At 46.6% G+C, this 115343-nt stretch carries 103 protein-coding genes, 3 pseudogenes and 2 riboswitches (2 of these 108 running past the window's edge); of the genes and pseudogenes, 22 read left to right on the top strand and 84 right to left on the bottom strand.

Features of this window, described 5'->3' with window-relative positions:
* Window positions 1–345: the beginning of an asparagine synthase-related protein gene (locus tag MKX46_RS21805; RefSeq protein WP_029516227.1), read on the bottom strand. Its footprint begins 1581 nt before the window's first position; 345 of the gene's 1926 nt are visible here — the first part of the coding sequence; its start codon is at window positions 343–345; its stop codon lies off the left edge, out of view.
* On the bottom strand, window positions 342–1610 hold the full coding sequence (locus MKX46_RS21800) for a sulfotransferase family protein (RefSeq protein ID WP_029516226.1): 1269 nt from the start codon (window positions 1608–1610) through the stop codon (window positions 342–344). The genes MKX46_RS21805 and MKX46_RS21800 overlap by 4 nt, the downstream gene beginning before the upstream one ends.
* A gap of 213 nt (window positions 1611–1823) precedes the next feature.
* On the opposite strand from MKX46_RS21800, the gene ligD reads away from it, so the two are divergent.
* The gene (gene ligD / locus MKX46_RS21795; RefSeq protein WP_029516225.1) at window positions 1824–2726 is read left to right on the top strand and encodes a non-homologous end-joining DNA ligase; all 903 of its coding nucleotides are present in this window, start codon (window positions 1824–1826) and stop codon (window positions 2724–2726) included.
* Between the two features lie 69 nt (window positions 2727–2795).
* Here the strand turns inward: ligD and MKX46_RS21790 are convergent, their stop codons facing one another.
* Window positions 2796–3740 (bottom strand): YitT family protein, encoded by a 945-nt coding sequence (locus MKX46_RS21790; protein WP_029516224.1) that lies wholly within the window; start codon window positions 3738–3740, stop codon window positions 2796–2798.
* Window positions 3741–3932: 192 nt separating this feature from the next.
* Window positions 3933–5363 carry a cardiolipin synthase gene (gene cls, locus MKX46_RS21785; RefSeq protein WP_069011100.1) on the bottom strand — a complete coding sequence of 477 codons (1431 nt, stop codon included), beginning with the start codon at window positions 5361–5363 and terminating at the stop codon, window positions 3933–3935.
* A 146-nt stretch (window positions 5364–5509) separates the two neighbouring features.
* Between cls and MKX46_RS21780 the strand changes: the two genes are divergently transcribed.
* Window positions 5510–6541 (top strand): M23 family metallopeptidase, encoded by a 1032-nt coding sequence (locus MKX46_RS21780; RefSeq protein WP_209949654.1) that lies wholly within the window; start codon window positions 5510–5512, stop codon window positions 6539–6541.
* Between the two features lie 45 nt (window positions 6542–6586).
* Entirely contained in the window at window positions 6587–7048 is a 462-nt protein-coding gene (locus MKX46_RS21775; RefSeq protein WP_029516221.1) for a bactofilin family protein, read from the top strand.
* Between the two features lie 39 nt (window positions 7049–7087).
* Here MKX46_RS21775 and MKX46_RS21770 read toward each other — a convergent pair whose 3' ends face one another.
* The 16 genes and pseudogenes from MKX46_RS21770 to MKX46_RS21695 all read right to left on the bottom strand — a co-directional run bounded on the left by MKX46_RS21770 (window position 7088) and on the right by MKX46_RS21695 (window position 24091).
* A complete protein-coding gene (locus MKX46_RS21770) occupies window positions 7088–8173 on the bottom strand; it encodes an AI-2E family transporter (RefSeq protein ID WP_029516220.1) in 1086 nt (361 codons plus the stop codon).
* Window positions 8174–8412: 239 nt separating this feature from the next.
* Window positions 8413–9195, bottom strand: a complete 783-nt coding sequence (locus MKX46_RS21765; RefSeq protein WP_029516219.1) for an ABC transporter permease — start codon at window positions 9193–9195, stop codon at window positions 8413–8415.
* Window positions 9188–10108 (bottom strand): annotated as a pseudogene (locus MKX46_RS21760) (ABC transporter ATP-binding protein). Before MKX46_RS21760 ends, MKX46_RS21765 begins: the two are co-directional and overlap by 8 nt.
* A gap of 108 nt (window positions 10109–10216) precedes the next feature.
* On the bottom strand, window positions 10217–10708 hold the full coding sequence (locus tag MKX46_RS21755; protein ID WP_029516217.1) for a hypothetical protein: 492 nt from the start codon (window positions 10706–10708) through the stop codon (window positions 10217–10219).
* A gap of 131 nt (window positions 10709–10839) precedes the next feature.
* Window positions 10840–11817 (bottom strand): LCP family glycopolymer transferase, encoded by a 978-nt coding sequence (locus MKX46_RS21750; RefSeq protein ID WP_029516216.1) that lies wholly within the window; start codon window positions 11815–11817, stop codon window positions 10840–10842.
* A 14-nt stretch (window positions 11818–11831) separates the two neighbouring features.
* Window positions 11832–13172, bottom strand: a complete 1341-nt coding sequence (locus MKX46_RS21745; RefSeq protein WP_029516215.1) for a UDP-glucose dehydrogenase family protein — start codon at window positions 13170–13172, stop codon at window positions 11832–11834.
* 51 nt (window positions 13173–13223) lie between these two features.
* Window positions 13224–14033, bottom strand: coding sequence for a WecB/TagA/CpsF family glycosyltransferase (locus MKX46_RS21740; protein ID WP_069011098.1), 810 nt, complete (start codon window positions 14031–14033; stop codon window positions 13224–13226).
* Window positions 14011–15252 carry a glycosyltransferase family 4 protein gene (locus MKX46_RS21735; protein ID WP_069011097.1) on the bottom strand — a complete coding sequence of 414 codons (1242 nt, stop codon included), beginning with the start codon at window positions 15250–15252 and terminating at the stop codon, window positions 14011–14013. The genes MKX46_RS21740 and MKX46_RS21735 overlap by 23 nt, the downstream gene beginning before the upstream one ends.
* The gene (locus MKX46_RS21730) at window positions 15249–16481 is read right to left on the bottom strand and encodes a glycosyltransferase family 4 protein (RefSeq protein WP_029516212.1); all 1233 of its coding nucleotides are present in this window, start codon (window positions 16479–16481) and stop codon (window positions 15249–15251) included. The genes MKX46_RS21735 and MKX46_RS21730 overlap by 4 nt, the downstream gene beginning before the upstream one ends.
* A gap of 752 nt (window positions 16482–17233) precedes the next feature.
* Complete coding sequence (locus MKX46_RS21725; RefSeq protein WP_029516211.1) at window positions 17234–18496, bottom strand: hypothetical protein; 1263 nt, start codon at window positions 18494–18496, stop codon at window positions 17234–17236.
* Window positions 18483–19826 (bottom strand): flippase, encoded by a 1344-nt coding sequence (locus MKX46_RS21720; RefSeq protein ID WP_341071774.1) that lies wholly within the window; start codon window positions 19824–19826, stop codon window positions 18483–18485. The genes MKX46_RS21725 and MKX46_RS21720 overlap by 14 nt, the downstream gene beginning before the upstream one ends.
* Before the next feature lie 78 nt (window positions 19827–19904).
* Window positions 19905–20894: a GDP-mannose 4,6-dehydratase gene (gmd, locus tag MKX46_RS21715; RefSeq protein WP_029516209.1), complete on the bottom strand. Its 990-nt coding sequence runs from the start codon at window positions 20892–20894 to the stop codon at window positions 19905–19907.
* Between the two features lie 21 nt (window positions 20895–20915).
* Window positions 20916–21854: a GDP-L-fucose synthase gene (gene fcl, locus MKX46_RS21710; protein WP_029516208.1), complete on the bottom strand. Its 939-nt coding sequence runs from the start codon at window positions 21852–21854 to the stop codon at window positions 20916–20918.
* 36 nt (window positions 21855–21890) lie between these two features.
* Window positions 21891–22589, bottom strand: a complete 699-nt coding sequence (locus tag MKX46_RS21705) for a sugar transferase (protein WP_029516207.1) — start codon at window positions 22587–22589, stop codon at window positions 21891–21893.
* Window positions 22590–22674: 85 nt separating this feature from the next.
* Window positions 22675–23361 (bottom strand): CpsD/CapB family tyrosine-protein kinase, encoded by a 687-nt coding sequence (locus MKX46_RS21700; RefSeq protein WP_029516206.1) that lies wholly within the window; start codon window positions 23359–23361, stop codon window positions 22675–22677.
* Window positions 23342–24091, bottom strand: coding sequence for a YveK family protein (locus MKX46_RS21695; protein WP_029516205.1), 750 nt, complete (start codon window positions 24089–24091; stop codon window positions 23342–23344). Before MKX46_RS21695 ends, MKX46_RS21700 begins: the two co-directional genes overlap by 20 nt.
* 326 nt (window positions 24092–24417) lie before the next feature.
* On the opposite strand from MKX46_RS21695, the gene MKX46_RS21690 reads away from it, so the two are divergent.
* Complete coding sequence (locus tag MKX46_RS21690) at window positions 24418–24786, top strand: helix-turn-helix domain-containing protein (protein ID WP_025720479.1); 369 nt, start codon at window positions 24418–24420, stop codon at window positions 24784–24786.
* 53 nt (window positions 24787–24839) lie between these two features.
* Here the strand turns inward: MKX46_RS21690 and MKX46_RS21685 are convergent, their stop codons facing one another.
* The 24 genes from MKX46_RS21685 to thpR form a co-directional block, all read right to left on the bottom strand.
* Window positions 24840–25022, bottom strand: a complete 183-nt coding sequence (locus MKX46_RS21685) for a hypothetical protein (protein WP_029516204.1) — start codon at window positions 25020–25022, stop codon at window positions 24840–24842.
* Window positions 25023–25331: 309 nt separating this feature from the next.
* The gene (locus MKX46_RS21680) at window positions 25332–27629 is read right to left on the bottom strand and encodes a hypothetical protein (RefSeq protein WP_341071773.1); all 2298 of its coding nucleotides are present in this window, start codon (window positions 27627–27629) and stop codon (window positions 25332–25334) included.
* Between the two features lie 48 nt (window positions 27630–27677).
* Entirely contained in the window at window positions 27678–29279 is a 1602-nt protein-coding gene (locus MKX46_RS21675) for a glycosyl hydrolase (RefSeq protein WP_029516202.1), read from the bottom strand.
* 13 nt (window positions 29280–29292) lie between these two features.
* Window positions 29293–29373: riboswitch (cyclic di-GMP riboswitch) on the bottom strand.
* 155 nt (window positions 29374–29528) lie between these two features.
* Complete coding sequence (locus tag MKX46_RS21670; RefSeq protein WP_029516201.1) at window positions 29529–30905, bottom strand: sugar phosphate nucleotidyltransferase; 1377 nt, start codon at window positions 30903–30905, stop codon at window positions 29529–29531.
* A 573-nt stretch (window positions 30906–31478) separates the two neighbouring features.
* Window positions 31479–32807, bottom strand: coding sequence for a UDP-glucose dehydrogenase family protein (locus MKX46_RS21665; RefSeq protein ID WP_029516200.1), 1329 nt, complete (start codon window positions 32805–32807; stop codon window positions 31479–31481).
* Between the two features lie 5 nt (window positions 32808–32812).
* The gene (locus tag MKX46_RS21660; RefSeq protein ID WP_029516199.1) at window positions 32813–33913 is read right to left on the bottom strand and encodes a glycosyltransferase; all 1101 of its coding nucleotides are present in this window, start codon (window positions 33911–33913) and stop codon (window positions 32813–32815) included.
* Window positions 33914–33941: 28 nt separating this feature from the next.
* Window positions 33942–35090 (bottom strand): glycosyltransferase family 4 protein, encoded by a 1149-nt coding sequence (locus MKX46_RS21655; RefSeq protein ID WP_029516198.1) that lies wholly within the window; start codon window positions 35088–35090, stop codon window positions 33942–33944.
* Window positions 35087–36274, bottom strand: a complete 1188-nt coding sequence (locus tag MKX46_RS21650) for a glycosyltransferase family 4 protein (RefSeq protein WP_029516197.1) — start codon at window positions 36272–36274, stop codon at window positions 35087–35089. The genes MKX46_RS21655 and MKX46_RS21650 overlap by 4 nt, the downstream gene beginning before the upstream one ends.
* Entirely contained in the window at window positions 36261–37100 is an 840-nt protein-coding gene (locus tag MKX46_RS21645) for a glycosyltransferase family 2 protein (RefSeq protein ID WP_039269533.1), read from the bottom strand. Before MKX46_RS21645 ends, MKX46_RS21650 begins: the two co-directional genes overlap by 14 nt.
* Before the next feature lie 22 nt (window positions 37101–37122).
* Entirely contained in the window at window positions 37123–38502 is a 1380-nt protein-coding gene (locus tag MKX46_RS21640; protein ID WP_029516196.1) for a lipopolysaccharide biosynthesis protein, read from the bottom strand.
* Between the two features lie 5 nt (window positions 38503–38507).
* Window positions 38508–39950, bottom strand: coding sequence for an O-antigen ligase family protein (locus MKX46_RS21635; protein ID WP_029516195.1), 1443 nt, complete (start codon window positions 39948–39950; stop codon window positions 38508–38510).
* 5 nt (window positions 39951–39955) lie between these two features.
* Window positions 39956–40726 (bottom strand): WecB/TagA/CpsF family glycosyltransferase, encoded by a 771-nt coding sequence (locus MKX46_RS21630; RefSeq protein WP_013309155.1) that lies wholly within the window; start codon window positions 40724–40726, stop codon window positions 39956–39958.
* Between the two features lie 4 nt (window positions 40727–40730).
* Window positions 40731–42068 (bottom strand): O-antigen ligase family protein, encoded by a 1338-nt coding sequence (locus MKX46_RS21625; protein ID WP_039269528.1) that lies wholly within the window; start codon window positions 42066–42068, stop codon window positions 40731–40733.
* 10 nt (window positions 42069–42078) lie between these two features.
* The gene (locus MKX46_RS21620; RefSeq protein ID WP_029516193.1) at window positions 42079–43014 is read right to left on the bottom strand and encodes a glycosyltransferase; all 936 of its coding nucleotides are present in this window, start codon (window positions 43012–43014) and stop codon (window positions 42079–42081) included.
* Window positions 43014–43712 carry a sugar transferase gene (locus tag MKX46_RS21615; RefSeq protein ID WP_013309152.1) on the bottom strand — a complete coding sequence of 233 codons (699 nt, stop codon included), beginning with the start codon at window positions 43710–43712 and terminating at the stop codon, window positions 43014–43016. Before MKX46_RS21615 ends, MKX46_RS21620 begins: the two co-directional genes overlap by 1 nt.
* Before the next feature lie 16 nt (window positions 43713–43728).
* Window positions 43729–44622, bottom strand: coding sequence for a UTP--glucose-1-phosphate uridylyltransferase GalU (gene galU, locus MKX46_RS21610; protein WP_013309151.1), 894 nt, complete (start codon window positions 44620–44622; stop codon window positions 43729–43731).
* Between the two features lie 39 nt (window positions 44623–44661).
* On the bottom strand, window positions 44662–45300 hold the full coding sequence (locus MKX46_RS21605; protein WP_029516191.1) for a CpsD/CapB family tyrosine-protein kinase: 639 nt from the start codon (window positions 45298–45300) through the stop codon (window positions 44662–44664).
* Window positions 45284–46027: a YveK family protein gene (locus tag MKX46_RS21600; protein ID WP_029516190.1), complete on the bottom strand. Its 744-nt coding sequence runs from the start codon at window positions 46025–46027 to the stop codon at window positions 45284–45286. The genes MKX46_RS21605 and MKX46_RS21600 overlap by 17 nt, the downstream gene beginning before the upstream one ends.
* 281 nt (window positions 46028–46308) lie before the next feature.
* Window positions 46309–46947 carry a response regulator gene (locus tag MKX46_RS21595; protein ID WP_165144639.1) on the bottom strand — a complete coding sequence of 213 codons (639 nt, stop codon included), beginning with the start codon at window positions 46945–46947 and terminating at the stop codon, window positions 46309–46311.
* A gap of 116 nt (window positions 46948–47063) precedes the next feature.
* Window positions 47064–48701, bottom strand: coding sequence for a sensor histidine kinase (locus MKX46_RS21590; protein WP_029516188.1), 1638 nt, complete (start codon window positions 48699–48701; stop codon window positions 47064–47066).
* A 319-nt stretch (window positions 48702–49020) separates the two neighbouring features.
* On the bottom strand, window positions 49021–53619 hold the full coding sequence (gene gltB, locus MKX46_RS21585) for a glutamate synthase large subunit (protein WP_341071772.1): 4599 nt from the start codon (window positions 53617–53619) through the stop codon (window positions 49021–49023).
* Window positions 53620–54082: 463 nt separating this feature from the next.
* Window positions 54083–54766 (bottom strand): metal-dependent hydrolase, encoded by a 684-nt coding sequence (locus MKX46_RS21580; RefSeq protein WP_029516186.1) that lies wholly within the window; start codon window positions 54764–54766, stop codon window positions 54083–54085.
* 155 nt (window positions 54767–54921) lie between these two features.
* Complete coding sequence (locus tag MKX46_RS21575) at window positions 54922–55734, bottom strand: cell wall hydrolase (RefSeq protein ID WP_029516185.1); 813 nt, start codon at window positions 55732–55734, stop codon at window positions 54922–54924.
* Between the two features lie 101 nt (window positions 55735–55835).
* On the bottom strand, window positions 55836–56411 hold the full coding sequence (gene thpR / locus MKX46_RS21570) for an RNA 2',3'-cyclic phosphodiesterase (protein ID WP_341071770.1): 576 nt from the start codon (window positions 56409–56411) through the stop codon (window positions 55836–55838).
* Window positions 56412–56636: 225 nt separating this feature from the next.
* Between thpR and MKX46_RS21565 the strand changes: the two genes are divergently transcribed.
* Window positions 56637–57593 (top strand): D-2-hydroxyacid dehydrogenase, encoded by a 957-nt coding sequence (locus MKX46_RS21565; protein WP_039269519.1) that lies wholly within the window; start codon window positions 56637–56639, stop codon window positions 57591–57593.
* 4 nt (window positions 57594–57597) lie between these two features.
* Here MKX46_RS21565 and MKX46_RS21560 read toward each other — a convergent pair whose 3' ends face one another.
* The 4 genes from MKX46_RS21560 to MKX46_RS21545 all read right to left on the bottom strand — a co-directional run bounded on the left by MKX46_RS21560 (window position 57598) and on the right by MKX46_RS21545 (window position 62311).
* A complete protein-coding gene (locus MKX46_RS21560) occupies window positions 57598–58584 on the bottom strand; it encodes a methyltransferase domain-containing protein (RefSeq protein ID WP_341038987.1) in 987 nt (328 codons plus the stop codon).
* Between the two features lie 24 nt (window positions 58585–58608).
* Window positions 58609–59550, bottom strand: coding sequence for an MsnO8 family LLM class oxidoreductase (locus tag MKX46_RS21555; protein WP_341071922.1), 942 nt, complete (start codon window positions 59548–59550; stop codon window positions 58609–58611).
* 69 nt (window positions 59551–59619) lie between these two features.
* Window positions 59620–61035, bottom strand: coding sequence for a deoxyguanosinetriphosphate triphosphohydrolase family protein (locus MKX46_RS21550; RefSeq protein ID WP_341071769.1), 1416 nt, complete (start codon window positions 61033–61035; stop codon window positions 59620–59622).
* Window positions 61036–61468: 433 nt separating this feature from the next.
* Window positions 61469–62311 (bottom strand): MerR family transcriptional regulator, encoded by an 843-nt coding sequence (locus MKX46_RS21545; protein WP_029516179.1) that lies wholly within the window; start codon window positions 62309–62311, stop codon window positions 61469–61471.
* A gap of 303 nt (window positions 62312–62614) precedes the next feature.
* Here MKX46_RS21545 and MKX46_RS21540 point away from each other — a divergent pair.
* From MKX46_RS21540 to MKX46_RS21530, 3 genes and pseudogenes are all read left to right on the top strand, one after another.
* A pseudogene (locus tag MKX46_RS21540) lies at window positions 62615–62932 on the top strand (DedA family protein); the annotation flags it as partial.
* 18 nt (window positions 62933–62950) lie between these two features.
* Entirely contained in the window at window positions 62951–63514 is a 564-nt protein-coding gene (locus MKX46_RS21535) for a GNAT family N-acetyltransferase (RefSeq protein WP_029516178.1), read from the top strand.
* Entirely contained in the window at window positions 63514–65232 is a 1719-nt protein-coding gene (locus tag MKX46_RS21530) for an ABC transporter ATP-binding protein (protein ID WP_340931581.1), read from the top strand. Before MKX46_RS21535 ends, MKX46_RS21530 begins: the two co-directional genes overlap by 1 nt.
* Before the next feature lie 157 nt (window positions 65233–65389).
* On the opposite strand, the pseudogene MKX46_RS21525 reads toward MKX46_RS21530, so the two are convergent.
* From MKX46_RS21525 to MKX46_RS21415, 23 genes and pseudogenes are all read right to left on the bottom strand, one after another.
* Window positions 65390–65766 (bottom strand): annotated as a pseudogene (locus MKX46_RS21525) (transposase); the annotation flags it as partial.
* 152 nt (window positions 65767–65918) lie between these two features.
* Window positions 65919–66830 (bottom strand): nickel transporter permease, encoded by a 912-nt coding sequence (gene nikC / locus MKX46_RS21520; RefSeq protein WP_103048940.1) that lies wholly within the window; start codon window positions 66828–66830, stop codon window positions 65919–65921.
* Window positions 66831–66865: 35 nt separating this feature from the next.
* The gene (locus MKX46_RS21515) at window positions 66866–67870 is read right to left on the bottom strand and encodes an ABC transporter permease (RefSeq protein WP_318626986.1); all 1005 of its coding nucleotides are present in this window, start codon (window positions 67868–67870) and stop codon (window positions 66866–66868) included.
* 29 nt (window positions 67871–67899) lie between these two features.
* Complete coding sequence (locus MKX46_RS21510; RefSeq protein WP_341071768.1) at window positions 67900–69555, bottom strand: ABC transporter substrate-binding protein; 1656 nt, start codon at window positions 69553–69555, stop codon at window positions 67900–67902.
* Window positions 69556–70309: 754 nt separating this feature from the next.
* The gene (locus MKX46_RS21505) at window positions 70310–71275 is read right to left on the bottom strand and encodes a glycoside hydrolase family 25 protein (RefSeq protein WP_341071767.1); all 966 of its coding nucleotides are present in this window, start codon (window positions 71273–71275) and stop codon (window positions 70310–70312) included.
* Between the two features lie 153 nt (window positions 71276–71428).
* On the bottom strand, window positions 71429–71875 hold the full coding sequence (locus tag MKX46_RS21500; RefSeq protein WP_039269501.1) for a phage holin family protein: 447 nt from the start codon (window positions 71873–71875) through the stop codon (window positions 71429–71431).
* A gap of 86 nt (window positions 71876–71961) precedes the next feature.
* On the bottom strand, window positions 71962–72228 hold the full coding sequence (locus MKX46_RS21495; protein ID WP_340931572.1) for a hypothetical protein: 267 nt from the start codon (window positions 72226–72228) through the stop codon (window positions 71962–71964).
* 48 nt (window positions 72229–72276) lie between these two features.
* Window positions 72277–72897 (bottom strand): hypothetical protein, encoded by a 621-nt coding sequence (locus MKX46_RS21490; protein ID WP_340931570.1) that lies wholly within the window; start codon window positions 72895–72897, stop codon window positions 72277–72279.
* 12 nt (window positions 72898–72909) lie between these two features.
* Window positions 72910–75480, bottom strand: coding sequence for a hypothetical protein (locus tag MKX46_RS21485; protein ID WP_341071766.1), 2571 nt, complete (start codon window positions 75478–75480; stop codon window positions 72910–72912).
* Window position 75481: 1 nt separating this feature from the next.
* The gene (locus MKX46_RS21480; RefSeq protein ID WP_029516167.1) at window positions 75482–76156 is read right to left on the bottom strand and encodes a YmfQ family protein; all 675 of its coding nucleotides are present in this window, start codon (window positions 76154–76156) and stop codon (window positions 75482–75484) included.
* On the bottom strand, window positions 76149–77300 hold the full coding sequence (locus tag MKX46_RS21475; protein ID WP_029516166.1) for a baseplate J/gp47 family protein: 1152 nt from the start codon (window positions 77298–77300) through the stop codon (window positions 76149–76151). The genes MKX46_RS21480 and MKX46_RS21475 overlap by 8 nt, the downstream gene beginning before the upstream one ends.
* A complete protein-coding gene (locus MKX46_RS21470) occupies window positions 77300–77764 on the bottom strand; it encodes a DUF2634 domain-containing protein (protein ID WP_340931565.1) in 465 nt (154 codons plus the stop codon). The genes MKX46_RS21475 and MKX46_RS21470 overlap by 1 nt, the downstream gene beginning before the upstream one ends.
* Entirely contained in the window at window positions 77757–78164 is a 408-nt protein-coding gene (locus tag MKX46_RS21465) for a hypothetical protein (protein ID WP_165176500.1), read from the bottom strand. Before MKX46_RS21465 ends, MKX46_RS21470 begins: the two co-directional genes overlap by 8 nt.
* Window positions 78157–79137, bottom strand: coding sequence for an XkdQ/YqbQ family protein (locus tag MKX46_RS21460; protein WP_340931561.1), 981 nt, complete (start codon window positions 79135–79137; stop codon window positions 78157–78159). Before MKX46_RS21460 ends, MKX46_RS21465 begins: the two co-directional genes overlap by 8 nt.
* The gene (locus tag MKX46_RS21455) at window positions 79134–79772 is read right to left on the bottom strand and encodes a LysM peptidoglycan-binding domain-containing protein (RefSeq protein ID WP_254329439.1); all 639 of its coding nucleotides are present in this window, start codon (window positions 79770–79772) and stop codon (window positions 79134–79136) included. The genes MKX46_RS21460 and MKX46_RS21455 overlap by 4 nt, the downstream gene beginning before the upstream one ends.
* A 39-nt stretch (window positions 79773–79811) precedes the next feature.
* Window positions 79812–81716: a hypothetical protein gene (locus MKX46_RS21450; protein ID WP_340931560.1), complete on the bottom strand. Its 1905-nt coding sequence runs from the start codon at window positions 81714–81716 to the stop codon at window positions 79812–79814.
* A 181-nt stretch (window positions 81717–81897) separates the two neighbouring features.
* The gene (locus tag MKX46_RS21445) at window positions 81898–82332 is read right to left on the bottom strand and encodes a phage tail assembly chaperone (protein WP_090736430.1); all 435 of its coding nucleotides are present in this window, start codon (window positions 82330–82332) and stop codon (window positions 81898–81900) included.
* A gap of 68 nt (window positions 82333–82400) precedes the next feature.
* Complete coding sequence (locus MKX46_RS21440; protein ID WP_025678602.1) at window positions 82401–82808, bottom strand: phage tail tube protein; 408 nt, start codon at window positions 82806–82808, stop codon at window positions 82401–82403.
* Window positions 82809–82930: 122 nt separating this feature from the next.
* Entirely contained in the window at window positions 82931–84397 is a 1467-nt protein-coding gene (locus MKX46_RS21435; RefSeq protein ID WP_029516160.1) for a phage tail sheath family protein, read from the bottom strand.
* A 2-nt stretch (window positions 84398–84399) separates the two neighbouring features.
* A complete protein-coding gene (locus tag MKX46_RS21430; RefSeq protein WP_029516159.1) occupies window positions 84400–84618 on the bottom strand; it encodes a hypothetical protein in 219 nt (72 codons plus the stop codon).
* Between the two features lie 10 nt (window positions 84619–84628).
* A complete protein-coding gene (locus MKX46_RS21425) occupies window positions 84629–85489 on the bottom strand; it encodes a hypothetical protein (RefSeq protein WP_029516158.1) in 861 nt (286 codons plus the stop codon).
* Window positions 85486–85620: a hypothetical protein gene (locus MKX46_RS21420; protein ID WP_256026078.1), complete on the bottom strand. Its 135-nt coding sequence runs from the start codon at window positions 85618–85620 to the stop codon at window positions 85486–85488. The genes MKX46_RS21425 and MKX46_RS21420 overlap by 4 nt, the downstream gene beginning before the upstream one ends.
* Before the next feature lie 339 nt (window positions 85621–85959).
* On the bottom strand, window positions 85960–86436 hold the full coding sequence (locus tag MKX46_RS21415; protein WP_029516157.1) for an ArpU family phage packaging/lysis transcriptional regulator: 477 nt from the start codon (window positions 86434–86436) through the stop codon (window positions 85960–85962).
* A 332-nt stretch (window positions 86437–86768) separates the two neighbouring features.
* On the opposite strand from MKX46_RS21415, the gene MKX46_RS21410 reads away from it, so the two are divergent.
* The 4 genes from MKX46_RS21410 to MKX46_RS21395 all read left to right on the top strand — a co-directional run bounded on the left by MKX46_RS21410 (window position 86769) and on the right by MKX46_RS21395 (window position 90682).
* Window positions 86769–87242, top strand: a complete 474-nt coding sequence (locus MKX46_RS21410; RefSeq protein WP_341038970.1) for a helix-turn-helix domain-containing protein — start codon at window positions 86769–86771, stop codon at window positions 87240–87242.
* An 11-nt stretch (window positions 87243–87253) separates the two neighbouring features.
* Window positions 87254–87679, top strand: coding sequence for an ImmA/IrrE family metallo-endopeptidase (locus MKX46_RS21405; protein WP_250259133.1), 426 nt, complete (start codon window positions 87254–87256; stop codon window positions 87677–87679).
* Window positions 87680–87873: 194 nt separating this feature from the next.
* Window positions 87874–89775 carry a 5'-nucleotidase C-terminal domain-containing protein gene (locus tag MKX46_RS21400; RefSeq protein ID WP_341071765.1) on the top strand — a complete coding sequence of 634 codons (1902 nt, stop codon included), beginning with the start codon at window positions 87874–87876 and terminating at the stop codon, window positions 89773–89775.
* A gap of 235 nt (window positions 89776–90010) precedes the next feature.
* A complete protein-coding gene (locus MKX46_RS21395) occupies window positions 90011–90682 on the top strand; it encodes a 3'-5' exonuclease (RefSeq protein WP_322251264.1) in 672 nt (223 codons plus the stop codon).
* Window positions 90683–90728: 46 nt separating this feature from the next.
* Here MKX46_RS21395 and MKX46_RS21390 read toward each other — a convergent pair whose 3' ends face one another.
* The 3 genes from MKX46_RS21390 to MKX46_RS21380 all read right to left on the bottom strand — a co-directional run bounded on the left by MKX46_RS21390 (window position 90729) and on the right by MKX46_RS21380 (window position 92924).
* A complete protein-coding gene (locus MKX46_RS21390; protein ID WP_029516152.1) occupies window positions 90729–91706 on the bottom strand; it encodes a helix-turn-helix transcriptional regulator in 978 nt (325 codons plus the stop codon).
* A 71-nt stretch (window positions 91707–91777) separates the two neighbouring features.
* Window positions 91778–92545 (bottom strand): hypothetical protein, encoded by a 768-nt coding sequence (locus tag MKX46_RS21385; protein ID WP_029516151.1) that lies wholly within the window; start codon window positions 92543–92545, stop codon window positions 91778–91780.
* A gap of 223 nt (window positions 92546–92768) precedes the next feature.
* Window positions 92769–92924: a hypothetical protein gene (locus MKX46_RS21380; RefSeq protein ID WP_165144572.1), complete on the bottom strand. Its 156-nt coding sequence runs from the start codon at window positions 92922–92924 to the stop codon at window positions 92769–92771.
* A 314-nt stretch (window positions 92925–93238) separates the two neighbouring features.
* Between MKX46_RS21380 and MKX46_RS21375 the strand changes: the two genes are divergently transcribed.
* From MKX46_RS21375 to queF, 6 genes are all read left to right on the top strand, one after another.
* Window positions 93239–93679 (top strand): hypothetical protein, encoded by a 441-nt coding sequence (locus tag MKX46_RS21375; RefSeq protein WP_341071764.1) that lies wholly within the window; start codon window positions 93239–93241, stop codon window positions 93677–93679.
* Window positions 93680–93704: 25 nt separating this feature from the next.
* Window positions 93705–94409, top strand: coding sequence for an AIM24 family protein (locus tag MKX46_RS21370; RefSeq protein WP_069011542.1), 705 nt, complete (start codon window positions 93705–93707; stop codon window positions 94407–94409).
* 79 nt (window positions 94410–94488) lie between these two features.
* A riboswitch (PreQ1 riboswitch) is annotated at window positions 94489–94532 on the top strand.
* A gap of 133 nt (window positions 94533–94665) precedes the next feature.
* Window positions 94666–95349: a 7-cyano-7-deazaguanine synthase QueC gene (gene queC / locus MKX46_RS21365; RefSeq protein WP_025720578.1), complete on the top strand. Its 684-nt coding sequence runs from the start codon at window positions 94666–94668 to the stop codon at window positions 95347–95349.
* Window positions 95342–95833, top strand: coding sequence for a 6-carboxytetrahydropterin synthase QueD (gene queD, locus MKX46_RS21360; RefSeq protein ID WP_318627003.1), 492 nt, complete (start codon window positions 95342–95344; stop codon window positions 95831–95833). Before queC ends, queD begins: the two co-directional genes overlap by 8 nt.
* A complete protein-coding gene (gene queE, locus MKX46_RS21355) occupies window positions 95826–96689 on the top strand; it encodes a 7-carboxy-7-deazaguanine synthase QueE (RefSeq protein WP_340931547.1) in 864 nt (287 codons plus the stop codon). The genes queD and queE overlap by 8 nt, the downstream gene beginning before the upstream one ends.
* Window positions 96690–96907: 218 nt before the next feature.
* The gene (queF, locus tag MKX46_RS21350) at window positions 96908–97405 is read left to right on the top strand and encodes a preQ(1) synthase (protein WP_029516147.1); all 498 of its coding nucleotides are present in this window, start codon (window positions 96908–96910) and stop codon (window positions 97403–97405) included.
* A gap of 113 nt (window positions 97406–97518) precedes the next feature.
* Here queF and MKX46_RS21345 read toward each other — a convergent pair whose 3' ends face one another.
* From MKX46_RS21345 to MKX46_RS21320, 6 genes are all read right to left on the bottom strand, one after another.
* Window positions 97519–98352: an AraC family transcriptional regulator gene (locus tag MKX46_RS21345; protein WP_029516146.1), complete on the bottom strand. Its 834-nt coding sequence runs from the start codon at window positions 98350–98352 to the stop codon at window positions 97519–97521.
* A gap of 216 nt (window positions 98353–98568) precedes the next feature.
* Window positions 98569–99948, bottom strand: coding sequence for a glycoside hydrolase family 32 protein (locus MKX46_RS21340; RefSeq protein ID WP_340931546.1), 1380 nt, complete (start codon window positions 99946–99948; stop codon window positions 98569–98571).
* Entirely contained in the window at window positions 99941–102196 is a 2256-nt protein-coding gene (bglX, locus tag MKX46_RS21335; protein WP_340931545.1) for a beta-glucosidase BglX, read from the bottom strand. The genes MKX46_RS21340 and bglX overlap by 8 nt, the downstream gene beginning before the upstream one ends.
* A gap of 18 nt (window positions 102197–102214) precedes the next feature.
* Window positions 102215–103621 carry a sucrose-specific PTS transporter subunit IIBC gene (locus MKX46_RS21330; protein ID WP_322251256.1) on the bottom strand — a complete coding sequence of 469 codons (1407 nt, stop codon included), beginning with the start codon at window positions 103619–103621 and terminating at the stop codon, window positions 102215–102217.
* A 291-nt stretch (window positions 103622–103912) separates the two neighbouring features.
* Window positions 103913–105682 carry an acid phosphatase gene (locus tag MKX46_RS21325; protein ID WP_341071920.1) on the bottom strand — a complete coding sequence of 590 codons (1770 nt, stop codon included), beginning with the start codon at window positions 105680–105682 and terminating at the stop codon, window positions 103913–103915.
* 209 nt (window positions 105683–105891) lie between these two features.
* Window positions 105892–107883 (bottom strand): copper amine oxidase N-terminal domain-containing protein, encoded by a 1992-nt coding sequence (locus MKX46_RS21320; protein WP_341038948.1) that lies wholly within the window; start codon window positions 107881–107883, stop codon window positions 105892–105894.
* Window positions 107884–108239: 356 nt separating this feature from the next.
* Here MKX46_RS21320 and MKX46_RS21315 point away from each other — a divergent pair, with 356 nt between their 5' ends.
* Window positions 108240–109508, top strand: coding sequence for an MFS transporter (locus MKX46_RS21315; protein WP_029516140.1), 1269 nt, complete (start codon window positions 108240–108242; stop codon window positions 109506–109508).
* A gap of 50 nt (window positions 109509–109558) precedes the next feature.
* On the opposite strand, the gene MKX46_RS21310 is transcribed toward MKX46_RS21315, so the two are convergent.
* Window positions 109559–110485, bottom strand: coding sequence for an EcsC family protein (locus tag MKX46_RS21310; protein ID WP_029516139.1), 927 nt, complete (start codon window positions 110483–110485; stop codon window positions 109559–109561).
* A gap of 133 nt (window positions 110486–110618) precedes the next feature.
* Between MKX46_RS21310 and MKX46_RS21305 the strand changes: the two genes are divergently transcribed.
* Complete coding sequence (locus MKX46_RS21305; RefSeq protein WP_029516138.1) at window positions 110619–111095, top strand: GNAT family N-acetyltransferase; 477 nt, start codon at window positions 110619–110621, stop codon at window positions 111093–111095.
* Between the two features lie 248 nt (window positions 111096–111343).
* On the opposite strand, the gene MKX46_RS21300 is transcribed toward MKX46_RS21305, so the two are convergent.
* Window positions 111344–111769 carry an Lrp/AsnC family transcriptional regulator gene (locus MKX46_RS21300; protein WP_039269466.1) on the bottom strand — a complete coding sequence of 142 codons (426 nt, stop codon included), beginning with the start codon at window positions 111767–111769 and terminating at the stop codon, window positions 111344–111346.
* 162 nt (window positions 111770–111931) lie between these two features.
* Here MKX46_RS21300 and MKX46_RS21295 point away from each other — a divergent pair, with 162 nt between their 5' ends.
* Together MKX46_RS21295 and MKX46_RS21290 are read left to right on the top strand one after the other, a co-directional pair.
* A complete protein-coding gene (locus tag MKX46_RS21295) occupies window positions 111932–112684 on the top strand; it encodes an MBL fold metallo-hydrolase (RefSeq protein ID WP_029516136.1) in 753 nt (250 codons plus the stop codon).
* A 76-nt stretch (window positions 112685–112760) separates the two neighbouring features.
* Complete coding sequence (locus tag MKX46_RS21290; protein ID WP_029516135.1) at window positions 112761–113660, top strand: SDR family oxidoreductase; 900 nt, start codon at window positions 112761–112763, stop codon at window positions 113658–113660.
* A 105-nt stretch (window positions 113661–113765) separates the two neighbouring features.
* Here MKX46_RS21290 and mmsB read toward each other — a convergent pair whose 3' ends face one another.
* Entirely contained in the window at window positions 113766–114929 is a 1164-nt protein-coding gene (gene mmsB, locus MKX46_RS21285) for a multiple monosaccharide ABC transporter permease (protein ID WP_341071763.1), read from the bottom strand.
* A protein-coding gene (gene mmsA, locus MKX46_RS21280; RefSeq protein WP_029516133.1) for a multiple monosaccharide ABC transporter ATP-binding protein crosses the window boundary here: on the bottom strand, window positions 114913–115343 show its final stretch. It continues 1120 nt past the right edge of the window; only the last 431 of its 1551 coding nucleotides appear in the window; the start codon falls outside the window, past its right edge; the stop codon is at window positions 114913–114915. Before mmsA ends, mmsB begins: the two co-directional genes overlap by 17 nt.

The raw sequence follows: 115343 nt of genomic DNA, 5'->3' as shown, positions 1-115343 counted from the left end.
TGCCTCCACTCCCCATTTGTCATATGCCAGCAAAATCAGCTCGCTGTCCGTGATATCTTGCCGCCGTTCCTGCTCAACTCCCAGCCGTTCAAACAGCTCGGAACGATTGTCAATAATCGCATCCGCCGTGATTGCCAAATCTCTTAGCTCATCATAAAAGGGAAGACGCTCATGAACAGATTCCGGGGTCACATACTGGGCATGACAACCCAAAAAAATAGAGCCTTCACACCAAGCGCATACGCGGTCAGCGGGATATTTCCGCAGGGCCTGCATCATTTTCCCGCCTTCTTCGGTGCATACAGACTCATGCCCAAAGCTATAGATTCCGGCAATCGCACTCACGTTCTTCCCCCTTTTTCTTTTCCTATACTTGATAATGCTACAGACGCCAAGTACCTGAGTTTACGGGCCAAGAGGCTGCGAGATCGGAGACCTTGATGTGGGCGTTGATAGCTTTGAAGCTGAGCGATAAGACGGTTCCGCTCCTCATAGCTATGTGCCAACCTGTTTTCCAGTGATTGGATCCGTCGATCGTTCACGCTCTGGTCCACATGCATCCATGTCGGATCTTGGGGTGGAGTATGATGGATTGCATTTGTCATGAGTTCTCTGTTATCTGTATCCTGTTCTTCCAGCATCCGATAAGCTGCCTTCCATTCAAAGCCGCTTTGCTGGAGGAATTGTTGTGTACGTCGACTCAGCAGCTCCATATCTGGCTCATCTTCAAAGCGAACTCCAGTCATCTGTTCAGCCTGCTCCAGCGCTTCCGCGTAACCAAGTTGCTTAAACATGCGGGACCCAATGCTTCTGCAATACAGCTCAATTTCCCTTTTACTCAACACATGTTGCCAGCTATGTACCGAATCCTGATGCGCCTGTTCATGCTCTCCTACGAATGGATCGCCCGCTCCCATACTATAAAAAAGACTGGATTTGGGCGTATCCGCGAAATCTCCGTACTTTTCCATCCCCGCTTCATAATGGATTCCCAAAAAACTGCACAGTTTCTCGATCTCCATCGTTGGATTGGATACGAGCTGTTCATATCTAAGCGGGTATGCAAGTGGATGAGGTGTAGCAAAATAATGAGTATAACGGAACAAACCAACCGTAATATCCGTCATTTTCATATTAAAATGCGGACTCCCCAGTTCCTCCAGTAGTTGAAAACGTCCGTTCCGTAGCTGATTGACCTTTTTGAATGAGGCCACAATGGCCAAAGGGTTTCGGATAAGCCACAACCTGCGGGCAGCAGGGAATAAACGGTCTATAAATTCCAGCACCGTATAGTAACGCGGGGATTTGTCGATAAGCATATCTGCTGTTGTACCTTGAAGCAAACCATTATATATTTCAAGTGCATACGAACGGGAGGCCTGCTCCAATACGTCGGAGGGGACCATACCTTTAAAAAATTGCCGGAGTATCCCTGTTCCTCCATATGGGCGTGTATGTGACTGCGGAAGATCATATAAACTGAGCAGAAACCACATTTCCTGCGTGGCAAACAGGCGGGAATGGTTTTGCAAAATGGCGGTAAGCAACGAGCTTCCACTCCGAGGGACACTTAACAGGAATACCAGCCCTCCGCCTTGCTTTTCAATCAAGCAAACTCCTCCTCTACCTCTGCTCAAGACACTTTAATAGATACATATCGTATTTTTATTATAAATTTATGATACATAATGTATCTTGTCAATCCTTTTGATGGATAAATTCAGCACTTCACGTTCATGTTAAACCCTATGTAGATCTAAAAGCTTAACAATCAGCCTGTAAATAAAGATTTTGCTGCATATTAGCCAAAGGAGGATAGCACAATGGGACAAGCTGTTAAAGGTACTATTACCATTGAAGGTCAGGAAATTCCTATCACCAACCCGGATAAACCGCTGTGGCCTGAAGCAGGCGTGACTAAGGCGCTGTATCTTCGCAAGCTCGCGGTACTGGCTCCCTTCCTGCTCAAATATTGTCATCATCGTCTGCTGACCGTCATCCGCTGGCCACATGGGATTCACGGTGATTTTTTTTATCAGAAAAATGCCCCACGTCCTCGGCCGGACTATATTGAAACCGCCCTGCATGATGGCATTGAATATATCGTGCTCGGCAAATTGCCACAACTCCTCTGGCTTGGTAATCAAGCTGCGTTGGAATTCCACCCCTCTCTGCACGAAGCGGGAAACAAGCTGCCCTGTGAATGGATGATTGACCTTGATCCATCCAGAGAGGTGGAGCCACGTATTATGGAGGCAGCCTCTATTGTCGGTGAAGTACTGGCTTCGCTTGGTTTGGACTCCGTCCCCAAAACATCCGGGGCCACAGGTGTACAAATTATCGTTCCGATCCGTACAGGCATAACCTTCGACGAACTTCGCAGCATCGGGCTATTAGTCGGACAGTTTGTGACAGAAAAGCACCCGCATCTGTTCACACTCGAAAGGTTAAAGAAGGATCGTGGAACAGCCATCTATTTTGATTATTTGCAGCATTATCAGGGGAAAACTCTGGCCGCTCCTTATACCCCGCGGGCACGCCCCGGCGCTACGGTCTCCACCCCGCTAACATGGGAAGAGGTACGGCAAGATGTATCACCACTTGACTACCATTTGCTGAATATTGAGGAACGACTAAATCAGGTAGGCGACTTGATCGACAAGGTTCCTCCCCAACCTGTAGAAGATGTCCTCAAGCATATGCGCACCAAGGCACACCGAACCTGATCCATGCTTGGAAGAACAAAAAAGGGGACGAACCCCGCAGCCATTAGGCTGAGGAATTGTCCCCTTGCGCTAGTGTATTCCTTTTTTCTTAAAGCGTCCGCCCTTCACATCGTGAATGTTACCGATCGCAACGAAAGCGTGCGGGTCCCAATCTTCAACGATGCTCTTCAGCTTCGCTTCCTCCAGTCGGGTGATGACGACGAAAATCACTTTCTTGCTTTCGCCTGTAAAGCCACCTTCACCTTCCAGATAAGTTACGCCCCGTCCAAGACGATCCGTCAGGGCATCCCCGATATCACGGTATTTGTCACTAATAATCCAGACCGATTTGGACTGATCCAGACCTTCAATCGTAATATCAATCATTTTCATGGCGATATAATAAGCAATCATGGAATACAGGGCATTTGGCCAACCGAACACAAAACCTGCACTTCCCAGAATGAATATGTTAACGAACAGTACGATCTCACCGACCGAAAAAGGAGTCTTTTCACTGACGAGAATAGCTACGATCTCTGTTCCATCCAGCGAACCGCCGGACCGAATCACAAGACCCACCCCAACACCGAGAATGACGCCCCCAAAAATAGCGCCGAGCAGCGGTTCACCAGGAGTCAACGCACTTACATTGTGAAGTAACGCGGTTCCAATGGACATAACGACGATACCGAATAATGTGGATAAAGCGAAGGTTTTACCAATTTGTTTGTAGCCGATAAGTAAAAATGGAAGGTTCAACAGGGTCAGGAAAATACCGAGCGGATAGCCAGTAATCTTGGAGGCCATAATGGAAATACCTGTAACGCCTCCGTCAATAACGCCGTTAGGAACCAGAAATATTTCCAATCCCACTGCCATCAGAGCTGCACCAACTACAATCATGGCTGCACGCTGAAACAGGCGTTTTACTTTGTTCTTCGGATTAGCTGGAATTTTGCTGATCTTGGTCAACTCTCCGGTCACATCTGTAATCTCAGATAAACTTTGGACTTCCTTGCTCACTACACTCATATATAAATCCCCCCGTTACAGTATGATATATTGGACAAAAAAGGGGCTGCTATCCGCAGTCCCCTATTCTTTACCGCGCTATTTATATAAATAGTATATCACAAAACTGTGATTTCGCGCAAAAAAGTTAGCAAAGAGCACATAAATCACAATAAAGCGGGATTATAGCGATAAAAACGGCGAAAATCGCCTTTATAGGAGTGGAGAGAGCATGCGAGTTAGAATTTCAGCTGTTTTCTGAGATCTAGGCCGTCTGCGGAACACGTTTAAATCTATGCGTGAGGAGTTGGAAATGTCCTCTACAAAATCTGCCGAAAGCCGTTCCAGCGCTGAATTAGCAAAAACGACAGCGGTCAACTCAAAATTATAGAAAAAGCTGCGCATGTCCATATTGGCAGTCCCGACCGAGCCGAGTAAATCATCGACAATCACCACTTTGGCATGAATAAATCCTTTTCGATATTGGTAGAACTCCACCCCTGCCTCCAGCAGTTCCTGTACATAGGACAGAGACGCCAAATGAACTAACTTCGAATCGGACTGATAGGGAATAATAATTTTCACATCTACGCCACTGACTGCCGCCAGCTTGAGCGCCTCATAAATGCCCGGATCGGGAATAAAATACGGCGTCGTAATCCAAATCCGCTTTTTGGCAACTGTGAGCGCCCCAAAGCACATTTCCTGAATCGTATCCCATACCTGATCGGGACCGCTGCTCAAAATCTGTACTTCCTCATCCCCGGTACAGGTATGTGGAGGAAATAAATTCACATCCATCAGTCTCTCCCCTGAGGCCAGCTTCCAGTCACTAAGAAACGCATTTTGTAGAAAATAGACGCTATCTCCTTCAATCTGCAAATGCGTATCCCTCCAAAATCCTACTTTGGGGTATTTTCCGAGATAATCGTCGCCTACATTAATCCCTCCTACAAATCCAACCATGCCATCTACCACCACGATTTTCCTGTGATTGCGATAGTTAATCCGGCGGTCCAGTGTGGCGAAAAACGGAGGTAGAAAATAATGAAATTCCACTCCCGCCTCACTACAGGTGCGAATAAAGGAATAGGGTAAATTGTAGCTCCCCACACCGTCTACAACGAATCGTACTTTTACTCCCTCACGTGCCTTGCGGATCATGACCTCTTGAAACTTTCTTCCGATTTCGTCGGCCCGAAATATGTAAAACTCCACATGGATATGATGTTGCGCATGTTCCATCGCTGCCAGCATGGCCTCGAAGGCTTCTTCACCGTTCGTCAGCACACGTGTGCGGTTACATCCAGTCAACGGGTTTTCCGACATACGAATTAACTGGTTAAACAGGCGCTCCTGATGTTTGAAATGAGGATTATGCATTTGCTCCACATGTTCAATGACCTTGGATTGCGCCCATAGACGCTCGCGGAATTCACGAAACAGCTGCGATCCCCCTTTTCGAACCACTTTACGCTTCTGATAATCCTGTGCAACAAAGTAGTACACGACAAAGCCAATGAGCGGGAAGCAAAACAAAATAAAAAGCCAGGCTACCGCTTTGGACGGCTTGCGAAATTCAAAGAGCAGGATCGTCCCGGTCTGAAAAATAAAAACAATTAAAACCAACAGCAACCACAGCATGTCTAAGCCTCCTTATATATCTCAGGATTTTGCAAAATCCTCATCTACGTTTTATACTAAGCTCCAATTTTTTTGACATGTTTGCCTCTTAAGCTGAATAGATAGTAACCAAGCACTATAGGAGCGATGTCCGGAAAGGAGCGATTATGAAAAAAGGAAGCCTAAATCGCCGGATGACCCTGCTTGTTATTCGGGATGCACAGCAACCGCCCAAGCAGCTACAATGCTCTACAGCCGCTGTCATTCTCGTCCCGACTCTTGTGATCGCGTCTATCTCTACGCTCGTGATCGGGCTGCAAATCCGTTCTTCCCATATTATTTCCCAAATGGAAACGAATCTTGCTGTCCAGAGTTTGCAGATGGAGGTCACGGTAGCGGACAAGGACGCAGCCATTGGGCGACTACGGCAGGAAGTCATGGAGCTGACAAATCAAGCCACCCATATTCGTGAACGCCTTCAGCGCGTAACGGAGCTGGAACAACAAATGCAGCAATTCATTCGTAAACACGGAAACTCATCTGCCACAAGTAACCATAAAAAGACCATGACTCCGCTCTCCTGGGATGCTTCCGACCATATTGGGGGTGAGCTGATCGCAGTACATGAAAATACTGCCTTCCTAACTCGCCAGGCAATGGATGATTTTCAGGAGATCGAATCTCTGTTGGACACGGTGGAGCGTACGGTTCCCCGCTCTATTCAGCAAGCAAATGCCGTCCAGCAAAATCTGGAGCGCAAACAAGCCGCACAGTTACTCCAGACTCGTAGGCTGGCTCTTGCCGAGCAAGGGAAGCCCTCCGTTTGGCCTGTAGGTTCACGGCGAATGACCTCCAGCTTTGGCTATCGCAGCGACCCTTTTACCGGCAGATCTGCCTTTCATTCAGGCGTGGACATTGCCGGACAAACCGGTGATCCTGTCTATGCAGCAGGAGCAGGCACCGTCTTGGAAGCTGCTTCTAGCGGCGCCCGCGGCAAGTGCATCATCATCCAGCATTCTGACGGACTCCAGAGCTGGTATATGCACCTGAGCGGCATGCAGGTGACCCCGGGGGATCGTGTCCACAAAGGACAGACCATCGGTCTGCTGGGGAGTACTGGGAGAAGCACAGGACCTCATCTTCATTTTCAGATCGTCAAGCATAACCAACCTGTCGATCCATTACTGTATGTACAATGAGGATTTTTCAAAATATTTACAATAAAGGATTGGGGGAAAACCATCATGTTCAAGGAATCCAAAAAAAAGCTCTCCACCCCAGCTATGGATACACTGCTCGCTAATGGCACCAGCTTTGAAGGTACAGTTGAGGCAGAGGCCAATATTCGGATTGACGGTCATTTTCAGGGCGATATCCGCAGCACTCGTACTGTCGTCATTGGAGAATCTGCTGTTGTACGTTCGGACATCTTCGCACAAGACGTCATCCTTGCCGGTAAGGTGTTCGGCAGCATTACTACAGAAGGACGACTAACCATTACGCCGACAGGTGAGCTGTACGGAAATACCGCGACCGCTGCATTGGTCATCTCTGAAGGCGGTGTACTGGACGGCACAAGTCAAATGAACCGAACAAAGGATGTAGAGTTGTCAGCTTCTACGGATGAGCCAAACGACGAAACCCAATCTAGTTTCAGCAAAGACAGGGAGGACAGCCAAGCCACTCTGCAATCCGAAGCAGGGTAAAATCAGGATATACTCCTTTAAATCCAGTGCATTCTCCATTCATTCCATAATATCCTCCACTCTGCGTTCCAAAAATAATTGGTATACCTTGCGTATGACGATTTTTCCGCACATATACAATGGAATCACCAAAATGATGCCCAGAATCCCGAGCAGGTCACCACCAACTAACAGTAAAATAACGACAGTCAACGGATGAATATCCAGTTGCTTGCCAAAAACTATAGGTGACAGCCAATTATCCTGAATTTGCTGTGCAGCAATCACCACGACCAGCGACCAGAGCGCCATCGAAGGTGATTCGAGAAATCCAATAATAACCACGGGTATAGAAGCAGCCACTGCCCCCACATAGGGAATAAAATTAAGAAAAATCGAAATAACGGCGAGCAGCAAGGCATAAGGCAAACCAATAATTAAAAATCCAAGGAACATCATCACACCCAACGCGACATTGATCAGCACCCGACTTACGATAAAGCTGCTGAGTGCACTATCGATATCTTCCATAACCTCCAATGCGTCCTTGTGATATTTTTTAGGAAAGAAGTTTAGCATTTTAGGGCCAAACTTGCTCCCTTCCTTCAGCATGTAATAGAGCAATATGGGAAAGGTAGCCAATACGATAAAAAAGTAGGACACGAACGATACCAGCTTTACCGAATAATCAGATAGCGTCGAAAAAGCTTCGTTCAACGTATCTGACAGTTGTGACAGCGGGTCTTCACCCGGAGGCAGCACTTGTCTCAAGGATTGATTATGCCGCCATTGGCTCAATTGATCAACCAGACTTTTAATGAGCTTCGGCGCATTTTCAAATAAATTGGTTACTTGATCACGCAGTGTAGGCCACACACCCCATGAGAAAACAAACAATAACACTCCAATGACCAAATAAATCAGCAAGATGGAGATCGATCGTTTGATTTTTCTCCGTTCCATTACATCTACAATCGGCCTCAATAAATAATAGAGGAAAAAAGATAGCATTAACGGTACCACCAGCAAGCTGACCAAAGATACGAGAGGACTAAATATAAAGCTTACTTTGGTGCCCAAGTAAATGATGAGTAATAGCATGACGATACCTGTAGTTACACGAAAAAAACGATTATTTTGCAGCATACCATGCGGCCCCCTCTGTTCTGTTTCTCTCTACCTCTTTAAACGCAAAATGGCCCTATTGATTGATTCTTGCTGAAAATAGATTACAATATACCTCTGCACGCAGAATATGTAACAAAAATGACATAGATACTGGATAAACAGTGTTAAAGAGGATTTTGAAAAATCCTGAAATAACAAAAGGACGTCCAAATGCTGAGCATTTGAACGTCCTTTGTGTAACTCTAAGACACTGCGATTTAGGTTGAAACATCCCGTTTTACGAAAACCACCCAGGCAATGGCGATAAAAATTACATAATAAGCGGCCAGCACGGTGAGCGAAAAGGTTAGACTGGAACTTACCGTACCCGGCGGCATATCTAGATATTTTTTCAGATCCATATGCGTAAATAGTACATATTTGGTCCATTCAAAACGATCTGTGCTGAACAAGCCAATAGAGTTATAGATTGTTTTGGTGAACATCATGAACAGCGACAGCCCAATCGCCAAGGCACTGGAACGGAAAACAGCGGACAGCATAAAAGCAAAGGCCATCGTCACGAACAAGGCAATATAGCTATACAAGAAGTTCAACGTTACGTAAGATATCGGATCACTGAACAGCGGAACAGAACCCGCTGGTGCATCCTTGGATAACATCAGCCATGAGGACAGCGTAACCATCAAGATCAAAATGATCGTTCCGAGCAAACTGAACAAAATCACGGATATATACTTGGACAACAATATTTTGCTGCGAGTCCAAGGTCGGATGAGCAGCAGCTTAATCGTTCCCCAAGTAAATTCACCAGCCACCGAATCAGCAGCTACAATGACCGTAAACGTCGTATTGAGGAAAAACGTAAACAACGTCGTCAACGCAATCCCATCCCACACACTGACCTGATCGGAAACCAGGGAGATCAGCATCGGAATCGCAGCAGTGATGACCGCCAGCAATCCCAGCATAATCCATGTGCGCACACGCAGGTAAATTTTCAGATTTTCGTTATGTACCAGTTTGAAGAAATCACCCAATAAACCCGCCTCCCGTCACTTCCAAAAATTGATCTTCCAGCGTACGGGCAACCGGGCGAATCGCATATACTTTAATTCCGTTTGCAGCCAGCAGGCTGTTCATCTCTGCAATCTGTTCCCGCTCCAGGTGAAGCAGCAGTTGATTACCTTCAACGCGTCCTGCTCCAGCAAGCGCATAGGCTTGTTCGGCATCATTTACCTCAAAAGCAATTTCCGCCGTCTGCACTTCCTCCCCTGTGTTCTTCAGTTGCTTGATATCAACCAGCCGTCCGCTCTGAATAATGGCTACACGGTCGCACATCAGCTCCATCTCGGACAACAAATGACTTGATACGAATACGGTAATTCCCTCCGTACGGGTCAATTGACGCAAATAATCCCGCAGTTCACGAATACCCTGCGGGTCCAAACCATTGGTCGGCTCGTCCAGCACAAGCAGCTTCGGTCGATGCAAAATCGCCTGAGCTACTCCAAGTCGCTGTCGCATCCCGAGCGAATAGGTTTTTACTTTATCGTGAATCCGGTTTCCGAGTCCCACCAAACGAATCGCTTCATCCACGCGTTCTTAGGTCACCCCAGGAGACATTCGCGCAAAATGCTGCAAATTTTGATAGCCTGTCAAAAACTTGTACATCTCCGGGTTCTCAACAATCGCTCCGACATGGGAAACGGCCTTTTCAAAATCAGTATTAATGCTGTCTCCACAAATATGAATATCGCCCTTGCTGATCGAAATCAGGCCAACCATCATACGGATGGTTGTCGTTTTTCCCGCACCATTGGGTCCAAGGAAACCAAATACCTGCCCCGCCGGAACCTCCAGCGTCAGATCATCCACGATCGCTTTGGAGGAAATGATTTTACTCACACCCTCCATACGTATGACGGGAACCTGTCCTGTCGCTTGCTGCATGCTATGAAACTCCTTCCATCCGGAGTGAAGCTGTTATCCATTTACTGTACATTTCCGGTTTTGGAAGTATTGTACCATATTTAACCTTTTAGAAACACCTCGCAACCTCTATTCCTTGTCCTTGTATATCCAAAGCACCCGCCATTTCTCATCTTCCTGCGTCACATAACAAGGCTGTACGATATCAAAATTACCGAATCGGGTCTTGTAATGCTGAGTGACCGTAATACGGTAAACTTTCCCTAACTCTTCTCCATTCTGATCCGTACGAATGTCATATTCAGTCTGCGGCTCCCCCAGTTCAAACGTGAACGTATCCGTCCCCATATCCTGCATAAAAACGTGCGCACGCTGCTGTACATACGTAGATTTCTCGAATTTCTTTTTTATTTGCGAATGAAAAAGCTCCCATGAACCTCCGAAATTTCCCGATTGCTCCATCGTGTAGAACTCGTTCAGTGCTTCTACCGCTTGATCGCCCTCGCCTGTAGACATCACCCCACGCAGACCCAGCCACAGCAGCCATAACAATCCACCTATGATGGCAAAATATAATAGCTTACGAACGAACGCCGAAGCCGCTCTTCTTCTAAACAGCACACACTGCCCCTCCCTCTGTTGGACTATACCGAATTCTCTACAGATGTATGTGGGACAAGCCTTTTTTAGAAGACTTTAGAAGAAAATAACGGGTGACCTCCCAACAGGGCACCCGCCTACATAAGGCTTACCTAAGGCGATATGGTAGTGGTAAGCATATGCTTCTCCAGCACTCCATGGATACGCTGGCGTTCCTGTTCATCCACCATGTAATAATACACCCCGTTGATTTTACGCCCATGTCCCTTCAGTTCAACGGTATCCGTCTGCTTGAGGGACGGACCGATCCGGGTCAGGAAGGTGGTCATATCGTCAAAGGTAATGTCTGTGCGAATCTGCTCCCCCGCTGCCTCCAGTATCGGTTTTACCCTCAACAGCCCTTCCTTGCTGATGGACTGGGCAAGAATTTGCTTGAGTAGCTCCCGCTGGCGAGCATTTCTTCCGAGATCCCCACGTGGATCATCGAAACGCATACGGGCGTAGGCCAACGCCTCAGCCCCGCTCAAGTTCAAATTACCCTGTGCAAAATGATGACCCTCATATTGAAAATCAAGTGGATTATGAACCTCGACTCCCCCCACAAGGTCCACCATTTTCGCAAACCCTTCCATGTTCATCTGTACATAGTAATCTATCGGATAGTTCAAAAAATGTTCTACCGTACGGATCGACATATCCACGCCCCCAAAAGCAAAAGCGTGATTGATTTTGTCCTCACGCCCCCTACCGATCAACTCTGTTCGCGTATCGCGCGGAATGTTGAACATCAACATAGAGCCTTCGGCAGGGTTAACAGACAAGACGATCATCGTATCCGATCGTCCTGGATCGTGAGACCGCCGATCTACGCCCAGCACCAGCACGGTGAACGGCTTGAACTGGGAGATGGCTGCCGGATTGGGTGTAATTGATCCAGAGTCTGTATCTACGGATCGCCCTGCTCCGCCCGTTGCAAGGGTAGAAACCGCCCCAGGCTGCACGATGCTGCGCGGATGATACATCGCATTCGCCGCTGTTTTAAAAGAATGATACACATAAGCGGTGTAGGCAGTAGCCCCTATGACCAATAACGCCGCAGCCCCCAATGTTATCTTCAGCCACCGTTTCATATGCAGCCTCCCCTTTACGGATTTACTACAGACTGATGACGATCTACATCCAGATTGTTCATCTGTGGCCTACCGACAGAATAGTATGCAAAGACGGATTGTCTGATTTGCTCCTCGCTATACACATTGCGTCCATCGATCATAATAGGATACTTCATAAGCTCATTCAGCTCACCCAGCCCGATTTCACCAAACTCCTCCCATTCCGTCAATAGACACAGTGCGTCGCATCCCTCTGCTGCTTCCCGTGCGCTATCTGCCCACGTTACTTCCGAGCTGTCCAGCAGTCTGCGGAAGTTAGCGGTAGCGATCGGGTCATATGCACGGATTTGCGCCCCTGCCTCCAGCAGCGACTGCATAATATCCAGCGCCGGGGCATCTCTTACGTCATCTGTATTCGGTTTAAAGGCCAGTCCCCATATACCAATCGTTGCTCCTTCCAGATCACCCAGCGCCTCTTTCAGCTTACGAATCACGTTAAAGCGTTGACCCTGATTCACTTCCACCACAGATTTCAGCAGCTTGAATTCATAGTCCACGTTGCCTGCAATTTGGATTAGAGCTTGTGTATCCTTTGGGAAACAGGAACCCCCATAGCCGATACCTGCTGACAAAAAGGAGGAGCCGATCCGCTGATCCAGCCCCATACCGTGTGCCACACGTGTAACGTCTGCGCCCACCTTTTCGCAAATATTTGCAATCTCATTAATAAACGAAATTTTGGTCGCCAAAAAAGCATTCGACGCATACTTGATCATCTCCGCCGAACGGATATCTGTGGTTACGATATTTGTCGTCAACGGCTCGTGCAGTGTAGTGAGCACTGCGGACACATGCGGATCGGAAGCCCCGATGATGATTCGATCTGGCTGTAAGGTGTCTAGGACTGCTGAACCTTCGCGCAAAAATTCAGGAACCGAAGCCACACCAAAAGAATAGTTTGTGCGGCTCGCAATCCAATTTTGAATGCGTTCGTTCGTTCCGACAGGCACCGTGCTTTTGGTGACAATGACTTTGTAGCCATTCATGGCGTCTGCCACCTCGCAGGCTGCTTCTTCAATATAGGACAGGTTCGCTTCCCCGCCCGGCAGTGAAGGCGTGCCGACCGCCAAAATAACAATTTCAGCCGCCTCTACCGAAGCTGCCGTATCTGTTGTAAAGCTTAGTCGGCCTTGTTCTACATTATCTTTAATTAGAGCCTTTAATCCCGGTTCATAAATCGGCACCCCACCTGCACGCAGCTGAAGAATTTTGTCCTCATTCTGATCTACACAGACGACGGTATTCCCGAGTGCGGCAAAACAGACCCCCGACACCAGCCCCACATACCCCGCACCTATTACACATAGCTTCAAAGCAACTCCCCCTTTTACATGCTGTCTCATTGCATCCTGCTATTACCGACTTCACTTCTCTATATCTCTTCCTGCAAGCCGATTTTGATAAAGCGTAAGCCGTTTGTTTTGCCGATAAGATTTTAGAAAACGGTATACATATATCGGATTGTTGTAGGCATACCTCTTCCATAATCGCTTCGGTTCGCAGATCAGACGATACAGCCACTCCAGCCCCAGCTTTTGTACCGCTAGCGGCGGTCTGCGAACCTTTCCAGTGATATAGTCAAAGGCCGCCCCTACTCCAATCATCACGCCACGGATGCGGTCTTTGTTTCGATGCATCCATATTTCCTGCTTCGGGCAGCCTAAGCTGACGAATATGATATGCGCGCCGGACGCATTGATTTCATCAATGATCCGCTCCTCCTCATCTGGGTGAAGCTCACGAAATGGCGGTGAAAAGCTGCCCGCGATGCAGATTCCAGGGTAATCTTGTTCTACTCTCTCTTTTAAGCTATCCAGCGTATCCGGCGTACTGCCGTAAAAATATATACTCACCTTCGTCTGTGGCGCACGTTCGCACAACTTGAGCATCAGGCTGGGACCATCTACCCGATCCTGACGCTCAAATCCGTATAGCTTAAGCGCCCATACCAACGGCATACCATCCGGAGTACACAAATCGGCTTGAGTGAGCGCTTTGTGGAACTCAGCATGATTCCCGGCTGTGACAATGGAATGCGTGTTGCAAATACATACATAGCCGTCCTTTCGTTCGGCTGCCCATTGTTCCAGCGTGTGTACCGTCTCCTGAAACGTAAGTGCTGCAATATCTGCATCCGCAATCCTTCCAACTCTATATTGGGGCAGCTGCTTCATAATCACGCTCCTCCATCGCCTCGCTATATATCGCCATCAGCTGCTTCACATTCACTTCTTCCGTATAGCGTGCAGCGTAGTTTTCCGACACCTTCTGTCTCATAGCTGCATAGTTTTCATAGGCTACTGCGCGGTGAATCACGGTCTTTATATTTTCCAAATCATCATGTTGAAAATGGAAACCCGTCACCCCGTCCTCCACGACTTCCTCCAGTGCGCCGAGCCGGCTGCATAATACCGGAGTTCCAACAGAAAAAGACTCTACAATGGTCATGGGAAATCCTTCATACCAAATGGAAGGCACCATGACATACATGGCCCGGCTCATGCAATCCAGTACCGTGTCTCCATCCTGCTTACCGAGAAACCGAACATCTTCCTGTGGATAAGCAGCGGTCAATTCAGCCTTTTCCGGACCATCTCCAATGATGACCAGTCTCAATCCCCCCCGATCTTCCAACTGTGACCAAGCTTGCAGCAGATTGCGAACCCCTTTTTCAGCTGAAATCCGTCCCACGAACAATAAATAACGATCATTCGGGTCATATTGGGTTTTCACTGTTTTATGATGGACAAAATTTGGCTTTACCGCGATACGATCCAGTGGAATACCGCTTTCGGCAAATTTGTCCCGTGCAAACTCTGTCAGCGCGATATAGCGACTTACCTTGTGCTGCCATGTGCCGATCAGATCGTTGAACTTAATCATCGCCGCTACCGGAATCGTCTGAAGCTGTGAACCTCGATAGCATCCATGACGGATGGAATGCAGCAGCGTGCCGTGCAGACATTTTTCACAAACCTTATTCCCTCGCATAAAGGTTGCCGCCGGACAAATCAGCCTGTAATTATGCAGTGTCTGGACAACCGGAATCCCCAGCCGTTCACAAGCATGATAGACCGAAGGGGATATAACCGGAAAAAAATTATGCACATGTACCACATCTGGCTTCACCTGTAAAAGCAGCTTCTTGATTCTTTTGAATTCCGGCAGAGACCATGCCGCCTCTACCGCCAGCTTTGCCATGTTCGCTAGCCCTCTGCTTTGAATGCTGTCGTTGTGCACATAGTAATGCTCTGTCTCTATTCCTCTGGAACGCAGCATAGCTGATTCTTGCTCGACAACCTTGTCTTCTCCCCCGCTTTGCTGATAAAAGTTATGGATGATCAGCACCTTGCTCACAGGAGGGCTCATCTGTCTGCTGACCTGTTGGCTCACGTGGTTGCCCCTCTTTCCTGCGTTGATTGCATAGCGTGGTTCGAACTTCTGGGCTTGATCCCTTGATGGCTTACGATTTCATCCGCAATGCGATCCCACGACATACGCTCGACCGTAAGGAAGGCCTTCTCCGCCATACTTCGTCTCAGCTCAGCATTATCCAGCAAATCGTCTATTCGACCAGACCATTCCTCTTCTGAAAAGCTTCTCAGCATCACTCCGCTCACTCCGTCCTCAATCAAGGTAACCGAGCCCCCGTTTACCGAAGAGATAATCGGAACGCGAAACAGCATGCTTTCCAGCAGCACCATACCAAAAATATCGTATTGGGTCGGAAACAGCATCACATCCGCCGCTCCGTAAACTTGCCACAGATGACGTTGCTCCACTCTTGAAAAATGTATAATACTGTCCGTTATTCCCAGTTCATGAGCATATGTCCAATAGCGGTCTGTGTCCGTCTTCCGTCCATCCCCGACCATTAACAAAAGACAGCTAGGATGCTTTTGGAGTACCCTTTTGAACGTACTCAGCATAAAACGTATATTTCTCCGTTCCTCCAGTACACCAACATACAAAAGCACCGGACGATCTCCGATTCGACGTAGCTCATTCGCGACCTCACGGTTTTCCTCACGCTCTCCGCTTATGTTGTCACTTTTATTACTGGTGTCACTGTCGGATGCTCTCTCTACTTTACTGCGATCCAATCCGACTCCAATCGTAACCACGTTGTCAAAACCTTTATTCTCCAAATAGCGCTTGGCAAGATCGGATTTGACATAGGTACGGCGTAGAGATTTTGCTACCTTCGGCAGCAGCATAATATCGTACAGTTTGCGGATCAGCGCGTGCGTGTTATCTCGGTATGGGCCGTGATACAACGCCAGCTTATCAGGACATTTGCGGGAAAGCAGATAGGTCATGATCTGGTTGTATTCTGTAGTAATGACCAGACTATAAGCATCCAGAAAAGAATCTTTGAGAACATCTCTGTAGATGCTGTTGCTTAGGAACTTAAACCCGTGGAGCCAGATAATACGCAAGGTGCATCCTTCGTGACGGTAGACCTGTTCCAGATGGGTTTCCTTACGATCGTTGTAGTAAACAATGTCGCAATCATAGCCTTTTCGAACGAGTGCTTTGCCCAAACCGACTTCCTGTAAATTGTATGAGTCCCCGTTCACCTTGCTGGCAAAATTGCGGAGATACAATATTTTTCGAATCATCATCAGGGCTCCTGCCATTTCATATTGAGTGAGTTATGGAGCACGGAGGGTTCAGAGAACGCTGCGCGTTCCATTTGATCTTCCGATCGCTGTTGCAGTGGGATTCCTGGATATATAAAACATTCCGAGGTAGGAATCCCACTGCAAAGGCGAACGCTAGCGCTTCTTCAGATTCAAATGGACCGCTCCGCTGCTGACCACCGTGTCCATAAAGTCACCCCATTTAAAAAAAGGGAATGCTGGGTATGAAGTGCCCTCGCTGCGTGGATACGCGAGCAAATGCATGCAGGGCGCTGACCTCGTCGAACAGCTTGTGAGCTTGGTACGGTTATGGCAAGCTCACAAAACAACATGGAACTACTACCGCTAGCTGACCAAGATGCCTTAACTATGGCTAGACTGTCGCCTGTCCAGATTGTTATCCACCGGACCCTGTCACCCTGACAGAGAACTGTACAGAGCATTAATTACGCCGGGATGCATGCCCGGCATAGAAGTTCTAGGCGATAGGGCGAAGCTATCACCAGGCGGCTTTTACCTTCCCCACCCAATAGGCTGGGGGAAATTCTTTTTGGCGGCGGTGGGTAGCGGAGGGTAAGGATTTGAATCTGGAGAAGCGGCAGCGTTCGCCTTTGACGAGGGATTCCGCCCTTTTACAGGGCCTATTCAATCTAGGGAATCCCTCGTCAACAGCGATCGGAAGATCAAATCCGTCCCGCAGCGGACTTCCATCCACAAAAGTCGCTCCAGGATCAAATCCGTCCCGAAGCGGCCTCCCCCCTCCAACTTGAATGTTCCCGTTGCCTCTCCTCCGTCATCTGCATATTAAAATGATCTGCCCCTTTGAGCTGGGCAGCTGCCATATCTGCCACTAGAGTTACACTCGATTCCATCGGCACAAAGCGGTATTTGTAGGCTGTAAGCCGATGGTCGGTTTCGTGAAATAAAATATCCTGAGCGTAATTCCCCCATCGGTCCTTGGGCATCAAATCAATGGTCATACCGGCATGCGCAGAGGGCAGCAGCATATTAGAGCCGTGGATGCCGATCACTAATCGGCTGGCTGCATATACCTTGCAGACCCGCAGCTCACTTTCCCGGTCGAAGCGTGTGACACGCTCATCAGAAATCCATGCCGGGAAGCTCCCGGTACGCCCAAGTCCAGCGACTGTAAAGCGATGATCCGGGAAGCTTTCTCTCAGCCTGCGGAACAGCCGTATGATTTTACTGCGCTGATGATAAATTAGCGGTTTTAGCCCACGTTTGAGCTGCGGAAATTTCTGTACCGCTCTTGCGATATGATGGCTGCCGCTCCACAAGCGGTCTTCCCTCCATACGAAGGTAATGCGCGGCTCCGGTTCACGATCCTCGTTATAACGGGAGACACCTGTAAACTGCTCAATATCAAACTGATTGGGATGTGAATACGCCGGGCTGACATACACCTCATCAAAACGCATCAGTTCCTCAATCATCCGATGATGTAGTACAGGATAAAAGTTTCGTGCCCTGCTGAACGGCACATCAACCGTCCAAATTTCAGACACATATGCTGGCACCATCCACTCCAGCGACTTTTGCACAATGACGATGATGCCCAGGTCCGGCGATTGCTCGTATTCGCGTTGCACATTGAGCAGCTTGAGCAAAGCATGACCATACAAATAATCCATTGTGTTGACGATGATTACACGTGTAGAAGCTTTCATTTTATGCACGGTCATGCCGACTGCTAAGTCATAGGAAGGATTCATCAACGATTGTCGCAAAGGTTCTCCGAGCCATTTTCTCGACTTCGCATCACCGGTCAGAATATAGTCAGGCATTTCTACACGATAAGGTGAATACGTGGCATGACCGACCCTCATGTCCTCAAGATACTCGCGTCCGCACCCCTCACACACAGTGCTGACACATACATGGATTCCCTGCCACAGCACCTCTCCACCACGTACCTTACCTCCACAATGCGGGCACTGTTCCTCATGCCGAACAAACGGTTTAATGGGTATCATGATTGTTCTCTCCAACTTTCGGTACTGTAATATGAACACGCCAGAAGGTCAGGATGGACTTCATCATCCAACCCAAATTAGATTTAACTTCCTTAAACAACAAATCTAATAGAAATACAGATATCGTAAAGGACAAAATCGTCGCCACTAACGACCCTCGGACACCAAGCAACGGGATTAGCGCGTAATTGAAAGCGATATTCGTGACCGCCCCCACCACCGAGGTCAGCAGCGTGTATCTGAACAAATTTTCATTGGTAATAAACAAGCTTTTAGAAACACTGAAGTTGGTGAAAAACAGACGAATCGCGAATAGAGACAACAGCGAACCTGCTTCGGTAAATTCTCTCCCATACAGCACAACCACTACCCATTGGGATAGAAAAAATAAAGGTATCGAGGTCACAAGAAAGCATATAAACATCAGCCGATACACCTTGGACAATGTCTGTCTGTACTCGTCGCTTCCTTTCTGCTTGGAACGCGTCACCACCGGAGCATAAGCCGTTGTCAGAACGACCGGAATGAAGCCCAACACTTCGATGAGTCGGAGTGCAACGGAGTATTGCCCAACCGCAGCGTTTCCCAGCAGTTCACCGATAATGACTTGGTCGATCCGTGCCTGTACATATACAGCGGAGGATGACAGTATAAGCGGCCAGCTGTGATTCATGATTCGCCGAGCTGTGGCTAAACGGAACGTCCATTGGTTCACGCGTCGTCCTTCCTTACGGAAGAAATACAGCAGCAGTAGGCTTCCCAACAGAAACTCTCCATGAGCACACAACGCCACCATCCATATCGGAACACCCGATAACAACAGAATGATTTTGACAGTGGAGCCGAGAACAAAAGCGGTATTCTTGGCAACAACCGTGTATTTGGACAGCATCTGCGCACGAAACCAGTAGTCGATGATATCAAACAATTGAAATACCGAGGCCGTAGCCAAGATCAGATTGATCAACCGCACCGAACTGTCTTCCGGTCTGAGTAGTGAAATGAAGGAATAGGACAGTACAATGGCTATCAGAGTACCTAACAATTTCAACAGAACCGCCGTACCCAATAGCTCATGCTCATCCTTGGGGTCTTTGACAAGATCGCGTACTAATATAGAATCAAAGCCAAGGGTCGTAAAAATCAGAAACATCCCGAAAAAGGATTCCGCATAATTCCACTTTCCCAGTTCCTCTGGTCCCAACACTCTCGCCATGATGATGCTGACTGCCAGGCCGAACACCATGCGAATCATTTTGTCACCGAACAGCCAGGATGTATTCACCAGCAAACTTCTGCGCGGTTTGGCGCGTTTTTCGACTAATGTCATAGGTTTTACTCCATCTTGAAAAATGACCTTGCGTACAGCGAAGAGACCCCCCGCTCAGGCGGATGGCCTCTCCATCTCTTACACGACGACAGAAGCTTCAACTGCAGCCTGCCTTTTTACCCGCTCCAAGTCTGTATCCACCATCATACGAATGAGCTGCTCGAAGCCTACTTCCAATCGCCAGCCCAGCTTTTCTTTCGCCTTGGCACAATCGCCGAGTAATAGATCTACCTCTGCCGGACGGACAAATTGAGGATCGATCACGACGTAATCCTCATAATTTAAACCTACATGGGAAAAGGCAATTTGCAGCAGTTCACGCACAGAATGCATTTCTCCCGTGGAAATGACGTAATCATCCGGTTGATCCTGCTGAAGCATCAGCCACATCGCCTTTACATAATCCCCTGCAAAACCCCAGTCTCGCAGTGAATCCAAATTTCCCATGCGCAGCTCTTGCTGCAACCCCAGCTTGATACGAGCTACCGCATCCGACACTTTACGCGTTACAAATTCCAATCCTCGACGTGGGGATTCGTGATTGAACAGAATGCCAGAGCAAGCAAACATATCAAAGCTTTCACGATAGTTCACTGTAATCCAATGGCCGTACACTTTGGCAACACCGTAGGGACTACGTGGGTAGAACGGGGTCGTTTCTGTCTGCGGTGTCTCCAGCACCTTACCAAACATCTCGCTGCTTGACGCTTGGTAAAAGCGCGCTTCCGGTTTGGCAATTCGAACCGCCTCCAGCATATTGGTGACAGATAATGCTGTAATCTGCCCTGTAGCCAACGGCTGCGGCCATGAGGCCGCTACGAAGGATTGAGCAGCCAAGTTGTAGACCTCATCCGGGTCGGACTGCCGAACGGCTTCAATCAATGAAGCCAGATCGGTCATATCACCGGAAAGCCAGTGGATGTCATTCTGGATATGCGCTACATTTTCAAAGTTCGGTGTGCTGGTTCGTCTGCGCATCCCGTACACCTCATAATCTTTGGATAGCAGCAATTCAGCCAGATAGGACCCGTCTTGCCCGGTAATTCCTGTGATCAGCGCTTTTTTCATTCCAATTCCCCCACCGTTTTTTTATTGTTCAACCAGATCCAGACCTTGAAATGCCTGATACACAGACTTTAATCCCTCTTCTAGTGAAATACGCGCCGACCAGCCCAGCCCGGAAATTCGGGATACATCTACCAACTTACGCGGCGTTCCATCAGGAGCGGAGGTGTTAAAGGTAATTTCTCCCTCATAGCCGACTACATTCTTCACTCGCTCAGCCAGCTCACGAATGGAGATATCCTCACCTACGCCGATATTTACAATTTCATTTCCCTCATAATTGTTCATTAGGAATAGACAGGCTTCAGCCAAATCATCAGAATGAAGAAATTCTCGCCGCGGCGTACCAGAACCCCATACTTCTACAGTCGGAGATTGATTCAGCTTGGCTTCATGAAACTTGCGGATGAGCGCAGGCAACACATGAGAAGTCTGGAGATCAAAATTGTCGCCCGGACCGTATAAATTCGTCGGCATCACAGAAATAAACCGGGTTCCATACTGACGGTTGTAAGACTGACACATTTTAATCCCGGCAATTTTAGCAATCGCATAGGCCTCATTAGTAGGCTCCAGTTCACCCGTGAGCAGATATTCTTCCCGTAACGGCTGCGGAGCAAATTTAGGATAGATACAGGTAGAACCTAGGAATAATAGCTTACTTACATTTGCCCGGTATGCCGCATCAATCACATTTGTTTGTATAAGCAGATTGTCACGGATAAAATCAGCCGGATATTCGTTATTCGCCAAAATCCCACCAACCTTGGCCGCTGCCAAAAATACATAATCCACAGGCTCTGTTTCAAAAAAATGATCTACTGCCTCTTTATTACGTAGATCCAGCTCACGGCTTGTGCGAGTAATAATATGACGGTAACCCTCTTCCTGAAGCGCTCGGACAATAGCGGAACCCACCAGTCCGTGATGCCCTGCTACATATATGTTGGAATGAAGATCCATACTTATCCCCTACCTTCTTCGTGAAAATGAAAGACTTTAATACGCATCCTTGGAGCCTAGCAGCACACGAAATGTTTTCAGCATAATAATCATATCTGTGCGGAAACTGCGTCTGGATATGTACTCCAAATCCAGTTCTACCATCTGGTTAAAGCTTAGATGATTACGGCCGCTGATCTGCCATAAACCAGTGCAGCCCGGTGTAACCGTCAGACGCAGCTTATCCCTCACTGTGTAATCATGGACCTCTCTTGGCAATGGGGGTCTGGGTCCTACCAGACTCATCTGCCCACGCAGTACATTGAACAGTTGTGGCAACTCGTCGATGCTCGTTCTGCGAAGAAAGCGACCCACACGGGTAATTCGGGGATCGTCCCGCATTTTGAACATCGCACCCTCAATTTCATTTTCCACCAGCAGTGCAGATAATCTGGCTTCGGCATCAGACACCATGGAACGAAATTTGATCATGCGAAACGGCCGCTCATTTTTTCCAATACGTACTTGATAAAATATTGCACTTCCTTTGGGGTCCTCCAGCTTAATCAGCAAAATGACAAGCAGAAATACCGGGCATAGCACGATGATTCCAATGAAAGACAATATAATGTCCATGCTTCGCTTCACGAACGGGTATACGTTCCATCCTTGCCGCCGTTCAAGCCCATGAGCGACCGAATAAACATCCACTGACGCACCCCGCACTTCGACCTCATTCGAGCGGGAAGAAGACACGTCTCATCACCTCGCTCCTTATTAATAAGTATTATTTATACACTGTTAAAAGAATTTTATATACTCTCATTTTCCTCCTTTTTATTCATGTCAGATTGCGTTCCTCCATCCCCCGCTCGACACGGGTATTCGAACGCTTCACATTATTAAGTACTACGCCCAGAATGCGCGCCTTTACTCTTTCCAAATTCGCTTTTGCTTTCTTGACGACATCCTTTTTGACCTTCCCTGCCTGCACCACCAGAATGACTCCGTCACACATGGCGCTTATAATGAAGCCATCCGGAAAGGACAGCAACGGCGGTGTATCCATTAGGATCACGTCATAATGTTCTTTCAGCTCAACCAGCAGAGCATTCATTCTGCGGGAACTGAGCATCTCGGACGGATTGGGCGGGTTCGGTCCGGCTGTAATTGCATGCAGATGGTCAATCCCGGTTTCTTGAACCACATCCTGCCATGCCTGTTGATTGGCAAGCACCCGTGTCAGCCCTGTATGATTACGCAAACCAAACATATGGTGCAAGGAGGAACGGCGCAGATCCATATCCATAATCAGCACCTTTTTCCCCTCTTGCGCATAGGTTACAGCCAAATTGCTAATTGTGACCGTTCTGCCTTCACCCGCCTGAGCGGACGCCACCATCATAACCTCAATCGGCTCGTCTATAGAAGAAAACTGGATGTTAGTGCGAAGCATGCGGTACTCCTCCGAAACGGAAGACTGAGCATGTAGGGATGTAACGAGCTGATTATTGATTAATCGCGGCATATTGCCCTTCACCTACCTGTTTAGGAGTTGTAGTGGAGCTGTCAGAGCGTTTATCTTCTTTTTTCATTTTCGTAATCAGGGCTAGGGTAGGCAGACCGAGTTCTATTTCAATATCCTCTTCATTCTTAAATGTATCATCCAGTACCTCCAGCAGAAACGCCAAGCCTATTCCCAACAATAAAGAGGTGGCAAAAGCAATAAATATCTGTATAGTGGCATTACTGTTCACGGGAACTGCTGGATCATTCAGACTGGCTTCGCTTAGGATGGTGACATTGTCCATTTTCATGATAGAGGGGATTTGCCGTTTGAATACTTTGGCTACCGCATTGACGGTTTTCACAGCCTTCGTATACGATAAATCGCGGATTGTTACATCCATGACCTGTGAATCACCTGCGGTGTTCACTCTTAATTTTTGCGCCAATGCTGACGGAGTGACCTTAAGATCGGGGAAGCTGGCGACCACCTGATCCATAATCGCCGAGGAGATCATAATTTGCTTATAGGAGTTCGTTAAGGCTATATTCGTTTGAACTACACTGTAATCGACGACACCTGCACGATCCGGTCGTGGCGTCTGGTTGATAATGAGCTTTGCGGTAGCTTCATAAATCTGCGGGGTAAAATACATATTTTTTATGCCCACTACAGTACATACTAGCAGTACGATGCTACCAATCAACCACATTCTTTTACGGATCAAACGGATGTACTCTTTCAACTGCACAAGACCAGTCCTCCCTGATTGACTTGTTTTCGATGCAATAACGCTTGTACTGATCCTCTGCATAACGGGGAAAAGAACGGTGCATGACCCTCTAATCTATAGTAAAATGTTGTATAATAGCGCATAGAAGGTCTAGCCAGCGAATAAGCACAAAATGCTCATCATCGGTGGCCTCTTAGGGTATATAAACGAAGACATCAGTGAAAACTATTAAATAAAGATACGTTATGTAACTTACATAACTAATTTATGATACAAAACGTATCTTGTCAAGCGTAAACTTGCTTTTTTACCTTTCTTAACCTTGCCTTCAGGAGGAAAAACGGATGAATTATGGCACCCGCATCGCTGAATTACGAGAACATAAGGGATTAAAACAAGAGGAACTAGCACAATCCCTCGGAATTACGCGGGCAGCTCTTTCTCACTATGAAAAAAATAGGCGCAAGCCAGATTTCGAGATCCTGACCAAGCTCGCTGATATTTTCGGGGTAACGATTGACTACTTGGTGGGACGTACGAGCCATCCGGCGGCAATATTGGATTCAGATGTGAGGGAATTTGTGGACCAGCTTGAACTGTCCGATGAGGATATTCTGCAACGTTTCAACCTGACCATTGATGGACGCACCTTGTCTGAGGAAGAAGCCAAACGTTTTATTGCATTTGTCCGAATGGAACGAATGATGGAATAAAGAAAGCGGCCGACTGCTTCACGTCTCGCTCAAGTAAGACCAGCCGTTGGAATTTACACGCGCTTGTCCTTCCGGTATGTGGTTCCATCCGCGTCGCTTTCTAGCCATTCTGGCATCGTGAACCCACATTGGAGCAAAATGTCCCGGATGTCCAAGTGGATGGCAGCTTTGTCTGCTTTCTGTACGTTGTTTTGAAAAAGAGGGTTGTTCCCCCCTAATTCTGTCTCCTTGTTCATTCAGCACTAACCTCACTTTATTATTCTTGGTCACCGGAAAGAAATTTCCCACAAACCTTGTATGTATAGTCACGAACAAAACTATTATATATGAATACACACCTGCAATGTTGTCGTCTTATGACGAGAATAAAAAAGGATTTTCTTATTTTTTTCTTCATTATACGTAAAGTATTGGCAAATCAGAACGATTTTCCAACAAAAAAGAACCTGTCAGGTCCTATTTTCTCCTGATAGGTTCTTTTTTGTTTTATTTCGAAATGATGTTAGGTATTCGAACTCTAAGGTCCTATATGCATTCCGATCTGATTAAGCGGCCTCGGCTGCCTGGGAAACCTGAGTACCTCCGGTCGCTCGGACTTTGTAGACATAGTGGCCTCCGGCTTTTACCGTGCGGTCTGTATACGTGCTTCCCGCTACTTGCGAGGCAATCACCTGATAGGCCCCGTCGGTTCCGTCAGCACGCAGCACATCATAGGAAGATACGCCTTCTGCCTGAAGCCAATTAATCTCTACCGCCCCATCCTGAACAGAGGCAGCCTTCACCCCTGTTGGAGCTGAAGCTGCGGTCTGATCTGTACTTTTTAATTCCAAAATATATTGTACCGCTTCGCCAGGACCCAGCTTTTCTTCAAAATCAAGGGCAGGAGAAGCCTTGAGCCCTGATATGGAACGCTGTGCCTGACTGTAAGTGGAACCCGCTCCAAAACGTTCACCCGTGTACAAACCGGCATTCGGCATTGTCACCCGTACACGAACGGTCTGCGTGGTGGATTCGAAATTCACTAGATTCACCAGCAATTTGTTTGAAGTAGCGCCGCTACCTGCCAGCGGTTTAAGCTTGGACGTATCCACCGCACGCACATACACCATTTTATCCTTGGTATCCTCTGGATTCAGCACTGTATAAGTCAGAGGTTTTCCATGGGTGGCATAGGCTAGACTCAAGCGTCTCATGATCTTAACACGAGTGTCCTGTCCCTGCCCGAACGGATAAATTTCTGTGTTGGCCGGGTTATGACTTTGCAGATCGAAGCCTGTTTTAAACAGCGTATAATCTTTATAAAAAGCAGCGTGCTGGATAAACATATCGGCAAACCCAATTTGTGAACGCATAATCCGGTCGAATGCGGCTGCTTGTGGCTGACTAGCCCCATAATCTGGATTATCTCGATGCGTATCATTGGTACCGAACTCCGTGTTCAGCATCTTCTTCGCCAGTCCGTCGCTCGAACCGCCGAAGGTTTTCAAATTTTGAATGAAGCTGCCCCCGCCCTCTTCATTATACGATTCACCGTAGGCGTGTCCGTTGGTCAGATCAGTGACTTCCTCCAGCTGTTTACGCTGCGCCGGGTCTCGCTCCCATCCATCCGGATCACCGCATTTTTTCGTACCTCCGGTTTGATTTTTGCACGCCTTGGTAGAGTACGTCGGCCAGTAGGCCCAACCCGGCGCTACCGTTTTGAGATGCGGTGCCAATTGCTTCCCTTCCGTATTCAACCACTTAGCTACAGCCAGATTTACCGCCTTGGAGCGATTAAATAATCCAGGTTCGTTATCTACTTCATAATATTGAAGATAAGAACCGTATTTTTTTACATAATCGCGCAACTTTTGCTTGGCCGTTTCTGGCAGAGAACCATCTTTTTGCAGCTTGATATCACCTGTATATAAATACAAAGCAGACGATTGCATATTATACTGCTTTAACGTTTGATAGTAATCATCCACGTCTGTACATGCCTTGCCCACATTGCTGGCACAGGTGACCCTCATGACATTGCCACTATAAGCAATTCCCAGCCATTTGAGAACGTATGGTAAATGCTTAACTGCACCCTGATCATAATAAAATTCTTTATTGTTCACATTTGTTCCGGTCAGTATATATTTACCGTGTACCGGTTCGGTCGCAGGTGAAGCTAACGTCTCCAAGCTCAAGTCATCCCAAGTCCACCACACATTTTTATCTTCTGCAGAGGAGCAGTATAGGCAGCGCGCTGTCTTTAGCTTGAGTACGTTAACACCGCTTTGCAATTGCTCTTTGGGTATATACAGCTCGTAGTTGTTTTTGAAATTATAAGCACTCCCAGTACCGGATACTCCGGCAATCTGAATAATACCGGACAGCTGTTGATTTGAAAATACAGCCATTTGTGGGACTGCTTTGCCCGCATCTAAAATCCGAACACGGAATATCATACCATTGGGAGGAATCTGATTCAGCTTATACTGGAGTGTCAGTTCAGGGTTCGTGGACGCATTCAAACCGGGAGGAATATCTCCACTGCTGAGCAATACCGGAACTGTTGTACTCTCTTCTGCTACCGACAACGCTGACATTGCTCCTTTAGCAGATGATTCGGTAGAGGCAGCTGCTGTAGAAATGTCGATATTATCCCTGCCGACCACACCTTTGAATTCCGCTGAAGAGTCATCCCTCTGCCCCAGCTTCCATACTGGACTGGCAGCTGCTACTTTATCCGTCTGCAATTCTGCGCTTCTTGAAGGCGTGTATATAAACCAAGCGATCATCGCTATAGCTACGATCGCTAGTAGTCCAGATAAAACTCTTGTATACCTATGGGATAACCATTTTTTTATCATATGATCGACCCTCTCTCCTCAAATTTTTGGACCGGGAAAGAGTATTAATCAAGGAAGAAACAAAGCGTTTCCGGGAATCACCGCTTTCGCTTCATGCTGACTTTCCCACATTAGACGTGCCATCGCGTCGCCTTTTTCATCATAGTATTCTACTTTTAAATCTACCATTTTGCCTGCTTCCAAAGTCATACTGCCTTTACGCTCTGTCCAGCTTTGTTTGAACCAGCTGTCAATCACCAACTTGCCGTCTACCCATACACGGATACCATCATCGGATATCGTGGTGAACGTATAGGTCTCGCTATATTGCGGTTTGATTTTACCCGTCCAGCGAACCGAGAACTGATCGGCATTCACCTTAGGGTCAGCTGCATTGGCACGCCAGTTGTAGTCCAGCTTGCTATCTGTACGGATCAAAACAGGACTTCCATTCAAATTCATATTGTTAAAATATTCGCCACGCAACCCGTTCACATATACCACATCAGGAACAGAAGGAGGAGTCGGAGCTGGGGGAACGATCACTACTGGCGGAGCCGGGATAGGCTCACTTTGTCCCTCGTCCGGTAAGGTCGGTATATCTGTCCCAGGTGGTTGAATCGTTTCCAATCCATTCTTCACATCATCCCGCGTCAAACTCCTCGAATCATTCATATAATCCTGAATTTGATTTGTTGTGTTATTCTCAGTCAGCATCTTGCCCCAAGTCATGGAATATACCCATTTAGGTTGAGCCTGCAACACCTCAGAACTAGGCATCTCACCGTGCTCCCCAATGGCAATCGGCTTATTCCGTGCCAGCCCAAGCAGACCTTCGTAATGACTTTGCTTAAAATCATTGTTGTAAATATCTACTGCCAAGATGTCCACTCTGTCATCCCCCGGGTATTTCGGGGTGTACGGGACAGTATACGAATTGGGCGCATTCGGACTCCATACCCACAGCAGATTGTTCAATTGATGTGTGTTGGTAAAACGGTCGTACATGATATTCCATAGCTGATTGAAATTATTTTTGTTTCCCCACCAGAACCAGTCGCCATTCATCTCGTGGTAAGGTCTCCACAAAACCGGAACCCCTGCATCACGAAGCTGCTTTAACGATACAGCGACCTTATCCAGATCGGCAATGAGGAGGTTATACTGCGTAGTACCTGGGGTCACGTATTTGTTGAACTCTGTCTGACTTACTTTCGCCTGTACATTGGCCCAAGTCAGTGGCCTACCTGGTAGCGCTTCATGAAAAGTCATCGTCACAATACCACCGGATCTGTCCCAACGGATAGCACTATCGACGACATTTTTACGTTGCGCTGCTTCTGTAGCGTCAGATTGACCAGAGATAGCTCCCATCTCATAGCCGTGTACACCTACATATGCCTGACTGATTTTTTGGACCTTGTTACTTAATTCATCCGGACTTTCCAAATAATCATGCTGACCGGTGACTATTTTTTTCCCTGAGATGTTGAGTAAATAATTGTATAGTTCACGGGCCTGAATAGAAGCGTCCGAATTAACAGGTTGTAATGAAGCGGCATTCGCCACAGACAGAGAATCACCAAAACCGACGGGCAACAATGAAAAAAGTATAACAACGGGGAGTACATGACGTATCAGTCGATACAGAGGAATAAAATTGAATCTCACTTTCGCTCTTCCTTTCGGTAGCCAGGCTGCCATCCTTGTGGAAGGCCCTTTAGCTTTGCGTACCTGCCTTTCGACAGGGCTGCGTTTATCGTTGGAAGGAGTTTGGATTCCTTCTTACCCTAAGTATCGACTTTATTTTACCAAAATTTAATAGGTCATGTTCATGAATTTACAGGTTTTCGCCCAAATTCGACAGTTTGGGCCATGAATTTTCATGAATTTGTCTTTTTTTCGTTTTCACGAAAATAATTATGAGATAAATTGGTGACGGGAAATTTCATTCCAATCCATACAAAAGCGGACAATATCCTCTTCAACCAATTCAGAGCCAGTCTGCACCTCAATAAAATCCACATCGGTCACAGCCAAAATGCTATGCTTCGTCCCTTCAGGAATGCGGACTACATCACCAGCCTTTACTTTGTGTAGCTTCTCATTCAAAATAATTTCCGCTTCACCGCTAATAATGGTCCAGATTTCACTCCGTTTGAAATGAAGCTGGTAGCTGATATTTTTGCCTTTTCGTACGCGGATTCGTTTGGTCAATACCTCGTTACCCTCGTCATATTTGACATAATCCACAACCCGATACTGCCCCCAACGACGTTCTTCATACATTGGACGCTGATCATGAGCCTTGAGCACTTCTTTAATACGAGGACTTTCTGCCTTATTGGTCACAAGAATGCCATCCGGGCTAGCGGCTACAATCAGATCATTCGTTCCAATGATCGCCACAGGAATGTCCAACTCGTTAATAAGACTCGTATTGACGCAATCCTCCGTTACTACACCTCTGCCCACTTGTTGATTAGACATTTCTTCTGTGAGCGTATTCCAAGTACCTAAATCCTTCCAAAAACCATCATACGGAAGAACTACAATGTCCTTTTCCTTCTCGACTACTTCATAGTCAAAACTGATTTTTTCCAGAGATGCGTATTGCTTTTGCATTTCTTCATAATTCAGCGGCAATCCCTTGGATGCCAAGATATCCAGCAAATAACTTAATTTGAACGCAAAAACCCCGCAGTTCCATAGAGCATTGCGTTCAATCAGACGCTCCGCCTGCTCCCGGTCGGGTTTCTCTTGAAAATGGCTCACTTCGCGGTAGCCAGTGCTACCTTGGGTGGCATCGTTTTTCGGAATAATGTAACCATATTTCTCTGAAGGATAGGAAGGGACAACCCCGATTAATGCAAGCTTGCCTTCACTCTCCTGAAGCGTATGTTCCAGTTGGGCTACGGAGGCGAAGAAAGCATCCTCAACATAAGGATCTACAGGCAATATAGCTACAATTTCATCAGGTGAAACACCCGCAATGGAATATAAATAAGTCGCTGTCAGCGCAATCGCAGGAAAGGTGTCTCTGCGTTCTGGCTCAACAATGATACGCGTATTCGGCCCAACCTGACTCTGGATCATTTCGACCTGTGCTCTCCCTGTCGCAATAAACGAGGATTCTGATAATCCGTTGTCTCCCAATTGTCTCCATACCCGCTGTACCATGGATTCCGAAGTCCCCTCCGGGCTCTCCAGTACCTTCAAAAATTGTTTGGAACGGGAATCGTTGGACAAAGGCCATAATCTTTTACCGGAACCACCAGACAAAAGTACGAGCTTCATAACTCTCCACTTCCTCTCTATAATGTATGGGTGATCGGATGGGGCAGGGTTGAGTAGTCCGCTACGGGCTGGATTTGATCTTACGATCGCTGTTGGACCGGGATTCATTCGATTATATAAAATCGTATATAGGTTTGAATCCCGGTACAAAGGCGAACGCTATCGCTTCTCCAGATTCAAATCCACCCCTGCGCTACTCAAAAATGCATCATGCCGATCATATCGTTTATTGCAAAAGGCGCGACCGGACATTATTAAGTCCGGTCAGCCTGTTAGCGCTCACGCGCTCGGCCCAGCCGCGAGGCGCTTTGATCGGAAGGAGCGGCATCAACCGCGCCGCTCCTTCCGATACGCCCTTCCTACTCCCATCCCATAAGGTGGGAGTTTAAAACTGTGACTCCACGGCGGAAAGCAACGGAGCGGGCAGAATTGTTCTGAAGAAGCGTCAGCGTTTGCCTTTACCCCCGGATTTTAACCTTTGAATGTTTTACACAATCAAGAAAATCCGGGGGTAACAGCAATCGGAAGAACAATCTGCACGCGCAGCGCCTCCCCCACCACCACAGTCACTTTTTAAACTTCCACTTTATCTCTGTTCCACCCACTCATCCGCGGACGACCCACGGAATAGTATTCCAGCCCGGAGCCTTGAATCTGTTCCTCGGCGAATACGTTACGACCGTCAATTAGAACCGGTTTGCGCAGAAGGGAGGCCAGTTGTACGAGATCGACCTTTTTGAACTCTTCCCAATCGGTCAACAGGCACACAGCGTCGCTACCTTCGGCGGCTTGCTGTGGGGATGAGCACCACACAATATTCGGGTGATCCACGTGCTCCTTGAATTTATCCATCGCAATGGGATCATACAGCTTGACAATTGCGCCTGCCTGAATGAGCGTTTCTACGATTTCCAGTGCTGGAGCTTCGCGGATGTCATCTGTATTTGGCTTGAAGGCGAGGCCCCAAATGCCAATCGACACACCGTTCAGTTGACCCAGCGATTCACGCAGCTTGGATACGATCATAAATCGCTGGTCGGTATTCACCTCGACCACCGATTTCAACAACTTAAATTCATAGTCTACATTACCCGCAATTTGGATAAGCGCATTTGTGTCTTTTGGAAAGCAAGAGCCACCATACCCGATCCCTGCTTGTAGGAAAGAGGAGCCGATCCGTTTGTCCATACCCATACCATCAGCCACACAGGTTACATCGGCGCCAACCTTTTCGCAAATATTAGCGATTTCGTTAATGAACGAAATTTTAGTTGCCAGGAACGCATTGGACGCGTATTTGATCATTTCAGCACTACGGATATCCGTCACATAGATTTTATCCGTGAACACCTGATGCAGAGTGACCATTGTTTCACGCAATCCAGTATTGTCCAAACCAATAATGATGCGATCCGGATGAAGCGTATCATTGATAGCTGAGCCTTCTCTCAGAAACTCCGGCGCAGATACGATATCGAAAGACAAACTCGTGTGACGAGCCAATACGTCCTTAATCTTTTCGTTCGTTCCGACAGGTACAGTACTCTTGGTCATAATAATCTTATACCCGTTCATGGCTTTCCCAACATCAGCAGCCGCCTGTTCAATGTAGGACAAGTTCGCCTCGCCGTTAGCCAGAGAAGGCGTACCTACCGCCAAAATGACGATATCCGACCGGCGTACCGCATCAGCCAAATCCGAAGTAAACTCCAATCGACCTGCTTCCAGATTCAGCGCAATCAATTCCTCAATACCCGGTTCATAAATCGGAGATTCTGCCCGGTTCAACATGTCGATTTTGTACTGCTCCAGATCGACACAAATCACCTCATTACCTTTTTGCGCAAAACATACACCCGAGACGAGCCCAACGTATCCAGTACCAATTACAGCCAGCTTCATTCCGTTCATCCTCCTTTTAGAAAGTTCACATAGGCTTGTTCTACATACTTTTTCAGTTGATCCTTGAAGTTATCTTCATCAAATTTGCGGGCATGGGTAATGATATCGTCCACATTCCATGCATGCTGCTCGACCTTTGCGACGGCCTCTAGCACATCCTCTACTTGATGCTTGCGGAAAAATACGCCGTTCACATGAGGAACAATCGTATCCAGCGCTCCCCCACCCTGAAAAGCGATAACAGGCCGTCCGGCCGCATTCGCCTCCAAAGGCGTAATACCGAAGTCCTCTTCGCCCGGAAAAACGAGCGCTCGGCATTCTGCCATCAGCTTGTTAACCTCTTCGTCCTCAAGCCTGCCGAGGAACTCAATGTTCGGGGCAGCCATACCTTCGAGTCGTTTACGATCTGGTCCTTCACCCACAATGCGCAGCTTGAGACCGTTACGTTTGAATGCTTCGATCGCGAGATCGATGCGCTTGTAGGACACCAATCGGGATACGATCAGGTAATAGTCACCGATGTTTGTAGCGCGTTTAAAACGGGATGTATTAATAGGTGGGAAAATGACATCCGAATCCCTTTGGTAATAGTGCAAAATTCTTCTTTTAACAACCGAAGAGTTGGCGACAAACTGGTCTACGTTGCGCGAAGTTTTGGCATCCCATGTTTTCAACCGGTTCATGTACAGCTTTAGCATGTTTTTGAGCAGGTTGGATTTGGACTGCCGGGCCATATATGTATCGTAATCCCAGGCAAACCGCATCGGTGTGTGACAATAACAAATGTGAAACGTATGTTTGGGTACCTGGATGCTTTTCATAAATGCACTGCTGGAGCTTAAAACAATATCGAAATCCCTAAAATCAAAATCACGGATAGCGATGGGATATAGCGGCAGCACTCCTTTGAAGTTGGCCTTCACTCCTGGGACTTTTTGTAGCCAAGTGGCTCTAATATCCGCATCTTTCAAGTTACGCGACAGGCGGTCGTCGCTGAACACCGTTGTGAAGATAGGAGCCTCCGGATACATATCGTGGAATACCTCTACTACCCTTTCCGCTCCGCCCATTTGGATTAAGTAATCGTGTGCTATCGCTATTTTCATCTAAATCATCCTTTAACGCGAATGTCGGTCAGACTCCTGCCAACAAACCCTTATAGTAATGAACTATATCCTTAACTGTGTTCTCGATGACAAAATGCTTCTTGACCCGTTCCATCCCTCTCTCACCCATCTGCTGACGTTCCTGTGGATGCTCCAACATCCAGCGGATGGCTTCTTCCAGCTTAGCCGGGTCACCCGGTTCAATAAGTAGCCCGGTTTCATGGGGTACCACCGTTTCCTTGGGTCCACCCTCATTGGAAGCAATCACTGGGAGACCAGCAGCCATGCCTTCAATAATGACCTGACCGAATGGTTCTGGTGTAATAGAGGTATGAATCAGTAAATCACAACGCTGCATCAGGCCTTGAATGTCATCGACGTGCCCCAGCAGATTGACATTAGCCAACCCGTATTCGCGCATCGTGGACTCTAATCGTTGCTTGTATTCCTCTTCTCCGAACAATGCATCTCCAGCCAGCCAGAATTTCACGCGCTGATCTGGTAAAAAGGAACGTGCCGCTTCCAGTAAAATATGTTGTCCCTTCCATTCCGCCAATCTGCCGACCAATACGACGTTAAACGAGTCATCACCACGTGAATGCGCAGCCGTGTCACGTGCTGTAATTGCTTTGGCAAAAGCGGAATAAACGACGAGCGTCTTTTTGTCCGGGGGTAACTCCAATGCACTCAGCGTGGACTTGGAATTGGCAATCACTCCGTTGGGCAAAAAGCGGGACATCAGCCGAATCCCTTTGGCTACAATCGGCTTCAGATACGGCGGACCGATGTGATCACGGATATGCCAGATCAAGGGCAGCTTCGCCGATTTGGCAGCTACTGTACCATACAGTGCAGACTTGAGCGAGTTCGTGTGAACGCACACGACCTTTTCCTCACGCAGCAAGGGCGCAAGTTTTCTACCGTATGCCAGCAAACGAAAAGCTGCTGCAGGCGCACCTAGATTCACGGCGTTCCGTCCCCGATTGCGAATCGAATCGTCCAATGGAACGATGCGCACATCAATATCACGCTGCCGAAGCCGATCTGCCAAATCGCCCTCCTCTGCCAAAATAACGAGCGGGTCGATATGTTCCCCGATATTCGTCAGTATGTTATACAAAGCGACTTCGCCGCCGCTCCATCTTGCCGTATGGTCAATATAAGCTACTCTCATCATTTCGCCGCCGCCTTTCTGTCAAGGACCTGTCGGAACACCTCTTCCACCTGCTCCGCTACATGTCCCCATGTATATCTGCTCAGGACATGGTCCCGGCATTCCCTTGCATTCGGTAGAAGTTCACGATGATCCAGCACACGCAGCAACCCTTCAGCAATGGCTTCACTGTCCGTTCCCTGGAACAATAGCTCGGGACGGAATCCCCTTAAAATTTCCTTGCTACCGCCCACAGGAGTGGCCAGCACTGGCAGTCCCGAAGCCATTGCCTCCACCGTGATCAGACCGAAACCTTCCAGCGCCTGTGTAGGTACGACGAACAAATTCGATGCTTGGTGGTACAGTGGAAGCTCCTCATCCGACACATAACCGAGCAGCCTTACATGGTTATGAAGATTGTATTCCGCTACCTTGGAAGCCAATTCCTCCATCAAGGGGCCCTTCCCTCCAATCAGCAGCAGATGATCAGGATGACGCTCGGTTACTCGTCGCCATGCTTCGAGTAGCTGTAGCAGTCCCATTCGATTAACAAGACGACGAACGGTTAGCACAATCGTCGCGTTTTGCGGCAAATTCAGACGCTCTCGTACTGCTCCCCGATCCTCTGCTGGGTGGAACCTTTCTACATTCGCCGCTCCGGGAATAATGTGAATTTTGCTGAGTGGAACCTTATAGTGCTCATGCAAAATATCCCGAAAAGTCTCGCTTAGCACTATAAATTTATCCGACAGACCGTAGGCCTTCATTTCAATGGATTTAGCCAACGTCGTTTTTAGAAAATGCTTGATACCCTGTCCTTCAATCTTCATTTCCTCCGTCCACGGTCCGTGAAAGGTGGTAACTACCGGGATTCCTCTTTTTTTCGCCTCCAGCGCTGGCCCGACACTATAGGGAGCAAAATGGGAATACAATATATCCATCGGTTGCTTGTCGAACAACTCTGCTGCATATTTTTGCATTAGCTCCCGGCGCTTCCAGATGGATTGCTGCTTGCTGCCAATCGTATGAATCCGAATACGGTCGGGTGCTTGCGGCTGCTCGTCACTACAGATTAGAGCATCCAACGTATTGCGCTCTAACGTAAGCTGCTCACAGATCGATTGGAAATATGTGTTGAGGCCTCCTGGCTGCAAAGACGGCCAGCTCAACCCCGTTGCCGCAATACGAAATCCGTTATTGTACGACATAGCTGGTTTCTCCTTTCTGCTCGGTATGTCCGTCATCCACGATTTCTATCTTTTTTCGCCGCTTGGTTAGCTCATAATGCTTGAAGCAGACGAGAAACTCATACATCACCCAGAAAACGGCTACGGCAAAACCCGCCAATCCCTTGCGGTATAAGCCTTGGACAAAATACTTCTGCACAAAGCGGGCAGGAGGCCGCCACAACAGTCTGGTCATCCGAAAGGATCTTCCTTTGTTAAACGCCGTCTCTGCTTCCAGATCTGTATATTTATTAAAACGGGTCATATGATCACTGATGCTGCGGAAGCCGTAGTGCCATAACACACCCTCCAGATTGACAATCTGGGAAGAGGCTACATCCGGCATTTCATGAACAAGACTATTCGTAATGCCATAAATACGACGATTGTACAAACGAACCAGATATTCGCCTTTATTCATCCATTTGCCGAGAAAATCACCAATCCGAAATACGGAATATGCTTTGGCCGGATCGTGGAGCGTTTCTTTTACTTTCAACAAATCTCCAAGCAACTCTGCATCCACTACTTCGTCCGTATCAATCAGGAATATCCAATCAAATTCCGCTTTTTCAACACCAAACATGCGCTGCTTGGCATAACCGGGCCACGGGTTAGAAAACACCCGACAGCCCAAGGATTCAGCTACCTGAATCGTATTGTCCTTGCTCCCTCCGTCAATGACGACGATATCGTCCGCAAAGGGCTTGCAGGATTTAATGGCGGCTGTGATTCGAGTGCCATCATCCTGAGCGATAATAACTACGGATATCCGGTTGTCCGCGGGAACGCTAGACATGTGGTTCATTAGCGGGTGCCTCCTTCTTTATCTAACCGTTAACTGGCTTTTTCCGGATGTAGTGTGACATCGTTGATCGGAGCCATTGAAAATCTTGTTTGGAAATAAGCAGTCTTGGAATCTTCATTTTTAGAACGAATTTAACATTACATAAAATGAAAATGAACCGTAGAATCCCCGAAGACAGCATTGCTATCCCTGCACCCGTCAATCCATATCTCGGCACGAGTATGGACAGCAATGGAATGACGAGCGCCAATCCGACACCCTGTAGAATGGTAACCAGTTTGGGCTTACCCAACGCCATAAATTGTTGTGCCAGCACCATGGTCCCTCCACTGATAGCAACCTCAAGCACAAGGAACCGGAATACCGTAAGCGCTTGTTTAAACTCTTGACCATATAACAATGTAAATACGAACGGAGCAATCAGCATCAGCATCATCGCAGCCAGAAAGGTTGCTGTTGATGTCACTCGAAATGCCCGAAATGTTATGTCCACCGCCTCTTCCTTATTCAGACCAGAGGCTTTGGGAAACAGCACGACAATGATCGAGGTAGAAAATACATTCACCATCCTGGCCAAGCTGACCGCTACTGCATATAAACCGAGATCAGCGGGTCTGAGCAGACCCGCAATCAAAATCTGATCAATATAAGTGGAAACCTGCCCCATGAGATCATTTCCGTATGAACCCATACCGTAGGTAAAGAGATTTTTAAATTGCGTCCAGCTGTTCTTTACCTTGGGTTTGTACAGCCGAATCATTCGTATCGTGACACCGATATAAATCGGCAAGCCTGGTAGTAAATAAGCCAATGCCGAGGTGTACGGATTCATATTTCCGGTTAGGATCAGAATCGCCAGACCCAGCAACGTACTTAGCGGTACCAGATACCGGAATAAATTGTACTGCTTATATTCCGAGCGAACTTGAAGCAATGCATTATTGATCTGTGAAATCGCTATGAGCGGACACATCATCATGGAACACTGCGCGAAAAGGATGACCGATGAAGAAAAAGAGCGCAGCCAATAAGGAATTAGAAATACTCCGACGAGTGTCGCCAAGCCCCCGAACATGGTAGCCAGCAACAAGGCCAAACCATATAGCTTGCCCGTTTCCTCCGGTTTCCTTTTCGCATTGTAAATCAATGCAGAAGGGACACCGAAGCTCATGCAGAAGGCGAGAAATTGAGACCAGTTCACCATCGCTGTCTGTTCCCCGCGTCCAGTAGGACCCAGGAATCGTGCCGTTAGCACACCAGTCAGCATGTTCACGACGAGAATCAGCATACTGAATATCATCGTTTTTACTGCTGCAGAGCTGTTATCCTTGCTTTTGGCAAACCGAATCACTGTGGACCATAGTGTCCGGACAGGTGCGGATAATGCTTGTAAGTTTTGCACAGCCTTTACCTTCTTTCCGCGATGACATCTTTTGCCCATAGTCCTATTCCGATCATCATCCAGATCAGATAGCCGCGCATACCCGGGAAACCATTATCCGATATGAGACTGGCTACAGCTCCAGCCCACGTAGCCAACGCCAGTCTGATATAAGGCTGACTGGAATCTCGTTCGGCAATACGGACGAGAAGGCGCTTGATGATAACGAACAGACCACCGAAGAAAAAGAAGGCTCCGAAAATACCGAAGGTGAGGAAAATGGCAATATACCCATTATCCATAATCCCAAGTTCACCGAGATCGCCGCCGTTATCAAGCTTGGTTCCGATTCCTACACTCCCGATCCCCTGCCCGACTGGATTGCTAGTAATCGCCGGAAGCATCGTATGCAGTAAATCCAAACGCTCGTTGTACGAATGATCCTGTTGAATATCCGTCAGCGTCTGCATACGAGCCACCAAACCCTCTGCCCCTGGAAGTTTTGGAACAATAATGTAGAGAAGAAGACCGACGACAGCTAGTTGAACCAAGGTCTTCCACTTCCCCTTGGAAGATGAACTGAGAATATAAGCCAGCAACATGACGAATGCAATTAGCCAGGCTGAACGTACCAGCGTGATTAAGAGACAAACGACCGTCAGCAGAATTCCGATCCATCCCAAAGTGCCACGCCACCGTTTTTCCATTAGCATGGGTACAAGTGCCATCGCCAGGAAAATAGCGCACGGACCGGGCGAGTTCATGGAAGAAAACACTCTGATTTGAAGCGGTTCTGGAACACCAATGGAATTCATTTCTACATGATTCATCCAAAACGCATCCCAAGGAGGAACTGTCAAATACTGAATAATGCCGTAAATCGCCACAAGAACAGCAATGTTGGCATATGAATACAGCAGTCGGTCCAGTTCCTTCGCTTTCATAGGCTTAATCGCAAAATATGGCAATAGGATCAAAGGAACCACATAATTGGCTAAATCATAAGCAAAAACAATACCATTTTTGAATACCCCGACGACACTTCCGTAGGCCAATTCTATGCCGAAAAATACAGCAATTCGGGTTAATGGCTTTTCTGCCAGATGAATACCCCGCAGCACAGGAATAATCAACATGCTGCTTACCAGCAGCGGTGCCACACTCAACAAGGAAACCGAGTGGTAGGTTCCCTCCAACCAATCCGCAATACGGCGGATTTCCGGGCCTACTGCCCACACTACCAGCGTGTAAGGAATCAGTAGCCGGGATTGCAAGATCGCCAGCAGGAAGGCCGGAAAAACGAGCGCCAGCAATATGGCTCCCTGCTGGCTCATGGTGGGATTCATCTTGGCGCTGGCAAATCCGATGGCGAGTGGCAGCATACAAGCCAGCAACCCCATGCCGATCATGCCGATTCCACGCCGATTTCCTAGCCAAACGGAAATCTGCTGATCTGCCAACCGACTCATGTTTCTCACCCCTGACCTCCCTTCATCCGCTTCCGCTTGAACATCTCCTTAAACAGCAGAACGAGAAATTGGGAATCCTCAATCAAATATCTTTTCCACAATCGTTTAGGCTCCTGAGACAATCTCCAGAACCATTCAAATCCCGTCTTCTGCATCAGCTCCGGTGCTCTTTTCACATTTCCCGACAGGAAATCAAAGGTCGCTCCCACCCCAATCGAAATCGGAGCGCGGTAAGTCTCATAATATCTGTAAATCCATTTTTCCTGTTTAGGTGCGCCTACACCAACAAAAACGATGTCCGGGCGAGCCTCTTGCAGCAATTGGACAATGTGTCTGTTCTCCTCTTCGTTTTTCTCAAATCCATAAGAAGGAGAGTAACAGCCCACCACGTTCATGTTCGGATAAGATTCCTGGAGATTGAGCATAGCCTTCTCAGGAATACCGTCAGCTGCACCCAGAAAAAATAAACGATAGCCTCGATCCTCAAAAGCCTCCCCCAACCGAGTGAACAAATCTGACCCGGACACTTTTTGTTTGAGGGGCTTTTTCAGTAACTTGGACGCCCATATGATAGGCATCCCATCGGCCACTACAGCTCCGGCATCTGAATACACCTTGCGGAATTCATCATCCTTGCGAAGCTTGATCACATGATCGACATTACAGGTCAAAATGTAGGAATGACGCTGATGTTCAATAGAAGTATCTATAAATTCGAGTAGATCATTAAAATCGTAATTATCAAAGTTGACATCGAACATGTTCACTCTGCTCATCGTATCACTTCTCTTTGCGAAAATCGGTTTGAGTAGATGTCTGGTATAACGCGTTTAAATACCAGCAAAATGGAATAATCATCTGAACCGTCGACAACGTATTATCTGAAAACGAGTAGATCAGAAAGCCTGCAATTAAGCTTGCAAAATAAGGTTTGATAGACTTGGCAAGCGACCGGTAAATGAGAGCGAACACGATCAGCAATGAAAGCATTAATAGCCCGCAACCGATATATCCCGTGTCAAAATAAAAGCGAATATACTCATTATGCGGTACAACGAAACCATTGAATAACGTCCCGTCGTTCGCAACCGTTACCGCGCCAAGACCTCTACCTGACCAAGGGTAATCATGTACTCTGTTCAAAAAATATTCCCATGCCTCCGAGCGTCCCGACAGGTCAATGCCTGTATCGGTCTCCCGTTCGAAGGAGCGTTTTTTTAAATTGTTCCATTGCAGGGCCACCGCCCCCAGAGCAACCAAAAACGATCCGGCCAGCGGTAGCAAATAATTGACTTTCCCCTTGAGGTACTGACGGGCAATATCAAACAGATACACAGCAAACATTAATAACAATGCCAGAATCGGTCCACGTGTACCGGTGGCGATCAGAATCAAAAAGTTCAGTGCCAACACTGTGTAATAAAAAGCGGCTTGCTTGGGTTTGCGCTTGACCTCAATTAGAGAGACGGCAATTCCGAGAAAGGAGAGCATTGCCAGATGCGGTGGTATATTCGCTCCTTGTACTCTGACTGCGCCCGTAAATTCCACATCCGTAAACGAATGCAGCCCTAGAACCTGCAAACCCAGCCCAATGACCACACTAATAATTGGCAACAGACTGATCAGTCGGATATGCTTTTCTGCCACATCCTTTTTCCACTGGATCAGTAAAAAAAAGAAAGGGAGTGATAAACCGACGAACGCCTTGACGGCAATCGAGGTCGTTAACAAAGGCATCCATGCTGAAAATCCAAATGTGATCCCCAGCATGATCACCAATGCCCAGACCGGATAGCTGAACTTGAGACGTATGCCATACACGAGCATGCACGGCACCAGCAGAGCCAAAATGCCCAATTTGTACAATGACAAAATCTCAATACCGAACACGCCGCCCTGATACAGAGAATCGACTGAGACTGCTGTACTTAGCAAAACAGCATAGCTGATGCGCTCCGGATGATGGATAGAAACAGCCAGCAAGAGCAGTAAACATACCGCCGCAATACTGACCACCGGCTGATAGGTAGCCGCAATTCCTACAGCAAGAGCGCCCAGTAGAAAAATAAAAACATGCTGTATGGTGTTTATTCTAGTAGTCCAAGGATAGTTACTCATGTTCCATCTTTCACCCCGCAGCTGACTCGCTTTTCCGGTTGCGCAGTGTATCCAGCGTCCCACGGATACTTTCAAGCCTGCACCGGTTCAACAGCTTCCTGCCCTCACTACGCGCCAGCAGGGAATCCAAAGTGATGTATAACACTTTGGCTGCCGTCTTCGCCATCAGCATCGCGTTGCCGCGCAGACCTACGGCCTGAGCAGCGTTAGACATGCCCTGACAATAGTAGCGGTTCATGATCCATTCTTTTGTTAACCGTGAAGCCGGCACAAAATGTTCCACAGACATGTGTGGATGATACATAATCGTTCCACCATTTTTACGGATTTGCTCGAATACCCACGATTCTTCACCAGATAGAAGGATATCTCCCTTTCTGCCTAGATGAAGCGGGAACATAACAGCGGCAAAAGCCGTTTTACGCATCGCCATATTCGCTCCAAATGGATTCAGTCCCGACGGATATTCACGAATGGCTTTGCCCAGATCAATAATCGTGTAAGGCAGTTCAAGCGGGCCTGTCAGCCAACCCGGTCGTTCCGTCTCAAACATAGGGTCAATTTTCCCACCCATAGCCGTCAGCTCAGGATTGTTCCCGAATGCTGACATAATCGTTTGCAACCATGTAACACACGGAATTGCATCATCATCGAGAAAAGCAATGACTTCCGCTCTTGATAACGTAATGCCTGCATTACGAGCAGCAGACAGTCCTTGTTCGCGCTCATAATGATATCGGAGATGGATATTCTGACCATGGGCGACGGTGAACCTTTTGATCGTCGCTGCTGTATGATCAGTGGATCGGTTATCGACCACAATGATCTCAGCCAGTGCAAGGTCTTCCAGCTCCAGCAGGGACATTAACGTTTTCTCCAGCAGGTCCGCCCGGTTATAGGTGCAAATAACGACGGACACTGCGGGACATCGCTTGAATGCATCCATCAGTAAGCATCCTTGGAGAACAGCATTTTAACGCCTGTTTTCATGATGATTTTTAAATCGAGCCACGTATTGCGAACATGAATATACTTCAAATCCATTTGCACCATTTCTTCGAAGCCTACACTGTTACGTGCGCTCACCTGCCAGTAACCCGTACATCCCGGTGTTACAATCAGGCGTTGCTTATCATAATCGGAATATTGCTCGACCTCGCTGGGCAACGGCGGACGCGGACCGACTAAAGTCATGTCGCCGACCAACACGTTCCACAGCTGCGGGATCTCATCAATACTCGTCTTGCGCAGAAAACTGCCAATTTTCGTGATCCGAGGATCGTTTTTAATTTTGAACATGGCGCCGCTCACTTCATTCAGCTCCATCAAGTCCTTTTTCAGTTCCTCAGCATTGGACACCATTGAACGGAATTTATACATATCGAATAACTTCTCATTCTTGCCCACCCGAGTTTGCTTGAAAAACACGCTTCCCTTTGGGTCTTCGAGCTTAATCAGAACGCCTACCACTACAAAAAGCGGAAGCAAGACGATCAAGCCCACGAACGACAGCAGCATATCAAGGAGGCGTTTTGTGACCAGGTAGGACGTTTTATCCTGAATTTGTGTATTTCCGTATGGCATGTAAAACGCTTTACCTGACATGACAGCCTCGCCGTCCTCCGGTAAATTTTCCATGCTCATGCTGACGTACCCCCTCTCAACCTGCCGTGGTTGCTTTCTCGGTCTTTTTCAACCATTCATTCATGGCCTCCATAACCGGATACTTCAAATCATCGCTGGCAAGTGCAAATTCAAGTGTGGTTAAAATATATCCAAGACGCTCACCTACGTCATAGCGTGTGCCTTCAAAATCATAGGCGTACACACGCTCACTCTGATTCAGCTTTTGGATCGCATCCGTCAACTGAATTTCGCCGCCAGCTCCTTTTTCCTGAAGATCAAGATATTTGAAAATTTTCGGTGAGAACACGTAGCGACCCATAATAGCCAAATCGGATGGCGCTGTGCCTGGAGCTGGTTTTTCTATAAAATTATTCACTCGGTACAAGCGTCCGTCCTGCTGATCCGGTTCAATGATGCCGTACCGGTTCGTAAATTCCTGCGGTACCCGCTGCACACCGATAACCGAATTTTGTGTTTCCTCATACTGATCCATCAGCTGGCGTAGGCAAGGCTTCTGACCTGTTACGATATCATCGCCCAGCAGCACACCAAACGGCTCGTCCCCGATAAAGCGTCTTGCGCACCATACCGCATGTCCAAGACCTTTGGGTTCTTTTTGGCGAATGTAGTGAATCTCCACTCCCGAAGAACGCTGTACTTCCTCCAGAAGCTTCAGCTTACCGTCCTCGAGCAGTTTTGACTCCAGCTCAAATGCGTTGTCAAAGTGATCCTCAATGGCACGTTTGCCTTTACCCGTAACGATAATAATGTCCTCAATACCAGAAGCAATCGCTTCTTCCACGATATATTGAATCGTAGGCTTGTTGATAATTGGAAGCATTTCCTTAGGCATCGCTTTGGTGGCAGGGAGGAAGCGCGTACCTAACCCTGCTGCTGGAATAATGGCCTTTTTCACTCTTTTCGTCATCGCACTCATTCTCCTTGCTTCATCGAATTTTGGTGTTGCTTACTTCACCTGATTCATCACAATTCCAACCAGCGTCGCACTGGCCTGCTCCATGAGTTGCTTTGTTTTGCGCAGATCTTCCCGTTTGGTACGACCATGTTTAGCAACGAGAATCACACCATCTGTCAAGCCTGCAATCAGGCGGGCATCCGTATAATTCAGCGCCGGAGCTGAATCGAGTAAGATGATGTCATATTCACGTTTGAGCTCTTCCAGCAGCTCAGCCATACGTTCGCTACCGAGCAGATCCGCTGCGTTGTACAGGGTGTCTCCACCGGGAACAACCGATAGCTCCAGGCCACCATGCCTAACGATAGACTTGGAAGAAGCCCCACCGCGCAAATAAGCCGATAGACCTCCGGTATTCTCCATTCCGAATATCTCGTGCAGCGCTGGCTTATGCAGATTGCAATCCACCAGAGCCACCTTCTTGCCTTCTTGTGCAAAAGAAACTCCGATGTTGGCGAGCAGTGTTGTTTTACCCGCTCCGCTTTCCGGCGAGGTCAACAATAGAACCGTCCCACGGTCCTTTTGTCCAATCACCTGCTGCCGAATGTATGTACGGAGGGATCGAAATGATTCCGAGATATACGATGATGGATTACTTTCTGTAATCAACATGTCATTCAATCGCAGCATATTTACGCTCCCCTACCCGTTCTTTGGAATTTCCGGCTGCTCCATCGATGTCCTTCTTGCGAATGACTGGAATCGATGCAATTACCGGAATACCGATGTCTGCGTCTGCCTCTTTTTCCGAGCGCAGCGTGCCGTTAATGCTTTCCAGGAACACAATCGTGCCCAATGCAATCATCAGCGATACGAGAAAACTAATCGCAATATTCATGAGCGGGTTCCCATTAATCGGGTCAGGATTGGCCTGAGGATCCGCTTCATTTAAAATTTTTACATTATTCAATTCCATCAATCCCGGAACCGTCTGTACGAATTTCTGGGTAACCGCGTTTACAACCGCTGCGGCCTGTGGATAGCTCCCTGCCTCAAACGTCAAACCGATAACCTGACTTTTATCCGAGGATTTAATCTGCAGCTTTTCTGCCAACTTCTGCTGTGTCAAACCGAACTCGGGATGAGTCGCTACAACAGCGTCCATAATTTTAGGTGAAGTGAGAATTTGCTTGTAGCTTTCCACCAAATTAAGACTTGTGTTGACGTCGTTCAGATTGTTGCTCCCCTGCTTGGCGGAAATATGATTAACCAGCAGTTGGCTTGAAGCGGAGTAGACTGGCTTCACGACATTGTCGCTCACAAAGTATGTTGTTACACATGAGAGAATGACAAAAATCGCAATCAGCCACAATCTTCTTTTAATCAGGACTAGATAATCCAAAATGGTTTTCTCCACAAAAATCCTCCCTCCTATACAATTTCTCTTCATATTTAAGTATGACTTTATTGTAACAATTGGCTCTGTGAACGACATGGAACCGAATGGCACTTTCTCCCTCACTACAGGGGGAGGGAAATGTATACTTTCGGATACGGCATGGTATACTTTTGTACCATGCATTGTCGATTATGGAAAAAGAAATCGAAAAAAGCCTCAAAATCACAAAAATTGGTGATTTTGAGGCTTTTCATTCCACTCGCATATGAAAGTGCAACGCAGCTTATAGAGTCAGCGCATCATACAATGTTTGTTGGCTCGTACTTCGCCAGACCAATGGCATTGGCATACAATGCTGCCTGCGTACGATCCGCCAGCCGCAGCTTGGCCAAGATCTGACTGACATGCTTTTTGACTGTAAACTCACTGATAAATAATCGGGATGCAATTTCACGATTGCAAGCTCCTTGTCCCAACTCGACCAGCACTTCCTTTTCCTTTGGCGTCAGGTCGTCCGTCAGATTGCCCGCATCTTCACGCAGCTTGTTTTCGAGAATAGCCGGATCATAATATTTGCGTCCTTTGTTGACAAGATGAATCGCGTAAATTAGTTCCTCAGGCAACGCTTCCTTAAGCACATAACCGTCCACGGAAGCTTCCTCTGCTTTCAGAAAGTCTTCACGTGTTGCGGAAGAGGTCAGCAAAATAAATTTACTTCTGAAACCACGTCCGCGCGCTATCTTGATAATATCCAGCCCCGATTCATCAGCTAGTTTCAAATCCAGCAGCACCAGATCCGGATCTGTTTCTTCAATCACCACAAGTGCTTCCTGTTGATTCTGGGCCTCTCCCGCAAACTGAACATTGGGCTGCATGGATATAACCGCAGCGAGTCCTTTCCGTACTAAAGGATGATCATCGACAATGACAATTTTCATGATTCGGCCTCCTGTCTACAGTTCAGGATTTGCATAATCCCTATGTATCCGATTGTTACCGCAGATTTTGTATTGCAGAATGTTCACACATTTTATTCGAGAATTTTGCAAAATCCTCATTCATAAGCATTTACCGGAATGGACAATCGGATCTGTGTTCCTTCTCCGATTCGACTTGAAATATCAAATTCGCCTCCCATCGATTGAGCTAAATATTCCATATTCATCATGCCCAGGCCCCCGCCTGCACTGACCGCCTCACCTCCTGCTACCATTCTCGCCGTCTCAAACCCTACTCCGTCGTCGTGAATAGACAGTCTAATCACTTGGGGCGTCAATTTTAACTTCACATCAATTCGCTTGGCCAATCCATGTCGGATTGCGTTCCCCGCCGCTTCGGATATGATGCGGAACAAAGCCTTTTGGTACAAATACGGAAGTGAATAATGATCACCATGAATGTCAAAATCAATTTGTACATGGTTCAGCTTGGAGAGTGTATGCAGATGACTTTTCACCGTCCCTAACCAAGTTGAGCCTCCGCTTTTTTTCGAGCTTAGACTATGAATCGCCCCTTTCAGCTCTCTAACCGCCTGGTTGGCAGATTGCTGAATTAGATCAATTTGCTCCTCCACCTGTTCCTTTGGCTGATGACACCAGGTTTGCCGGAGAGAATGCGTTGCGTACACAATACCAAAAAGACTTTGAGAAACATTGTCATGCATTTCATTTGCAATCCGGTTCTGCTCATTCGTCACAATCAATTGATTCTCAATACGCTCCAGCTCATAGCGCTCCAAAAACACAGCACTCAGCTCAGCCAAGAATATCAGTTGTTGCACGAGCCAGCGTCTTCCTGTCAAACTTTGATCCGGTCCCAGCTTGAGGCCAATCGTCGCTACAAAGCGGGTCGTCATCGGTACGGTGATCATGAGAAAGTCGCCCCATTCTGGCAGATGTCTGAAAAATGGTTCGCGCTCTTCCCTGAACTCCTCCCGGTAATTCTCCAGTTCCTCGAATAGCTGCTCCTCCTCCTCCACCGTCCAGCCTGTCTGGCTGCTTGCCGGTGCATCCTCTTCCTGACTATCCAGCCAGAAAAATGCACGACTCTGCTTGGTTAGCTTGACAGTGTAATCCGAGATGACCTGACCCAGATTTAATGCCTCATTATGGCTGGTCGTCTCCATGATGTGGTAAATCGACTTGATATGATCCATCGTCTCATTGGCTTGTTCTTTAGCCACCTTCAGTTCGTCCTTCATGACGCCGATAACCTGCATTGCCATCGTGGTTACGATCAATACCAGAAACAAATTAATGTTCTGCAATATAAGATCCCACAAAAAATATTGACCTGGTGTAAAAAAGATATAACAAAATGTAAGCACCAAACCGATATAAGAAAGTAGGAGCGTCCAGCTGTACCTCATAGATAGATGAGCACAAGCTACCAGCATGGGAGTAATCACATACCATTTGAACGGGCTATTTATCCCTCCGGTCGGGAATAACAACAAAATGATCCCTGCTGTTTCTAGTGCAATGCTACATTTCAATACCATATCATGAAGTCTGTATTTACGGTAAATCCAAGTAAATGCTGTAACGGATAAAAATAGAAAACCAATCAGTAACAGCTTCTGCCACACGATTAATCTAGATGATTCGAACAGAAAAACAAGTGACGTTAAAGATAGTGATACATAACGGTATAGAAAAATCATTTTGTCTTCTGCTGACTTCCTCAACTTCATCCTGTCACCCTATTCTGTGTTTTGAAGGGACGATGGGCATATTAGGTTTGTTTGTGTACTCTAAAAAATCATAACCAATCCAAAAATAAATAACAAGACATAAACTCTTACGTAAACGGTTACATTCCAAAAAATTTGGTACTTTTTATAACATATTTACCGTTTCAGGAAAACATTTTGGGGGTAATGTCAGAATTTATGACGTTTGTCAAGGAAATAAATCACATTTTAGAGACCTAAAAAAGACTTGCTGGTACCACTGTGATTATCACAGCGGTATTCAGCGAGTCCTTTTTTAGTGAATCTGGTAGTCTACATTTTAGCCCCCGGCACGCGCTAATTCACGCATATTGGCCTCAAATGCTGCCAACAGAGCTTCATCTCCACTCAAACCAGTTGCCTCTTCTTTTTGAATCTGTTCAACCATACGCTTGTAATCCTTTGGAATCACTCGTACAAACTGCTGAATCGCAGTCTGCCAATCATCCAAAATACGTTGTCCCGCTTCACTACCCGTGTAAGTGACATGGCGTTGAATCAAGCCGCGCAACTCCGCTGCTTCTGCAGGTTCTTCCACACCTTCCAGCAACACCATTTCCAGATTACAACGGCTCAGGAACGTCCCCTCAGGGTCATAGACATATGCAATACCTCCGGACATTCCGGCTCCAAAATTTCGTCCGGTTCCACCCAATACAGCTACACGTCCGCCTGTCATATATTCGCAACCATGATCTCCAACGCCCTCAACAACAATACGTGCGCCGGAGTTCCGAACGGCAAAGCGCTCGCCTGCGATTCCGCCAATGTAAGCTTCACCGCTGGTCGCTCCATACAAGGCTGTATTTCCGATAATAATGTTCTCTTCTGCCTTAAAGGTCGCTTTGTGAGACTTTTTCACAATAACCTTACCGCCAGATAGCCCTTTACCGACATAGTCATTGCTATCGCCTTCCACGCTCAACGTGATGCCTTTCGGAATAAATGCCCCGAAGCTCTGACCTGCCGATCCAATAAAGTTAAAGCGAATCGTATCCTCAGGCAGACCCGCCGCTCCATACTTACGGGTGACCTCGCTGCCCAGAATCGTCCCTACCGCCCGATTCACATTTGTAATAGGTAAGGTACCCTCAACAGGCGTTCCGTTCTCCAGCGCTTTCGCAGCCATCGGTACGAGCTGCTGCATGTCGAGTGTTTCTTCCAGGCCGTGATTTTGGCGTTGTATGCGGTAACGTACACTACCTTCTTCCAACTCAGGAACATGCAACAGCAAGCTCAGGTCTACACCCTTCTTCTTCCAGTGCGAATCGGCGTTCACAGTATCCAGACAATCCGTACGTCCAATCATTTCCTGAATCGTACGGAAGCCCAATTCCGCCATAATTTCACGGACATCTTCTGCGATGAAACGCATAAAATTCACCACATGGGCAGGATCGCCCATATAATTTTTGCGCAGCTCCGGATTCTGCGTAGCCACACCAACCGGACATGTGTCCATTTGGCATACCCGCATCATAATACAGCCCAACGCCACGAGCGGCGCTGTAGAGAAGCCGTATTCTTCCGCGCCCAACAGGGCAGCTACTACCAAATCGCGGCCAGACAACATCTTACCGTCTGTCTCCAATACCACGCGGTCGCGCAGGTTGTTTAACATCAGCGTCTGATGCGTCTCCGCCAGACCCAGCTCCCAAGGCATACCCGCATGGCGGATGGAGCCTTGCGGAGAAGCGCCTGTACCACCGTCGTAACCGCTGACCAGAATAATGTCAGCACGGCCTTTTGCTACCCCTGTAGCAATCGTACCTACGCCTACCTCTGACACCAGTTTCACGTTAATGTCAGCACGCGGATTAGCGTTTTTGAGATCATAGATGAGCTCTGCCAAATCCTCGATAGAATAAATATCGTGATGCGGCGGTGGTGAAATCAAACCTACTCCTGGCGTAGAACCACGGACCTCAGCGACCCAAGGGTATACCTTACGTCCTGGCAGTTGTCCACCTTCGCCCGGCTTCGCGCCTTGCGCCATTTTGATCTGAATTTCGTCGGCATTCACCAAGTAATTCGATGTTACACCGAATCGGCCCGATGCTACCTGCTTAATCGAACTGCGACGAGAATCACCATTGGCATCCGGTATGAAACGTGCAGGGTTCTCCCCACCTTCACCCGTATTGCTCTTGCCACCGATCCGATTCATCGCAATCGCCATATCTTCATGCGCTTCCTGACTGATCGAGCCAAAGGACATGGCCCCTGTCTTGAAGCGACGCATAATGGATGCAGCGGATTCCACTTCATCCAGCGGCACAGGCTCACCAGCAGGCTTCAATTGAAGCATGGAGCGAATCGTCAAATACTGTTCAGATTCACCCTGTACCAGCTTGGCGTACTTCTTGTAAAGCTCGTAGTCTCCCGAGCGTACCGACTGCTGGAGCAAATGCACCGTTTGTGGGTTAAACAAATGCTCTTCCCCATCGTTACGCCATTGATATTCGCCGCCCGAATCCAGCACTTTGTCGTTGCCGTCCTTGTCGGTAAAAGCACGATTATGATGAACCAGCGCTTCGATAGTCACTTCCTCCAGACCAATACCGCCAATGCGGGAAGGTGTCCAGGTGAAATAACGATCAACAAAATCCTGTTTTAAACCTACGGCCTCAAAAATTTGCGCTCCACGGTACGACTGAATCGTAGAAATACCCATTTTGGACAATATTTTAACGACACCCTTCGTTGCCGCTTTAATATAATTTTTAACTGCCTTTTCGTGCGAGATGCCGCGCAGCAACCCCTGCTGAATCATGACATCCAGCGTTTCAAAAGCCAGATACGGATTAACTGCACTCACACCGTAGCCAAGCAACACCGCATAATGGTGAACATCCCTTGGCTCGCCGGACTCCAGCAAAATACTTACACGTGTGCGTGTACCCTGTTTAATCAGATGGTGATGCAGGCTGGAAACAGCTAGCAACGCCGGAATGGCTGCATTCTCCGCATCCACTCCACGGTCGGACAAAATCAGGATGTTATGACCTTTGTCAATGACACGGTCAGCCGCCTCAAACAATCCTTCCAGCGCCTTGCGTAAGCCCTCAGCACCTTCCTTCGCTTCAAAGAAGATCGGAATCGTCATGGATTTGAAGCCTGGACGATGTACGTGACGAATTTTGGCAAACTCTTCATTTGACAACACCGGCGAATCCAACCGAATTTGACGACAGCTCTCCGGTTCTGGATGTAGTAAATTGCGCTCTGGTCCAATCGTAGTTGCGGTTGACGTTACAATCTCTTCACGAATGGCGTCAATTGGCGGGTTCGTGACTTGAGCAAACATTTGTTTAAAGTAATTGTACAAACGTTGCGGACGGTCAGATAATACCGCCAGTGGAGCATCGTACCCCATTGAGCCAATCGGTTCCGCACCTGTAAGTGCCATCGGCTCCAGAAGTTTGCGCAGTTCTTCAAACGTATAACCAAATGCGAGCTGCAGCTGATTTACATTTTCATGTTTCGGCTCTGGCTGCTCTAGAGCTTCCGGCAGATCATCCAGATCAATCAAGTGCTCATCCAGCCACTGCTGATAAGGTTCCTCGGAAGCGATACGTTCCTTTAACTCTTCGTCAGAAACGATACGGCCTTCTTGGGTATCAACCAACAGCATACGACCCGGACGGAGACGATCCTTATAGAGCACATTTTCAGGAGCAATATCCAATACACCCGCCTCTGAAGACAGTGCGATCAAATCGTCCTTGGTCACATAGTAACGTGCAGGACGCAGACCGTTGCGGTCGAGAATCGCCCCGATTTGGATACCGTCTGTAAACGCCATTGCAGCAGGTCCGTCCCACGGCTCCATCATAGTGCTGTGATATTCATAAAATGCCCGTTTCTTCGGGTCCATGGTTTCATGCTTGTTCCAAGGCTCCGGCACCATCATCATGGCTACATGAGGAAGGGATCGTCCGCTCAGATACAGAAACTCCAGCGTATTATCAAACATGGCTGTATCCGAGCCATCTGGGTTAATAACGGGTTTTACCTTCTTGATATCTCCGCCAAACGCTTCGCTTTCAAACTGCGCCTGGCGAGCATGCATCCAGTTCACGTTGCCGCGCATCGTATTAATTTCACCGTTGTGAATCATAAAACGATAAGGATGCGCACGATCCCAGCTTGGGAACGTATTCGTACTAAAACGGGAATGGACCAGCGCGATCGCTGATGTCACCCGCTCATCTTGCAAATCCAGATAAAATTTGCCTACCTGCTCGGTTGTCAGCATTCCTTTGTATACAACCTTGCGACAGGACAAACTTGGAATATAGAACGACTCACCGTTCTCATCCTCTTGGTTATAGCGAATAGCAAGCTCTGCACGTTTGCGAATGACATACAGTTTCCGTTCGAAGTCCAACTCTTCCTTCAAATCGCTACTGCGACCGATGAATACCTGACGCACGCCCGGTTTAGCTGCTTTTGCCGATTTACCCAGCATTTCGTCATAAGTTGGAACATCGCGAAAACCCAAACAATTTTGACCTTCGTCCACGATGATATCTCTTAGCTTCTGCTCATGCACCTCACGAACTTTTGGATCATTGGATACAAAAAGCATACCCACGCCATAATGTCCGGCCTTTGGCAATTTGAAGCCCAATCGCTCCGCTTCCTCTTGAAAAAACAGATGAGGGACCTGAATCATAATCCCTGCTCCGTCACCGGAGTTAGGTTCACTTCCCTGACCGCCCCGATGCTCCATATTCACGAGCATGGTCAAAGCCTGACTTACAATATCGTGCGATGGTTTTCCCTTGATGTGGGCAACAAAGCCCATGCCGCAGGCGTCTTTTTCGAATTGGGGATCATATAGTCCCTGTTTGGGTGGTAAACCTGTCTGTCTCATGGAACGCAACCTTTCTGTTATAAAGTCATGCTGGCCTGAAATACAGGCGGCCGAATAGAAGACAGTGGCAACAAGAGGTAACTCAAAGAACAACTACGAGGAATGGGGGACAAAACATGTGACGTATTCAAGGCGGTACGGTCCACCGAATGCGTATGTTTTTCAATAATTATGCAATGGCTTGACTTGAAAAATACGTCGATTCCACTGATGAATCTAATTAGTTCTATCATTTTATCATTGACCTATCATGTTAGCAATTCAAAGTTTTTATGATTGTGATAATAAATCTTTTACATTACAGCTTCAACGTATCAATGCAAATTTATCTCATTTTTATGTATAAATATTCACTTTTAAAAAACAACCTTTCCTATTCCTCTAAGGAACAGAAAAGGCTGACAAAGGAGATACGATAAGTTAATAGACCATCTAGTGTATTCACGCAAATCAGATATCCGTATTAAAATTCGAGACTTTCGCCGGGCTTCAATGCTTTCCCTTCAATACCTTCTTTGTGCAGACGATCACAGAAGCCATCTCCGTCCTGCTCAATACCCGGGAACGTATTGTAATGCACCGGTATTACGCGGCTTGCACGCAGCCATTTTGCTGCCAGCAATGCATCCTCCGGTCCCATCGTATAACCATCTCCGATCGGCAATACCGCAGCATCGATGGAGTTAGTCTCCCCAATGAGACGCATGTCACCAAACAGACCAGTATCCCCTGCATGGAAAAAGGTTTGGCCTCCCATGGTCAATAAAATCCCTGCCGGCTCTCCCATATAAATGGTTTGTCCGTCCACCGTCAAAGATGAGCTGTGAAACGCAAGTGTGAATTTCACATGGAAACCGTCAAAGTGGTGACCCCCACCCAGATTCATACCGTGAGCTTTAGCCCCCAAGGATGAACAATATTCGGCCAGTTCCGCGACCGCGATTACTGGACAATCATTGCGCTTGGCAATTTCAACAGCATCTCCAAAATGATCGGCATGACCGTGTGTCAACAACACGGCATCCACCTGAATATCCTCGGCCTGTACGGTTGCTTTAGGATTTCCCGTCAAAAAAGGATCAATAATAATCCGTTTCCCCTCTGCCTCTACCAGTACAACTGAATGTCCATAATATGTGATTTTCATATCATCTACGCCTCCTTTGTCACTTTCATTATTTGGGTTACTTTCCTTTACCTATTATACCTCTTTTGCATACTGGCTTCACCTGTACCACAAAATCCGTTCACAAAGCTGAACCCTATTGTTTAGAAAGGGCTGTTATTTGTAGAAGGGTGCCTTTATTTATAAAAGGTATGATGACCGATCGTTTTCACCTTGGTACGGGAATGATGAACCGTAAGGTCCTGGGCCAACGTAAGCGACAGGAAAAAACAGGTGTTATCAGGCACGGCTTTATGGCCGTTCAAAGCAGCAGTAACCGCACGAATGCTGTCCTGGTTGGGCTGAACACGACGAAGACGCCCGTTCGCGACCGGACTAAATTGCGCTTTTTGATAAATCACTGCCTGAATCGTATCGGGAAATGGGGCTGACCGCAGCCGGTTTAAGACAACGTTGGCAACTGCCACTTTGCCTTCGTACGGTTCGCCTTCTGCTTCTGCCATCACTATTTTTTGCAGCAGGAGCAGTTCTTTAGCGGAGACAGTATAGCTCCAGGTAGACAACGCCTTGTCATCCTGCGTGAGCATTTTTGTCTTCGTAAAGTAGATGGTTGTAGGAGGGGTTAGGATTGCGGACTTGCTATGCTGGACCTCAGGCTTTTTCTTGCCTGTAGCAACGTTATTCCGAGCTTGTTCCGCCTGCTTCATCTGGGAAGCGGGTAACGGAGTCGGCATGATTTCTTTCCAGCTTGGCTGCCCATGAGCAGCAACAAAGATGGGGCTTGTCCTGTTAGACCCTTTATGGGTCCCCATCCTGTCGCCATATGTAGGAGCTGCAGAGTTCCCTGACCAGCTCAGAGAATGCATGGATGCATTTTTATGATTATTCTGTGTTTGCTGAACCTCAGCGTAGAGGCCTATCCCCAATATACAAACAAGCAGCACACTCAAAAGAGGTGCAAACCAACGATGTTCTTTAATAATTTCCATAATGTTCCTCCCGTTAACTTAAGCACATTCCTCAGATATGTAACCCAAAATGCGCTTTTTGAATAACGCTGAAACACTATATCACTAAATTCGCTGATAGATCAAGGGTTTCGCCTCATTAATGGGAATGTTTGAATTATTTGGTACATTGGTTTTTGACCCAATCGTGTTGCATATAAAACAAATTCTCCCACTTCCCAAGGCCCGCCGCTTCGGTCATTTGGCTGCCACACAGAAGCTGGAACGGGCTGTCCCCCTGTGTACGAACGTGCTACGGTGATATGAGGCCGATAAGGTCTGTCCTCAGGTTTAAAACCAAGGGGTTTGGTAGCACGAAGTATAGACTGATATAGCTGCTCTAGCGACTCTCGCTGTCCAGTCACTCCTTTCCAGAGTACACGTGGAAATTCTTCACGGCCAAAAAAACCTGCTTCTCCAATGCCAAGTGTGAACGGGTGATGCTCAGCTGCCGCTTGAACTAAAACCTGCTCAAGTTTCGGGATAACCGAGGTCTCCACATCACCCAAAAACTGAAGTGTCACGTGGTAATCTCTGAAATCAACCCATTTGCGAAAAGAAAGATCATTCAAATCCTGCCCCACCCAATGATGTAAGTTCTTCTTGTGCTCATTTGGGAGAGCAATAGCTGTAAAAAGTCTTTGCGATTCATCTTTCATCAACCTTTACCTCCTTTGCTATAGATATTTGTGGATATCTCAAAAGCAGCTGTTTGGATTGTCCCTAATCAGGGTAAAGCCATTTGTTGTTATATATAGTGACACCGCGAGCTCGTTTTTATCCTTCTTATGCAATTTTTTCAGCAATCTGTTATTCTTGAAAAGATGGTTCGCCAGAATATATTGGAAACTCCAAGGAATTAAAAATCGAGGAGGCTATGAACTATGGGAAACATTTTAAGCTTACATCAACTGACGGAAGAGCAAAAAAAACAAGTTCGTGCAGCGGCTTCGGGCTACGAGTTGATTATTGGCAAAGCTCAGGAATTAGAATCTAAACAAATCCGGGAAGCCGAGATTATTCTGGGCTGGTCCAAGCATATTGCCGAAGATGCATTACATCCAGACAGCAAGCTGAAGTGGATACAAACCTGGTCGGCTGGGATTGATAAGCTACCGCTTACCGAATTGGAGAAGCGTAACATTTTACTCACGAATACGAGTGGTGTGCATGCCATTCCAATTACAGAGCAGATCTTTGGAATGCTGCTATCGCATACACGTTATTTACAGCAAGCAGCTCTCTTGCAGCGTCAGAAAACATGGCAACCACCGAAAGGCCAACTGACGGAATTACGTGGCAAAACACTGTTGATTACAGGCGTTGGCGAAATTGGCCGTGAAACAGCGCGGATTGCAGAATCCTTTGGCATGCGGGTAATCGGAGTCCGGCGTTCTGGTAAGGAAGCTCCGCATGTAGAGCATATGTATACTAACGAACAACTACACGATGCATTGGGAGCAGCGGATATCGTGGTAAATATATTGCCATTCACCGAGGAGACTCACCACTTCTTTGACGAAAAAGCATTTGCAGCTATGCGTAAGGGAGCCTTCTTCATTAATGTAGGTCGCGGTGGAACCGTTCATACGGATGCGCTTGTACGCTCTTTGGAGCAAAAGCATATTGCCTTTGCCGGACTGGATGTATTCGAGGAAGAACCACTACCTGCGTCACATCCACTATGGAGTCTGGACCATGTTTTGATCACACCGCATATTGCAGGCGATACGGACCGATACGCCGAACGAGCGGTAGATATTTTTCTTACTAATTTGAATGCCTATGCCGCTGATCAGGAACTGCCGTTGAATTTGGTTAACTATAAAACTCAGTATTAACACACTACTTACAGATCCAGATTTCCCGACTCATACCTGTCTTATGTATGCGACATTGCTCCGTAAGGGTCCAACCTGACTCGGATAACAATGTTTCCATCGGCTCCGTGCTCACGACCACCGCCCGCGCGGCCAAGCGTCTCAGACTGCGCAGCATCTTCTTTTGTTCATCAGCCGGGAGCACGGAGCACAGGTTATAGGGCATATCCAATATGGCCGCATCGTATGTGCCTTCGAGCTTATTCATATCCCCGAGTTTCACTAGATCTTCTTCATATCCAAAATGACGCAAATTCACTCGTGCCCCACGCACCGCCAACGGATTGATATCACAACCGCGAATATCCTTTCCCATACTCAATGCCTCAATCATTACATTGCCCATACCACAACACGGGTCTAGCAGTTTCAATGAGCCTGGTTCTCCCTTTGTTGCTATTAGATCAGTTGCTGCCAAATTCACAAGTGCCCTAGCTACCAGAACGGGTAGTCCAGTAGAATAATTTTGCGGCTTCTGACGACGCTCCTGCCACGATCTGTCGCTATACTGACACCTGCCCAGTAGCCACCGTTGTCCTATCCGAATAACACCAAGGATGATATCCGGTGTCTTCATTTGCGCCTGGCCATGAATGCGTGCACCAATTCGGCGTTCGATCCCGCGCCGCTCGTCATAGCCGGCCTCATGGTCACCTTCTTTAAGGCACAACACCTTGAAAGTCTTTCCTTCCTCAAGCTGTAACATAGAGGCTGCTTCGCATAGCTCTTCCAGTGTTCCCGCATCTGTCACTACATCCAGCCGAAGATGAATAAACGGGCTGGTCCCCGGTTCCAGGCGTCGATGGGACAACAGGATGGAATCCTGCACGGGCGGCTGACCGAACAAACATTTTAATTCCAAAAGACATAACTCACGCTCTGTTTCATGACACGCATAGGTATACACGTAGCTTGGTTTCATTTCATCGATATTCGTTTTCTGTTTATTCATGTCAGATCTCTTTTCATCTTTTCATTAGGAATCAAGGCTAGAATTTACGGCCTCCGCTATTAGACGGTAGGAGTGAAGCCGCTGCTCATAATCGGGAATCGGTGTGACCAACAGAAACTCATCATTATCGTATTTAATCTGTAAGCTGCGTAACTGTTCGGCAATATCCGACGGCGTTCCCACCAGCCAGCTGGCTCGCATTGCCGGGTCGCCCAATGTAATCTGAGCAGCCCATTGCTGCGCCAGCTCATCCGTTAAGGCACATACTGCGCCTACAGCAACCATGGTACGTGGCTTGTCCATCCGGTTGGATGGCTGAAAGCTGGAGCGGTAAATGCTGAGCATTTCTTCTGTTTGCTGTTCACTCATAAACTGACCGAATACATAGCCTGTTGAATACTGGGCGGCATATTCGGCACTTTTTCGGTTTGTACCCAGCATCCACACTGCTGGCGGCTGTTCAGGCATTGGCCGGGCAAACACAGGCACCTGTTCATATTCGTAAGTACCTTCCAGCAAAGCCAATAGAGCTTCCATCGTCTGTGGCAGCTCCGTCACATGTTGAAGAAAATTGCCGCTCAGTGCCATCGAAGCATGAGGTCCCCCACCAGGTGCTCTCCCCAGACCCAATTCGACTCTGCCAGGATATAGAGCGGCCAGCAGATGAAACCATTCCGCGACCTTGACTGGACTATAGTGCGGAAGCAAGATAGCACCCGCACCCAGTTTGATTGTCTTCGTCACCGCCCCGATATGAGACAGCAGCACTTCCGGGCTGGAGGAAGCCAGCCCCTCCATATCATGGTGCTCCGAGGTCCAGTAACGTGTATATCCCCACGCTTCTGCCTGTCTCGCTAGTTCGCCAGCTCGTTGAACCGCCTGCTCCGGACGGTTACCGGGCAGCAACGGCACCATATCGAGCACACCGAGATTCAACCTTTTTATAGATAAAGACCGAGATGGCATAGACACAATCCTCCCTCCTACTATCAGCTATAAACCAGTTTCTTCTACTATATAGGGGGAATTTAAAGGTTAATCCAGATCATAAATGGAACCCACCTTCAGGCCGTATAACTCATTATAGATTTTTTCAGCAAAAGCATCGGTCATGCCTGCAATATAGTCTATGACCATATGCTCCCATGTCCAGATCGGCTTCGTCTTGGCTTGGTCGCGCTCATAGCGCTGGAGCCAGTCGCTTGGAATAATAGATTTGGATGTTTCCGGGTCCAGAAAAGCCAACCAAAGTCGTTTGAGCATCCACTCACTCCGTTTTTGCAGTCGCTGTACGCGCAGATCGCGGATCATCGTAACCCAAGCAAAGCTTTTCAATACACTCACCGTGCGCAGCATATCCAAATCTTCGTTTCCATCCCGTACAAAGGTCACTTTTTTCCAATTTCCATCATCAATGACACCCAAGCTGCTGACAAACAGACTGACCCAGTATGCCTTCACTTCACGGCGGGTCCGGGAATAATCGTGTTCACACATCGGCATCTTGCCATTCCACACCTTCAAAAATTCACTCAGCACAGCCGCTACCTTCTGCTCAATCTGAGCCAGTTGCCAGCCTTGCCAGAAGCTATCCTCCAACGTGGTGATTTTCTCCGTAATCAGACGAATTAAATACGGATCATACAAGAAGTGCTCGTGTACCTCGATTTTTCCAGCCTTAATCCCATCCTCCAAATCATGCGCAGAATAAGCGATATCGTCGCACAGGTCCATAAGCTGGGCTTCCAGCGTTTTTTTACCATCAGGGATACCCCAATCCTCGCGGATGGAACGTATATATTCCCACTCATGCAGATACAACCCTTTTTTGTTCAGAATCCCTGGGTACGGGTATTTGTTGATCCCCAGTAACACAGCATCCGACAAATTCAAACCATCCACGTTCTCACGCTTCTCCAAAAACATAATCAGCCGGAAATTGTGCGCATTCCCTTCAAAATGCTCATAAATTCGTCGCTCACGCGCATAGGCCTCCTGTCCACGCTTGGACTCCAGTGTGAAGCCTCCGGCAGAGGATATCTTTTCTACCTTTGTTTCAATCAGTTGATCCAAAATCCCGTCCAGTACTTCTTCTCCCTTGTGCCCGAACGGGGGATGCCCAAAGTCATGTGCGATGGAAGCACATTCTACCACTTCAGGGTCAATGATCAGTCCTGCGTTACCTGCCTGTTCCAGCTCTACTTCAGGATAGCGGCGCAGCAAGCTTCGGGATGCTTCACGCGCAATTTGCGCTACCTCCAAGGAATGCGTCAGTCGTGTGCGATAATAATCGCCCGTGCCTGCACCAAATACCTGTGATTTACCCTGCAACCGACGGAAAGTCGGTGAATGAATCAAACGGGAGTAATCCCGTTCATATGCGGCCCGTGAAGCGTCGCTTCGTGTCTGTTCCGCAAATTGCCGATGCTCTCTCTTGTCCTGCCATGTCATAAATCCCACTCCCTACGTACTCAATTGGAGTGATTATACATTTTTTTCGCGCTTCATGAAAGCTCACATGACTTTCAGTTGTATATGTAAGCATCAAACTATCCCACCTAGCGCATTATCGCCTATCAAGCCAAGCCAGTGGTCAGACGATGAGTAATAAAAAAACAAGTCCAAAAAAACTTAATAATAGGGTAAATAGTATAATAAAATAAAACTAGACTTTATATTTAATGGTTTTGAGTTTGATTATTTTCTACAGCGTTACTTCATAAACGCGCTCGATTGTTGAAGATTATTTATTAACTAAGACCTGTTGAATTGCCCCCTAATGCTATCATTTTAATTGTACCTAATTATCAGGCTTGTTGTTGAGAGAGATTTTGAAAAATTAAAAACGCCTATCTAGCAAGATAGACGTAAAGTATAACAAGCTTTAAAGAGGTTGATAACTCACCTCACGCGTTTTTACTTTCACACTAATTTTTGTAATATAATCTTTTTCCTCTTTTGCTGCAATCGAGTGCAGTAAATATTCCTCATAAATATCACCATCTAACGCTAACTTCTCCTGTTCTAAATAAGCGAGTAGCGTATTATAAGTCTCAGTCTGTGAGATTTCATCATAAGGTCCTTGATGATAAATGACCGCGTAGTGTCCAGCTGGTTTCATTCTTGCTGACGGGTCATCTAGGCGACAAAATAGGTAGCTTACGCCTTCAAACTTCTTATTTAAAAAATCTTCTTTTGTATACACAGTACCGTATGCGGCTGTACTTTTAATCCCAAGCTTTTTTAAAAATGGCGTAGTTTGCTCGTAAAGTTCCCCCATTGATAACGACGACCAATCTATTTTCTCGTCGCTATACACAACAGGTTCGGCTGGTAATTGCTTCATCAATACTTCTCCAAATGATACTTCTTCCATCTCTTTTGTCAGGGCAACCGTTCGTTCTAGGAAAAACTGAATATCTTGTAACTTTTGAATTTCCATTGCCGCTTTTTCTTGCTGTTCCATTGCTAATTGTTGTAACGCTTGTACGTTAGGCGCGTCAAAATACGTTTTGAGTTCTTTAATCGGTACCTCAACTGCACGAAGCGATTGAATCGCTACAAATTGATCGAACTGCTCAAATGTGTAGTAGCGATAGCCATTATCAAAGGTGCCTGCAGGCTTAAATAAATCGATTTTATCGTAATAAAGCAATGTATCTTTATTGATTTCAAGTAACTTGGCAAATTCGCCTGTCAAATATGTTTTTTCGAATGTATTTTTCATCTCTTTTCACTTCTTTCTTTACTCTGGAGTTACTCCATACCTTACACTATTCCTTGCGAACATAACACGAAAACATAAATGAGACAAGCAATTACTAAGGTGTTGAACGCACTTAGGTTGATGAGGAAGAGTGCCATGGGGTATATTGATCAATTAATTGAAAACTACGGGTACGCAGCGGTTTTTATTGTGCTTGCCCTCGAGTTATTTAGCCTTCCGATTCCCGATGAAGTGATGGTACTATTATTTGTTGGCTATTTCACGAAAATCGGGCTGTTACATTAGAGTTTTTCTTTCTTAGCTGTTTTTAGTGGGTCATTGATAGGCATGCTTGTTAGTTATGAAATAGGCAAAAGAATCGGTAGTCCACTACTAATTTGGCCTGGTAAATGGTTTGGTTTCTCACTGAAATGGCGTAATAAGGCAGAACGCTGGATTCAAAAATACGGATCCCCGGCCATTATCGTCAGCTATTTTGTTCCTGGCATGCGCCATGTTACGGGGTACTTTTGTGGCATTTCGCATATGCCTCTAAAATCGTACATGCTATATGCTGGGGTGAGTGCTTTACTTTGGAGTCTACTATTTTTAACAATCGGACGAATATTTTACTCAGTTTAAGAGAAAGGTGTTTTAGAGATGACAAAACAAAATGAACAAATTACGATAGCCCCTGTACCGCAGGAAGAGCTAGCAATATTTAAGGAAGAATTACAAGAGGCATTTATGAAAGGGTTACAAGATAGTTTTCAAGAAGCAGAGGATCCAACAGAAATGGGACCAATCCCATCCGATGAGGATTTCGAGCATTCACTTACTGCAAAAGATTCGGTTGTGCGTCAAATTGTACTAAATGGCGAAAGAATCGGTGGCATCGTATTAAAAATTAATCCCGACACACAGCGAAACGAAGTGGACTTCTTGTATACAAAGGCTAATGCACACGGCAAAGGTCTTGGTACAAAGGCATGGGAAGCGATAGAAGCAGCTTTCCCAAAGACGAAGGTTTGGGAGCTACATACACCGTATTTTGAAAAGCGGAACATCCATTTTTATGTGAATAAATGTGGCTTTAAAATTGTGGAGTTTTATCACCGAGGCAATCCAGGACCGAGTATTGAAGGAGAAGAGCCTGAATCTGATGCAGATTATGAGTTTTTCCGTTTTGAAAAGGTCATGACAAAAGAAAGCAGTGAAGCGTAATGCAAGGAAAGGTCTCACAGCTTTGGGCATTGATGAATCGCAGTCAAATGGCGAAGGGGCAATTAGTCTTTTTATTTTTCATTAGTTTAGTGGAGGTTGCAGCTGGGCTTGCTGCCCCCCTGTTAACGATGAAGCTCATTAATCAAATTTCAGATGCGGGTTTTGCCGTAACATCACTCTTGCCAGTCATTGCGATTTTAATTGTGCAAGCGATGTTAAGTGCCATTGCGTTTTATCTGATGCGCCGTTTAGGTGAAAAGGTTGTCGCGAATTTAAGGACAGAAGTATGGGAACATATGCTACATTTACGTTTATCGTATTATGATGCGCATGAATCAGGCGAAACGATGAGCCGCATTACGCAGGATACAAATGTCGTGAAGGAGTTTGTGACCGAGCAGCTCGTGTCCTTTGTGTCAGGACTATTTGCGATCCTCGGTGCCGTTGTTGTTTTACTATGGATTGACTGGAAAATGACATTGCTACTCCTGATTGCTGTGCCACTGACAATTTTTGTGACGTATCCATTAGGCGAAAAAATGTATGCCATCTCAGTAGAAAATCAGGATGAGCTAGCAGGCTTTGGCGGACGATTAGGACGTATTTTATCGAATATTCGTCTTGTGAAAGCGTCGCAAACGGAGCAGCAGGAGCTAGCAGGCGGTAAAAAGCAAATTCAGCAGCTGTACAAGTACGGTTTAAAGGAAGCGAAGATTGTTGCGATTCTTTCACCACTGATGACGCTACTCATGATGGTCGTATTGATTGCGATTTTCGGCTATGGCGGCTCACAGGTAGCAACAGGAGCAATCACTTCAGGCGAGCTTGTTGCCATTATGATTTATTTAGTGCAAATTATTATGCCATTTACACAAATGGCGACGTTCTTTACCAATTTACAAAAAACACTTGGTGCGACAGAGCGTATTGTTGAAGCACTCAATGTGAAGCGTGAAGTACAAGACGGGAAACCAGTATCTGCTACACCACTACCTATCCACTTCCAAAACGTATCGTTTAAATATAATGAAAAGTATGTATTAAATGACATGACATTTACGTTAGAACCGAATGAAACGACCGCCTTTGTCAGCCGAAGTGGTGGTGGGAAAACGACGATGTTCTCCCTTATTGAACGATTTTATGACGCGACATCAGGTGCGATACTGTATGGTAACGAAAACATTGAGCAATTTAACTTAACAGAGTGGCGTGGGCTGTTTGGCTATGTAAGTCAAAATGCACCGTTATTAAATGGAACGATTCGTGACAACGTCATGTACGGGACGAATGGAGCAAGCGAACAAGAGGTACTTGCCGCATTAAAAGCAGCCTATGCCTATGATTTTGTCATGCAGCTGGACAAACGCCTCGATACAGAGGTTGGTGAAGGAGGTATTAAGCTTTCAGGTGGTCAAAAACAGCGTATTGCGATTGCTCGTGCGATTTTACGAAGTCCGAGAATCTTATTACTTGATGAGGCGACATCGAACTTAGATAACGAATCAGAGCGTGAAGTGCAGCTTGCCCTTCAAGCGTTAACGAAAAACCGGATGACGATCATCATCGCCCATCGATTATCCACGATTACAAGTGCAGACCAAATCCTTGTCTTTGAAGAAGGACGCCTGTCAGGTCAAGGCACACATGAAGCATTACAAAAAACACATCCGTATTATCAACAACTTTGGCATAATGGTCGTTTGACTGAAGATTAGACTATAGGATGCAAAAAGGTTTCTAGTAAGTTACTTTCGTGTTCTCTTTGAAAGTAAAGACATTAAAATAACTAATGAAATGGAAGTGGGACAGAACAAAATTCCACTTCCTAAATATTAACAATTTTACATATTCAATCAGCCTCTAAATGACAACATGGCGACGCTGAAAGGCCTTAATGCGATTGTGACGACCTTCTACCGTTGCGTTTGTCCACCGACATTGATGGTAGTTTACGATTTCTATGTTCCAATTGCGCATCGTTTTTAAGGTGCTACAAACAGCAGGGTGGTCCATCTTTTCGCCTTGCTCACACCAACGCTCAAATCCCAGTTTGGCAGCACTAAAGTTAGGCGAGCAGTCATTGCTTCCTTCCATTCCCATACGCTGCGAAGCAGCGGGGAGAAGGTTAGTAGCGTCTCCAGTCGGGTACGGCTCTCCTCTACCAGCGATTCCGCAGGCGGATTGAGTAAGCGATGGTGGGCTTTTAGGTAAGTCCTTGCCCGTGGCAATAGCGTAGACTGAACGGTTTTCCCATGCTGTTCGCTCAGGCTTAAGATACTGATGCCTAATTTTCAAAAACGAAATTATGCAAAATGCTCATGTAAAAAGGTGTCCCCCAGCCATTTGCTACAGGCCAGAGAACACCTTTTTACTCAACTTTATATCCCTCACCACTTTTGCTCTAACGCTTCGCCCTCGGGTCCAATACATCCCGCAACCCATCACCCATCAGGTTAAAGCCCAATACGGTCAGCATGATAGATATCCCCGGAAAAATAACTGTCCACGGCGCGTTCTGGATATATTGCCGTGAATCGGACAACATTTTACCCCACTCTGGCTCAGGGGGTTGTGCACCCAAGCCCAGAAATCCAAGCGCTGCTGCTTCAATGATGGCCGTTCCGATCCCCAACGTTCCCTGTACGATGATCGGTGTCAGGCTGTTAGGCAAAATATAACGGAGGATGATTCGTGTATTATTGGCTCCAAGCGCTCTAGCAGAAGTGATATACTCCTCTGTTTTGACACTCAGCACCTTAGAGCGAACTAACCTTCCATACGTTGGCACATTGACAATGGCAATGGCGTACAACGCATTTTCCAATGAAGGCCCTAGAATGGCCACAATAGCAATGGCCAGCAAAATCCCCGGAAATGCCAGTAAAATGTCGAATAGCCGCGAGATGGCCATATCTGCCCATTTTCCGTAAAATCCTGCGATTAAACCTAAGGCGGTTCCTACAATCATTGAACCAATAACAGACAAGAAACCGACCCACAACGAGATTCTGGCTCCATACAGCGTGCGAGTCAGTAAATCTCGACCGAGATCATCCGTACCGAACCAATGCTCCGCAGAAGGAGGCTGCAAACGGCTCACCAAATTTTGCTCTTTATAGTCAAAAGGAGCAATCCACGGCGCGATCAAAGCAATGATGACAAAGAAGATAATAATGCTCAGGCCGACGAACGCCATTTTATTGTGACGGAATGCCCTCCACGCGTCCCTCCAAGGGCCAGTCACAACAGGCAAATGCGCCAATGTACTGCGTGTCGTAGGTATGTTGTTGGGTTCCATTGAAAATTGTGACATCGGACAAGCTCCCCCTTGAACAATTGACGACTTGATTACTGATAACGGATACGCCGGTCGAGAACCGCGTACAACAAATCGACAATCAGATTAATGATGACGAACAGAAACGCTATGATCAGAATTCCGCTTTGAATAACCGGATAGTCACGCGAACTGATCGCTTCAAAAATGTACCGCCCGATGCCGGGCCAGGCAAAAATGGTTTCTGTCAGTACCGCGCCTCCCAGTAGTGATCCCGTCTGAAGACCGATGACAGTAAGCACAGGGATCGCAGCATTTTTAAGCGCATGTTTGTACACGACTTGAAAAGATGCCAGCCCCTTCGCCCGAGCCGTACGGATATAGTCCGCATCCATAACCTCCAGCATACTGGAACGGGTAATGCGCGCAATGACCGCCATTGGAATCGTTCCCAGTGCGATACTGGGTAGGATCAAATGCTTGATAACGGTCCACACCTGATCCATACGTCCACCTATGAGCGCATCAATAACAGCTAAATGTGTCACAGCTTCCACAGGATCACGGGAATTCATGCGTCCGATGGAAGGGAGCCAATGCAGCTTATTTGCAAAAATCCACTGCTCCATCAAGCCCAGCCAAAAAATGGGCATCGATACTCCGACCAGGGCAATGACCATGCTGACATAGTCAAACCAGGAATTTCGCTTCCAGGCACTCACGATGCCAGCGTTCATTCCAACTACTATGGCAAAAAACATGCTCGCTACTGTCAACTCCAGCGTAGCCGCCAGATAAGGAAGCATTTCCCGGGCAATCGGCTGTCTGGTGCGAATGGAATCACCCAAGTCTCCATGTGCCAGTTCACTCAAATAGGTTCCATATTGCTGAAACCACGGCTTATCCAGTCCCAATTGCTCACGTAGCGCCTGCTTGGACTGTTCCGTAGCTTTATCTCCTAGTATGGTTTCCGCCGGATCACCCGGAATAGCATGAATAATCGAAAATACGATAAGCGTCATGCCTAGTAATACAGGAATCAATATGGCCAGTCTTTTTACAATATATGAGTTCATATCCTATTCACCGCCTGCTTGCGTTTGGGCTATTCAAAATAAATATTTCCGTACGCTTCCATACCTGCCGGAGAAGGTACAAAACCCTTGAGGTTCGCTTTACCTGCCATCAACGGTGTGCTGTGAACCAAGGGAATCCACGGTGCATCCTGTTTAATAATCACTTGTGCTTGTTTATACAGTTCCCCACGCTTGTCCTGATCGACCTCAACCTGCGCCTTCACCAATACTTTGTGGAGTTCCTCATTCACATAAAAACTACGGTTATTGCCTGGAATCGTATCCTTGTCCAGCAATGTATAAAGGAAATTATCCGGGTCACCATTGTCCCCGTTCCATCCCAACATGTACAGATCATCCTTCTCTCCTGCTTTAAGATCATCCAGATACGTAGCCCATTCTGGAGATTGGATGTTGACTTTGACGCCTATTTTTTCAAATTCGGCTTGAATGGCCTCTGCCACCTTTTTGCCGTCAGGCATGTAAGGACGAGATACGGGCATTGCATAGAAGGTTAACGGCTCGGGAAGCCCGTTAGGAAAGCCCGCTTCCGCCAGTAAAGATTTAGCCTTATCCAGATCATAGGCGTAGTCCTGAATACTATCGTTGTATCCCCATAACGTAGGTGGCATCGGATTGACCGCAGGCTTAGCCTGCCCTGCAAACAATGCATCAATAATGGCCTGCTTGTTCACTGCGTGATTCAGCGCCTGGCGCACCTTGGGATTATTGAATGTTTTTTTCTTTAAATTAAATCCAATGTACGCCACATTAAAGGAGGGACGTTCAATTTTCACCAATTCGCTATTACCGTCTAGCTGCTTTGCATCATCCGGATTCAAATCCTCCATCAGGTCAATTTCTCCATTTTGCAGAGCATTAAATCGCGCGGTATTGTCGGGTATGGAACGAACAATGATCTTTGCCAACTTCGGCTGGCCCTCTTTCCAATAGTTTGGATTCTTCTCCAGCGTGATGGTATCGTTCCGTTTCCATTCCTTAAATACAAAAGGCCCCGTGCCGACCGGATTACTCTTGAAATCAGCCTTTTTCTCCTGAATTGCCTTGGGACTTGCAATACTAAAGGATGGCATAGCGATATTTTGTAAAAACGGCGCCTGCGGCTTGTTCAGTGTAAACTGGACACTGTTCGCATCTACCGCTTTAACCTCCTTAATCACCCTACTTCCTTCAGGACCGAACATAGAATCATAATAGTCAAACGAGTCACCTTCAAATTTGTATGGACTTTTTGGATCAGCCCAGCGGTCAAAGTTAAACACAACCGCTTCAGCGTTAAAGTCACTTCCATCATGGAATTTTACACCCTGACGCAGCTTGAACGTATAGACCAGCCCATCCGGTGATACTTCCCAGCTCTCTGCAAGCCCCGGTTGGATCTCCGTTGTGTTTTCCTTATATTCCAGCAGTGTGTCGAACACTTGCATTCCAATTTTTAGCGACTCGCTTTCAGTCACAATGGCAGGATCTAGCGCCACGGAATCTCCGCCGCGTCCATAAATAAGCGTGTCCTGCACGCCCTCTCCTGCTCCGCTTGGTGTTTTCCCTGCCTCTGGCTTTGCTCCTTCACCTGATCCCCCACAACCGGAAAGCGCCAAAACAGCTCCTAGCGCAAGCACCAGCAGAACGGTCCAGATTTTGTGTTTTGCATACTTTTTGCTCATGCAGCAAACCCCTTTCACACCTTATATATTGTTAATTCGTTGATACCGGATGAATGTCAATTCTTGAATTGACATGACAAGCTTGTCCTCAAGCTGTAATCCCAGGTTCCGAGTTCATCAAATAGGTGTAGTAGGACAGAAGTGTTCATAATCTAGTGGTGTAAGAGATGCTGTAGGGTAATAAATAAATGTGATGTGATAAAGAGAAAGAGGAGTATGTCAGGTCGTGGTGAAAGTGTGACATATACTCACAAACAGTGAATATTATGCTCAAACAAAGTTGATTATTGGATACTTTACTATAAAATCTGGAAGACGACAAGGGGGTTTTTCATACATTACGATATGTTTTTATACATCATGTCAATTAATATTACAAACCAACTTACACGATCATACCAAACATATATTCCTGCTGGGGGTCTTTAACCTCCAAGCAGGAGCATGATCTTACCTCAAAAATGTATTCAGCACCAAACCTACATCCTTAATATCCTAATTCCCAGGTATGTTCTGAAATAAACAAACATACAAGAGCTTTTACCGCTTGATTTGGCTGGTAGACATGCTGCATTTCCACCCAATGATTCACACTTTTAAAACGTTCTAGTTCAGCTTATGTAGAAATCATGAAGAACATCACTTTACAATAAGTGCAGGCGGTTGCCTTTGAACCGCCTGTCTATTTACGTTTCAGGCGTATGGATTAGTTTTCATGAAAATAATCCCTTTTTCGCATAAAATTTATAAAAGATCATTTGGTCGTTTTAAACACACCCAGACGGTTCAGTACGACCAGTAAGCGATAAAAATCGTAACTGCTTGGCAGTTTCGCATCCACAATCGGGCTTGCTGGATGAAATGCAACAGCGGCAGCCATTGCTTCCTTCGCCCAGGTCGGTACAGGCATAGTCTGATGCGCCTCCAGCTCAGCTACCCGCTGATCCACTTTTTTAATATAAGCGCTTTGTTCATTCAACGTCTGCTTGAGCACATCTTTGCTGTTTTCAAGAGCGGCGACCTGCTGCTGCAGGGCCTTAAATGCCGCTTTTTCCTCTGCTGTCATTGACTCATCCCCCTCTTCTCCTGCAAATGCTTGGCGTAGCTCGGCCTCTGTTCCGGCGTATACATTCAGGTCAACCGGCCCTTGAATTCCATCAACCCGTCCACTATCGCTGTATTGCCAAAAGTCCCAGTTCTTCCATGCTGTGGTGTCGCCGGGCACCCGTGTACTATAACGTGCAATCCACAGCTTATAACTGCCCAATGGCGCTTTGAAATGGGCAGCAAAAGCATTCCCTGTGTATACCATCGGCTTACAGCCGCTTACCCGTTCAAATTCCGTTACAAATGCCAACGCAACCTCATGAATCGTGGCCGAGCTAAGCCCTCCCGGATTATTTTCGTAATCCATCACCGCTGGCAAGTCCAGCGCTTTCGCCCCACCCACCTGCTCCAACACCTCGGCGAAATGCCTGGCTTCTGCTTTTGCTGCATTTACATCGGTCGCATCTACAAAATGGTACGCTCCCAGTAAGAGCCTGGCTGCCTTGATCCCTTTTGCATTCGTGATAAATGTCGGATCGACGTAACGCTGTCCTTGACTCGCTTTAATAAAGGCAAACGATTTACCATCGGCTCGTACACGCTTCCAATCAATCGTTCCCTGATATCGGGACACGTCAATGCCTTCGGTAGCATTAGGGCTACGACTTTGCATAAGGCGCTCCCTCCCTGTCATTATAATGTTGTAGCACTCTGTCTCTGTTATATATGCTTGGACCATCCATACGGTCTGGGCTTTTCCACTTTTACACCGAAAAAAGGGCAAAAAGGTAGTCAGCCTATTTGGGTGGTGGTCACTGGTGGCACTTTATGAAACTTTATTCTCTTTGTCGGAAGGGTCGGTTGACTTTATTTTTTCTCCACTTGACTTGGACTCAAAAATAGCTACCGCATTCCGTAAAATATCCGGCATCGGCACTCCCATTCTGCCCACATTTTCAATAATGGACAACAGCTCGTTCGCTAAATAAAAGAAAACGACGGCATCCCGGAAGTAATGTGCATCCCCGAGAATACCGTCGATTAGGTGAGCTACCGTAATGAGCAAAAACACGGTAACCTTGCGAAAAATACCGTAATACCCCTGGCGGCTTTTTAGCTCCCCATTAATCCAGGCCGCTGCCCATCCGGTGAAAAAGTCGATCACGACCATCCACCACAGCAACGTCAACATAGTGGTCCACCCCCCGAAAAAATAACCGATCAAGGTCCCCGTGGAAAGCCCCAGCCAAATCTGATCGATCTTTTCATGCATATTTGTTCCCCCTTTTGAACCAAGGTGTAAAGTGAATGCCCTTGGACTGATCCAAGGGCATTTAAACAATTTTTTTGTTTTGTTCTCTATACTGTTTTCTTACGGAAAATAGAGTTATACCATTTAACCGTTTCTTCCTGTCCATTCAGAGCAGCGGTTAATGATGAATTATCTACGTTGCCCGTTACCAGATCAGAACTCTTGGATAAAATAATCTTCATTACTTGTTCACGCTGTTCTTCATTTAAAGCGTAGCTTCCCATGATCGTTGCTATATCGCCCTCACCCCGCTCATAGCGAGTGATGCAAGCATGAGCACAAATACGCATTTGAGCCTCTGATAAAGCGGCCATAACTATAACTTCACCTCTTTTTATAAATTTTTCTATTACGAATAATTGTCAGTACACCTTATTTTCCGCGTTACCAAGCATGAGCTGGGTCAGTGTCACTTCGAGATCTGCAATACGTTGCTTCAATTGATCTGTCTCACTCGGCTGTTGCTCTGCCTTTTGTGTCAGTTCCTTAATCGCTTCCTCACTCAATCCTTCACTCCAGAATGTCGTTGGGTCTCTTCGTTCTGGAGCCGTGAATGTCTGAGCAAAATATACAGGTTCATCCCCGCGTTCGTTTTCCAGCTTGTTTTGCCATTCATCATGCAGCTTCTGAAATACTGTCTGAGCTTCCTTGTTCAACTGCTCATACGCGTCCTGTGCTTCTATCACCTTTTGACTATATTCCGCTTCATAGGCCAGCCAGCCTTGGATATCAAAATGAGGTTGGTATAGACCGGGTGGTACTGGAATTCCTACTGTAAAACCAGCAGGGATGCTTTCTGAATTGGTTGCATCTATGGTGCTAGAGCTACTGTCAGCAAGCCAATGGGTGTCTAGTTGCTGGTTTGTATCAGATAGCGTGGGCGAAGATGGAGTATAAAAAGGGACGACACCCGAAAAGGCATCGTCCACCAACTCGTCCTCCAGATAGAGGCCGTTTGTATTTACTTTAGGTACTGCTTTCATGGTATGACCTCCTTATTGCTCTGCTATGAATGGCGGGAAAAGAACGCTCACCGTAGTGCTATCTTTTGCCCCTCCACCACCAAAACAAACTCTTCCATCTGGAAAAATATCAAACGGTACAAAAACAGGCCCGCTAGGTCCATAGCCATAAGAAACAGGGCCTTGTATACTGATAGGTCTGTAACCTTGCGGCAGAGTAAACAGTGCTAACCCTCCGTTTGTCAAACCATTCGCGATTAGCCCCCTGATATGGACGAACCCGTTACTATCCTTCATTATTCCTACGGGTCTACTCGTAGCCCACCCATTAAGCAACGTCGGTGATATCCATGCAGGACTATCTTTGTCAGCCTTCTTGTTCTCTACCACGGACAGTCGCGTATTAGCCTGTTGCACACTCTCCACCAAGTCAGCTAAAAGCGTTTTCTCGTTGGCTGCATAGGAGCCTGTGAACGGTACGACTGGCGATGGGTCAAGCATCAGGTACGTGACGCTGTAAGCCGCTGCTCTATCTGCGTCCGATGCATATAGAAGTTGAGCCAAAGCGCCCGCGCTTGTAACCATTCCGGTGCTTTTAGACCACTTCATATCTAAAGCACCGTTTTTATACACCGCTAGCATTTGAGTGGTTCTATTTTTAAGCAAGCGAGCGGAAAAGTTGGAGTTATTTATGTTCATTCGATTACCATATTGAGTTATAGTTTCCGTGTACACGTCAGCCGATTCACGCAATACAATACCCGTACCTACTTCGACCTGATTATCACCCTCGTTAAACGAAAGTTGGCCCTCGGATACAATCGGCTCCACAGCAGGTGTTGCGAGTTGGTATACAAGTTGGTACGGCGTGTACCCTGCATACGACTGTTGCGGTGCAGATTGCGTGAAATTAGCTGCACCGACACGTTGCGCCCAATACTTAGTACCTGTACCCGACCATGTAGCCGTAGTCATGGCTTGAGCATTTGCAGGAGTGATGGTATTAGCATCATAGGCTTTGTAGCCATAGAAGTAGGCTTTGATGTCGTCTAATGTCGGTGTGTAGCTGTCTGCCCATCCACTGTCTGCAACAGGGACAGAAACAGCAAAATTGGAAGCGGTCGCGTCTATGGCCCATCTGTCGGCTGTAGTGTCTTGCCCGCCCCACGACAGTATTTTTCCATCAAATTTTACCCCCGTGCCATTGCCGACAAATGCATAATTTACATCGGATACTACAGGATAGAGGGTTTTGAAACCCGTTCCAGACCCTATGTTATTCACTTTAGTGATTTTACCGCCATCTAACAGGATGCTTTCGAATCTTTTCACTTTAAAATATTGCCCATCTTTTTCAAACACCGTATCGGCATTTGCGCCAGTAACTGGATCGGCATACAGGTCTGTTTGCAGAGCCAACATGGAATCCTCGCGCGGCATGAATGGTTTTGCTGTGCTGCCAATGTTAAGCATGATATTGGAAAACGTTATTTCATCAGTGGATGTGCCCAACAAGCGGATTACTACACCATTAGTGCCTACCGGAACTGTGAAGGTGTAAGAGATAAGTCCGATACCTGTTACATTACCGACAACTGCAGTCTCGTTTTGTGTATTTACATGAATTCTACCCGTTGACCCACTCGACTGAGCAGAAATAGTGTAACTCTGACCAGAAACTAATGGGTAGATGGAAGATATCATTATATTGGAAGAAGAAACAACAACACTTCGATCATCTTTAATAACGGGTGTTCCAACCTTAGCGTTCCATGAATAAAAAGAATGAGGGGCCAAATTCTCCCCATACCGTATCACATATGGATTACGTACAGGCATTACGCTGTCTACATATGGATATTTGGCAGCTACCTGTTCAGCAGTCATGCTATCTAAGGCAGCATATTCGGAAGCGTTAACCTCATAGAGACGAATCGCGTCTGTATAAAAAGCCTGACCCGTTGCTGTGGAAATCGCTGATACTTCCAAGTTTATAGCAGTATCGTTTGCCGGTGCACATTTTGTATAGATCGTTACAAATTGACTCTTATCTATGGATTGCTTGAGCGCCTTATTACCACCCGTAGAAAAGTTTACATAAATATTGTTTGAAGCGTTGATGTTTTTAACATCAGCCAGGGCGATATAGTATCTTCCGCCAGTAAGCTTTAATCCGCTACTGTACACGTTATACACGCCGGTGGCGTTCTTTGCAGTGACCTTGATTGATCCCATACCCTGCACCTTATTAGATGTATCAACTGCAAGATCGGCTTCCCAACCTAAAAGGCTACCGATTTGGTCACCTGAGCCTACGCGCCCAAGCAGGTTAACCAGCATTCGTCCCTTTATTCCGGACAAAGAAAATGGTGCCGCCTTAACAGCGTTAAGTATTTGCACCCCGGGTTCGAGAGTTACCGCCTTACGCTCTGTCGTATCCAGACGCTTCTTGATCTCATTTACACCGTCATTCACGTCACCCGCAAATTCATCTACAGAGCGCCAGTTTTCATCCAAATACTTCTCCAGATCAAAATATGTGGTTTTGGGCGATGTGCGGTCAATTTGATTTAAACCAAGATTCGGTGTTTTTTCGCTTGCCATGTTATGCGCCACCTCCTAAATATCTATCCTGTGTTGTATGTTCATTTTCATAGAGGGTCATAGACTCCACTTCGGCAATGGTCAGGTAGCGTAATTTATACTCCACTGCCATGTGGGCGGGCTTGATCTCCTCAATGGTTGCTTTCAGGTCCTCCACGTTGGGCGGAATCCCGATGGTATCTATAAATTTGACCGTAAATCCCCATTCGGCAGGGTGAAAAATAACATCTACCGTACCTCCGTCATACGCCTCTGCTACATTTTTGACAAGCCGACCGGAAAAAGTTCCTGCCCCTCGCAGCTTCGACTCCACCACCGCACGCCGTTGGTCCAATGGCTTCGCCAGATCGGTTTCAATCCCCAACTCCATTTCCCAGCGTTCCAACCCCCATGTGGCGGTACGTACAAAAAACTGTCCCACCGTTGCATCCATTGCAAGATACAAGGCGTCCAATTCGCTTCCTTTAGCATCCATATCGGAACGCATCACGCGTGAGGTTTCGTAATAGGAAGGCAAATAGGAAAGCAGCTCACGTCCTCGCTCGCTGCTCATTTGGCCCACTGTATCTTCCGCTATCGTTACTCGATTAACCAAAGTGCCACTACGGTTTGCATGTTTTCCCTGGTCTGGGTTATTCAATAAATCGCCAAAACTGTTCGTTCCATTGTTACTCACTGACGCTCACCGTCCCCAGCACGGCTACCTGGCCTGAGCCAATCTCAATATTCTGATTGCTCTGTCCATTGATTTTCAGTTCAGAGAAATCAATAATAATCGGAATATCGAGCAAAACAGCAGAAATCCGGGTATACCGTACCAACGGGTCTTCCTTGTAAAAGGCAAGCTGCTTCAAATACGTCCGCACACCGCTCTCGATGAGCTTTTTGATTTCATCCAGTGTGGACGGCTTCTCTTTGGTACGCTGTACCTTGACTGAGATGTTAATCTCCACTTCTGCTGCTGGCATGATCGTCACCACAGGGCCCGCTGGCGCCAGTCCTTCTCCTTGTCCATCCTGCGTCGGATCGATGTACTTCTGCACCGCAGCGACGATATCTGGGCTGGCTGCGCGTTTATCCGTATCCAGCACATATAACCCCACTGTTCCCGGTCCTTTCCAGAGCGGAACTACTTCCACGCCACCCACTCCAGCAATCTCATTCGCCCACTGAGTATACTGCGCCTTGTTGCCGCTTGTGCCCTGGTTCCGCACCTTGGCATAAAAACGCTCCAGCAACAGCTGGTCGCTCTCAACGTCTGTACCGCTTTTGGTTTGCTCCGTATTGATCACAGAGGCAACCCCGCTAATCGGAGTGGCCATCACCTGGATGACGCCCGCAGGTACATTACCGCTGCGCCCGGGGTTGACCGCCCGAATAGCCGCTTCCCCGGCACCTTGTTCATCCAGCGTGACCGAAGCCGTGGTCGCATACTCAATAGAAGCTTCCCCGGATACATCATCTGCCGGGGTCGCCACCAAGGTCCCCGCCGGGACAGTCGTTCCCGCTGTGCCCGTGAACGTAACCATACCTGAGGCCGCAACCGCTTCTCGCCGTGTCACCCCATGCTCTGCTGTCCGCAAATCCAGCTCCGGCGAACGAAAATCCGGGTTGTCGCTGGCTGCTGTGCTGGCAAAGCCCCGACGCAGCAGCTCCTGCGCCCAGATCGCCGCTTCCGAGAGCATGAATGCCACCGGCGCCTGCGCATCCCAAATAAAAGAGCCCTCGGACTTATCAATATCCGAAGGCACTTTTTCCAGCATTCGATTTAAAATTTCCTCTTCCGTCTGGTCTACCAAATATTCCGGCAAGTCTGCCATTAGATCACCACACTTTCCACAATTTCCGTTTCATCCCGCACGTTCGTAATCTGGCAGCTAAAATGGCACGCCTCGCCTTCCCAGCGAAACGTGAACTGATCCACACTAGCCGTACGTGCATCTGCTAGTAGCACCTCTGTGACCATGCGTTTAATTTCACTTTCCTGCACACCGTGCCCATAGCTGCTGCCAATGAGCTCCTCCAGCTCACTCCCATAGTCAGGTGAATAGATCACATGCCGGTAGCGAGGAGTGCGAATCGCTTTTTCACACCACTGTACCCACGCTTCCTTCTCCCCTGTAGTCACGATTTTACGACTAGGGCTCATAACAAACTCACCGGCTTCAAAATCAAACCTCCAGCTTCGCCCAAATACTGCACGGTTATCCTCCAGTATATCCGGGTCGGTCATATCCCTGTCTGTCCAGATCATATCATCTGTTTCGGGAAATAAATTAGCCACGTCCACTCACCACCTTGCACACGACCACCACATCATTGCCGCTATTCACCCGAACCGCCAGTACACGATCTCCAGGCTTGAGTCCTTCGTTCAAACTGAGATTCACATCCTCCAGCTCGTCTTCCCCGATATAAAAGGAAGTTTTCAGCTCTTTACCTTCCCAATTTTCTGATTCCACTGCGGTTGAGGTACCTTTGTACATATGGCGTGGTACAGATAGCAGTCCCGGCAGCTCCGCGACCAGATAATCCTGAAGCTCATGTTTAAAATCGTCCAGCTTGAGTCCCGTGGAGGTGATCGTGCCTAGTACCGCGCCTACTCCACTCAACGCTTGCCGAGTGTGTCCCGCCATAGACGACTGCATTACACTTACAAATGCACCATAGGGATCTTTACTCAAGAAAATACCTCCTTTTAACCATATCGAAGGAAGCGAGCTCTAAAGTCATATTCCCCGGGCTCCCCAAATCCCGACTGACTGAAGTAACAATCAGCTTTAATCCTTGTAACATCACAGCTTCACCGGCACGTATGGTATTAATATCTGGTAAATTAACTGTAAAAGTTTCCTGGATTCCAGTTAGATGACTTTTAGCAAGCTTACTGGCTCCGCCAGCTGCTTTCACTTGATCATCTTCCACCAGTTTTTGCAAAGTACCTAGCGCTTTAGTATCCCCTTCTGCTACAGCCAGCACCTTAGACGGTACCTCTTGTCCGCTTCCTACGTTCTCATTAGCTGTCATTACTTTGACCTTAGTTACGGCTCCCTCAAGTGTCCGCAACTGCGTAAGATCAATAAATCGGTCTAACACATAGGGGGAAGGATTGCTACCGATTTTAAATAGCTCCAATCCAGCACTTGTCATGCGTAACTGGTACAAATCTCCGCCCAATTTTGCTGTCTCTTTCAAATCAGCAAGCATCATGGAATATAGGGTCTGGGCACGATAAATACCTTTTCCTAATCGCACTTTCGTATCAGGTATTGAGGTGATCTGAAACTCCCAATCCTTCGCGTATTTACGCAACCGCTGCGTAGCTGTCTGTCCTTTGGGAAATAAATATTCATCCTCGGATTTATCCAGATAAATCGTCCGATCATATACCACCAGAGAGAAACGTTTTGTACCGCTGTTAGAGCTCTCTACTTCCCATACAACAGCAGGGTGGAGAAGTGGTACCTTTACATTTTTTCCAAATGGAATTCCACTGACACGAATAGACATTCCCGGAGTAATCGTGGGCATAACATTTGAAGCAGCTACACGTATGCTGGCCTGATATGCAATTTGATTAAGAGCATCTTTTAAAGTTATTTTCTCAACTAGGGAGGTAAGATCATATCGATCTTGAAGTATTACTTGGTAACTCATGGCATCACCAGCTTTTGACCCGCTTTAATCCTATTCGGATTGTTGCCTATGATCTTTGAATTCACTTGATATATACTTTTCCATTTGGAACTGTCCCCCAACTCCAACTTTGCAATTTTAGAAAGCGAATCCCCAGTTTTGACAGTGTACGTCTTAGATTTAGTTTTAAGATTCGTGCGTGGAAGGTTACTAGAGTTTACTTTTTGAGGAGAATTCCCTTTTCGCAACACTATTTTAGGTTCCCTCCATGTACGCAAAGTAATTTCAAAATATATATCTCCTGCCTCGCCTCCACGAAAGGTCGTATTATGAGCAATGATAAAAACAGGAACATTAATTAGTGTATTCGTAATAATAAATTGGTACGGCTTCTCTGCTTTTAACATTGCATTTAACCTGTTCATCGCTTCGTTAGGATCTGGGATATTTTTATAACGACAATAGGATGCATCGTACACCTTGGGAAAAAAAGAAGAAAAGGTGATTTCTTTCACCTTTTCTCCTTGTGGAAAATCAAATTCCCCATGTGTAAGCATCGTAACTGTTTCATACCCTTTTTGCCGTGAAATATTCACCTCTTCGGGATTAACTGGGAATTGAAACACGCTTTGACCATTAATCAGAAAAAAGTCTATACCCATAGCCTCCCTCCTTTCTGCTGTGATAGATTTACGTTAGACTAGTACAGCTTTATCCTTTTTAAGGGAACTATTGTCCCCTCCACCTCTATTAATAATTGCCTGTCGTACCTCATTTACAATCCGGTGTCCTACTTGAAGTGCCATCGTGTCGAAATCAATAGAATCTTCTTGAACCGTTACCTGTACTGCTCCAGGAGGCAACGTTACACTGATTTGGTTGTTCGTTTCTGTCTTGAAATCCTTGAGAAAGCCTGAAAGGCTACTCATTTGTTCATCCGTTATTTGCACGAGCTGTGGAGCTGGTTTTCCTCCTTTCGCCGTAGGAATTTGTGAACCACCTGGCCCCATACCCTGAATCACCTTGGAACGGTTTTGGGCATCCTGAATAAAAGATGGTAATGGAAGCCCCGGATCAACCGAAGGGAATCTTGACAGAGCTAATGACGCTCCCGGTGCAGTTGAAGCGGGATTATAAGATTGCGAGGCCTTATTTACAGAAACAACAGGTTGTGATTTTTCAGGTTCATTTGAATAACCAAACAAATTAGAGAAGTCACTTTTCAAACTTTCTGTTTGACTAGAAAACCAATTACTGACATCAGATGCTTTATTACTCATCCAATCTGTAGCTTGGGAAGCTTTTTCACCAACCCAATCCTTCGCAACACTTGCTTTCTCGCCAATCCAATCCTTTGCACCAATAGCTTTTTCTCCAACCCAGTCCATTGCAGAAGTAGCTTTTTCTCCGGCCCAATCACTCATTTCAGAGAACTTTTGAGCTAACCATTCACCTGCTAAACTATCTACTACAGCGCCTACAATTGCACCAATAAGACCACCAATTACAGTACCTATACCTGGAGCAATCGCTGTACCAATAGCTGCCCCAGCAGTAATAAAGCCACTTCCTAAAAGCGCTGATGTAATAGCAGCCGGACGTTCTTCCGGCGACGCTGTAGCAATGTCTACAATATCTAATACTATGCTAATTGGGCCAAGCAGCTTCTTGCCCCCCTTCATTGCTCCCTTACCTATCTTTTTAAGCATATTTCCTGGATTTTCACCAAGTATTTTTTTACCGAAATCAAATATCTTTCCAAACTTCCCCTTACCTCCATGCGGAGTTGGTCGTCCTCCTGGGACTCCCGGCTTAGAGCTAGGTTTTGGGTTAAATAAACGTTTTGCTTTTTCCCACAGCTTAGGAAGTCCTCGTTTTTTGCCAGGGCTTTTTTTGTTGTTCTTATTTTTCTTTTTGTTTTTACCATCAGGTCCATCTTGTTCAGCAATGCTTCTTTTACTTTTTCCTTTTTTCCCACAGCAACAACAATTACAGATCACCTTAATTTTTGGAGAAACTCGAATAGGACCTGTTTTTACGTTGATCTTAGGCGCATATTTTGGAGCTGCGACTCTAATATTCAATCTAGGTGGTTTTACCTTGATATCATAATTAAAGTTAAAGTCAAATTTAGGATCCTTTATTTCTAAATTTGCAGTAACACTGATAGACTTGTTCACAATATTTGAAACATTTAAATTATTTCCCCGGTTGCCACCCTTAGCTTTCTTCTTATTTGTATCGTCTTGATCAATGCCCGTTTTTGCACGTGCAACAATATAGGCATCCTTAAGACTTTTTAGCTTTCTGATAAGCGCTTCGAGGACTGGAGTCGCCTTATCAATCAGAAAGACTTTTGGCCTAATGCGTAGCCGGCTAAGACGAACAGCTAGGCTGTAAATATTCCCAAGATGCCTATGCATATACTTAAGTTCCGTATTCAGCTTAATCAAGCTCTGATAACGGGCACGTCCTAAGCGATCAGAAAGCCGTTGTATCTGCTCAATATAGCGACTTGTTGCTTTAAGTTCCCGGTTTGTAATTATCAAATCCTCTACATCTGTAACAATATTAACTCTATAGTTACTTGATCCTGCCATTTACTCACCTCCTTACGTATCTATCATTGCTGTATTTGCTTGGATAATGCGTCTAGTTCCTCTTCAGCAAATGCAATTAACATGGATTTTTCACCTCTGTTTAAGGCCCAAAACTCTCCGGGACGGAGATGATGCCGTATCCACAGATGATACAGCACCGATGTCATTCCGCCGGAGCGAATCAGTTTTTTAGATCATCAATTTCCACACCGAAGCCGGACAGTTCCAGCACCTTATCCCCTACTGCATCCAGTTCACCTGCCAGAAGCATTCGACGCACAGCCTGTTCACCACCAGACAATTTAAGTCGGCTAGTAATTCGCGGATCACCCCATCCGTTAATTTGCAGACCTTTTACTTCTAGACCAGCCGTAGCTTCCGAGATAAGCAGTGCATTGAATGTTTCTGTATCTACTTTTTCATCCACACGGCCTTTAACCGTTTTACGAATTGTGCACCGTTCACGGATGCTATCTACTTTGTTGGATGTCAAACCACGAAGTGTGAGAAGCATATCCAGGCGCTGAATCCGAACAGTTTCCTCTGGTAATTTATCTGCAGCTTCAAAAAGACTATCCAAAATTTGTTCCTCTGACATATTTTCAGGCAAACTCATATTAAATCCCCCTAATAAATTTTTGAAAATTGGGCCCGGATTACTCCAGGCCCACCATAACCAATAAATTATTCAGCAACGATAGGATCAAGCAGTTCATAGCCTTCAAAGGTGAAAGTAGTTTCTTCTGGCACTTCTTCTCCCGCAGTCCAGTTAGCCAACTGAATCTTATCTGGCATGCAGCGAATCAAACGAACGCGTTCATGTCCAAAAGATTCAGGATCGTCTAGCTTGGAAATAATATCGAATTTTTCAAAACCGCGACGAATCATATCGGAAGTTACTTTGTAACCACTCATCGTTCCAGTGCCTTTTTTAGCTCCATTTTTATGCACCTTCCAAGTATTACCAACCAAATTCAGTTCTCTTTTATCAATTTCCACGCTAGCTTCCAGCTTGTTAATATGTGTCTGCCATACCCCATCAATATATGCCTGACCAAACGTACCTAAAATAACTCTTGAAGCATCCAACATTTCTTTTTCCTCCTCAAAATAATCCATAATATAGTTCGGGATTTCATAAAATCCTCGTTGTTAACAAGCTACTTCATTTCTGCCGATTGCCTGCGAAATGCTTATACACGTAAAATGCTTATTTATTGCACGTAAAATGTGCCGAACAACTGCTCCATCACGTCGGTGAGCTTCACGTTCCATTGCAGGAACACTTGATCCGGCTCCGGTTTGATAACTGGCGCATCGCCGTAGTAAGCCGGGTCGAGAATAACATCGTAGCCATCTGCTTCGATGACGTTACTCAGCGACAGCTGTGCCAGGTATTCTTTGATTGCACCGATAAGCGCCAGACGACCTTCCACTGTGTTATTGATTTTGCCAATGTAAGTCTCTTCGGCTGCACGCTGCAAGTCAGCGTTAATAGCATCCATGACACGGATGGAACGAATTTTCTTCCATGCGTTGTTTTGCCCAGCAGATGGATTCACCAAGCTGTTGATCCCACGCAGCGCTTTGACCTGACGGCCGTCGAAGAACAGCAGGAAGACACCATTACGAACAGCCTGCTCCTGCTCAGAGCGTGTCCAGCGGCGGGTCACGTCCTCAAAAGGCGTAACCGCATATGTTGCCGATTGATTCAGACGTTGGCCTGCAATCAGTCCAGCTACATAAGCAGCCGTTTGAGCGGAACTGTAGTCCGTACCTGCCAGACGTACGCCTGTACCGACGTTCACGATGCCTTCATGGTTCAGCGCCAGGGAACGTGCAGAGGCCAAGCTAACAGCCGTTTTGGACACATCATCTGCCGCAGAACCGCCGAATACAGCGATTACGCCTTTACCTTCGCCCCGGACACGCTTGATCCAGGCAGCGAAGCTTTGCAGCAATGCCAGATCAGCTGCATAATCCAGAGCCAAGACATTAAATTCCTGCCCTTCAAGTGCCTCCTGCATCGCGATGTAATCGGCATTAACCAGCTTGCTATTGCCACTGTTGCCGCCAGTAAGATGTACGCCGCTGACATCCACCGGAATGCCGCCGTCGCCGACAACTTCGGCCTTCACCCATACATTTTCGCTGTTCTCGTTCATCGCCTTGGCGATAGAGGCAGCCGTACCGTCACTGCCTTTGTACGTGCCGAGCAGCTTGGTTCCTTCATAGAGGCGCACCTCACGAGCTTGCTCATCACCCAAAGTTGGCTGTACAGTTACAGCAAAACCATTACCGCGGCTACCTGTGTACAAAGCCTTCAGACGCAGCACATCCGCCGGGGTCGCACCGCCGCTTTTCAGCGTCACAGATGCTTCAGCAGCTGTATCATCTGCCAAACGGTAGGCTAAGAGCTTTTTCGGACCGCCCAGCAAAGCCAGATACAGCGTCGAATACGCGGTCGCACCGTCCAGACTGTCACCCGAAAAGATTTGGCTGATTGCCGTTTCACTGCCGATCTCTACAAACTCACGTACAGGGCCCCAATTCGCCTTAACGGGCACAACGACCGTACCACGCGACCCACCTTGAATCGCTGAAGCTGCTGCTGCCTGAAAATTCATATACAAACCCGGCAATACCGGTTTATTCGTGTTTTCCCATGTTCCGCCTGCCATAATTAGTCCACCTTCGCTTTCATAAATTGTTCGATTTTAGTGTGTGCTTCTGCTACCGTAAACAGCTTGTCCTGTGTGCCAAAAAAGGCGCCTGCCAGCACTTCTTCTTTCACGGAAAACAATGGTTCTGCGTGCTCCTTTAGCTCCTCCAGCGTATAGCGGGGGCCACTTGCTTTCTGCTCGGCATATACCAGGGTCTTCTCATGGTTTTCCAAGGTCACTCGGACCACCTCATTTCAAAATAGGATGAATTTCCACTCTGCGAATCAACGCCGCTTCCTCAGCCGGACGCATACGCCGCTGTACTAACATCAGCCGAAGCTGACCATCTAAAATGGCATCTGCCTGCAAATCGGCTGAAGCTTCAGCTGTAGACATATAACGGCCCTTGTCCTGATCCAGAGGAAGCTGGATTTGAGCGGCAAAGCCCTCGATCAGTGCGAAAGCTGCGCGGTTTTCCTCGGTGGTGTCCGGGGCGGTAATATGCCCGATGAACCGTTTGCGCAGCTCATACATGGAGGCTCCCGCCATCCTAGTTTCGCAGCCGCTCATCCGCCATAGTACCGCTTGCCGCCCCGGCTGTGCGGGCCATGCGTCGGCGTATACCGACCACGTTTCACCCAGTTGCTTCTGCGTCCAGCGGACCAGCGCGGCCAGCCACTCTTCCGGCTGTGTAGCACCGCTTGCTGGAACGGCCAAACCACCTTCCGTCTCAGGCACATACACGCCAAAACGAAGCGTTCTATAGGCCTTGCCCGTAACGGTGTCCAGCTTTTCTGCATCCCGCACGCCCAAATAGTGCGCGGTAAAAGCCGATGTATCCTCACCTGCACCTGTCACGGGTTCCCGGTGCAGCCCGGCAATCAGGGCATTCGCCCATACGTCAGCCTGCGCCAGTCCGGCTTGTCCTGCGTACAGCATGATGCGGACAACCTGCCGATAGCCGGCCCAGGAAGACTTCCAGATTTCCTCGCCCAGCGCCATAACAGCATACGGCTCCTCTGCCGTCTGCGACGGTGGCTGAACATCGTATACACGCCCTTGCAGCGCTGGAATAATTTCAATAAGCTTTTGCTTAAAGGCTTGTCTCATTCTGCGGCATGCCACCTTTGCGTACCCTGCGTTCGCATGTTGTGGCTATTCAGCCAGGCTTTTTTCCACTTCCGTGTTCTCATCCGGCGCAGCTCCATACTCATGCATTGCAGCATCCCTTGCTTAGGCAACACGACTCCTCCTTTCTATTCAACGAATTCCCGGGAACCGACAGAGACGATCACCGCATGAAAAAACCGGCCCTAATGGCCGGCTAACGTTTGACTGTGTGTGTCTTCGGTATGTCCTCTTGTCTTGATTCCCGATGATATAATCTTACACCCTAATAACGAATGCGTTGCCGGGGAAATGGACGATAAAAGCAGAGGTTAGGGATGATGTTGGGAGGTTTTTTGAGAACACATGTTCGTATCGTAAAAAAAGACCTTGACCCCTGTTATTACAGGAAATCAAAGCCTTTTAGGAAACCATTTTAAAATAGAAATGAGAACAAGTGGATAATTATTACATCAACCCAATTTTCGATCCGCGCCCTTCTGCAAGCCTGCCAAATTTAAAACGCCTTGGTCCGCCAGTGCAAGCGCCATTTTGTAAAAAGCACGCGTGCGAAGCTTCGTATACGTATCCTTGCTGACTGGCGGGTCTAACACATAATTGTAAACCTTGTAATCGAACACATCGTCATCCTTTAAATAACGTTCACGGATAAGCAGCTGTTCGCGTTCATTCAAGCGGCTCACTACGGCATCCACCATTTCGCAGTAGGCCAAGCGGGCGGCAGGAGCATCTACATTATATACGGCTGTCCGGGCCGTTGGATCGCTTGTCACATTTGTTGGGCCGCTCGGGCGATCCGTATAGCCAGCCGTAATAAAGCTCTCCCGATCCATAAAGGTAATCGTTTTATAAATTCGGTATTTCTCAAACACACCCTCCAATGCATTTTGCGTTTTGCGACGGTCCAATTCGGGTAAGTTATTTCTCATGTAAAGCAACACTCCTTATCTTATGCCTTTTGACAATGATGTATTTTTAAATGAGGATTTTGCACTTCGAAGCGACTGGAGTCGAATTTTGCAAAATCCTCAAATAGAAAAACGTTCGTGTTTACAATGTGTTCCCCTTTTGTTCGTATCTTGAGTATAACATAACATTATTTAGGATAGGTATCCATCGTCAAAAAAAGCAGTATAGCTCCAAAAACAGGATATTCGCTTTATTTTTCTATGCCTTTTGGCATATTACGTGCTTTTACTATTTACCTAATGGTATAATAAAACTAGTATCTATGATTCTCTTGCAGAAAGGAGCCCCCATTGTGGAACAGCCAGCATTCGGAACTTACTTAAAGCAGCAGCGTGAGCACAAACAATGGAGCATCAACCAATTGGCAGATGCTGCAGGTATTAGCAATTCACAAATTTCCCGCATTGAAAATGGACTGCGCGGAATCCCCAAACCCTCCACTCTCCGCAAAATAGCAGACGCGCTTAGCGTATCCTATACCGAAATGATGAAGGCCGCCGGATATTGGGGAGACGATGATTCAATAGAGCAAAGTCCACATGAACTTGATCCTTCTACTGTACCGGAATGGGCAACCTCCAAAGACCGCCGGGATTTTAAAAAAATGCTGGAGGAAGACGACGAATTAATGTTCGATGGCATTCCGCTGGATGAAAAAGATCGTCAACGGATCAAGGACGTGCTGACAGGTCTGTTCTGGGAAGCCAAACAGATGAACAAACATAAAAAGCCCAAAGAGCCCCAAGCGGGCAAAGATCAGGGATAGCAGGTGAGCGTATGAACGAACTCATTCACAAACTTGTCCGAAAATACCGTACCAACTGCCCCTTCGATATTGCGAAAGCTCTGGGTATCCATATCCGATACTGCGATCTAGGCCCCACAACCAAAGGGCTGTATTACCACAAGCTACGTAGAAGATTTATCGTTATCCACAATGGCCTCACACCCGAATGGGAACGGTTCGTCTGTGCGCATGAATTGGGACATGACCGACTGCATAAAGGCATCAGCCGCTTTTTTATGGAGGAGCATTCCTACTTTTCCCCAGGAAAATTTGAACAGCAGGCCAATCGGTTTGCCGTGCTTTTGTTGAGTGAAGGAAAACCGCCACTAGCTGACGAAACGTTGGATCACTATTTACCCCGCATTGGGCTGCCCAAAGAGACTGCCCTTTTTTTTGATCACAAAACAGAACACTAGTTCCCCACCCGTAGGTTACTGTTTATTACTTCCTCTATAATATAGGTAACTAGACGATGGGTTTAACAACCGATATATCAAAAAATTTTAGTGCTTTGATATAAAATAGAAGTTATTTTTACAATCATCTGATAAAATGTGGTCGTAAGCGGTTTCTCTAATTCATTCATTTTATGGGAGGTTGAAGGAACAACATGAACTCATGGAAAAAACTCTCGTCGATCCTGACGACTGCCGCGCTTTTACTTGGGTGTCTCGGTACAGCAGCAGCAGACCCAGCAACCCATGTGGGAACAGCGGGAACGGCAACGACTCCAGTCAGCGGTAAACACATCACCATCCTACATACGAACGATACCCATGCCCACGTGGTCGCGAATGACAAGGAAATGGGATTCGCCAAGCTGGCGGGTATCATTGATCAGTACCGGGCTTCTAATCCCAATACACTGCTGCTAGATGACGGGGATACCGTTCATGGAACGACCTTCGCTACTTTGGTTAACGGTGAGAGCATTGTGAAAGTGATTAACAAGCTGCGCTATGATGCTATGGTTCCGGGTAACCACGAGTTTAATTATGGTTGGAAGCATCTTGTCGAGCTAAGTAAGGAAATTCAGTTCCCTGTGCTCAGCGCCAATATTAAACAAACAGACGGAACACGTTTGTTCAAACCCTATGTTATTAAAGAAGTGGATGGCGTTAAAATCGGTATTATCGGTCTGACTACGCCAGAAACAGCATATAAGACGAATCCCAAAAATGTTGAGGGTATTCAATTCACCGATCCTGCGGCTGAGGCCAAAGCGGCTGTTGATGAAATCCGCAGCAAAGTAGATGTCGTTGTTGTTCTTGGTCACCTGGGGCAGGATGCGTCTAGTAAGGACACCAGCCTCAAAGTTGTTAAGGAAGTGCCTGGCATTGATATTTTCATCGATGGACACAGCCATACTGTACTGGAAAAAGGCTTGGTTAGTGACAATGATACATTGATCGCTAGCGCAGGTGAATACACCAAGTATTTGGGTGTTGTGGACTTATGGGTCGACGGCGGTAAGGTTACGCAAAAGCAAGCCAAGCTGATTGATTCGACTCAAGCAGTGGACGTTCAGCCCAACGCTGAAATTGCTGCATTGATCGCCTCCATTCAGAAGGACCAGGAACCTATTCTTAAAGAGGTTGTAACGCAAACGAGTGTGGATCTGGAAGGAGCACGCGAAAAGGTACGTGCAAGTGAAACCAATCTCGGTGACCTGCTCACCGATGCTATGCGTGACGTTTCGGGAGCAGATGTGGCTTTAACGAACGGTGGCGGCATCCGGGCTTCCATCAAGACGGGAACGGTAACCAAGGGAGACGTCATCACTGTGCTACCTTTCGGCAACCAGATCGTTACCTTGAAGGTGAAAGGCTCTGACATTCAGGCCGCACTGGAAAATGGTACAGCCTCCTATCCAGAGCCAAGCGGAGGTTTCCCGCAGGTATCAGGTATCTCGTTCAAAATAGACACATCAGCAGCCAAAGGCAGCCGTGTTCATTCCATTCTGATCGGCGGAAAGACACTTGATCCTGAGGCAACATATACACTGGCCACCAATGATTTTACTGCCGTAGGTGGTGACCAATATACGATGTTCGCTAAATATCCACAGGCAGGTATGTTCGGCTCGCTTGATGAGGCGTTAATCCGCTACATGCAAAAGGTGGGCTCCGCTAGCCTGCAAGTACAAGCAGACGGTCGCATTCAAGAAGCCAAGGCTGACGGTAAAATGTCTGTCCCTGCCACACAAGCTGCGCCATCTGCTTCAACCGCAACACCCGCACCTGTGCAGGAAAAGCCGCAATCCGTCTCTACACCGGCTGCGAAACCAGCGCCCGCAAAACCTGCACCGGCAAAGTCTCAAACAGCCAAGCCACAGCAGACATCCGATTCTGCACAAGTTACAAATAGCCATGTATATGTTGTGAAATCCGGGGATACGCTGTATGACATTTCCCGCAAACATGGTACCACCTGGCAACAGCTTCAACAGTTGAATAAGTTGAAGAATCCTCACCGTATTTATCCCGGACAAAAGTTAGATCTCCCGGCCTAATTCGATAGCTAGCAAAGGCAGCATCCTAGTGGTTCCGGATGCTGCCGTAGGTCAGGCGTTTATAGATATGCGATAGTCCAAGATCATTTGGACATCGCATATTTTTTTAAAAGCAAACCTTTTAACCGCTGACAAGTTGTGAACCGAGAGTTATGATGGAGAAGAGTCATTCGGGCAGAGAACATTCGTCCCGATATCCATCGGGATCAGTTATATGTGTGGAAGGAGTCCAGAAATGCAATACATTATTTACGATCTTGAATTTACCGTTAGTCGTAACGCCAGATATTCCTCCGAAATCATTGATATCGGTGCCGTCAAAGTTGTTCAGGGAAACGATGGCCTATACGTTGCGGATACGTTTCACAGTTTTGTAAGACCCTCGAATCGACCTGTACTCTCGACAGATACCGTTCAGTTCACAGGTATTACTCAACGAGACATTGATGCCGCTCCACTATTCCCTGAAGCTGTGAAGCAATTTATTGCCTGGCTCGGCACGGATTCGCCCTATTATTTATGCGCATGGGGCCCGGATGACCGTCAGAAGCTGGTATCCCATTGTCGTACCCATCATGTAGATCTCGGATGGATTCATAATACAAATGATATACAGAAGCAGATTTCCCGTCTGCTTGGTTCCAATGGAAAGTACCGTCAGTTGAGCCTGTCTCAGGCGCTGGAATTGTGCAACATTGACTTTGACGGTCAACAACACCGGGCACTGGATGATGCCCTGAACACCGCTCAGGTTTTCATGTACCATTTTGATCGTATTACATTAGTTCATAATGCTGCTGACGATGAGGAAAGCCGTGGATCGAAGCTCGTCTACTCCTCACCAGAAGAAGAGCAGGAACAGTACAGTCCTTTTGGCAATCTCGCCAACCTGTTTAAGGACCGTTAAGCGGATAGCTCCCCGGCCCGTTCCGGGGGATCTCCCCCTGTTATTCTTAATTTCCTGCCTTTTTATCGAAATAGAATGCCCCCCAGGTCCGCAGCATTTCTTGCATTCGTTTGCGGTACCGTAAAGGCTCCAGGATCTCGGCCTCAGCTCCATAGGAAGTGAGCCAATCCAAAAATTCACGGTCATGATTGACCGTCACCTCAAACAACAAACTTCCATCCGGCAAATCCTTAAGAAAAGGCTTGATGAACAGTTCCTCTTCTTTGACCCGATATACAGACTCGGCAGAAAAACGTACCACAAACCGGATATTCTGATTTCCTTTGGTCACCGACCAGGTCCCTTTAAAAAACATTTCCATTTCAGTTGTATTTTTTTGAAACGTATACGGCAAAATTCTCATGTTCCGAAATCGGCTGATCCGAAAGGTTCTCATCGCGGATTGCTTGTGACAAAAACCAAGCATATAGAATCGCCGATCCTGCGGAACCAAACAATAAGGATCCACCTGAACGAGTGAAACATCTTCATTTTGAGGCGAACTGTATTCCGCTTCAATGGTCTGCTGCGTAAGACTCGCTAAAACAATCAGCCTGAGCAGATAGGGCTGGTTTTCCCGATCAAGTGTCGAGCCGAGCCGGACAATATTTTTCATTTCCTGCGCGAAGCTCGTCTGTTCCATCTTTTTTTTCTGACTAGAGGCCATCACTTTCTCATAAGCACTTTCAAAAGCTGGCGGTAAAAGAGGCTTTACCGTTTCCATAATCTCTCCCAGCTTAGTAAAAGCCTCTGCCTCTTCTTCCGTCCAATTCAGAGGATACAAAGCGAAATTGCTAATAAAAATGTACCCCTTGCCATGCCCCATATTCGCAATCGGTATATGCATAGCGCTTAGCGCCTCCATATCTCGGTATATGGTACGTTCTGATGTTTCACAACGTTCGGCAAGCTCTCTTGCCAATATCCCTGGATTTGCCTGAACAATAGTAATAATCCGCATTAAACGTATCAACCGATCAGTCAAGGAAGTCTCTCCTTTACAAAAAGATAGTAAATTAGACTCACTATATTACACAAATAAACTAGCATAATTGCCTATCTCAAAGTATCATTTTCAGTAAAATGAACATCTTCTAGCGATATTGCCTTATTGAAAAAGACTTTAGAACTATACGCTGTAAATGATACAAAAGTACCACTCCATTTATTACGTATAGCCAGAAGCAACTCGGCTTCCTGCAGGTAGTCCATATCATCGCTTCTTGCTGCACGTATAAGTAATTCATCTGCTTGTCTGGTAAGGATGAACGCCCCTTGCTCATATTCCCCTTTCTCGTACATACGCAATGCCTTTTTTACAATAGGGGACGTCTCATTCAGCTTTATGTATTTTTCCACCTTCGGGTTGGATGGAATGCTCAGCAGACCAAGATGATGCGTAAAATGGATGTAGAGCTGGTCTGTCCGGATCATCGTTCGCTTTTCCTGCGATGGCTTGCGCCAGCTCCACTCCATCATTCCAATCGTATGTCTTCCGGACGAGTGAGCCGGTATAGAAAACGTCAAAATAGCCTGTCTATATTTTCCCCGCCGTACATCACCACAGTGAACAAACATGCTATCTCCGTTTTCCGAGCGTTTAAAACCGAGCCTTACCCCTTCAGCTTTTAATAGACTTACCCCGTTTTCTGGAATGAACTGGAGTTGAAGGTCACATCCCGCTGCTTTCGGTATTAGATTTCCTTTTCTTTTACGTTTAGCTCCATAGCCCCATTCTATCAGTAGATTTACTTGTTTGGACCCATTCGCAGATATAGACTCTTTGTCCCATGTGTACGTTACATTGAGCATTGACTTCACCACTGGTAAATTCCCCCTAAAAGAACATGTAACTCTAAATTAACAGTGTTATCTGACACTATATTGTCAGGGAACGTATGTTTGATTGTGAAAATTATACATGGGAATCTTTATGAAGGGGGACCTAGTTTGGTAAATAACATTTTAAACCATTTGAATTACATGAACGCGCAAAAATAGCCCGGCGTATGCCGGGCTATTTTATAGTCTACTTCTATACTTAAACTTATGAGATTGTAGTTTCTGTTAAAGAAACATTCGTTTTTGTGCAAATATCAGATATAGGGGCAAAAGTAGTACTATCTACGACGAGATCCTTTGATAACGGCTTTCCATTTACAGTGATTTTTAAAGTTTTATAGTTTTGTTCTTTCTCATTCATCTTGCAAAATCTCCTTCTATATTAATTTTTAATATATTTCAGTTTATATATTCATATTTAAGACCTGATCAGGTGCGGATCGTTCTTTACTCGTATGCTAGAAAAAATGCCGGAATGTTGCCGCTTCCTTGATATACCCGTTTTTTGGTACACTTAAACTCATATATCGACTTTTTTTGAGATCATTTTCTCCGTATTTATCGTCCGTTTCTTCAAAAATCTGCATCCGTATCGTTATATTATACGTAACCATGTCATATGGGTAATGATCTATATCATCTAACATCTTGGTTTATCAAAAGGGGGAACATCTCTTGGCACGACCAACTTGTCGCTTTGCTTTGTATCGCCGCATTATCTGCGCTGCTATAGCACTTTTGTTTATTTTTGGGATAACTCGTGTACCCGAAGTACATGCTGCTTATTGGGATGATGTATATCAGGGCTTCGAGCAATTTTCGCGGTTACCTGGTGATGTATATCAGCTCAAGGAAAGCTATCGACAAACACAGGAGGATCTGGAAAAGGCCCGTAACAGCTTAGAAGCCTATCAAGAGCAAAACGCCCAATTGCTGGAGCAAAACCGCAAGCTGACTGACACAGTCACAGAATTAAAAAATCTTCAAACCCAGCGCGATCAGGCTTCACATCGAAATAAAATGCTCATCATCACAGCTATAACTCTGCTGGCCGGTTATTTTATCGGTATCCGACTGTTGCGTTACGGGATGCGTCGACGTTCGGGAAGATACTAACTGTCTGAAAGGATGAAAGGTCTGAATGGACATACAAGCAGGACAACACCATGATGAAAGCGTCGGTTCGGTCGTAACGCTCGATCTGGCGGAAGGAGAAAAGCTGCACGTTCTGCATCCGCAGCAAATCATCGCATACCGCGGACCCAGCTCAGGCCGCAGTGATAAACTGATGAATATTAAGGGCATGTATCGCAAACACAAACTGATTCAGGCCGATTTCACAGGAGCTTGTCGCCTAATTGCCGCACTTCCACCTGGCTTTAGTCTAAAAATGATTAAGCTTGAAGGAAGCGATGATCTGTTATACGATTTTCGCAACCTGTTCTGGTACAGCTCCGGTATCCAAATGCGTACTAAGCTGCTAAGCATGAAAAACATGTTGTTTAGCCGTGATGTTATAAAAATGAAATTTGATGGTGTGGGTCAAATCGGTCTTTTGACGCAGGGATTGGTGTGTCAGGAACAGCTTCATCCGACAGAACCGATATATGTGGATGCGAGCAGCGTCATTGCCTATCCCGAAAACGCCCATCTGGAGTTGACCGTGTACGGCAACCATCTGGCCAGCCAGCATATGAACTATCATTTTAAAATGACCGGACAGGGTACCGTACTATTCCATGCCGGGGAGCATCATCGGCGGCTCCAACAGGATATGAACGACGATGGCGTGATCAAGCGATTTTTAAGGGAAGTCATTCCATTTGGTGGAGTGTTTATCAAATAGCCCTGCCATGCTATAATGACAATGCTAAAGCCGTCTGTCCTCGTGGCAGATACTAATGAAGAAAATCCATGCGTCATGCATGGGAGAGGTTCGCGAACTCCCTCTATAAAAAACTAACGATGCTTTGTCCTCCGCAAGAAAAATGATTTCTCGGGGCAAGGCCTGTTTTTTGTTGAAGTCGGTTCAAGAACTCTCCTTCTTCCAAGTGACAAGACTTGTGTCTTGCACCATTCCAAGAAGATCGAGAGGTTTTTTTATGTTTGCAAACGAAAAAGCAGTCGTCGTATTCAGCGGCGGCCAAGACAGCACAACCTGTTTATTTTGGGCAAAAAAACATTTTGCTGAAGTAGAAACTGTGACGTTCGATTACGGTCAACGCCACAAGCAGGAAATCGAAGTAGCCGCTGGAATCGCCCGCGAACTGGGTGTTCCGCAAACGGTACTGGATATGAGCCTGCTTAATCAACTAGCCCCTAATGCCCTCACACGCACAGACATTGACATTACTCAACAGGAAGGCGAACTGCCTAGCACCTTTGTAGACGGTCGCAACCTACTGTTTCTGAGCTTCGCGGGAGTTCTCGCCAAGCAAAAAGGAGCGCGCCACATCATTACAGGCGTATGTGAGACGGATTTCAGCGGCTATCCTGATTGCCGGGATTCCTTTATCAAATCGCTGAACGTCACACTGAATCTTTCGATGGACTATCCCTTTGTGATTCATACCCCGCTTATGTGGTTGAACAAGGCCGAAACTTGGCACATGGCCGATGAGCTGAAAGCTTTTGAATTTGTAAGAACACGTACACTAACGTGCTATAACGGCGTCATTGGCGATGGCTGTGGCGAATGCCCTGCTTGCAAACTTCGCCGTGCTGGACTGGAGCAATATCTCGCGGTGCGCGGAGCTTCATCCCAAGGAGTTGAAGGTCATGCGTGAGCCAGGTACCTTTCGCATTGTCGATAAGCTCCAAGAGTTCGGGACAGACATTGAGCGCTCTCAGCTGCGTTATCACCGCAAACGTGTACTCGTCAGCAAACAATTTACATTCGATGCAGCACATCATTTGCACTGCTACGAAGGCAAATGCAAAAATCTGCACGGACATACCTATATCGTCGTATTTGGCATAAGCGGCATACCGGGCGAAACGGGTCTAACGCTAGATTTTGGTGACATCAAAACGATCTGGAAAGAGCGGATTGAGCCTTTTCTGGACCACCGTTACTTGAATGAGACGCTTCCTCCAATGAATACAACGGCGGAAAATATGGTCGTCTGGATCTTTGAACAAATGGAGTCAGCCTTGACCTCGGAGGCATACTGCAACCGTGTCGAAGGTGGACGTACCGAGTTTGTACGGTTGTTCGAGACACCTACCAGCTACGCCGAGTTCCGACGGGAGTGGATGCTCGATGAGTAATACCGTGACTACTCACCAACCCATGACAGCCTCCCACGGCACCCAAATAGCCCCTATTCCCGTACTGGAGGTGTTTGGTCCCACTGTTCAGGGCGAAGGTATGGTCATTGGTCGTAAAACGATGTTTGTTCGTACCGCAGGCTGCGATTACCATTGCTCGTGGTGCGACTCCGCCTTTACCTGGGACGGCAGCGCCAAGGATCAGATCCGTCGTCTGAGTGCCACGGACATTTGGCAGGAGCTGAAGGCCATCGGCGGCGAACGCTTTTCGCATGTGACCCTTTCTGGAGGCAATCCTGCCCTGCTACCGCAGCTTGGGGAGCTAATCACCCTGCTGCGCAGTCAAGGCATTGCCACCGCTGTCGAAACACAAGGCTCCCGTTGGCAGGAATGGCTGTACGATATCGATGAGGTAACCCTATCCCCGAAACCGCCCAGCTCGGGTATGACGACCAACTGGGATGTGCTGGATGATATTGTCGCCCGTCTGTCAAACCGGAAGAGGGCTAGTGAGTCCCAAGCGACGTCCCACGTCGCAATCGCAACAGACTTGAAGGAACCCGCTAATGAATCTGCGCGGCTCTATACCGGAGCTTGCAGCTTGAAGGTCGTCATCTTCGATGACACCGATCTTGCCTATGCCCGCACTGTTCACGAGCGCTATCCACACGTACCGCTGTTCCTTCAGACGGGTAATCCAGATGTAAACACGGAGAATACCGGACAGATAGCGGAGTCTCTACTCCATCGTTATGAATGGCTTATCGACCGTGTCATGGACGATTCCCTACTAAACCATGTAAGAGTACTCCCGCAGCTCCACACCCTCGTATGGGGCAACAAACGCGGCGTATAACACTTATATGTAATATATTCCGTATGCGCTGTATGTGATACACAAAGGAGAGCATTACTCACTTCTATCCCAACCTACACGTAAACGAGTAGGACTTTATGGTGATGACGGCGGTCGGCAGCGAAGCGGAGACTCAAATCATTCGCGGAGCGACCTCCCACCACCATAACTCCCTCTCTCTTTTACCAAACCAACTTACTTTAAGGAGCCTTATCCATATGACCGGAAGAACACCCGAAGAAATGACCGATGTTACCCTGCTTGGCAATCAAGGCACACAATACACTTTTGCCTATGATCCCGCCATTCTCGAAAGCTTTGATAATAAACATCCCTATCGGGATTATTTTGTAAAGTTCAATTGCCCGGAGTTCACCAGCCTGTGTCCGATTACAGGACAACCTGATTTTGCAACCATCTACATCAGCTACATTCCCGATATTAAAATGGTAGAAAGCAAATCCCTTAAGCTGTACCTGTTCAGCTTCCGTAACCACGGCGATTTCCATGAAGACTGCGTCAACATCATCATGAATGACTTAATTAAGCTGATGGACCCTCGATACATTGAAGTATGGGGCAAATTCACGCCACGCGGCGGTATCTCTATCGACCCGTACACCAACTACGGCAAGCCAGGAACAAAGTATGAACAGATAGCGGAGCACCGCATGATGAATCATGATATGTACCCAGAAAAGGTTGATAACCGTTAAGCTAATAACTCTTCTGACATAGCGTAAATATCAAGGGGTTGTCCTAAAGTCATCAAATGACTCAGGGACAACCCCTTCGTTTTACTGAAAGGAGACTGTGCACGCTTGTGGCATTACACATCCAGATCAAATCTTGATTTTTTATATTCATACGGTGTTTTACCCATAACTTCTCTAAAAGCTTTTCTGAAAGATTTCTCGTTTGGAAACCCGACCTCGTAAGAAATTTCTGTAAGTGACTTATTAGTTGAATCCAGTAAATCGATCGCCTTCTCCAAACAAAGAATTTGCTTGTATTCGGTAAACGTCTGGCCTGTATATTTATGAAACATTCGCGACAAATAAGCCTCCGAATAACCGCAGATACGGGCCGTTTTGGCCAAGCTAATATTTTCAGTATAATGCTCTTTAATAAAGTCCATGATTGTCTTTATCTTTTGTTGCTTTTCACTGAATACTTCCGGTGGAATGTCTGTCGTCTGACTAAAATGATTGACAAGCAAATATTTCAGTTCAATAATTCGGCTTTGCTCTAAAATGTAGTCGTATTTGCTTTTGGAAATATGTAGATCATATATATCCATAAACAATCCTCTTAATTTAGAGATTATAGGTTCTTCAACTTGTTTCTCTTGCGTGTTTAAATGGATGATTACTTGTTCATTGGCAAAGAAAGTGTCTGGAAATTGCAGCACTATGACCTGGTTCTCCGTAATGCTCTGCGTGGAATGCGGAACATTGCTGTTAATGAATAGCGCATCCTTTTCCATCAAAATAGTTATTTTTCCTTCATGCCACACCTTTAGACTTCCACTTGTACAGTAGATCAACTCCATATTGCTGTGAAAATGCATAGGAATGACTCTTTCTGTATCTCTGGATTGGAACATAAAAAGGTTAATCATTTTTTTTCTGTCTATTTCGATATGTTCATATATTTTTTTCATCACCACACCTCATCAGCCAGCCATGAGTAATTCATCTGTATTCTATATTAAGGCATAAACTCTTATACTAATACTCATACTATACCGATAGTAAAATGCCCGGACAAGCAGAATCTATTCAACGGACCAAAAATAAAAAAGAAGGCAGTTCTTCCCGCAAACGGGATAATGAACAGCCTTCCTTAACCTGCTTGCAACCCGGCAAGCAAAAAAATGTTACCCTACACATTCCTGCAACTGATACATTCTAACTTCTCCTACATTGTCTCCTGCCTCAAGTAATACATTGCTTTGGTCTGCATCTTCTATGAAATAACGCAGGGAAAACACTTCTTCACCCTCATTCACAAAGATCTCCAGGCTTGAGCTTTCAATGAATATTTGCATTTCTGCAAGCTTATTATTTAATGTTGCTCTTCTGTACTCTCTCTCGCCAGTCAACCAGTTTGTTCTCCAAACGGTCAGACTGTTTTGTTCCTGATCATAGTCAATTTGCACAGCATCCCTTATGATCATTTTAAAATTTTCTGTCAGTAAGGAAAAATCAACAATTAGCTCCGCTTGTGTAGAAGGCAGCACCCACTCACTACTACTTTGAATTTCCCCTTTGTAATGCATGCCATCCAGCCTTAACAATTGTAATTCCGGCAATGGTTTCTGGTACAACACACCGTTCATCAGCACAACTTCTCTAGGAAGTGTTAATGCATGAATCCAGCCCTCCTGAATGGTCGGGACAGCCCTCTCCGCTTCCTCATTCATGGCGCTCATCCATCCGAACATAATGGTTCTGTCATTAACTTTGAATGATTGTGGAGCGTAAAAATCAAATCCTCGATCAAGCTCTTTAAAATCGGAAAGGTCCCCGTTGAATTTGCCTGTATTCGATAATTTGCCAACCATATATCCCGATTGATTAGGATTTTTATAATATTCGCCTCTCTCCGGTAAACCCTGAGGAGAGAAAACAAAAACATCATTTTCGGCAAAATGAAGTACGTCCGGACATTCCCACATATATCCAAATCGGTGGTCATGATCAACAAATGATCCTTGGCATTCCCAATCGGACAAATTTTTAGATTTGTAGATAAGTGTATCTCCAGTCAAATCTTCTCTCTGAGCACCAACAATCAACCACCAGTTCCCGTGTTGGTCTCTCCATACTTTCGGATCTCGAACATGCCTGGTATAACCTTGTGGATGCTCAAACAAAGGACCGATTTTTTGAAAATACTCTCCATCCTCCGAAATCGCGGCGCATTGATAGCTTTCTTTTACTCCATCATCTCGGATTACATTTCCTGTGTAAAACAGATACAGCTTTTCATTATGAACAATGCCCCCGCCCGAATAAATGCCATCCTTGTCATACCATTCCGAAGGCTCCAGCGCGACACTTTTCCTTTGCCAGTGCACCAGATCGCTGGAAACAACATGGCCCCAGCATTTATTTTTATGCTCAGTTCCTTTTGGATTCCACTGATAAAACACATGATATTGATGATTGAAATAAGCAAGTCCATTAGGATCATTGAGCAAACCGTAAGGAGGGGTAATATGATATTTCAGGTTATACGCGTCGCTTTTATTCATGCTCATCCTCCGGTAAAAAAACAAAACTAAAACTCAGCAAAATTTCCTGCGAGCTTGACCCGATATAAACATCAAATTCACCGGGTTCACTTTTGTATTGCATTTCACGATCATAAAATTTAAGCATCTCTTCATGAATTGAAAATTCAACATTTTGGGTCTCGCCACTTTGCAAAAAAACTTTTTTAAAGTCTTTTAATTCTTTCACTGGCCTTGCAATACTTGCAAATTTATCGCGAATGTATAATTGGATCGTTTCCTTTCCATCATAAATTCCAGTGTTGGTAACAGAAATACGGATATCAACTGACTCATTTTTCTTCATTTCTTTTTGGCTAATTGTTAATAGGCTGTATTCAAATGAGGTATAAGATTTACCATAGCCAAATGGATACAAGGGTTCATTCACTTCATCTATATATCGGGATGCAAACCGATAAGAGCCATTTTCCTTTAAATTCGGTCTGCCTGTATTCAACTCATTGTAGGATATCGGAATTTGTCCCACGCTCCGTGGAAAGGTCATGGCTAATTTCCCCGATGGATTGACTTCCCCATACAGTATATTAGCCAGTGCTTCTCCGCCCATCGTTCCTGGATACCAGGCTTGAACAATAGCGTCCACTTTTCCGGCTACTTCGGTAAGAATCAAAGGTCTTCCGCTATAAACGATCAGAACCATCTTTTTGCCCTGTAAACTTAATTCATGGAGTAGTTTCATTTGCGGCTTAGGAAGCGTCGGGTTCGTTCGCGATCCCCCTTCTCCGCTCTGATAAATACTTTCTCCCAAGGCGAGGACAATGACATCCGCTTCGTTAGCATTTCGGATTGCTTCGCGCAGCAGGGCCTCCTCATCGACTGTTTCAGCAGCCAGCTTGTCCGCATATTTGCCAAGGGCTTCTCTTGCATTAGCAGGAAGCATGTGCGCCCCTTTGCAAACCGAGAGATTGTCGGGATCAACATGCTTTAATAATCCCATTTTCAAATTGACGGTATCCGCCTCATCCCCCTTAATGGCCCACATACCCAGGGTGGAGTTTTCATCTGCGTAAGGACCGATTAAAGCTACTTTGGTATGTTTAGACAATGGCAGCAGTTGATTTTCATTTTTCAGCAAGACTACGGATTCTTCAGCCAAGGACAGCGCGGCTTTTTTATGTTCATCTGACAGAATGCTGTTTCTCGACCGCTGAACGGTTTCCTGTAATCCGCGGAACGGGTCCTCAAACAGCCCCAAATCATTTTTCAGCTTTAAAATACGGTATACCGCTTCATTCAAAAGCTCCAACATATGCTCGTTATCAGATACTACTTTCTCCAATTGATTGGCGTATACTGCTGTCTTCATATCCACATCAACACTAGCCAACAATGCCAGCCTTGCAGCGGAAGCCTCATCTTCGGCATAACCGTGCATGATCAGTTCTTCTATAGCGGCGTAATCCGAGATCAACACACCATTAAAATTCATCTCTCGTCTTAGCACGTCGCGGTTAAGCCACTCGTTTCCTGTTGCAGGAACGCCATTCAAGGTATTAAAGGCCGTCATAACAAGCTTTGCCCCCGCCTCGATTGCAGCTTGATACCCTGGCAAATAATATTCTCGCAGCGTGTGCTCCGACATATCCACGGCGTTATACTCACGTCCAGCGACAGGTGCCCCATAAGCGGCAAAATGTTTGACGCAAGCGGCAATTTTATTGGCTGGTATGATATCCTCCGAGTTTCTCCCTTGGATCCCCTGAACCATGCTTTCAGCATATTTCTTCGCTAGCAAAGTATCCTCTCCAGGCGATTCCATCACCCGCCCCCAACGAGGATCTCTAACGATATCTACCATGGGGGAAAAGGTCACGTGAACACCTTCGTCATAACATTCCTGGGCAGCAATCGAACCTGCATGTTCTATACTCTCATAATTCCAACTACATGCTTGTGCAATCGGAATCGGGAAGATGGTTCGATACCCATAGATAATATCTGCCATGAACAGCAGCGGAATTTTATGAATCGATTTTTCCAAATAATCCGTTTGCAGTTGGATAATTTTTTCTGGATTAGTGATGTTCAATATGGAGCCTGTGTTATATATATTGTAGCCGGCGTTTAACCCTAATTTTTTTAAAGGACCCGTCACAACAGTGTCTATATCCCCTTCAAAAAAATCACCGGTCAGTTGGATGAGCTGGCCTATTTTCTCTTCTATTGAAAGGCTGTCCAATTTCTTAAGCAGTGTGTTGTTGTCCATGATTCTCCCCACATCATTTTATTTGTGATCTGTTTTTTCTTTAAACCCAAAGATCCACGTTAGTGCAAATGCCACAGCAAAGCCGATTACACAAACTAAGATATATATGAATATCTGATTGTTCAGGTACAATAACATTCCCGGTAGGGCTGTGATTGACATGCCCGTTGCTTGAACATTAAATATACGTGCGAAGAAACCGCCAACCGCTCCGCCAATCAAGCCCATCAAGAACGGTTTGCCATATCGAATGTTCACCCCAAAGATAGCGGGTTCTGTAATACCCAATAACGCAGACAAGGTAGAAGGATACGCAATGGATTTGGTTTTTACATTTTTAGATTTTAGACCAACAGCCAATGCAGCACCCGCTTGTGCGCAAATCGACGCTGAACTGATCGGGTTCACCATATTCCAACCATTGCCTACTAACATCTGTATTTCAATCAGGTTTAAGGCATGGTGCAGTCCGGTAACTACAATAATCTGATTGATGCCACCGTAAATAAATCCGCCGATGCCGTATGGTAATTTTAAAATGGCGGTAACACCCATTAATATTAAAGTTTCCACCTCGTGAAAAATGGGACCAATCACGAACAATCCCAGTACCAGTGTGATTAATAATGTCAGAAACGGTGTCAGAATTAAGTCCAATGCATCCGGGACTGATTTTCTGATTTTCTTCTCCAGCATCGCCCCCACGACACCTATTATGAAAGCAGGCAAAACCGAGCCCTGATAGCCTGCAATTTTAATGAATCCGAAAAACACTAGTGGTTCCTGAACTTTTTGAGCGACATCCCAAGATGTAGGCAACGAAGGACTTACTAACATTAATCCAATCAATATCCCCAATAGTGGTGATCCACCAAACACCCGGAAGGCCGACCAACATACCAACACGGGTAAAAATGCAAAAGCCGTATCGGTCAATATTTGCGTAAACAATATGAAATTCGCAGAAATATGATCAGGTGTAAGTCCAAATAACTGGAGCAGTGCAGGCTGAGTTACTAAGCCTCTAACTCCCATGAATAATCCTGTAGCTACCAATGCAGGCATAATCGGAACAAATACATCCCCGAAAACACGGATCATTCTTTTGAAGCGATTATCACCTTGAGTGGAGGCCATCTCTTTCAAATCAGCCTTTGATGTAGCAGATATGCTTTGGCCAACCATGGCATCGTATACTTTATTTACAGTACCGGTTCCAAAAATAATTTGATATTGCCCAGAGGTAAAGAAAACGCCCTTGGCCTTATCAATATTTTCAATAAATTCATCATCAATAATTTCTCTATCTTTTACAATCAGCCTCAGCCGTGTGGCACAATGTGCCATGGAAATAATATTGTCTTCTCCGCCAAGCCCTTTAATGACATCTTGGGCTATTTTAACGTATTCTTTTTCAAGACTCATCAGTCTCTTCCTTTCCTCTGTTCCTCTTAGTTAGTCTGAATCATTTAAAACTTTTGATCAAATATGCTTCTTAAGAATATCATGACTGCGCTTTCAAACAGCGGGATTATTTTACTACATTAAGGTCAAATTTTGACCTTTTTATATCCTTAATTATAAATGCATACTAGCAACTGGTGCCTGATGAAACAATAAAGTGCACCCTAGAATACATACTGGAATAACCTTCTGGTTTATCCCCGTGTATTTTAAAGGTGCACTTCAATTGTTGTATAGAGAGTTACTTACGTTTTACTTAGTGACTTTCAACTGAGCACTGTGAGCTGTATAGATAACCTTCACTTTATAATTGCTTGGTAAACCTACCGTTTCAATCGAAGAAAATGCTCCATTCCGTTTACCATAAGTTAAGATCGTAGCACCATTAGCCGGCACATATTTGTTAGAGAAATTCAGGCGTAATTTTCCGTTAAGTATAGCTGTTCCCTTCATTTTGAGCACATCATTTTTAGTGCGCAGGTTAAGTTCAAGTGTTCCCTTGGCAGATTGTCTGTAATTTCCGCCAATAATCAGCTTCCCAGAAGCATTTTTAAGAAGAGTTCCCCCATTATTCGTAATTCCGCCACTTCCGAAAGCCGTGTCCGAAGTTCCCTCCAAAGTACCTTGGTCGATCTGTGTACCACCGGAATACGTATTGTTGCCCATTAGCTTCAACGTACCTGTTCCCTTTTTAGTCAGCTTTCCAACGCCAGAAATATTGTTGCGCCAGCGATCCAATGCATTGAAACCACCTTTGGAAGCGTCCATATTTACCGTCACATTATTGGCGAAAGCACCGTAGCCATCCGCAGCGGAAAACAAGTTCAATCGTCCCCATCCCTCAGCATCATCAAGTACAGGATAGCCGGAAGGAATCCCCGTGGTAGCCAAAACCCAACGACGTTGTGTGCTATCCAGGTAAGGCAAGCGTGTCTCCAATAGTACCTCAGCTCCCTTAGGCACTATCATAGGCGTCGCGGTTGGATTAACCTGACTGAATCCGTATGTTAATCGTTGATTATAATTTTTTTTGTTTGTGGCATAATTGCTGAACCGATCTGGAGCTGTACCTTTTTGAGACAGCAGTTGTTTACGAGCATCCTGATAAGCCGCTTTCTTCAAACTGCTATTGGCTGGATCAGACAGGATAGCAGCAGCCATCGCTGTTGCCATGACACGCCCTCCCATAACATCAAGCGGGGAATGCATACCGGCAACAACACGGTTATTGCCCAGCTCCGAAGCTCGCGTCAGCAGTTCTTGATAACGCTCCGGCACGGCGTAGGCCATAGCAATAGAACTGAGATACGCAGCATTGGTATGACCGCTAGGAAAGCCGCCATCGCTAGTAGCATCAGCTTTGAGAGCGGGAATAAGGCTCGGAACAACTACAGAGTTATCGCTCCAGCGAAACGGGCGAGGATAGCTAAAATAAGACTTAGCCGGGTTCGTCGTAGAGTATTCTCCACGCAAGGTATTTACCAGATTTACGATGTTGCCGAGATTGGAGCTTGTACTCCCAGCATTCGTTCCCTCATCTTCGTATTTCTTAGTCAGGGCATCTGCCGGAATGTCGTTGATTGTTGTCGTGGCACCTGCATTCTTACGATATACATCAGTGAGCGAACCCAGCCCGTCGATCACACTGTAGCTCTGGTTTCTGCGATCATCCAAATAAGCCGCATTGGCCTCACTGGAAGTGCGACGGGCAGCGATATCAATCACTTTTTGAATATTGGCGTCCAGCACGCTGCTGTTTAGCTTGGTACCTGTATCCCAGGTAGCGCCGGGAGTCCAAAGCTTATTAAATTCGGAGAGCAACCCGAGGGTCGGATTAGAGCTTTCCGTCTTATTTGCAGAACTATTATTTTTATAATGATCTACGAAATATCCCCACGACGGTTCTGTTGGAGTTACCGCTGTTGGTAGGGTTGCTGCACTCGCATAACTTCCACCCAGGGAACCTAGAAGTAAGGGTAAAGATAGTAATGCAACTGATAATGGTTTCCTTAGCGATTTCATTCTCAAATCAGATCCTCTCTTCTCTTGTGCTCTTCATACTTTCTCTACGGAGCTATTATCTATATAACAAGATATATGACATAAAGAATCATATCTTAAGTTTGTTAAATTAAGAGCTTAGTTTTGTTAAATGAAAAAAAGGCATCTCAAGATTCGTATATACGAATCTGGAGATACCTCTTTCAAACCGTTATAGAAAATCAGCTACCCTACAGCCATACTTCTATGACTTTGCCATTTACGAAGGCTACTGCCTTGAAATAAAGACTACGATTGCCGTATACCCAGGCTTCGACTTGAGTTCCGTTTGAAGCAGCCCCCTTTTCTCTGACTGTTGGGCTTCCCCATGCGAACTGCACCTGCGTCGTATTCATGCCCAAGCTTACCTCGTTATTTTTAATCTTGTTCCAGATGGCTTGCGACCATTGGTATTTCTTGTACGGATCGTAAGTTAGAAATTGATCGGAATCAGACAGCATTTGTGGAATGCGTGAAGCTCCGATAATGGAAAATGTGTCATAAGTTTCGCCATTAGCCCCCTGGAAAATAACTTCGTAGGATTTAACACCGTTCGGGTCTGTGCTGACTTCGATGTCTTTAACTGTTACCTTGCCAAATCGCTCTCCAGCGTTATAGAAGTTATTGACCCAATAGGTTTTGCCAATTAATTTGGACAGACTACCCAGATCAATGGCTTTGATAATTTTAGCCGTTTCCGGCGTCTCAATGACCAGCTTGGTAGCGCCCACAGATAATTCGCCTTGCTGACGGTCACGATTCCATTTGAATCCGCCCAACTTCAGATCGGTCAGTAATGTTCCCGGGAATACAACCTGTCCGTTAACCGTTTGAACCTTGCCCTTCAGTGCAACAGGTTTACCATTCACTATCGCGGTGGAACTCCCTTTTTGGAGTACGATATTGTTTTTACCCAGCTTGATCGTAAATGCCTGGTTTGCCACGGTAACAGATCCACCCAGCGTCTTGAACACAGACTGCACAGGCAAATACACACTGCCGTTTAGTATAGCCGCCCCAGTCAAGGTTTGGTCAGACGATACCTTTAGTGTAAAAGAAGAGGGTATACCTTCGTTCCGCAGAGATACGGCTGTGCTGCCAATGCCCCTTACTTTGAGTGTACCGGAACCATTCTGCTGTAGCTCAGCAACCTGCGGTTTCTCCACTTCAATCTCACTAGCTTCGGGATGACGTGTTAGTCGATAACCGTTCGAATACGTCTCTTGTACATTTAATTGAATCGTATCGCCGATGGCAGCCTCTTTGGAGGTCGTCAACAAGGACATACCCGTTAATGTAGGCAAACTTAGCGCAGTCGTGGTTCCGTCCTTATAGCCGACCCAAGAGCCATCCTTTAATTGTGCAAAAAGTTCGTCAGGCGAATCAACCAACCTTGCAACATTAGATAACCCGCTAAGTTGCACCGCAGGATATTTTTTCAGCCGATCATAGCTCCATACCGTCCCGTCGCGATGTACAGTAATCAAGACATGTGTACCTTTTTTCCACAATATCGAAGTAATATCACTTCCCACTTCACGTGGCGGTTCATTGGTCAGCATATCCAGCATCGTGACATGACCATCTTCCTTAAGTATTGCAGCATACGCCGTACTCATTTTGATATCAAGCGCACCATCTACATGACCTATCTTGCGGGGCTTAGATTCTGCGTACCCTGTGGAATACCATACATCACCGGATCGAGTAAGAACCGTAAAGTAGGTACTTACCTTATCACCGTCTATAGCATCCGATATTCCCTCGACCTGTTCTCTTCCCCAGGAGATCGTCCCATCGGTTTTAATAGCCAGACCCTCTCCGGTAATCTCCTTTACTCCTGAAGATTGGGCCGTCACTTTTGGGTCGGAGTTATCATCCCAGATGGCTACCTTCCCGTCCTCAGTCCAGCCATAATAACCTTGACTCTTGTCTTTGCTGCCTGTAATGCCCTTCAAATTCAATTTCTCAATAGCCGGGCCATCTATACTCTTTCTCCATAAAGAACCATCATCCAGTATGTAGTTATTCCGGTCGATCACGTCTATAATTTTAGCATTTTTCCAAGTGTTGTTCGTCGTTACATTTGCCGCTACTGCTGTTTCTCCAGTGTTTAACGTAGTTCCCACCACCGCTCCACATACCACGGATACTGCCAGCAAAATCATCCCTGCTTTTCTCATCGTGATTCCCCTTTTCTATCTCTATTTCCATATCAGTAACTTGCATAATTCCATTCCCAACGCTCAAAAATACAATATATAAACGAACTAGATCGCTTCGATCTCTATATTACTGATTTGAAAGCCTTTTTGGGATTGATACAAAATACTCACATATATATCGGTTTTGAGGATGGTAAATGTTTGAATTTCGATATGCCATTTTAGAAATTCTAACTAAATGGAGCAATGAAGAGTATCCAGCAGGATGGGCAAGCAGTAATGAGTAAAGGTGGCCTTCATCCCACTTTCAGCCATTTGCTGCAAACGGATCGCTTCCTATATCTTAAAATATACATACATATTCGGAGGTTGCCATGACTAGTAAATCCGCTACAAAAAATGAAACGGGCCAATCGCTCCCCCTCCCAGGGCCGCAAGTGAAAGGCACCGTTTTTGCGATTCTGATTGCGATCAGTTTCGTCCATCTGTTCAATGACTCGATTCAATCGGTCATTCCAGCGATCTTTCCGATCTTAAAGGAATCTATGAGCCTGAACTACACGCAGATCGGCTGGATTTCATTCGCGATCAATTTTACAGCTTCGATCATGCAGCCTGTGATTGGCTTGTTTTCAGACAAACGGCCTACGCCCGCTATCCTTCCCATCGGCATGGGCTTTACGCTGACTGGCATGCTGTTGCTCGCCTATGCTGCCGATTATAAAGCGGTGCTGATCGCAGTCATCTTTGTGGGTCTGGGCTCGGCTGCCTTTCACCCTGAAGGCTCGCGCGTATCCCATATGGCGGCCGGGCCGCGTCGGGGATTGGCACAATCCATTTTTCAAGTTGGCGGTAATGCGGGCCAATCGCTGGCGCCGATGCTCACGAGCTGGATTTTTATCCCGTTGGGACAATTTGGTGCGATCTGGTTCACAGGTATTGCGGCAGCGGGAATTGTGGTGCAATCGTTCATCGCACGCTGGTACGGTAACGTCCTACGTACAGAAGGCATTGCACGCAAAAAAGCGGTGGCACGCCGCATGAAGCCCGAAGTGCGTAACCGCGTTATGTTTGCCATGATTGTCCTCATTCTACTGGTATTCGTCCGTTCGTGGTACTCGACCTCGGTCGGAAGCTACTATTCGTTTTACCTGATGGAAGTATTTAAAATGCCATTGGCTGATGCACAGCTTTACATTTTCCTGTTCCTCGGAGCTGGAGCGCTGGGCACCTTCTTTGGCGGTCCGCTCGCGGACCGTTTTGGTAAACGCAATATGATTTTTCTGTCCATGGTATTAGCTGCACCACTCGCACTGGCACTACCTTATGCTAACCAATTCTGGACGGCAATCCTGCTGGCGATTATCGGATTTATTATGCTATCTAGCTTTTCGGTCACAGTCGTATATGCGCAGATGCTCGTGCCTGGTAAAATCGGGACCGTGTCCGGTCTCATTACAGGTCTGGCTTTTGGCCTTGGCGGTGTAGGCGCGCTCGTACTCGGCAACTGGATCGACAAAGTAGGCATCACCCACATCATGTTCCTGTGCGGCTTTTTGCCACTGCTCGGCATCTTAACCTTCCTGCTTCCTACAGATAAAACTCTGAACCGCTGGGCGGAAGAAAATGGAGCCGAAGTGTAACAGGCTAACGTGTGGCGGCCATCCTGGCCGCTGCACACCTTTATAGCCAACTAACGTGATTCCTCACTCTCTACTTCTGCCAAACGCATCACAATCCGACGCTTCCGATACAGCATTTTCCCTGCTTCAGCTACATCACTAATAGCACTTCGATTCGCGATAGACCCGAACAAAATGCCCGCAATCGGGACCATTTGAAGCAGCTTTTTCCATCCAAACTGATCACGATAGGTGTTAATGACCTCTCTCCATCCCTGCATCTGGGAAAAAACCTGTGCCTGACGTGAAGGATCATCGAACAAAGCCAGCTCCTCTAATACGGCCTTCTTCCCCACAATATCGGATGAAGCAAATTGCATACATTTAATAATAAAAATGCGTTCCTGCTTATCATGGGGATTAAAGCCATAGCACAAGGCTATTTCCTGAAGCACTTTGAGCGACAAGCCGAGCAAAAGAGGAATATCCGCCGCAATCGTAAACACACCACCAATCCCCGTTGTTGCTCCCTGAGCGGTGGCAAAGGTAATGCGAGCCGATGTCATATCGTCGGCAGTCCGATCCATGATGGTTAGCGGGAGCTCAGCCGCCTGCTTCAACTCCCACATAGGTTCGACACTATGTTCTGAATCAACGTTTTCCCCGGCACGAGGCAGGTCCTGCGTATCCGAAGCGGAATCTGCACCATTTTGCTGAATGACATGTTCATGGGCCGTCTTTTTCAGCCTGTTCAGAACCGTTTCTTCCTTCACCAAATATTTGCCGCCGTTCTGAATGAAGCTACCCAACTCGTTAAGGAGTTGCTCCAGCTTGTCTTTAATGATTTTGGGCGTCAGCCGATCCAGCAACATAAAAGGCCATCTGCCGATTTTTTCCCAGAAAAAAATGTCCTTCTGTTCCTTCTCCCATTTTTCAATATTCTTCAACTCATGACGCAATACGTCCTGGCTTTCCCGATATTCTGTAAGCTGCTTCATAAGCGTAGACGTCTCCTTTTGACTATGCTAGTTTATGTATGGGTAATACGTAAGCAAGGCGAGTTCAGGTTTCTTTTTTTAGCAAACTAGATGATAAAGAAAGTTAAAAATCCATACAGATCGGAGTGTAATGATGAATAATGTAGAGCTTGTCCCTTACCATTGTGGGCATGATGCCATTTTACATACCTTCTACTTACCTGAGGAGCAGAAGCAGTTTACTGGAATGCCGGATGAAATGCTCATACTGGCCAAGGAAGATCCGCACCGCCATCCTGTCGTGATTACGGCTACTAGAAGACCCGTTGGATTTTTCATTTTATACAATGGGGATGAATTAGCGGACTATACGAATACTTCTGAGGCACTGCTGCTACGCGCGTTCTCTATTCATTACGCAGATCAGGGACAAGGATTCGCCAAAAAAGGGCTGCTTCTACTACCACAGTTCATCGCCAGACACTTCCCACATATTCGCGAGATTGTACTGGGCGTCAATGCCCGTAATCTGTCTGCCCAAAGTCTGTATCGCAAATGCGGCTTTATAGATGAAGGTGACACTAAATTGGGACAACACGGCTTGCAGCATATTTTTAAAATGAGCCTATAAGAGGTTGTTCAAAAAGTCGTCTTTCCATAACGAAGCTATTCAAGAAGCGGATTCGACGTCGAATCTTGAATTCAGCCGGGCCTTCCGTTGCTCACGTAGATCTGTCTATGCTCCGCTACTCAGTCCCTAGCTTCATCCAACCTTCTCGGTCCTGAAAAGCCGACTTTTTGAACACACACTATAAGTTGACCTCGATAGCCCTCGCCAAATAAAAAGGCTTTCGGCACCAACGCCAAAAGCTTTTATCGTTAAATCTCACCAATGGAAAAACTCAATTTGTAATTACCAAACTTCGTAAGTTCATCCAGCATGGTATTTAACTCTGTCTGTGAGGACATGCGCACCCGCATCCAATAACAGCCCTCCCCACTCACCCGATGGATTTCAACAATATAGGGATGCTCCCGTGCAAAAGCCTGGAAAGCACTGTGAGTCGTTCCTGAATTCAAAAAAACCGTAATAAAGGCATGAATCGTCTGTCCAATTTTTTCAGGGTTCCAGCGCAGCGTATAGCCTTCGATAATGCCCGCATCCTGCATTTTTCGAACACGCGCCCCTACGGCTTGACCTGTCAAATGAACAAGCTGGCCGATCTCCTTGTGCGATAAAGAGCTGTCTTCAATTAAATGATGAAGAATGCGCAGATCGGTGTCATCGGGTACGAATAGTTCCATAGTTATTATTTTTCCTTTCATGATGAAACGAGAATGCTAGTTTTCCTTTCAGCAGGCCGTAGCCTGTAGTTCCTTGCGTCAGATATGATTGTAACAGAAACAAAGAACCACCGAAAATACACTCGGTCCAAAAACATTCACTACCAAAAGGAGCTTCCATATATGAAAATCACACTAATCCGCAACGCAACCTTATGGCTGGAATACGCTGGAGTAAAATTTCTGATCGATCCGATGTTGAGCGATGCTGGCGCAAATCCGCCGGTCCCCAATACGGAAAATGCCCGCCGTAATCCACTGGTTCCCTTGCCGCCACAATGGCAGGCACTCGGACAGCCTGACGTTGTCATCGTCACACATTTACATCCCGATCATTGGGACCCGGCAGCAGTACGCTGGTTGGACAAACAAATTCCTGTCTTCTGCCAGCCCGGAAATGAAGAACAAATCACTGCTGATGGTTTTACACAGGTTACCCCGATTCCGTTGGCTGGTTCTGTGGGAGAAATTGAGATTATCCGTACAACCGGGCATCACGGCACCGGAGAAATCGGGGAGCAGATGGGACCCGTATCCGGCTTTGTTTTTCAGGCACCAGGTGAACCTGTCGTCTATTTGGCCGGGGATACGATCTGGTGCAGTGAAGTCGCGGAAACACTGGATAAATATCGTCCTGACTGGACAATTGTGAACGCTGGAGGAGCACGGTTTACGGTAGGTGATCCCATTATTATGAATGCCCAGGATGTAACGACGGTAGCACAACATGCCCCTTATACACAAATCGTGGCTGTCCACATGGAAGCAATCAACCATTGTCTACTAACTCGCTCAGAGCTTACGGAACATATCAACCGTGAAGGTTTAAAGGGGCGCATCCACATTCCAGCAGATGGAGCGACGGTTTCGGAGTAAGGCAATCGTCCTGAGTCACCGTTTGCGCCTATTTTGAATATATTGGATTTCAAAACGTATAAAGAAGGGATTATCGATGAATTGGCAATATCCTTATTACGGCACAGAAACCCAATGTAAAGAAGTTCCGATTACTTTTCCTCCCCAGCATCAATATAGACAGCCGGGGTTGGAATACCTAATGGTTCCACGCCCTATTTATGATAATCCAAAGTATATCGGCACTGGAAAGCTTCAGGATCGGGTGGCTATTATTAGCGGTGGGGACAGTGGTATTGGTCGCGCGGTTGCAGTGGCATTTGCCAAGGAAGGGGCCGATGTGGTCATTGCCTATCTCGATGAGCATCGAGATGCTATGGAAACCCGTGATGTCATTCACAGGCTTGGCCGACGTTGTTTGTTAATTCCGGGGGATCTAAGGCTAAAAAGCAACTGCTGTCTGGTTGTTCAACAAACGATGGAAACCTTTGGTCGTATTGACATCCTGATTAACAACCTAGGTATTCAGTTTGTGCGCGAATCGTATCTGGATATCAGTGAGCAGCAGCTTCGTGATACGTTTGATACGAATATTATTTCCTTCTTCCATATGACTACAGAAGCATTGCCGTATATGCGGGCTGGGGCCAGCATCGTCAATACGGCATCGGTGACAGCCTATGTGGGTCAAAAGAATATGATCGATTATTCAGCTACCAAAGGAGCTATCGTCAGCTTCACCCGCGCTTTGGCTAATAATCTGGTCGACCAGGGTATTCGCGTGAATGCGATTGCTCCCGGTCCGATCTGGACTCCGCTGAATCCGGCCACACAGTCGCCTGAAGTCATTCGCACCTTCGGCAGCAATACACCAATGAAGCGTGCCGGGCAGCCTTATGAATTGGCTCCTGCCTATGTGCTGCTGGCTTCGGATGACGGTTCCTACATTACAGGCCAAACGCTGCATATAAACGGCGGCCAAATGGTCACCACTTAGTTTCGTTGGCTGATAGCCACAAGACCCAACAAGCAAGAAAACCTCCAGCATCCACATTTCTAGTGGAACTGGAGGTTTTCTTGTTTTACGATACCGAATCTGAGCTTAAGCAGATCTTTTGTTTTTGTTGTAAATATCGAAGGCAACCGCCAGCAGCAGCACCAAGCCCTTGATTCCTTGCTGCCAGTCAATACCCAGACCGATCAGAGACATACCGTTATTCAGTACGCCCATGACCAAACCACCGATAATGGCTCCAAAAACGGTTCCGATCCCGCCGGATGCGGAAGCTCCACCGATAAAGCAGGCTGCGATGGCATCTAGCTCGAAGTTCGTACCCGCTCTCGGCGTAGCCGCGTTCAGACGTGCAGCAAAGATCAGACCGGAAATGGCCGCCAGCACACCCATATTGACGAATACCCAGAACGTTACTTTTTTCGTTTTGACACCGGACAGACCCGCTGCCTTTTCATTTCCACCCAACGCATACACATGACGTCCCATAATCGTGCGGTTCATGACGAAGGAGTACACAACGATCAGTATGAACAGCAGCACGAGAATGTTAGGTATCCCCGCGTAGCTCGCGAGCATGAAGGTGAACAGATTGATGACCGCAGCTACCACAATCAGCTTGAGTACAAATAAAGCTTGTGACGGAACCTCGAATCCATATTTAAGCTGAGAACGACGTTCGCGAAGTTCGTTCACGATAAACCATACCGTGAGTGCAATGCCGACAATGATGGATACCAGGTTATAACCGGTAGATGAAAAATCCGGCAGGAAGCCTGAACTGATTTTCTGGAAGCCCCCCGGAAATGGAGAGATCGATTGACCTTCCAGCACGATCATGGTCAATCCACGGAAGAGCAGCATTCCTGCCAATGTAACGATAAATGCCGGAATCCGTACATAAGCGACCCAGAACCCTTGCCAAGCGCCGATTAACGCTCCGACCAGCAAAGATGCAATCACAGCGATCCATGCTGGAAGCTGACAATCGACCATCATTATGGCGGCAACCGCACCGACAAAAGCGGCTATGGAGCCGACGGACAGGTCAATATGTCCAGTGATGATGACCAGCACCATCCCGATGGCCAGCACGAGAATATAGCTGTTTTGCAGAATCAGATTGGTAATATTAATCGGCTTCAACAGCAGGCCGCCCGTCAGCACCTCGAACAAAATCATAATGACGACCAGCGCAATCATCATGCCATATTGGCGGATGTTATTTTTAAATAGTTTAGTTATGGTTTCCATGCTTCACGCCTCCTGACTTGGTCATATATCTCATCAACGTTTCCTGCGACGCGTCCTCACGGCTAACCTCTCCAGTGATCCGCCCAGCATTCATGACATAAATCCGGTCACACAAACCTAGTACCTCTGGCAGCTCGGACGAAATGACCAGCACTCCCTTGCCTTCAGCGGCAAGTCGATGAATAATCGTATAAATTTCATATTTGGCACCCACATCAATGCCGCGTGTCGGCTCATCCAGAATCAGAATATCCGGCCCGGCGAAAATCCATTTGCTCAGCACCACCTTCTGCTGATTGCCGCCACTCAGATTACCCGTTTTCTGTAAAATGCTCGGTGCTTTTATGTTCATGCTTTTTTTCATTTCCTCTGCAACAACGACTTCCTCCTGCTCATTGACGACAGCACCCTTCG

This window comes from Paenibacillus sp. FSL P4-0113 (assembly GCF_038009305.1).
Taxonomy (GTDB): Bacteria; Bacillota; Bacilli; order Paenibacillales; family Paenibacillaceae; genus Paenibacillus; species Paenibacillus polymyxa_D.
Note: the sequence above shows the minus strand (reverse complement) of the source record. Positions and strands in the feature narration are given on the sequence as shown.

What these genes read in the sequence shown, in the direction of transcription:
- MKX46_RS21700 (WP_029516206.1), bottom strand. Translation starts at nt 23,361, where the DNA reads ATGCCGCGATTAATCAATAATCAGCTCGTTACATCCCTACATGCTCAG.
- MKX46_RS21310 (WP_029516139.1), bottom strand. Translation starts at nt 110,485, where the DNA reads ATGAAGCAGCTTACAGAATATCGGGAAAGCCAGGACGTATTGCGTCAT.
- gltB (WP_341071772.1), bottom strand. Translation starts at nt 53,619, where the DNA reads ATGAGACAGACAGGTTTACCACCCAAACAGGGACTATATGATCCCCAA.
- MKX46_RS21305 (WP_029516138.1), top strand. Translation starts at nt 110,619, where the DNA reads ATGAATAATGTAGAGCTTGTCCCTTACCATTGTGGGCATGATGCCATT.
- MKX46_RS21550 (WP_341071769.1), bottom strand. Translation starts at nt 61,035, where the DNA reads ATGACATGGCAGGACAAGAGAGAGCATCGGCAATTTGCGGAACAGACA.
- MKX46_RS21725 (WP_029516211.1), bottom strand. Translation starts at nt 18,496, where the DNA reads ATGATACCCATTAAACCGTTTGTTCGGCATGAGGAACAGTGCCCGCAT.
- MKX46_RS21615 (WP_013309152.1), bottom strand. Translation starts at nt 43,712, where the DNA reads ATGAGCATGGAAAATTTACCGGAGGACGGCGAGGCTGTCATGTCAGGT.
- MKX46_RS21730 (WP_029516212.1), bottom strand. Translation starts at nt 16,481, where the DNA reads ATGATTCGAAAAATATTGTATCTCCGCAATTTTGCCAGCAAGGTGAAC.
- queC (WP_025720578.1), top strand. Translation starts at nt 94,666, where the DNA reads ATGTTTGCAAACGAAAAAGCAGTCGTCGTATTCAGCGGCGGCCAAGAC.
- queF (WP_029516147.1), top strand. Translation starts at nt 96,908, where the DNA reads ATGACCGGAAGAACACCCGAAGAAATGACCGATGTTACCCTGCTTGGC.
- queE (WP_340931547.1), top strand. Translation starts at nt 95,826, where the DNA reads ATGAGTAATACCGTGACTACTCACCAACCCATGACAGCCTCCCACGGC.
- MKX46_RS21500 (WP_039269501.1), bottom strand. Translation starts at nt 71,875, where the DNA reads ATGCATGAAAAGATCGATCAGATTTGGCTGGGGCTTTCCACGGGGACC.
- MKX46_RS21670 (WP_029516201.1), bottom strand. Translation starts at nt 30,905, where the DNA reads ATGAAGCTCGTACTTTTGTCTGGTGGTTCCGGTAAAAGATTATGGCCT.
- MKX46_RS21485 (WP_341071766.1), bottom strand. Translation starts at nt 75,480, where the DNA reads ATGGCAAGCGAAAAAACACCGAATCTTGGTTTAAATCAAATTGACCGC.
- MKX46_RS21460 (WP_340931561.1), bottom strand. Translation starts at nt 79,137, where the DNA reads ATGAGTTACCAAGTAATACTTCAAGATCGATATGATCTTACCTCCCTA.
- MKX46_RS21780 (WP_209949654.1), top strand. Translation starts at nt 5,510, where the DNA reads ATGAAAAAAGGAAGCCTAAATCGCCGGATGACCCTGCTTGTTATTCGG.
- MKX46_RS21740 (WP_069011098.1), bottom strand. Translation starts at nt 14,033, where the DNA reads ATGAAGCAGCTGCCCCAATATAGAGTTGGAAGGATTGCGGATGCAGAT.
- MKX46_RS21645 (WP_039269533.1), bottom strand. Translation starts at nt 37,100, where the DNA reads ATGAACCACATGTCTAGCGTTCCCGCGGACAACCGGATATCCGTAGTT.
- galU (WP_013309151.1), bottom strand. Translation starts at nt 44,622, where the DNA reads ATGACGAAAAGAGTGAAAAAGGCCATTATTCCAGCAGCAGGGTTAGGT.
- MKX46_RS21400 (WP_341071765.1), top strand. Translation starts at nt 87,874, where the DNA reads ATGAACTCATGGAAAAAACTCTCGTCGATCCTGACGACTGCCGCGCTT.
- MKX46_RS21630 (WP_013309155.1), bottom strand. Translation starts at nt 40,726, where the DNA reads ATGAGCAGAGTGAACATGTTCGATGTCAACTTTGATAATTACGATTTT.
- MKX46_RS21565 (WP_039269519.1), top strand. Translation starts at nt 56,637, where the DNA reads ATGGGAAACATTTTAAGCTTACATCAACTGACGGAAGAGCAAAAAAAA.
- MKX46_RS21575 (WP_029516185.1), bottom strand. Translation starts at nt 55,734, where the DNA reads ATGGAAATTATTAAAGAACATCGTTGGTTTGCACCTCTTTTGAGTGTG.
- MKX46_RS21775 (WP_029516221.1), top strand. Translation starts at nt 6,587, where the DNA reads ATGTTCAAGGAATCCAAAAAAAAGCTCTCCACCCCAGCTATGGATACA.
- ligD (WP_029516225.1), top strand. Translation starts at nt 1,824, where the DNA reads ATGGGACAAGCTGTTAAAGGTACTATTACCATTGAAGGTCAGGAAATT.
- nikC (WP_103048940.1), bottom strand. Translation starts at nt 66,830, where the DNA reads ATGTCACAATTTTCAATGGAACCCAACAACATACCTACGACACGCAGT.
- MKX46_RS21750 (WP_029516216.1), bottom strand. Translation starts at nt 11,817, where the DNA reads ATGAAACGGTGGCTGAAGATAACATTGGGGGCTGCGGCGTTATTGGTC.
- MKX46_RS21330 (WP_322251256.1), bottom strand. Translation starts at nt 103,621, where the DNA reads ATGAGTCTTGAAAAAGAATACGTTAAAATAGCCCAAGATGTCATTAAA.
- MKX46_RS21660 (WP_029516199.1), bottom strand. Translation starts at nt 33,913, where the DNA reads ATGAAAATAGCGATAGCACACGATTACTTAATCCAAATGGGCGGAGCG.
- MKX46_RS21605 (WP_029516191.1), bottom strand. Translation starts at nt 45,300, where the DNA reads ATGCTGCGATTGAATGACATGTTGATTACAGAAAGTAATCCATCATCG.
- MKX46_RS21445 (WP_090736430.1), bottom strand. Translation starts at nt 82,332, where the DNA reads ATGAGTTTGCCTGAAAATATGTCAGAGGAACAAATTTTGGATAGTCTT.
- MKX46_RS21510 (WP_341071768.1), bottom strand. Translation starts at nt 69,555, where the DNA reads ATGAGCAAAAAGTATGCAAAACACAAAATCTGGACCGTTCTGCTGGTG.
- MKX46_RS21290 (WP_029516135.1), top strand. Translation starts at nt 112,761, where the DNA reads ATGAATTGGCAATATCCTTATTACGGCACAGAAACCCAATGTAAAGAA.
- MKX46_RS21475 (WP_029516166.1), bottom strand. Translation starts at nt 77,300, where the DNA reads ATGGCAGACTTGCCGGAATATTTGGTAGACCAGACGGAAGAGGAAATT.
- MKX46_RS21415 (WP_029516157.1), bottom strand. Translation starts at nt 86,436, where the DNA reads ATGAGAAATAACTTACCCGAATTGGACCGTCGCAAAACGCAAAATGCA.
- MKX46_RS21530 (WP_340931581.1), top strand. Translation starts at nt 63,514, where the DNA reads ATGCAAGGAAAGGTCTCACAGCTTTGGGCATTGATGAATCGCAGTCAA.
- MKX46_RS21535 (WP_029516178.1), top strand. Translation starts at nt 62,951, where the DNA reads ATGACAAAACAAAATGAACAAATTACGATAGCCCCTGTACCGCAGGAA.
- MKX46_RS21300 (WP_039269466.1), bottom strand. Translation starts at nt 111,769, where the DNA reads ATGGAACTATTCGTACCCGATGACACCGATCTGCGCATTCTTCATCAT.
- MKX46_RS21370 (WP_069011542.1), top strand. Translation starts at nt 93,705, where the DNA reads ATGGACATACAAGCAGGACAACACCATGATGAAAGCGTCGGTTCGGTC.
- cls (WP_069011100.1), bottom strand. Translation starts at nt 5,363, where the DNA reads ATGCTGTGGTTGCTGTTGGTTTTAATTGTTTTTATTTTTCAGACCGGG.
- MKX46_RS21590 (WP_029516188.1), bottom strand. Translation starts at nt 48,701, where the DNA reads ATGAAGTTGAGGAAGTCAGCAGAAGACAAAATGATTTTTCTATACCGT.
- MKX46_RS21560 (WP_341038987.1), bottom strand. Translation starts at nt 58,584, where the DNA reads ATGAATAAACAGAAAACGAATATCGATGAAATGAAACCAAGCTACGTG.
- MKX46_RS21435 (WP_029516160.1), bottom strand. Translation starts at nt 84,397, where the DNA reads ATGGCAGGCGGAACATGGGAAAACACGAATAAACCGGTATTGCCGGGT.
- MKX46_RS21440 (WP_025678602.1), bottom strand. Translation starts at nt 82,808, where the DNA reads ATGTTGGATGCTTCAAGAGTTATTTTAGGTACGTTTGGTCAGGCATAT.
- gmd (WP_029516209.1), bottom strand. Translation starts at nt 20,894, where the DNA reads ATGAAAAAAGCGCTGATCACAGGAATTACCGGGCAAGACGGGTCCTAT.
- fcl (WP_029516208.1), bottom strand. Translation starts at nt 21,854, where the DNA reads ATGGATCTTCATTCCAACATATATGTAGCAGGGCATCACGGACTGGTG.
- thpR (WP_341071770.1), bottom strand. Translation starts at nt 56,411, where the DNA reads ATGAAAGATGAATCGCAAAGACTTTTTACAGCTATTGCTCTCCCAAAT.
- MKX46_RS21295 (WP_029516136.1), top strand. Translation starts at nt 111,932, where the DNA reads ATGAAAATCACACTAATCCGCAACGCAACCTTATGGCTGGAATACGCT.
- MKX46_RS21515 (WP_318626986.1), bottom strand. Translation starts at nt 67,870, where the DNA reads ATGAACTCATATATTGTAAAAAGACTGGCCATATTGATTCCTGTATTA.
- MKX46_RS21665 (WP_029516200.1), bottom strand. Translation starts at nt 32,807, where the DNA reads ATGAAGCTGGCTGTAATTGGTACTGGATACGTTGGGCTCGTCTCGGGT.
- bglX (WP_340931545.1), bottom strand. Translation starts at nt 102,196, where the DNA reads ATGGACAACAACACACTGCTTAAGAAATTGGACAGCCTTTCAATAGAA.
- MKX46_RS21545 (WP_029516179.1), bottom strand. Translation starts at nt 62,311, where the DNA reads ATGAAAAATACATTCGAAAAAACATATTTGACAGGCGAATTTGCCAAG.
- MKX46_RS21650 (WP_029516197.1), bottom strand. Translation starts at nt 36,274, where the DNA reads ATGTCGTACAATAACGGATTTCGTATTGCGGCAACGGGGTTGAGCTGG.
- MKX46_RS21450 (WP_340931560.1), bottom strand. Translation starts at nt 81,716, where the DNA reads ATGGCAGGATCAAGTAACTATAGAGTTAATATTGTTACAGATGTAGAG.
- MKX46_RS21505 (WP_341071767.1), bottom strand. Translation starts at nt 71,275, where the DNA reads ATGCAAAGTCGTAGCCCTAATGCTACCGAAGGCATTGACGTGTCCCGA.
- MKX46_RS21340 (WP_340931546.1), bottom strand. Translation starts at nt 99,948, where the DNA reads ATGAATAAAAGCGACGCGTATAACCTGAAATATCATATTACCCCTCCT.
- MKX46_RS21405 (WP_250259133.1), top strand. Translation starts at nt 87,254, where the DNA reads ATGAACGAACTCATTCACAAACTTGTCCGAAAATACCGTACCAACTGC.
- MKX46_RS21620 (WP_029516193.1), bottom strand. Translation starts at nt 43,014, where the DNA reads ATGGATGCATTCAAGCGATGTCCCGCAGTGTCCGTCGTTATTTGCACC.
- MKX46_RS21495 (WP_340931572.1), bottom strand. Translation starts at nt 72,228, where the DNA reads ATGGCCGCTTTATCAGAGGCTCAAATGCGTATTTGTGCTCATGCTTGC.
- MKX46_RS21555 (WP_341071922.1), bottom strand. Translation starts at nt 59,550, where the DNA reads ATGCCATCTCGGTCTTTATCTATAAAAAGGTTGAATCTCGGTGTGCTC.
- MKX46_RS21635 (WP_029516195.1), bottom strand. Translation starts at nt 39,950, where the DNA reads ATGAGTCGGTTGGCAGATCAGCAGATTTCCGTTTGGCTAGGAAATCGG.
- MKX46_RS21790 (WP_029516224.1), bottom strand. Translation starts at nt 3,740, where the DNA reads ATGAGTGTAGTGAGCAAGGAAGTCCAAAGTTTATCTGAGATTACAGAT.
- MKX46_RS21680 (WP_341071773.1), bottom strand. Translation starts at nt 27,629, where the DNA reads ATGATAAAAAAATGGTTATCCCATAGGTATACAAGAGTTTTATCTGGA.
- MKX46_RS21380 (WP_165144572.1), bottom strand. Translation starts at nt 92,924, where the DNA reads ATGAATGAGAAAGAACAAAACTATAAAACTTTAAAAATCACTGTAAAT.
- queD (WP_318627003.1), top strand. Translation starts at nt 95,342, where the DNA reads ATGCGTGAGCCAGGTACCTTTCGCATTGTCGATAAGCTCCAAGAGTTC.
- mmsB (WP_341071763.1), bottom strand. Translation starts at nt 114,929, where the DNA reads ATGGAAACCATAACTAAACTATTTAAAAATAACATCCGCCAATATGGC.
- MKX46_RS21395 (WP_322251264.1), top strand. Translation starts at nt 90,011, where the DNA reads ATGCAATACATTATTTACGATCTTGAATTTACCGTTAGTCGTAACGCC.
- MKX46_RS21320 (WP_341038948.1), bottom strand. Translation starts at nt 107,883, where the DNA reads ATGAGAAAAGCAGGGATGATTTTGCTGGCAGTATCCGTGGTATGTGGA.
- MKX46_RS21685 (WP_029516204.1), bottom strand. Translation starts at nt 25,022, where the DNA reads ATGAACAAGGAGACAGAATTAGGGGGGAACAACCCTCTTTTTCAAAAC.
- MKX46_RS21595 (WP_165144639.1), bottom strand. Translation starts at nt 46,947, where the DNA reads ATGAAAATTGTCATTGTCGATGATCATCCTTTAGTACGGAAAGGACTC.
- MKX46_RS21425 (WP_029516158.1), bottom strand. Translation starts at nt 85,489, where the DNA reads ATGAGACAAGCCTTTAAGCAAAAGCTTATTGAAATTATTCCAGCGCTG.
- MKX46_RS21655 (WP_029516198.1), bottom strand. Translation starts at nt 35,090, where the DNA reads ATGATGAGAGTAGCTTATATTGACCATACGGCAAGATGGAGCGGCGGC.
- MKX46_RS21625 (WP_039269528.1), bottom strand. Translation starts at nt 42,068, where the DNA reads ATGAGTAACTATCCTTGGACTACTAGAATAAACACCATACAGCATGTT.
- MKX46_RS21720 (WP_341071774.1), bottom strand. Translation starts at nt 19,826, where the DNA reads ATGACATTAGTCGAAAAACGCGCCAAACCGCGCAGAAGTTTGCTGGTG.
- MKX46_RS21325 (WP_341071920.1), bottom strand. Translation starts at nt 105,682, where the DNA reads ATGAAATCGCTAAGGAAACCATTATCAGTTGCATTACTATCTTTACCC.
- MKX46_RS21345 (WP_029516146.1), bottom strand. Translation starts at nt 98,352, where the DNA reads ATGAAAAAAATATATGAACATATCGAAATAGACAGAAAAAAAATGATT.
- MKX46_RS21770 (WP_029516220.1), bottom strand. Translation starts at nt 8,173, where the DNA reads ATGCTGCAAAATAATCGTTTTTTTCGTGTAACTACAGGTATCGTCATG.
- MKX46_RS21315 (WP_029516140.1), top strand. Translation starts at nt 108,240, where the DNA reads ATGACTAGTAAATCCGCTACAAAAAATGAAACGGGCCAATCGCTCCCC.
- MKX46_RS21580 (WP_029516186.1), bottom strand. Translation starts at nt 54,766, where the DNA reads ATGAAAATCACATATTATGGACATTCAGTTGTACTGGTAGAGGCAGAG.
- MKX46_RS21690 (WP_025720479.1), top strand. Translation starts at nt 24,418, where the DNA reads ATGAATTATGGCACCCGCATCGCTGAATTACGAGAACATAAGGGATTA.
- MKX46_RS21490 (WP_340931570.1), bottom strand. Translation starts at nt 72,897, where the DNA reads ATGAAAGCAGTACCTAAAGTAAATACAAACGGCCTCTATCTGGAGGAC.